This is a genomic window from Streptomyces sp. A0958 (assembly GCF_004795035.1).
GTDB lineage: Bacteria > Actinomycetota > Actinomycetes > Streptomycetales > Streptomycetaceae > Streptomyces.
Map to the genome: position 1 here is coordinate 57,292 of NZ_SSBK01000009.1, position 114,369 is coordinate 171,660.

Genomic DNA, 114,369 nt, shown 5'->3' on the forward strand with positions numbered 1-114,369 from the left:
CGATGCCGCCGCCCGGTGTTCCGGGCGGCGGCATCGCCGTGTCCGCCGGAAAACGCTTGGCACCGCCCGCCGCGCCCGTGACAGGCTCCGCGCCCATGTCATCCGATGAGATCCGCGCCTTGATGTCCGCCGCCCGCAACGACCGCCTGACCTGGAACACCCCGCTCTCCGAGGAGCACGCCGCCCGTCTCGTCGCGACCTGCGCCCCGGCGCCCGGGGCACGGATCGTGGACCTCGGCAGCGGCTGGGGCGAGCTGCTGATGCGCCTGGTGGAGTCGGCGCCCGGCAGCACCGGGGACGGCGTCGAGACCGACGCCGAGGCCGTCGCGCGCGGGCGGGCGCTCGCGGGGAGCGGGGGCTCGCGGAGCGCGTACGGTTCCACGAGGTGCCCGCCGCCGAGTGGCCGGACAAGGGCTACGACCTGGCCGTGTCCATCGGCGCCTCGCACACCTGGCCCGGGTCCACGCCCGAGGCGCTGGAGGCGCTGCGGGCGGCCGTGCGACCCGGGGGCCGGGTGCTGTTCGGGGAGGCGTTCTGGGAGCGGGAGCCCGACGAACGGGCACTGGCCGGGCTCGGCGCCGAGCCGGAGGACTTCGGCTCGCTGCTCGCCCTGATCCGGCGGGCCGAGGCCGCCGGGCTGCGGCCGCTCCAGGTGACCGTCGCCGACCAGCGGGAATGGGACCTCTTCGAGTCGGACGCCAACATCGGCCGGGACGAGCGCTGGGCGCCGGCCCACCCGGACCATCCGCTGCACGACGGGGTCGTCGCCGCGGTGGACGACCGGCGCACCGGCTACTACGGCGGCTACCGGGGCACGCTCGGCCTCGCCTACCTCGTCCTCAGCGCGTGAACCCGGCGCGTGAACCCGGCGACGTACACCGGCCGGAATCGGTACGTGATCGCTCTGGCCACCTGGGGTGACCGGCGGTAGCTTCCGACCGAATGCCCTGGGAGCCCCCGAGGAGTCGCCATGCCCGAGCCCACACCCCTGCCCGTCGAGCAACTGCACTTCGCGATGCCGCCCGTCCACCAGACGCCCGACGAGGAACGCGCACACCGCAAGGAGCGGCTGGCCGGAGCTCTGCGGCTGTTCGGTTCGTACGGTTACGAGGACGGCGTCTCCGGCCACATCACCGCACGCGACCCGGAGTACCCCTCCTGCTTCTGGGTCAATCCGTTCGGTCTCCCGTTCGACGAGTTGCGGCCCGAGGACCTGGTTCTGGTCAACGGCGAGGGCCAGGTCCTCCAGGGGCGCCACCACGTCAACCAGGCGGCGTTCACCGTCCACGCCCAGGTCCACCGGGCCCGCCCGGACGTCGTCGCGGTCGCGCACACCCACTCCGTGCACGGCAGGGCACTGGCCGCGCTGGGCGAGCTGATCGAGCCCATCACCCAGGAGTCCTGCGCCTTCTACGAGGACCACGCCCTGTACGACGCGTACACCGGGGTCGTGGTGGACGAGGACGAGGGGTGCCGGATCGCCGCCGCGCTCGGGGGCCGCAAGGCGGTCATCCTGCGCAACCACGGGCTGCTGACCGTGGGCGACTCGGTGGACGCGGCGGCCTGGTGGTTCCTCGCCCTCGAACGGTCCTGCCGGATTCAGCTGGCCGCGCGGGCGGCCGGAAAGCCCGTGCTGATCGAACACCGGGACGCGGTCGCCACCCGCGAACAGCTCGGCAGCGATCTCGTCGCCTGGATCAACTACCAGCCGCTCTGGCGCCGCATCTCTCGAACATTCTGACGAAGTCGCCCGCCCGGTGTGCCCCGATGAGGCAACCACCCGTCCCGTACGGCACAATTCGCAGCAATCACAACCGAGTTGATCGGTCAATTGGCAGGACCAGGGGCGGGAAGGGCGGCGTTCGCCGTGGCGTTGGACGAGGCACGACAGAGCGCGCACGGCGGAGGCTGCACCTGCGGCGACTGCCCGCACGGGGCGCGCCAGGGGCACCGGCGCGCGGTGGCCGCCTTCCTGGCCAAGCGGGACGAGTTCGCCGCCGGACAGGGGCTGCCCGCCGGGGTCGCCCAGTCCGCCTCCGCGACCCGGCAGTGGGTCTCCGACGAACTGACCGAGTCCGCGCGGGCCGTCGCCGACCGGGGCCGGGAGGCCGGGGACGCCTGGCTGTACCGGGTGTGGCAGCGCACCCTGGTCATCGTCTGGGGCGCCCTCGCCGTGCTGGCCCTCGCCGAGGCCGCCACCGCGATCGGCGCGGGCTGGAGCCACGCCCGTACCGCCGGACTGGTCGCGGGGCTCGTCACCGCCGGGCTGCTGACCGGCGCCGCCCACGTCCACCGGGCGCGCGGCGGCCTCCTCGCGCCGCTGATCGGCGAGGACAACCGGCTCTCCACCTCCCGCACGGTCGCCGCGTCCTGGGTGCTGCTCGCCGTCTTCTCCGTGCTCGTCCTCGCCCTCCAGCTGGCCGCCGCCTCCGACCACGCGCGGCGCGACGAGCTGATCGACGGCCTGGACCTGGCGCGCGGCGCCGGGGTGGTCTCCGTGCTGGCGCTGGTGTGCGCCGTCGCGGTGGCGGTCCGCCGGGTGGTGAGCGTACGGGTGCTGTCCGGGCGGCTGCAGAAGCTGCGGGCCGACCGGCCGCGCGCGGCGGACCTGCTCACCGACGACTCGGGGCGCGGCGGCTTCACCGATGTGCAGTACGTGCTGGTGTCCACCGTCGCCGTGGTGTTCGCCGCGGTCCGCCTGGCCCGCCGGCCCGAGCAGCTGCCCGACCTGCCGTGGGGGCTCGCCCTGCTGGTGGCCGTGTCGGCGGCCGTCTACTTCACCGGGAAGTACGGCGAGGGCGGCCGGCCCGTCGTGCTGTCGGTGGTCCGGTCCCGGGAGGCGGGCGACCTGGACGCGCCGATCCGGACCGGCGACGACGTCGAGATCCGCGGCGCGGGGTTCGTACCGCCCGGCGCCGGGTCCCCGGACCGGCTGGCCCGCGTCGTCGTGCGGATCGGCTCCGTCCACGTCCATGTCCCGCTCATCCCGGTCACCGGCGGCTTCGCGAACCCCTCCGACACCCTGCTGACCGTGCCGGTGCCGGTGGAGGTGGAGCCGGGCGTCGTCGAGGTGCAGGTCGTGACGGCCGCGGGGACGGAGTCCAACCGCGTCGCGATCGACGTGACCGACTGACCGCGCCCGCTGTGAACCCGGCCCGCACGGGGTCCTTCCGCCGGCTTCGTACGTAAGGTCGGGTGACGGGCCGTACGGTCCGGTGGCAGCGGCCGGGTGGTCGCACGGCACGGCACGGCCGCGGAAGGCGGAGAAGCATGCACGGGTACGGCGGTAACGGGCGGGGCCTCGGCGAGGCCAGGAGCCTGCGGGACCTGGCACGGGAGCACGCCCTGCTGCCCCTGCGGATCTTCCTCGGGGTCACCTTCGTCTACGCGGCGCTCGACAAGCTCACCGACAGCGCGTTCTTCCACGCCACCGGAGCCGGGTCGATCGGCGAGCAGATGCACGCCGTCCGCGACTCCGCCGCGATCCCCGGCCTGGTCGACCTGGCGCTGAAGGGCCCGTCCGGCTTCGGGTACGCCATCGCCTTCGGTGAACTCGCCGTCGGGATCGGCATCCTCCTCGGCCTGTGGACCCGGATCGCCGCGCTCGGCGGGGTCCTGATCTCGCTGAGCCTGTGGCTGACCGTCAGCTGGCAGGTCTCCCCGTACTACCTCGGCAACGACCTGGTCTACCTCATGGCCTGGCTGCCGCTGCTGCTCGGCGGGGCGGCGTCGTTCTCCCTGGACGCCGTTCTCGCGGCGCGGCGGCGGCGAATCCGGTAGCCGATCCAGGTGACCAGGACGGCCACCCACAGGCCGCCGGTGAACAGCCCGACGAAGAACTGCGGCGGGGCGTCCCAGAAGCCCGCCGCGTCCCACGCGTATCCGGCGGCCAGGGCCAGCATCACCAGGCCCGCCACGGCCCGCCCGGGCCGGATCTCATGACGCGGCACGGTTGACCTCCACCTGTCCGTAGCCGACTTCCAGATCGAGTTCGATGGTGCCGCCCGGCTTGCTGCCCTCGGCCGGGGGCAGCGTCCGGTGCTCGTCCTGCGAGGCGCGGATGTCCAGGTCGCCCCTGCTGTGCGAGTCCAGCACCACGATCGCGCCGATGCGGGTCTTCGCGTGCACCTCGACGGTGGCCTCCCGCGGCACGTGCACCAGGACCCGGCCCGCCCGGGCCTCCACCCGGGTCCTCACGGTCTCGCCCCTGGGCACCGCGATCCGGCTGAGGTCCAGCTCCGCCTGCCCGGAGCCGACCGCGTAACGCGGCTGCACCGCGGCGGCCGACACCGGGCGCCACTCCTCGCGCACCCAGTGCGTGGGGATGTCCTTGGGCAGCACGGCGGCCCCCGCCAGCAGCCCGGCCGTGATCATCGCCAGCAGCAGCGTGCCGAAACCGGTCCGTCCGACGAAGGCGCTGACCAGCATCGCGAGCCCGAACACCGCGAGCGCGGCGGCGAGCCCGATCTGCAGGCTCGTACCGAGCGGCTGGGCGTCCCAGCTCAGCCCCGTGCCCAGGCCGCCCGCGACCAGCGCGCCCAGGAACGCCGGGCCGCCGATGGAGCGCGGCCCCCGGACCTCCTGCGACCGGGGCGGCGGCGGGCGGAACGGCGCGTCGGCCGTCGCCCCGCGCGGCTCCCCGTCGACCACCGCGTCCGGCGGCCCCCACAGATAACCGATGCCCAAGGGGCCCGTCGTGCCGTCCTTGATGATCGGGTCCCGCCACCAGGACGGGCCCGACAGCGTCGGCGGCGCCTTCACCTCGGGCGGCGCGTCCGACACCGCCTGCGCGGCCGCCGCGTGCAGCGGGTCCTGCGGATCGGCCGTCTTGCGCGCCTGCGTCCACATGGAGAACCCGAGAACCGCGAGCGACAGCATCGCGGAGAAGGCGAGCGTGCCGCCGTTGCCCAGCATCGACAGGAACAGACCACAGCCGATCAGCGCGCACAGCACCGCGCTCAGCGACGCACCCTCGACGCGCCCCGACAGCAGCCGGCGCGCCCCGTTCTCGTCCTCGCCCTCCAGCGGGATCAGCAGCCAGGCGAAGCCGTAGAAGATCAGCCCGAAGCCACCGGTCACGGAGAGCACACCGAGCACGATCCGGAAGATCACCGGATCGACCTCGCAGTACCGGCCGACCCCGCCGCACACCCCGGCCACCACCTTGTGCCGCGGGCTGCGGTGCAGGCGCGGTGCGGGCGGGGGAGGCGGCGCGGCGCCGGGCGGCGCGTCCTGGGGAACGGTCATGGCTCCATGGTGACGGGCCCCGCGCCCCCGCGGCACCCGCCCCGACCCTGGCCGGTCCCTGATATTGATCCGCCCGGCCCTCAGGGGTGCCGAGGCGCCGCACCCCGGGTCTCAGGGTCGAAGTGGGGGCCGACCCTGATGCCGCCACCCGTACGGGCATGTGACGATCGGGGCATGCCAGCCGCCACCACCCGAGCCGCAAGCTCCCAGGCCCCCGACCCGGAGGAGCCGCCGCTGCGCAAGCTGTACCGCAGCGCCGACGGCCGGCTGCTGGGCGGGGTCGCACGCGGGCTCGCCGGGCACCTCGGACTGCCGGTCGCCTGGCTGCGGTTCGTCTTCCTCGGACTGTTCTTCGCGGACGGCCTCGGCGCGCTCCTGTACGCGGTGTTCTGGATCGTGGTCCCGCTCGGCGTCGGCGGCGTCGACACCCCCCGGTCCGTCTTCGAGACCGACGCCGACGGCAGGCGCCGGCTCCGCAAACCCGACCCGGGCCAGGTCTTCGCCCTCATCGCCCTGCTCGTCGGCGCCGTGATCTTCGTCGGCAACGTCGACATGGGCGGCAACGCCGACCGCTACATCTGGCCGACCCTGCTCATCGGCGCCGGTTCCGTCCTGGTGTGGCGCCAGGCCGACAACGCCCGCCGCGCCCGCTGGGTGGAGGTCGGCAGCCGCCGCCGCGTCCTGCACCTGGCCCGCGCCCTGGCCGGTGTCGTCCTCGTCGGCCTCGGTCTCGCCGTCTTCATCGTCGTACGCGGCTCCGCCGCCCAGCTCGGCAACGTCCTCACCGCGGCCATCGCCGTCCTCACCGGCATCGCCCTGCTCGCCGGTCCCTACCTCGTCCGCATGACCCAGGACCTCTCCGAGGAACGCCTCATGCGCATCAGGGCCCAGGAGCGCGCCGAGGTCGCCGCCCACGTCCACGACTCCGTGCTGCACACCCTCACCCTGATCCAGCGCAACGCCGACGAGGCGGGCGAGGTCCGCCGGCTGGCCCGCGCCCAGGAACGCGAGCTGCGCAACTGGCTGTACAACCCCGAGGGCACCGGCAAGGACGAGGACGACGAGCCCGAGACCATGGCCGAGGCGGTCAAACGGGCCGCGGCCGAGGTCGAGGACAAGCACGGCGTCCCGCTGGAGGTCGTCGTCGTCGGCGACTGCCCGCTCGACGAGAAGCTGGCCGCACAGATGCAGGCCGCGCGCGAGGCGATGGTCAACGCCGCCAAGTACGGTGGCGAGGGCGGCGCCGTCCAGGTCTACGCGGAGGTCGAGGGCCGTACGGTCTTCGTCTCCGTGCGCGACCGGGGCCCGGGATTCGACCTGGACTCCGTACCGGGGGACAGAATGGGCGTACGAGAATCGATCATCGGCCGGATGCAGCGCAACGGCGGTACCGCCCGGCTGCGTTCGGTGCCCGGCGGGGGCACGGAAGTCGAGCTGGAGATGGAGAGGGCGAGCGATGAACGGGACCACTGAGGCGACCGGGGGCCACGAGGGCCCGGAGCGCCGGGTACGAGTCGTGCTCGTCGACGACCACCGGATGTTCCGCACCGGAGTACAGGCCGAGATCGGCCGCACCGAGGAGACCGGCGTCGAGGTCGTCGGAGAGGCGGCCGACGTCGACCAGGCGGTCACCGTCATCACGGCGACCCGCCCCGAGGTCGTCCTCCTCGACGTCCACCTCCCCGGCGGCGGCGGCGTCGAGGTGCTGCGTCGCTGCGCACCCCTGATGGGCACCGCCGAGAACCCGGTGCGCTTCCTCGCGCTGTCCGTCTCGGACGCCGCCGAGGACGTCATCGGCGTCATCCGGGGCGGCGCCCGCGGCTACGTCACCAAGACGATCACCGGCACCGACCTGGTCGACTCGGTCTTCCGGGTCCAGGACGGCGACGCGGTGTTCTCGCCCCGCCTCGCCGGCTTCGTCCTCGACGCCTTCGCCTCCACGGACGCGGCCCCGGTCGACGAGGACCTCGACCGGCTGACCCAGCGCGAGCGCGAGGTGCTGCGGCTGATCGCCCGGGGCTACGCGTACAAGGAGATCGCCAAGCAGCTGTTCATCTCGGTGAAGACGGTCGAGTCCCACGTCTCGGCGGTGCTGCGCAAGCTCCAGCTCTCCAACCGCCACGAACTGACCCGCTGGGCGACGGCCCGCCGACTGGTCTGAGCCGCCGCCCGGGGTGCGTCAGGCCGGGTGCGTCAGGCCGGGTCGAGCGAGATGTTCAGCTTCTCGCCGACCCTGCGGTAGCCGATGGACGCGTAGATCCGCTCCACATCGGGGTCGCCCGGCTCCAGCCACACCACCCGGCAGCCCCGCTCGAACGCGGTGCGCGTCAGGTGTACGGAGAGCGCGGCCCCGATGCCCCGGCGGCGGAACTCCGCGCCCACCGCGAGGCCCGCGAGTTCGCTGAGCCCGTCCACCGGGACCGAGCAGCCGCCCGCGCCGGCCGGGGTGCCGTCGACGGTCGCGAGGGCGGCGACCCCGCCGCCGGCCACCGCGTCGCGCAGCCAGCCGGCCGTGCCGTCCTCGGGCTCGCCGGTGCCGCCGTACCCGAGGTGCTGGACGAGGGCGGCGGCGTCGAACTCCGCGTCGGTGGCGGGCTCCGCCATGACGAGGCCCGCCACCGGCTTCGGGGTGACCAGGTCACCGGGGGCGCAGGCCAGGATCGGGGCGCGGTTCTCGACGGTGAACCCGGCGGCGAGCAGCGCTGGTTCGAGCGCGGGCGCCCAGCCGGGCAGGTACTCCAGGCGCGGCATCCGGTCCAGGTCGCGGAAGGCCGCTATGAGGTCGTCGAGTTCGCCGGGCGTCGGGTCGGCGTCCTGGTCGGGGATGGCGTAGTTGGCGTACTTCAGGGACCAGTCCGGGTTGTAGCGGATCGCGAACCGGCCGACCCGGACGTGGTCCGGGGAGTTGAGCGTGAGCGTGCGGGCGTGGGTCTGGACGTCGACGTCCAACGACATGCGCGGGTGTCCTCAAGGCAGTTGGGCTCGGAAAGCGGGAGCCTATGCCACTCGGGTCGCTCCCGCGAAAGGCATTTCGTCGATCGGCGCGACGCGGACCGGGGCACCGGGACGCGGGGCGTGGATCATCTGGCCGTTGCCGATGTACAGGCCGACATGGCTGACGCCCGAGAAGAAGAACACCAGGTCCCCCGGGGCCAGTTCGGACCGCGAGACGCGCCTGCCCGCGTTGATCTGGGTGTACGTGGTCCGGGGCAGCGAGACCCCGGCCGAGCGCCAGGCGGCCTGGGTGAGGCCGGAACAGTCGAACGAGGAGGGTCCGGTGGCGCCCCAGACGTACGGCTTGCCCAGCGCGCTGTAGGCGAAGGCGACGGCCTGGGCGGCGCGCGCGTTGGGTGCGGCGACCGCGCCGCGCGGGGCGCTGCGGTCGGCGTGGCCGGTGCCCCGGCCGTACTCGGAGGCCTCGTAGGCGGCGCGCTCGGCGGGGGAGAGGCGGGCGAGCAGGCTCCGGGCCTCGGCGAGCTTGGTGCGGACGGTCGCCCGGTGCTCCTTCAGGGCGGCCTGGCGGGCGGCCAGCTCGGTCAGCTTGTCCGCCGCCTCGGCACGCACCTGGGCGATGTCGGCGACCTGGCGTTGCACCGAGCGGACCTCGGCCGCCCGGCGCTCGCCGGCCCGCTCCGCGTACGAGGCGCGCTCCAGGTACTGGTCGGGGTCGGAGGAGAGGGCCAGCTGCACGGAGGGGTCGAGCCCCGCGGAGCGGTACTGCGCGGCGGCGTACGCACCGAGGGCGTCGCGGGCGGTGTTGAGCCGCGCGGTCCTGCGGGCGGCCTCGTCGCGCAGGGCGTCGACCGACCTGGCGACGGCGGCCGCCTCGGTCTTCGCGCCGTTGTACTTCTCGGTGGCGGCCTCAGCCTCCCGGTACAGCCGGTCCGCCTGGGCCTTGACCTGGGCGGCGGTCGGCGCCGGGTCGGCGTGCGCGGCTCCCGGCAGCACGGCGGCGGTCGCGGCTCCGGCGAAGGCGAGGGTCGCCGCGGTGCGGGCTGCGGAGCCGGTGTACAGGCGCTGCCTGGGCTTGCGATGCGCTGCCACGAGGGCGGGCGTCCTTCCGTGCGACGGCCCGGCGGGGTCTACCGGCGGGCTTCTGCGGTGGTCCGGCGAGGACAGTGCCTGGGGCCGGCCACCCGGGAAGGGACGCTAATCCGGGGACACGGGCGGGAGTCGTTTTGGCGCTTATTGCCCGCTCTTGGCGTGGCGTTGTCGCTGGACGACGCCGTATGGCCATGAATGACCGGAAAAATTGCCGCAGATTCTAGCAATCAGTGCATTCGTCATTCAATCGGTCGGTACGCCACACCTGGTTGCGAGGTGCCGACGGGGTCGGGGCTAAGGTGCGGAACCATGCGCGTACTCATCGATTTCGTCGTCGCCCTGCACATCATCGGCATCGCCGCCCTGCTCGGAGGCTTCCTCGGCCAGATGAAGGCGATGAAGGCCGGAACTGCCCGGTTCGTCCCCGGCATGCTGCACGGCGCGCTGACCATGCTGGTCACCGGGGTCGCCCTCGTCGGGCTCGACCAGGCCGACGACCACCCCGTGAACAACGTCAAGATCGGCATCAAGCTGCTGATCCTGGTCGTCATCCTCGGGCTCGTCTACGTCAAGCGGGACGAGGAGAAGGTGGGCAAGGGCCTCTTCGCGACGGTGGGCGCCCTGACCGTCGCCAACATCTTCATCGCCACGCTCTGGACCTGAGGGCCCCGGCGGGCCGGCCCGCTCCCGGGCCGGCCCCCTTCCCGGGTCAGGCCGGGCGCACGCTTCCGTAGATCGGCATGTAGTAGATCGACTCCTCGCGCACGCTCGCCCCGGGCTTCGGTGCGTGGATCATCATGCCGTCGCCCTTGTAGATCCCGACGTGGCTGATGTCGTCGTAGAAGAAGACCAGGTCACCGGGGTGGAGATCCGCCGTGGCGATCCGGGTGCCGACGTTCACCTGGTCCCAGGTGGTCCGGGGTATGTCGACCCCGGCCGCCTTCCACGCCGCCTGGGTGAGCCCCGAGCAGTCGTACGAGGAGGGGCCGGCCGCCCCCCAGACGTAAGGCTTGCCGATCTGCGCCCGGGCGAACGCGAGGACCTTCTCCGCCTTCGTCGAGGCGCTGCTGCCGGAGCCCGAACCGGAACCCGGGGCCGTCTCCGTGCCGCTGCCGCCGCCCGGCTCCTTCGCCTTGCGCGCGGCCTCCTTCTCAGCGGCGGCCTGCTTCTTCGCCAGCTCCGCCGCCCTGAGCCTGGCCTCCGCCTCCTTCTTGCGCTCCAGCTCCGCCAGGCGCGCCTTCTCCTCGGCGGTCAGCTTCGACAGCAGCGTCCGGGCCTCGGTCAGCTTGTTCTGGACGTTCTGCTTGCTGGTGCGCAGCGCGGTCTGCGACTCGGTCAGCGTCTCCAGGCTCTCGACCGCCTGGGCGCGCTGCTCGGACGCCTTGGCCTGCTGGGTGCGGAACTCCGTGACCGCCTGCTGCTGGCGGTCGGCCATCCGGTTCATCAGATGGGTCTGGTCGAAGAACGACTGCGGGTCGTCGGCCAGGAAGAAGGTCGCGGTCGGCGCGAGGGCGCCGTCGCGGTACTGGGCGGCGGCGTAGTTGCCGAGCGTCCTGCGGGCGTCGTTGACCTTCGCGGTGCGCTTGGCCACATCGTCCAGCAGCGTGTCGACCCTGGTCCGCTGCTTGTCCGTGGCCTCTTTCGCCTGGTTGTACTTCTGGGTCGCGGTGCCCGCCTGCCGGTAGAGGTCGTCGACCTTCTTCTGCACTTCCTCGATGCCGGGCTTGGGCGCGGGGGCGGCCATCGCGCTCTGCGAGGACAACAGGGTCACCGATGCCAGCGCGGCCGAGGTGAGCCCGATGGCGGGGGCGGTGGAGCGCACCCGGGTGCGCGGTCTGCGATGCGATGCCAAGGCCGGCATCTCCTTCCGTGGACCGCCTACCGGGTTAGCTGTCGGGTTCGGGCGGAACGGAAGGCTGCCCTACGGTCCAGTGGGGACGCGGACCGATTCACCCCGGTGCTGCGTGTGGGTCCCCGGTTCCGGGCGCCCCTGGGGGGAAGCCCGGATTCGGCGTGGACGCCCGTTCGGCGTGGGTCGCCTCTGGGGGTACGGGTCGTCCGAACGAGCACGCTAGCCAACGCATGGCGCCGCTGTGAAGGTTGATGTTCGATATGCCCGATACATTTTCGTGACCTTCTCGGAGCGGGGCCCGGTGTCGGTCGGGAGCTTTAGACTCGGACAGCGATGAGCAGCCTCTTTGACGACAGTTTCCTGGCCGGCCTCCAGCACGAGGAGGAAGGGCCCCCGCCGCCCCCCGAGGGCTCCGCACCCGAAGCGGTGCCGGAGGACCTCTTCGCGGGCGTGTTCGACGGGCCCCCGCCGCCCCGCGACGCGTACTACCGCGACGGCGCCCACCGCCCGGTCATCGACCCCGCGGCGCTGCTCGACGGGCTGAACACCGAGCAGCGCGCCGCCGTCGTGCACGCCGGTTCCCCGCTGCTCATCGTCGCCGGCGCCGGCTCCGGCAAGACCCGGGTGCTGACCCATCGCATCGCCCACCTCCTGGCCGAGCGCGGCGTGCACCCCGGCCAGATCCTGGCGATCACCTTCACCAACAAGGCCGCCGGCGAGATGAAGGAGCGCGTCGAGCAGCTGGTCGGGCCCCGGGCCAACGCCATGTGGGTCATGACCTTCCACAGCGCGTGCGTACGCATCCTGCGCCGCGAGTCGAAGAAGCTCGGCTTCACCTCCTCGTTCTCGATCTACGACGCGGCCGACTCCAAGCGGCTGATGGCCCTGGTCTGCCGCGACCTGGAGCTGGACCCGAAGCGCTACCCGCCGAAGTCGTTCACCGCCAAGGTCTCCAACCTCAAGAACGAGCTCATCGACGAGGAGACCTTCGCGGGTCAGGCAACCGACGGCTTCGAGAAGACCCTCGCCCAGGCGTACGCGATGTACCAGGCCCGGCTGCGCGAGGCCAACGCGCTGGACTTCGACGACATCATCATGACCACGGTCCACCTGCTCCAGGCCTTCCCCGACGTCGCCGAGCACTACCGCCGCCGCTTCCGGCACGTCCTGGTCGACGAGTACCAGGACACCAACCACGCGCAGTACACGCTCGTACGGGAGCTGGTCGGCCCGGCCGGTCCCGAGGACGCCCCCGCCGAGCTGTGCGTCGTGGGTGACGCGGACCAGTCGATCTACGCCTTCCGGGGCGCGACCATCCGCAACATCCTCCAGTTCGAGGAGGACTACCCGGACGCGACGACGATCCTGCTGGAGCAGAACTACCGCTCCACCCAGACGATCCTGTCCGCCGCCAACGCGGTCATCGAGCGCAACGAGAGCCGCCGCCCCAAGAACCTGTGGACCAACGCCGGAACCGGCGCCCGCATCACCGGTTACGTCGCGGACACCGAGCACGACGAGGCGCAGTTCGTCGCCGAGGAGATCGACCGCCTCACCGACGCGGGCGACGCCAAGGCCGGCGACGTCGCCGTCTTCTACCGGACGAACGCGCAGTCCCGTGTCTTCGAGGAGATCTTCATCCGCGTCGGCCTGCCCTACAAGGTCGTCGGCGGCGTGCGCTTCTACGAGCGCAAGGAGGTCCGGGACGTCCTGGCCTACCTCCGGGTCCTCGCCAACCCCGAGGACACCGTCCCGCTCCGCCGCATCCTGAACGTCCCCAAGCGCGGCATCGGCGACCGGGCCGAGGCGATGATCGACGCCCTGTCCCTGCGCGAGAAGATCACCTTCCCGCAGGCGCTGCGCCGCGTGGACGAGGCGTACGGCATGGCCGCCCGCTCCGCCAACGCCGTGAAGCGGTTCAACACGCTGATGGAGGAGCTGCGCACGGTCGTGGAGTCCGGGGCCGGACCGGCCGTGGTGCTGGAAGCGGTCCTGGAGCGTACGGGGTACCTCGCCGAGCTCCAGGCGTCCACCGACCCGCAGGACGAGACCCGCATCGAGAACCTTCAGGAGCTGGCCGCCGTCGCGCTCGAATTCGAGCAGGAGCGCGGCGAGGAGGAGGGCGCGGGCACCCTCGCGGAGTTCCTGGAGAAGGTGGCGCTCGTCGCCGACTCCGACCAGATCCCCGACGAGGACGCCGACGGCTCCGGCGTCATCACGCTGATGACCCTTCACACGGCGAAGGGCCTCGAATTCCCGGTGGTCTTCCTGACCGGCATGGAGGACGGCGTCTTCCCGCACATGCGGGCGCTGGGCCAGGTCAAGGAGCTGGAGGAGGAGCGCCGGCTCGCGTACGTCGGCATCACCCGCGCCCGTGAGCGGCTGTATCTGACCCGGGCGGCCATGCGCAGCGCCTGGGGGCAGCCCTCGTACAATCCGCCGTCGCGGTTCCTGGAGGAGATCCCGGACCAGCACCTGGAGTGGAAGCGCAAGGGCCCGATGGCCGCCCCGGCGGGGCCCACGTCGGGCATCACCTCGTCGCTCTCCGCCTCCCGCGCCCGCTCCGGCCCGTCGGGCTTCGCGACCCGGCGGGCCTCGGACAAGCCGACGATCACCCTGGTGGCCGGCGACCGGGTCACCCACGACCAGTTCGGTCTGGGCACGGTGACGGCGGTCGAGGGCGTCGGCGACCAGGCGAAGGCCACGGTCGACTTCGGCGACGACCGGCCGAAGAAGCTGCTCCTGCGGTACGCGCCGGTGCAGAAGCTCTGAGGCGCGCGTGACGGCCGGGGCCCCTGGGGCTCCGGCCGCCGGGCGGTTAGCTGCTCAGGTGGGGTTGACGCCGTGGCTGCGGAGCCAGGGCAGCGGGTCGATGGCCGCGCCGCCGCCGGGCCGCACCTCGAAGTGCATGTGCGGGCCGGTCGAGTTCCCGGAGCTCCCGGAGTACGCGATGACGTCGCCCGCCTTGACCTGGCCCGAGCGGATACGGGTGCTGCTGAGGTGGCAGTACCAGGTCTCGGTGCCGTCGGCCATGGTCACGATGGCCATGTTCCCGTAGGCGCTGTTGTACTGCGTACGGACGGTGCCGTCGGTCGCGGCCATCACCGGGGTGCCGTACTGGACCGGGAAGTCGATGCCCGTGTGCACGGACATCCAGTTGACGCCCGCCTGGCCGAAGTACGCGCTCAGCCCGTGCTGCTTGACCGGCATCACGTACTTGGGGCGCAGTGCCTCCTTGCGGGCCGCCTCCGCCTCGCGCTTCTTCTTCTCGGCGGCCTGCCGCTCCTTGAGGTCGATGCGCTCCTGGGTGCGGCTGGCGCGGTCCGCGAAGTTCTCCGCGTCGGCGCTGAGGTTGGCGAGCCGGGTGTCCAGTTCGTTGTTGGCCGCGACCGGCTTGACCGTGCCGGGGTCGGCGGCGGCCATCGTCGTGGGCGCGTCCTTCTTCGTCTCGTCTCCGCCCATGCCGCTCACGGAGGCGGCGGCGATCCCGGCCACGCTCATCACGCAGGCGGAGGGAACGGCGACGGTGAGGAGTGCGGAACGCTTGGCGGGCGAACGCCTGCGGCTGCGGCCACCGCTGCGGGTGACGGGCCGGCCGGAGGGGTGGTGCGCGTCGACCGGGGCGAGGTCGGGATGCTCGGCGGGGTCGGTGCTGGGGCCGGGGCCGGGGTCTGTGTCGAGGTCTGTGTCGAGGTCCGGCTCGGGGTGGTCGGCCGCTTCGGCGGCCTCGGCGATCCGGTAGGGCTCGTACGGGTCGTAGGAGCCGTGCTCGTACGTCTCGTATGCCTCGTGTGTCTCGTGCGCCTGGTACGTGTCGTGTGCCTCGTACGTGTCTGCCCGGGGGGTCTGTTCGGCTTCGTTCGAGGCGGTCAGGTTTTGCACATTTTGCTGTTGCTGCTCGGGCGTGGCGCCGGTGTTCCAGGCGGTGGCGTCGTACGCGCCGCTGTCGTACGTGCCGGTGTCGTACGCCGCCGTGCCGTACGACCCGGTGTCGTCGGCCGACCACGGGGAAGCGGTGTTCCAGGCGGTGGTGTCCCATTGGCCGGAGGAGTCCGGGGCGCCGCCCTGGGTGGGGATGCCGGGGGCGTAGCCCTCCGTCGGCAGCCAGGTGGCGGTGGTGTCGTACGAGGGGGAGGCGTCGTACCGCGGGTGCTGCTGGGCCTGGTCGGCGTAGGCCGGGTAGCCGGTGAGGTGGCTGTACTCGGCGGCCTGGTGAGCGCCGGTGTCCGTGTCCCACTGGCTGGAGTCGTACGAGCCGCTGTATCCGGCCTGTCCGCCGGTGTACGGGATGCCGTAGCCCCCCGCGGTGTCGTACGAGCCGTCGTAGGTGCCGGGGAGGGAGCCGAAGAGCGGGTCACTGTCGAAGCTGCCCGTGGGGTGGCCGTCGTGTCCGGCATACCCGGCGTGGGGGTGCTGGTCGTTCACCAACTTCTCTCTCGCCTCGGCAGCAGGACCAGACCGGGGCGTGGGGACCCCGGGGCTAAGCAGTGGCCGCGACTGTACCCGGCGGTATCCGCCGCCGACAATCTTCGACGGCCCCACGGCGCTCGGGAAAACGGGCAATCGGCCGTCTTTCGACGGAGCCCGCACAGAGCCTTGGCTCTACGTTCGAAATCTGTTCGGTTTCAGGCCGCGGAGGCCGGGCCGGCGGCCCCGTGAGCGGGCTCCGGCGCGTCGAGCGCCTGCCGTACGGCGGCCGCCACGGCCGGGTGCACCGGCGGCGCGAGGTGCCCGATGCCGCTGACGCGTACGCTCACCGCGTCGTGGTCCGGATGGTCGACGCGGGCCGCCTCGGGCGGGACGATCACCCGGTCCAGCTAGCTCCAGGAGCTGACGAACCGGGCACGGCAGCCGCGGACGGTGCCCGTACCACCGTGCCGTGCGGCTGACGGCGCGGTGGTACGGCGACCTGATGCGGCTCCCCGGGCGCCCGGTCCCGGCGCCCGTGAACAATGTCCCACGTGTGATTTCCCCCTCCCGGTCCACCGCGAAACGGTGGCTTGCGGGATGCTGTGGATAACGTTCGTTCACATCCCCGGCCCTTCAGGCACGGGAGACGCATGTGGAGGCAGTGATGGGTGTGACCGGTCCGATCCGTGTGGTGGTGGCCAAGCCGGGCCTCGACGGCCATGACCGCGGGGCCAAGGTGATCGCGCGGGCGCTGCGGGACGCCGGTATGGAGGTCATCTACACGGGGCTCCACCAGACGCCCGAGCAGATCGTGGACACCGCCATCCAGGAGGACGCCGACGCGATCGGCCTCTCGATCCTCTCGGGCGCCCACAACACGCTGTTCGCGAAGGTGATCGAGCTGCTGAAGGAGCGCGAGGCGGAGGACATCAAGGTCTTCGGCGGCGGCATCATCCCGGAGGCGGACATCGCACCCCTGAAGGAGCAGGGCGTCGCGGAGATCTTCACCCCCGGAGCGACGACCACCGCGATCGTCGACTGGGTCAACGCGAACGTCCGCCACCCGGCCGAGGCCTGAGCGGAGCGGCGCCCGGTGCCCGGCGCCCGCGGTTTCCGGCGGGTCTCGTGGCGGGCCGGCGGGTCTCGTGGCGGGGGTGGGGGCCGTCCACCCCCCGGCCCCGCAACCTCACCCCGCAACCTCATCCCTCCGGGGCCGGGGCCAGCTCGTCGTCCATCGTGGCGCGCAGGCGCAGCGTGGAGACCAGGCGTTGGAACGCCTCCGACCAGTAGCCGTTCGCGCCGGGGGAGGCGTCCGCGGGCTCGGCGGGCGTGGTGGTCAGGACCTCCAGCCGGTGCGCTTCGGCCGGGGCGAGGCAGCGTTCGGCGAGGCCCATGACACCGCTGAAGCTCCACGGATAGCTGCCCGCGTCCCGGGCTATGTCGAGGGCGTCGACCACGGAACGTCCGAGCGGCTCCGCCCACGGCACCGGGCAGACCCCGAGCAGCTGGAACGCCTCCGACAATCCGTGCGCGGCGACGAAGCCGGCCACCCAGCTCGCGCGTTCCCCCGGGGGCAGCACGGCCAGGAGCTTCGCCCGCTCGGCGAGCGACGCCGTACCGGGGCCGTTCGACGGGGGCGTCGACGGCGGACCGAGCAGGGCCCGCGCCCACTCCGCGTCGTGCTGCCGCACCGCCGCCCGGCACCAGGCCGCGTGCAGTTCCTCGCCCCAGCCGTCCGCGACGGGCAGCGCCACGATCTCGTCCGCGCCGCGCCCGCCGAACCGCGCCGGCCAGACGGAGAGCGGGGACGCCTCCACCAACTGGCCCAGCCACCAGGACCGTTCGCCCCGGCCGGACGGGGGGAGCGCCACCACCCCGTCGCGCTGCATCTGCGCATCGCACTCGTGCGGCGCCTCCACCGCAACGAACGGCTCGTCGCCGGTCAGCCCAGGGCTCACGCAGGACAGCGCACGGTCCGCCATCCGGTGGGCGAGCGCCGAACCGGGCAGCGCGGACAGCAGCTCGGCGGCGGTCGCCCGTACATTGCGGCTGCGGTCCGCGAGCGCCTGCTCCAGGAACTCCTCGTCCGCGCCGGACAGCCCGGTGCGCAGTGAGTCGACGAACATCAGTCGGTCCTCGGCCCGTTCCGTCTTCCAGGTGGTGGCGAGCAGCGCGCGGGCGGCGTCCGCGTCCCGCGCCCGTACGGCTCCGAGCAGCGCGACCCGCTCCGCGAACAGGCCCTCCTCCCAGAGCCGTCGCACCGCTTCCGGGTCGGTGAGGGTCGGCAGCAGCGCACTTCCGGACGCGCCGCGCAGCGCGAACTTCCACTCCGGGTTCAGCCCGGCCAGCCACAGCCCGCGCGGCCCCGCGAACTCCAGGGCCTGGGGCCGCAGATCGGTCCGGGCCCTGGCCGCGTCCAGCAGGGCGGGCAGGGTGGAGTCGGGCGCCCGGTAGCCGTGCTGGTTGGCGGTGGCCAGCCACTGCGGGATGAGCTCCGTCAGGTCGGGGGCCGTACCGCGTCTGCCGCCGGAACCGCCTGCCGCGGCCCGGTCCGCGAGGAGCTGCGCCAGCCTGCCGCGGGCGGCCTCGGGCAGGGTCGGCCGGGGGTCGTCGGGTGCCGGTGCGGGCCGGGGGGACGCGGCGGCGGGCAGAAGTCCGGCCCGGCGCCGAACGGTGTGCAGGGCGGCGGCGTCCAGCAGGGCCGACGCCGCGCGGTCCGGGCCCGCGCCCGAAGCCGCCCCGGGCGGGCGGCGGTCCGTGCCGAGCAGCGCCGAGGTGACCAGGTCCTCCCACGGCGTGGCCGCGAGCCCATCGGCGAGTCCCCCGGACGTGGACGTGGACGTGGACGGGGTCGGGGTCGGGGACGGGGATGCGGACGGGGACGTTGCAGAGGAAGCGGACGTGGACGTGGACGCGGCGGGTGTGGTGGGTGCAGCGGTGCGGGGCATCGCGCCTCCTTGGGGAGTCAGATGAGCGGTACGGTCTCGACGCCGGCGGGCCCCGCGTGCGGGGACGCCGCGGTCCCGGACCCGACCGGGGCGGGCGCGGCGGGCCAGGCGGCGAGCGGGTCGAAGCCGCGGTGGCCGCACTCGCCGAAGACGGTGAGCGGCCCGCCGCCCGAGACCGCGACGAGCTTCCAGAGCGCCGGCCGGGACAGCGCGGCGGCGGCGACGGGCAGCGCCTCACGGCCCTGCGCGTCCACCAGCTGCCAGCCGTCCGCGGCCGGCACGGGTATGACGTCGCGCAAGGTCACCGGCCAGGACTCCAGCCACGGATCGTCGCCCAGGGCCCGCCCGTACGCGGTGATCGCCTCGGTGACCGGCACCCCTGGCGGGGGCGTACCGGCAGGCTCGGGCACACCGAACCGCTCGCCCAGCTCGGCCCGCAGCTGCCCGGACCCCGGATGGGGCGTCAGCTCGGCGTCGATGGTGACCCCCACGGGCAGGGCCTGCCCCGGGGAGCGCCCGGCCGCCCCGAAGGACAGCAGCAGCGCCGTACGGCCCGATTCCCTGCCGTACAGCCAGATACGGCGGGTGACGATCTTGCCCTCGGGGGTGTCGTACTGGGCGAGGACCAGCCAGCGGTCGCGGACCGGCGGTCCCTCCGCGGAGGCCGGCAGGCCCACGCGGGTGCGGACCGTGGCCGCCAGCGGCTGCGGCAGCCGGTCGAGGCCCAGCCAGGCCGTGTCCAGCAGATGGAGCAGCGCGCACTCCTCCAACAGCCGCACCGGCCAGCCGGGGCCGGACGACGCGACGGCCCCCAGCTCCCGCACCCGGCCCGCAAGACCCGGCGCCTGCGCGTCGACCATGCGGGCCGCCGTCTCCTCCCACAGCCCGTACCCCGCCTGCTCGGCCGCGGCGAGACCACCGCGCAGCAGGTCGGTCAGCCGCTGCTCCAGCTCCCGCGCACCGCCCCCGATCCGCTCCGCGCGCTTCTGCGCACGCTTGCGCGCGGCGGCCGGGTCGGCGGGCCCGCCCGCCCCGCCGCCACCCCCGGCGGGGCGCGCCTTCGCCTCCGCGCGGGCGCGGCGGCCGGCCAGCCACTCCTCGGCCCAGCCCGGCGCAGTCCCGGGGGGCACGGCCGTGTCGTCGTCCGCGGCGCGGAGCAGCAGCAGGCCCAGCGCGTGCTTGCACGGGAACTTCCGGCTGGGGCAACTGCACCGGTACGCGGGGCCGGTGGTGTCGATCACCGTCCGGTACGGCTTGCTGCCGCTCCCCCTGCACAGCCCCCACACCGCACCCGTGCCGTCCCACCCGGTGTCCGACCAGGAGCCGGGCGCACCGAGCTTGTTCCCCGCCTTGCGTGAGGCGTCGTCAGGAGCCAGGGCCAGTACCTGCTCCACCGTCCAGCGCGCCGTGGGAGCAGCGGCGCCCAAGGGTTCTCCCCCGTCAGTCAGCAGCATGCCAACGACGTTAGGCCGCCCCACTGACAATCGCCCTGACCTGCGCAAAGGTTGATTGTCAGTGCCATGGTGCACGGTGGGAACCACACCAGGCCGAACGATCTGGAGGGGGACCATGACCGTGTCCGAAACCACCGAAGCCACCGCCGGCGAGGCCCTGCGCCCGCATGCCGAGGACGCCTTCGCCGACGAGCTGAAGGCGCTCGCCGCCGCCGACGACCGGCCGCGCCCCGAGCGTTGGCGCCTGTCGCCCTGGGCCGTCGCCACGTACCTGCTCGGCGGCACCCTGCCCGACGGCACCGTCATCACACCCAAGTACGTGGGCCCGCGCCGCCTCGTCGAGGTCGCCGTCACCACGCTCGCCACCGACCGGGCGCTGCTGCTCCTCGGCGTCCCCGGCACCGCCAAGACCTGGGTCTCCGAACACCTGGCGGCCGCCGTCAGCGGCGACTCGACGCTGCTCGTCCAGGGCACGGCGGGCACACCCGAGGAAGCCGTCCGCTACGGGTGGAACTACGCGCAGTTGCTCGCGCACGGCCCCAGCCGCGACGCGCTGGTCCCCAGCCCGCTGATGCGCGCCATGTCCCAGGGCATGACCGCCCGCATCGAGGAACTGACCCGCATCCCCGCCGACGTGCAGGACTCGCTGATCACGATCCTCTCGGAGAAGACGCTGCCCCTGCCCGAGCTGGGCCAGGAGGTCCAGGCGGTGCGCGGGTTCAACGTCATCGCCACGGCCAACGACCGCGACCGCGGGGTCAACGAGCTGTCCAGCGCGCTGCGCCGCCGGTTCAACACGGTGGTGCTGCCGCTGCCGGCCACCCCGGACGCGGAGGTCGACATCGTCTCCCGGCGCGTCGACCAGGTCGGACGCTCGCTCGACCTGCCGCCCGCGCCCGACGGCCTCGCGGAGATCCGTCGCGTGGTCACGGTCTTCCGCGAACTGCGCGACGGCGTCACCGTCGACGGCCGCACCAAGCTCAAGTCCCCCTCGGGGACGCTGTCCACGGCCGAGGCGATCTCCGTCGTCACCAACGGCCTCGCCCTCGCCGCCCACTTCGGGGACGGCGTGCTGCGCCCGGGGGACGTCGCGGCCGGCATCCTCGGCGCGGTCGTCCGCGACCCGGCGGCCGACCGGGTTGTGTGGCAGGAGTACCTGGAGACCGTGGTGCGGGAGCGGGACGGCTGGAAGGACTTCTACCGCGCCTGCCGGGAGGCGTCCGTATGACCGGCGCCCGCGCTTCGGGGCCGCTGCTGCTGGGGGTGCGGCACCACGGCCCCGGCTCCGCCCGCGCCGTCCGCGCCGCCCTGGAAGCGGCCCGCCCGCAGGCGGTGCTCATCGAGGGCCCGCCCGAGGGCGACGCGCTCCTGACACTCGCGGCCGACGAGCGGATGCGGCCCCCCGTCGCCCTGCTCGCCCATGCGGTGGACGACCCGGGGCGGGCCGCGTTCTGGCCGTTCGCCGAGTTCTCCCCCGAGTGGGTCGCGATCCGCTGGGCGCTGGCGCGGGACGTCCCCGTCCGCTTCATCGACCTGCCCGCGGCGCACTCGCTGGCCATGGAGCAGGCGGAGGCGGACCGGGGCGAAGCCCCCGAGGAGGAGGACGGCCCGCCCGTCGCCGTGCCCGTCGACCCGATCCGGGTGCTGGCCGAGACCGCGGGGTACGACGACCCCGAGCGCTGGTGGGAGGACGTCGTCGAACACCGTGCGTCGGGCAGCGGGGAGACGGCCGACCCGTTGGCCGCGTTCGCCGCGCTCGGCGAGGCGATGACCGCCCTGCGCGAGGTGTACGGGGACGGCGGGCATCCCCGGGACGCGGTCCGCGAGGCGTACATGCGCATCCAGCTGCGCACTGCGGCTAAGGAGTTCGGCGGCGACTTCGCCGTCGTCTGCGGTGCCTGGCATGTGCCCGCCCTGCTTACGCGCACGACCCTCACCGCCGACCGGTCCCTGCTCAAGGGGCTCCCCAAGGCCAAGGCCGAACTGACCTGGGTGCCGTGGACCCACCAGCGGCTCGCCCGGCACAGCGGATACGGGGCCGGGATCGAGTCGCCCGGCTGGTACCAGCACCTCTTCGCCGCCCCGGACCGCCCGATCGAGCGCTGGATGACGAAGGTCGCCGGACTCCTGCGCGACGAGGACCGGTTCGTCTCCTCCGCCCATGTCATCGAGGCGGTCCGGCTCGCCGAGACGCTCGCCGCGATGCGCGGCCGGCCGCTCGCCGGGCTGAGCGAGACGACCGACGCGATCCGGGCCGTCATGTGCGAGGGCTCCGACGTGCCGCTCGCGCTCGTCCGGGACCGCCTCGTCGTCGGCGGAACGCTGGGCGAGGTCCCCGACACCGCCCCCGCAGTCCCTCTGCAACGCGACCTGACCCGGCAGCAGCGCACCCTCCGCCTCAGACCGGAGGCGGACGAGCGGGAGATGGAGCTCGACCTCCGCAAGGACACCGACGCCTCCCGCAGCCGGCTGCTGCACCGGCTGCGCCTCCTCGGCGTCGGCTGGGGCGAACCCGCCGCCGGCCGGGGGAGCACCGGCACCTTCCGGGAGAGCTGGCGGCTGCGCTGGGAGCCCGAGCTGTACGTGCGCGTCGCGGAGGCGGGCGTCTGGGGCACCACCGTGCTCTCCGCCGCCACCGCCCGCGCCGAGTCGGACGCCCTGGCCGCCACCGCGCTCGCCGAGGTGACCGCCCTGGCCGAGCGCTGCCTGCTGGCCGACCTGCCCGACGCGCTGCCCGTCGTGATGCGGGCCCTCGCCGACCGCGCCGCGCTCGACGCCGACGTCGGCCACCTCGCCGACGCCCTGCCCGCCCTGGCCCGGACCCTGCGCTACGGAGACGTCCGCTCCACGGACACCACCGCCCTCGGCGAGGTCGCGGCCGGCCTCGCGGAACGCATCTGCGTCGGCCTGCCCCCCGCCTGCACCGGGCTCGACACCGACGGGGCCGAGGCGCTGCGCCGCCAGGTGGACGGCGTCCACACGGCGATCGGGCTGCTCGCCGGCGCCGTCCCGGAGAACGCGGACGGGCTGCGCGAGCGCTGGCGGGCGGTGCTCCACAAGCTCGCCGTCCGGGACGCGGTCGCGGGCGTGATCCGCGGGCGGGCCGCCCGGCTGCTCCTGGACGACGGACACCTCGACCAGGACGCCGCCGCCCGGCTGATGGGCCTCGCCCTCTCACCGGGCACACTGCCGGCCGATGCCGCCGCCTGGATCGAGGGCTTCGTCGGCGGGGCGGCCGGCGGCGGCATGCTCCTCGTCCACGACGAACGGCTGCTCGCCCTTGTCGATTCCTGGCTCACCGGTGTCCCCGCCGACACCTTCACCGACGTACTGCCCCTGCTGCGCCGCACGTTCTCGGCGTACGAGTCGGGCGTCCGGCGCACGCTGGGCGAGCTCGTCCGGCGCGGCCCGGCCCCCGCCGGAGCCCCGGGGAGCGGCCGGGCGGCGGGCGGCGGGACGACGGCCCCGGGCTTCGGCCCGGCCCTGGACACGGCCCGTGCGGACGCGGTCGTCCCGGTCCTGCGTCTCCTGCTCGGCCTGGACGCGCGGGCGGAGAAGGAGGAGGCGGAGGGGCCGGCGGGCCGCCAGGCATCCGCCCATCACGACGACCGACACCTGGGGGAAACGGCATGACGACGACCACCGGCACGGCAGCCTCCGCGACCACCGCCTCCGGAACGCCGCCCGCCCCCGCCACCTCGGCCCCCGGCGCCTCGGCTACCGGCACCACCGCCACCCCGGCCGCCGCCCCCGCCACCACGGCTACCGCCACCACCGCCACCTCGGCCGCCGCCCCCGGCGCCTCGGCTACCGCCACCACCGCCACCTCGGCCGCCGCCCCCGGCGCCTCGGCTACCGGCACCACCGCCACCACCGCCGCCCCGGCCCCCGCCCCCGGCACCACAGCGCCCAAGACCACAGCCCCCCGCCCCACTACCGCCGCCCACGACGAGCGGTTGCGGCGCTGGCGTCTGGTGCTGGGGCCGGACAGCGCCGAGAGCACCGGCCGCACCCTCACCGGGCGCGACGCCGCGATGGACGGGGCGCTGACCGCGCTCTACGAGAACGGGAACGGGGGACGGCCCGGCGGCCGGGGCGGCGGCGGGCGGTCGGCCGGACTCGGCGCCTCCGCCCCGTCCGTGGCCCGCTGGCTCGGTGACATCCGCACGTACTTCCCCAGCTCCGTCGTGCAGGTCATGCAGCGCGACGCCATATACCGCCTCGGTCTCTCCGCACTCCTGCTCGAACCGGAGATGCTGGAGGCCGTCGAGGCGGACGTCCACCTCGTCGGCACGCTGCTCTCCCTCAACAAGGCGATGCCCGAGACGACGAAGGAGACGGCACGCGCCGTGGTCCGCAAGGTCGTGGAGCAACTGGAGAAGCGGCTCACCACCCGCACCCGGGCCACCCTCACGGGCGCGCTCGACCGCTCGGCGAAGGTCGCCCGCCCCCGCCACCACGACATCGACTGGGACCGCACCATCCGGGCCAACCTCAAGAACTACCTGGAGCTGCCCGGCCGGGACGGTGCCGGGACGGTCGTCCCCGAGCGGCTCATCGGCTACGGGCGGGCCGCGCAGTCCGTGAAGAAGGACGTCATCCTCTGCATCGACCAGTCGGGTTCGATGGCGGCCTCCGTGGTCTACGCGTCGGTGTTCGGAGCGGTGCTCGCCTCGATGCGCGCCCTGCGGACCCGGCTCGTCGTGTTCGACACGGCGGTGGTCGACCTCACCGACCAGCTGGACGACCCCGTGGACGTCCTGTTCGGCACCCAGCTCGGCGGCGGCACCGACATCAACCGGGCCCTGGCCTACTGCCAGTCCCGGATCACCCGGCCGGCCGACACCGTCGTCGTGCTCATCAGCGACCTCTACGAGGGCGGCATCCGCAACGAGATGCTGAAGCGGGTCGCCGCGATGAAGGCGTCCGGCGTGCAGTTCGTGACGCTGCTCGCCCTCTCCGACGAGGGCGCCCCGGCCTACGACCGCGACCACGCGGCGGCCCTCTCTGCGCTGGGCGCCCCCGCCTTCGCCTGCACGCCGGACCTCTTCCCGGACGTGATGGCGGCCGCGATCGAGAAGCGACCGCTGCCGATACCCGACAAGGACCCCGCCTGACGAGGCGCCCACCGCCCCACCAGCGTGATTCTGTGACCGCGATCCGCGATTCTGTGACCGTAATCACCGCCCAGGTGCTATCTGCGATTTAGGGTCACGCGGGGCGCGGGGATAACCTGCGAGATGGACATGCCGCGTATTCGGTCACCGTGTGCGCCTTCCTAGTGACAGAGCAGTCACGTTGCCCCTCGCGGCACGCCCACGCAGAAAACCAACCGCGAGACCATTGATAAGGGACGGACGCGCGTGGACCTGTTCGAGTACCAGGCGAGGGACCTCTTCGCCAAGCACGGTGTACCGGTGCTGGCCGGTGAAGTCATCGACACGCCTGAGGCAGCCCGCGAGGCGACCGAGCGGCTGGGCGGCAAGTCGGTCGTCAAGGCGCAGGTGAAGGTCGGCGGCCGCGGCAAGGCCGGTGGCGTGAAGCTGGCCGCCAACCCCGACGAGGCGGTCGCCCGGTCGACCGACATCCTCGGCATGGACATCAAGGGCCACACGGTCCACAAGGTGATGATCGCCGAGCTGTCCCCGGAGATCGAGGCGGAGTACTACGTCTCGTACCTCCTCGACCGCACCAACCGCACCTTCCTGGCCATGGCCTCGGTGCAGGGCGGCATGGACATCGAGGAGGTCGCGGAGAAGACCCCCGAGGCCCTTGCGAAGGTTCCGGTCAACGCCGTCGACGGCGTCGACATCGCCAAGGCCCGCGAGATCGTGGCCCAGGCGAAGTTCCCGGCCGACGTGGCCGAGGGTGTCGCCGAGGCCCTGGTGACCCTGTGGGACACCTTCGTCGCCGAGGACGCCCTCCTCGTCGAGGTCAACCCGCTGGTGAAGACCAAGGACGGCCGCATCCTGGCGCTGGACGGAAAGGTGTCTCTCGACGAGAACGCCGACTTCCGTCAGCCGGGCCACGAGGCCCTTGAGGACAAGGCCGCGGCCAACCCGCTCGAGGCCGCCGCCAAGGCCAAGAACCTCAACTACGTCAAGCTCGACGGCGAGGTCGGCATCATCGGTAACGGTGCCGGTCTGGTCATGTCGACCCTGGACGTCGTCGCGTACGCCGGTGAGAAGCACGGCAACGTGAAGCCCGCCAACTTCCTCGACATCGGTGGCGGCGCCTCCGCCGAGGTCATGGCGAACGGCCTGGAGATCATCCTCGGCGACTCGGACGTCAAGTCCGTCTTCGTCAACGTCTTCGGCGGCATCACCGCCTGCGACGAGGTCGCCAACGGCATCGTCCAGGCGCTCGAGCTGCTCAAGTCCAAGGGCGAGGACGTCACCAAGCCGCTCGTGGTGCGCCTCGACGGCAACAACGCGGAGCTGGGTCGCAAGATCCTCTCCGACGCCAACCACCCGCTGGTCCAGCGCGTGGACACCATGGACGGCGCGGCCGACAAGGCCGCCGAGCTCGCCGCGGCTGCGAAGTAAGGAAGAGGGACTCAGACCACCATGGCTATCTTCCTCACCAAGGACAGCAAGGTCATCGTCCAGGGGATGACCGGCGCCACCGGCATGAAGCACACCAAGCTCATGCTCGGCGACGGCACCAACATCGTCGGCGGCGTGAACCCCCGCAAGGCCGGCACGACCGTCGACTTCGACGGCACCGAGGTACCGGTCTTCGGCTCCGTCGCCGAGGCGATGGAGAAGACCGGCGCGAACGTGTCCGTCCTCTTCGTGCCGCCGGCCTTCGCGAAGTCCGCCGTCATCGAGGCGATCGACGCCGAGATCCCGCTCGCCGTCGTGATCACCGAGGGCATCGCCGTCCACGACTCGGCCGCCTTCTGGGCGTACGCCGGCTCGAAGGGCAACAAGACCCGGATCATCGGCCCGAACTGCCCCGGCCTGATCACCCCCGGCCAGTCCAACGCCGGCATCATCCCGGGCGACATCACCAAGCCCGGCCGCATCGGTCTCGTGTCCAAGTCCGGCACGCTGACCTACCAGATGATGTACGAGCTCCGCGACATCGGCTTCTCGTCGGCCGTCGGCATCGGTGGCGACCCGGTCATCGGTACGACGCACATCGACGCCCTGGAGGCGTTCGAGGCCGACCCCGAGACCGACCTGATCGTCATGATCGGCGAGATCGGCGGCGACGCCGAGGAGCGCGCGGCGGACTTCATCGCTTCGAGCGTCACCAAGCCGGTCGTCGGTTACGTCGCGGGCTTCACCGCCCCCGAGGGCAAGACCATGGGCCACGCCGGCGCCATCGTCTCCGGCTCCTCCGGCACCGCGCAGGCGAAGAAGGAGGCCCTTGAGGCCGCCGGCGTCAAGGTCGGCAAGACGCCGACCGAGACCGCCAAGCTGGCGCGCGAGATCCTCGGCGCCTGACGCACGCGGCTGCGCCTCCGCGCGGCAGTGCGCCACCGCAGCAACGCGACGCGGGCCCGTCCCCCCGACCGGGGGGACGGGCCCGCGTCGCGTTGCGCGAAGGCCGCCGTTCGGCGTAGCCGATCAGCCGGCCTCGGGGACCAGCCGGGCCGGGCCGTGGACCAGTTCGTCGCCGAGCTTCTTCCGCAGCTTCACGTCCTGCGGCGTCAGCTTCTGCGGGCCCCCGACCGGCGGCACCCCGCCCACCTGCTGGGCGGGCGACAGCGGCGTCTCGTACTTCCGGGGGGCCGTCGCCAGTGTGATCAGCGTGAGGCCGACGATCAGCACGGTGAACGCGATGGCCGCCCGGGCCCACAGCTGCGCCTTGCGCTCACTGCCCGTACGGATCAGCTCCGGCACCGGCAGCGAGGAGGCGGGCTGGGTGCGGGCGAGCGTGCCCAGGCGCTCGTGGAGGAGCGCGGACTGCTCGGCCGGCGATTCGGGCTCCGCGATCTCGGGCAGCCGCTCGGCGACGGCCGCCCGCGCGGTCACCAGCCGCCCGGCCGCGGCCCGCGTGCTCGCCTCGGTCTCCGCCGCGGTCTCCGGCAGCCCCAGCCCCACGCCGTCGTGCAGCACCAGCGTGCGCCGGTACGAGGGGGGCAGCGCCAGCAGCGCGTCGAGCAGCGCGCGCGGCCCCGGCGCCTCGGGCGGGGGATCGAGGCGCCGGTGCTCACCGCGCAGCCGGCGCCACGGTGACATCGCGTGCTCGTGGGCGGCGGCCCGTACCCAGCCCACCGGGTCCCGGTCCACCGCGACCTCCGGCCAGCGCTGCCAGGCCAGCTCGAACGCCTTGGTCACGGCCTCGCGGGACAGGGCGCGCCGCCCGGTCAGCAGATAGCTCTGGTGGAAGAGGGCCGCAGCGGCATGCCCGTACAACGCGTCGAACGCCTCCGCGGGCGACAGTCCGGCCTCAACCGTCTCGCTGCTCTCGCTGTTCTCACGGACCCTGCTGGTCTCATCGATCCTGCTGGTCTCATCGATCCCGCTGGTCTCACCGATCCCGCTGGTCTCGATGACCTTGTCAGCCCCAACAGACCCGGCCATGGCCACGGCTGCAGACTCAGCCGCAACCACAGGCCCAGCCGCAACCACCGGCCCAGCCACAGCCACAGCCGTAACCGCAGCAACGGCCTCAGCCGCAGCCACGGGTTCAGCCACATGCACGACTGCGGGCACAGCCGCGGGCTCGGGCGGAGCCGCCGAGGGTTCGGGTGTGGTGCTGCTGCCGGACTTGGCGTCGATGAGGACCGGCGGTGGTTTCGGCCGTTTGGCGGGGGGCTTCGGCGTGGCGTTCTGCGTCTTCCGTTTGGCGGGGGTGGGGGTGGGGGCGCCGCCCGCCCCGATCAGCCGGGCGTACGCCTCGCGCTTGCGCCCGCGTGGACTGGTGCGGCCCGTCTCCCATGCGCGCACGGTGGCCCGGGTGACGCCCATGGCCGCCGCGACCTGCTCCTCACTCAGCGACTTGGCCTCCCGCAGTCTGCGCCGCTCCTTCGGGGAGGGGAGCGGAGAGGCGGTGGCCGTGCCGGACGTGCTCTGCGTCATGAGGGCCGCCCGCGCGGCCTGCACCGGGTGAAAAAGTACATAAACGTATATTGGGCGACACAACGGCCGTTCGCCCGTTACACGGAATAAGCGCGTGTCGTTGGCAGCATGACCGCGTGACCCAAGTGACCGAACGCAGCCCGTCGTTGTCGGCCGAGCAGGCGGGGCCCGCCGTACTGGTCGCGGCCGCGCTGCGCGGGGCCGTCGCGGCGGGGCTCGGGCTGGGCTCCGTCGCCGTCCTCGTCGCCGCCGTGTGGATCAGCTCCCCGGCCCCCGACAGCGGGCCCGGCGAGGCGTTCCACGCGGCGGCCGGCCTGTGGCTGCTCGCGCACGGCGCCGAGCTGGTCAGGACGGAGACCCTGACCGGAGCCCCGGCGCCGGTGGGCGTCGTCCCGCTGCTGCTCGCCGCCCTGCCGGTGTGGCTGGTGCACCGGGCGGCCAGGGACGTGCTGGAGCCGGATGAGGGCCGCGCCGCCCCGTCGCCCGGAGGGGCGTTCGCCCTGGTGGCGGGCGGATACCTGCTGGTCGGGGCGGCGGTCGCCCTCTACGCGCGGGGCGCCTCACTGTCGGCCAGGCCGCTGTCCCTGCTGTTCCCCGCCGTGCTGGTGGTGGCGGGTGCGGCGGCCACCGGGGTGTGGTCGGCGTGCGGGCACCCGCTCGGCCCGCCGCCCTCCTGGGCGCCGGTGCGGCTGCACGAGGCGATGGCGCGTACCCGGTTCGTGCGGCGGGCCGAGGCGGTGGGCCGGTCGGCGGCGGCCGGCACGGCGGTGCTGCTGGGAGCGGGAGCGCTGGTCGTGGCATCGGCGCTGGTGTGGCACGGGGAACCGGTGCAGGAATCCTTCCTGCGGCTCTCCGGCGACTGGGGTGGCCGGGTCGCGGTGCTCCTGCTGGCGCTGGGCCTGGTGCCGAACGCGGCGGTGTGGGGTGCGGCGTACGGCCTCGGCCCGGGCTTCGCCCTCGGTACGGCGTCGACGGTCACCCCACTCGCCTTCACGGGACAGCCCGCCGTACCGGACTTCCCGCTGCTGGCCGCGATGCCGGCCCAGGGGCCGGGGACGCCCCTGAACTGGGCGGCCGGCGCTGTTCCGGTCGCCGCGGCGCTGACGGTCGCCTGGTTCACCGTACGGCGGGCTGCGCCGGTCCACGGCGTACGCGAGGAGGCGTGGGGCCCGGGGGAGACCGCGCTCACCACCGCGCTGGCGGCCGTCGGCTGCGGGGTCGGCGCGGCCCTGCTGGCAGCCGCGGCGGGCGGGCCGCTCGGCACCCATGCCCTCGCGGACTTCGGCCCGGTGTGGTGGCTCACGGGGGCGGCGGCGCTGGCGTGGACGATCGTGCTCGGCGTCCCGGCGGCCCTGCTGCTGCGGGCCTGGCGGCTGCGCGGGCGTACGGAGGATGAGGAGCCGGAGACCGTGCCGGACAGCGCCGAAGGAGTGAAGGCGCGACCGGAGGAGAAGGTGTCCGAGGAGGCGGAGAAGGCGCCCGAGGTTACGGAGAAGGGCGCCCGACGCAGGTGGTGGCCCCGGGGGAGCCGCCGCACCGAGGAGCAGGAGCCCCGGAACGACGAGGCACCCGCCCCTGCGCCCGCCCCGGCACCCGGCGGCGGGGACGCGGACATCGAGGCGTACGACTTCCTGCCGACCGACCCCTGGCAAGCCCGGAGGGCCGACGAGCGCCCGGCCGCCCCACCGGAGCCCGCACCCGCATCCGCACCCGCACCCGCCGCCGAGACCCTGGAGCCCAAGCCCCGGAAGGTCCCGGAGCCCAAGCCCCGGAAGGTCCCGGACACCGGGCCCCTGCCCGAGTCCGGGCCCCGACCCGAGCCGAAGCCCCAACCCGAGCCCCAACCCGAGCCCCAACCCGAGCCCCAACCCGAGCCCCGACCCGAGCCCCGGAAGTCCCCGGACACCGGGCCCCTGCCCGAGTCCGGGCCCCGACCCGAGCCGAAGCCCCAACCCGAGCCCCAACCCGAGCCCCGACCCGAGCCCCGGAAGTCCCCGGACACCGAGCCCCGTCCCGAGCCCGCGCCCGATCCGGAGCCCGGCCCTCCCGCCGCTACTCCTTGACGCCGAAGAGGGGTTCCAGCGGCTTCGGGAGGAGGTCGTTGCAGGCCAGCTGGCCCGACTTGGTGAGGGCGTCGTTCACGCAGGTGTAGTAGTCGCGGTAGACCATCTGCACGGTGAACGTCGTCGCCACGATCGCCAGCGCGACCAGCCCCGTCACCAGACCGCTGACCGCGGCCGTGGTCTGCTGCCGGCCCGTGCGCTGGGCGGCGAGGGTGTTCTGCGCACCCGCGGGGCGCTGCCCGGCGGGGGCGGCGGGGCCCCAGGCAGCACCGGCGGGCTGCCCCGGCCCGCCGGCGGTAGCCGCACCGCTCTCCCCGGCGGCACCCGCACCGCTCTCCCCGGCGGCACCCGCACCGCTCTCCCCGGCGGCACCCGCACCGCTCGTCCCGGGAGCAGGCGCGCCCGGTCCGGCCGCCGGGTCCTTCGGCCTCGCCCGCAGTGCGCTGATCGACCAGTAGGTGGCGAGCGCGCCGAGCAGCAGGGCGATCTCCGGGAAGTCGAAGATCGCGAAGAAGAAGGCCCACATGCCGGCGAGCAGCGAGTAGCGGGCGCGGCGCTGGATGGGGTCGGTCGGGTCCCAGCGCGGGCCGGCGGGGGAACCCTGGGGGCCGCCCTTCCCGTTCGGTCCGCCCGGTCCGGCGGGCCGGCCGCCGAAGTCGCCGTTCTGGCGGCCCGGCTGCTTGCTGCTCCACTGGCTGCCCCACACGGGCCGGTTGTCGGAGGGCTGGCCGTCGGGTGCGTCCCCGCCGTTTCCGGCGCCCCCGCCGTCGCCGTTGCCGTCCGTGCCGCCGCCGGCCGGGTGACGCGGCTGCCAGGGCTGGTCGGGCCGGCCCTCGGGCGGCGGCGCGAAGGGGTTGTCGTCGCCCTGCGGCTTCCCGGAGGAACCGGACGGCGAGGAGGAGGACGAGGAGGAGCGATCCCGCATCAGCAGGGTGGCCCGCCCGGTCAGCGGACGGTGGAAGGCGGTGCGGCGTCGGTCCGGCATGTGGTGAACGTCTTCCCCATCTCGTCATTTCCGCCCGGTGGACGGTTCGCTGTCCCTTGACGCTACCTTCCGGCGAGGAGGAGCCGGAAGCGGGGAGCGCGGGTGCGGCGCCCGGACCGGTGGACCGGCCGGCCGGGGCTCCCTCACCCCGTCAGGCAAGGGCCCGGCGAGGTGCCGGTATCGTTGCTGACGGCCGGCCCGTTCGTAGAGTTCCCCGTATCGGGGAGCGCGCTTCTTTCGTACGACCGTACAAACCGCATGGCCGCCGCCCCAGTGCCGTGGTGGCGGGCCGGCCGCTTCGAACCGCTCGCACGCGAGAAAGGGCCCAGCCGTGGCCTCCCCGCTCTCCTCCGCCACCCCGGCCCGTGTGGTCGTCCTGGTCTCCGGGTCCGGTACGAACCTTCAGGCGCTGCTCGACGCGATCGGCGACGACCCCGTCGGGTACGGCGCCCGGATCGTCGCGGTCGGCGCCGACCGCGACGGCATCGCCGGTCTGGAGCGGGCCGAGCGCGCCGGGCTCCCCACCTTCGTGTGCCGCGTCAAGGACCACGCCTCGCGCGAGGAGTGGGACGCCGCGCTCGCCGAGGCCACCGCCGAGCACCGGCCGGACCTCGTCGTCTCCGCCGGGTTCATGAAGATCGTGGGCAAGGAGTTCCTGGCCCGCTTCGGCGGCCGGTTCGTCAACACCCACCCCGCCCTGCTCCCCAGCTTTCCCGGTGCCCACGGCGTGCGTGACGCGCTCGCGCACGGCGTGAAGGTCACCGGGTGCACCGTCCACTTCGTCGACGACGGTGTCGACACCGGTCCGATCATCGCGCAGGGCGTGGTCGAGGTGACCGAAGAGGACACCCCGGAGGGCGAAGCGGCCCTTCACGAACGCATCAAGGAAGTCGAGCGCAAGCTGCTCGTCGAGGCCGTGGGGCGGCTCGCCCGTGACGGCTATCGCATTGAGGGACGAAAGGTTCATCTCGGTCATGACGGTGAATAAGCCCATCCGCCGCGCCCTGGTCAGCGTCTACGACAAGACGGGGCTCGAAGACCTCGCCCGCGGTCTGCACGAGGCGGGTGTCGAGCTGGTCTCCACCGGCTCCACCGCCGGAAAGATCGCCGCCGCCGGCGTCCCGGTCACCAAGGTCGAGGAGCTGACCGGCTTCCCCGAGTGCCTTGACGGCCGCGTCAAGACGCTGCACCCCCGCGTCCATGCCGGCATCCTCGCCGACCTGCGCCTGGACGCGCACCGCGAGCAGCTGGCCGAGCTCGGTGTCGAGCCGTTCGACCTGGTGGTCGTCAACCTCTACCCGTTCAAGGAGACCGTCGCCTCCGGCGCCTCCGCCGACGAGTGCGTCGAGCAGATCGACATCGGCGGCCCCTCGATGGTCCGCGCCGCCGCCAAGAATCACCCGTCCGTGGCCGTCGTCACCAGCCCGGAGCGGTACGCCGACGTGCTGGCCGCGGTCAAGGGCGGCGGCTTCGACCTGACCGCCCGCAAGCGGCTCGCCGCCGAGGCCTTCCAGCACACCGCCGCCTACGACGTGGCCGTCGCCTCCTGGTTCGCCGCCGACTACGCCGCCGCCGACGACTCGGGCTTCCCGGACTTCTTCGGTACGACGTACGCCCGCGAGAACGTCCTGCGCTACGGCGAGAACCCGCACCAGCCCGCCGCGCTCTACACCTCCGGCGCCGGCGGCCTGGCCGAGGCCGAGCAACTGCACGGCAAGGAGATGTCCTACAACAACTACACGGACACCGACGCCGCCCGCCGCGCCGCGTACGACCACGCCGAGCCGTGCGTCGCGATCATCAAGCACGCCAACCCGTGCGGCATCGCCATCGCCGACGACGTGGCCGAGGCCCACCGCAACGCCCACGCCTGCGACCCGGTGTCGGCGTACGGCGGTGTCATCGCCGTCAACCGTCCGGTGACCGTCGCCATGGCCGAGCAGGTCGCGGAGATCTTCACCGAGGTCATCGTCGCCCCGGCGTACGAGGACGGCGCGGTCGAGGTCCTGGCCCGCAAGAAGAACATCCGGGTGCTGCGCTGCCCCGACGCCCCGTCCGCCGAGGTCGAGGCGAAGGCGATCGACGGCGGCACACTGCTCCAGGTCACCGACCGGCTCCAGGCCGAGGGCGACGACCCGGCCAACTGGACGCTCGCCACGGGTGAGGCGCTGTCCGCCGACGAGCTGAAGGAGCTGGCCTTCGCCTGGAAGGCGTGCCGCGCGGTCAAGTCCAACGCGATCCTGCTCGCCAAGGGCGGCGCCTCGGTCGGCGTCGGCATGGGCCAGGTCAACCGCGTCGACTCCGCGAAGCTCGCCGTCGAGCGCGCGGGCGAGGAGCGGGCGGCCGGTTCGTACGCCGCGTCCGACGCGTTCTTCCCGTTCCCGGACGGGCTGGAGATCCTGACCGCGGCCGGCGTCAAGGCCGTGGCCCAGCCGGGCGGTTCGGTCCGCGACGAGCTGGTGGTCGAGGCCGCGAAGAAGGCGGGCGTGACGATGTACTTCACCGGCACCCGGCACTTCTTCCACTGAGCCGGCCGGTCCCGCACGGTACGACCGAGGGCCGTAACCCCACGCGATCAGCGTGCGGTTACGGCCCTCGGGTCCGTCTGAGGGGCGGTCAGCCGACCTTGACGACCACGGTGGAGCAGACCTTGTCCGCGAACGTCTGGTTCTTGCTGTCCCACAGCGGCCACAGCCAGCCGATGTAGCAGGCGAGGCTGTCCAGGAAGTGGGCGATGTTGCGGACGAACGCCATGCCGAAGCCGAGTGTCCGGCCGTCCTGCTCGCGCAGGAGGCTGATGCCGAGGGCCTTCTTGCCGATCCACTGGCCGGTCGTGCCCTCCTTGTACAGCTTGAAGAGACCGAGGCCGATGCCGACGAGGACGCCCAGGAGGGCGATCAGGCCGCCCGTGCCGCCACCCACGCCGCTGCCGATGCCGACGAGGAGTCCGTAGGGGATGCCGATGACGATGCCGTCGAGCAGGACCGCGGCGAAGCGGCTCCCCCAGCCGGCGAGCGGCGGACGGGCCCCCTGGCCGGGCCGGCCGTAGTCGGCGCCGGAGACCGGCGGGGCCTGCGGGTAGCCGTAGCCCTGCTGCGGCACGCCCTGGGGAGCCTGCTGGGGGTAGCCGTAGCCGGGCTGGTCCTGCGGCGGCTGGCCGGGCTGCTGCCCGTAGGGGTTGTTCGGGTTCGGGTCGCCGAAGCTCATAGGGGGCGTTCCTCCAACAGACGTACGGGGACGAGTGCGGCCGCGCGGAGGAAAGAAAACGTCAGCGGTCCAGCCCCCCGGTTACTGCTGCGGCACAGCGCCCCTCATCGTGATAAGCGGTAAGTAAGTTTGTCCACCCGCTGCGGAAGAAGTTGTCCAAGTGCAACCTTGTGTCCACCGCCCGTACCTGATTGGTCCGAGGGCGGGGTCATCCGCGAGTATGGGGACATGACTGCCCAGATTCTCGATGGCAAGGCCACCGCAGCCGCGATCAAGTCCGATCTCACCGTCCGCGTGGCGGCCCTCAAGGCCCGGGGTATCACCCCCGGCCTGGGAACCCTGCTGGTCGGGGACGACCCGGGCAGCAGGTGGTACGTGAACGGCAAGCACCGCGACTGCGCCCAGGTCGGCATCGGCTCCATCCAGCGCGAACTGCCCGACACCGCCACGCAGGAGGAGATCGAGGACGTCGTCCGCGAACTCAACGCCGACCCCGAGTGCACCGGTTACATCGTGCAGCTCCCCCTGCCCAAGGGAATCGACACCAACCGGGTCCTGGAGCTGATGAATCCGGCCAAGGACGCCGACGGCCTCCACCCGATGAGCCTGGGCCGGCTCGTGCTCAACGAGACGGGCCCGCTGCCCTGCACCCCGCAGGGCGTCGTCCAGCTGCTCCGCCACCACGGCGTGGAGATCAACGGGGCGCACGTCGTGGTCGTCGGACGCGGCGTCACCATCGGGCGGTCCATCCCGCTGCTGCTGACCCGCAAGTCGGAGAACGCCACGGTGACCCAGTGCCACACCGGTACGCGTGACCTGGCCGCCCACCTCCGGCAGGCCGACATCATCGTCGCCGCCGCGGGCGTGCCCCACATCATCAAGCCCGAGGACGTGAAGCCGGGCGCCGCCGTCCTCGACGTCGGCGTCAGCCGCGACGAGAACGGCAAGATCGTCGGCGACGTCCACCCGGGCGTGGCCGAGGTCGCCGCCTGGATCTCGCCGAACCCGGGCGGTGTCGGACCGATGACCCGCGCCCAGCTGCTCGTCAACGTGGTCGAGGCCGCCGAGCGCGACGCCGACGCCGTCTCCGCCGGCTGATCCGACCCGGAAGGAACCCCATGGGTGCTGGTACGAGTCCGGCCGACCGGGCCGCGTCGGAGTCCGGGCCGGCCACCGAAGGGGCCGCGCCCGAGCCGGAGACGGCCGACGCCGCGACCGGCGCGGGCGGGACCGGAACGGACGCGTCCGACGCGTCCGCCGCGGGCGAGGCCACCGGGGCGCGCCGCGCGCGGCGGTTCTCGCTGACCCGGGACACCGCACGGCCCGAGGGCGGTGGCCGGGCGGCCGCCGGGGACGCTCCCGCACCGGCCCGTCAGTGGCCGCTGCTCGCCGTGCTCTGCATGGCCGGGGCCGGACTGCTGATCGTGGCGGCCGACCCCTTCGACGAGGCCTTCCGCATCGGGACGATACTGATCGGCGTGGCGCTCGTCGTGGGCGCGATCCTGCGGCTCGTGGTCCGCTCGGTCGGCATGCTCGCGGTGCGGTCCCGCTTCACCGACCTGGTGACGTACGGGCTGCTGGGCGTCCTCATCGTGATGCTCTCGCTGATGGCGCAGCCGAAGCCGTGGCTGGACATCCCGTTCCTGGAGGACGCGGTCCACTTCACCGTGCGCTGACCCGCCCGTTCCATGGACCGGTGCCCGTCCCCTCCCCCGAGAAGGGACGGACACCGGGACGGGGCAACCCGGAGCGAAACGCTCCGAACGCGGCGACCTGAGCGACCTTGCCCCGTCCTGGTTCAAGCCTTGTCGACCCGGCACACGCGTTCAAGGGATGGCTGTGGCCTGTGGCACGGAAGTGACCATTCCGCCATCGTGTGATCGTCCGGCAACATCGTCCGGCAACGGTGGCAGACTGACCGGCGCGGTCCGGCGACGGCACGACCACCGGGTCCGGACAGCGGCGGAAGCAGGAGCGGACAGAGGGGGAAGTCATGCCTCGTTGGAAGGCGCTGCCGCCGGATCTCGACCCGCAGATCCGGGAGTTCACCGGTCAGCTGCGCCGGCTCGTGGACCGGAGCGGGCTCAGCCTCGCCGCGGTGGCCGACCGCACGGGCTACAGCAGGACGTCCTGGGAGCGGTATCTGAACGGCCGGCTGCTCGCGCCCAGGGGGGCGATCTACGCGCTCGCCGAGGTGACGGGCACCAACCGCGTCCACCTGAACACCATGTGGGAGCTGTCGGAGCGGGCCTGGAGCCGCGCCGAGATGCGCCAGGACATGACGATGGAGTCCATCCGGATCACCCAGGCGCGGGCCGCGCTCGGTGAGTCGGGCCGCAACCCGCCCGGCCACGGCAGGAGCCGCCCCTCCGGCGGCGTCGGCACCGCCCAGGGGCCCGGCGCCCCCGGCCACGGCCGCCGCGCCTCCGCCGTACCCCCGCAACGCGGCAGGGCCTCGCACCCCCGGCAGCCGCAGTCCGGGCCGCACGTGCCCCGGGGCCAGGGCCTGCCGCCCGACGTGGCCTTCGCCGCGGGCCTCGGGGGGCCGCCGCCCGCGCCCCGGACCCGCCGGCGCCTCGGGCCGGTCCCGATGGCCGCCGTGGCGGGTCTCGTGGTGCTGGTCGTCGCCGTGCTGCTGCTGACCGGCTGAGCTGCCCCACGCGCGGCCGGTACGAGCGGGCGCGCGGCCGTGGCGTCCCCGTGAGCGGGGAGTGACCGGTTGTGCGCGGTGCCACGGGGGGCCGGGCGGCCGGGGGGTTCCGGGTCGGATAGCCTGGCCGACGGATATCTCTTCACATCAAGATTCAGGGATGTCCCGCACCAGGGGCCAGGAGCCCCCACCGCCAGCTGTCTAACGGAGATCGCCATGACCCGCACTCCCGTGAATGTCACCGTGACCGGCGCAGCCGGCCAGATCGGCTACGCGCTGCTCTTCCGCATCGCCTCCGGCCACCTGCTCGGCCCGGACGTGCCGGTCAACCTGCGTCTCCTGGAGATCCCCCAGGGGCTGAAGGCCGCCGAGGGCACCGCGATGGAGCTCGACGACTGCGCCTTCCCGCTGCTGCGCAACATCGAGATCACCGACGACGCCAACGTCGGCTTCGACGGTGCGAACGTCGCCCTGCTCGTCGGCGCCCGCCCCCGCACCAAGGGCATGGAGCGCGGCGACCTGCTCTCCGCCAACGGCGGCATCTTCAAGCCGCAGGGCAAGGCGATCAACGACAACGCCGCGGACGACATCAAGGTCCTCGTCGTCGGCAACCCGGCCAACACCAACGCGCTCATCGCGCAGGCCGCCGCCCCGGACGTCCCGGCCGAGCGCTTCACCGCGATGACCCGCCTGGACCACAACCGCGCGATCTCGCAGCTGGCCGCCAAGACCGGTGCCGCCGTCTCCGACATCAAGAAGCTGACGATCTGGGGCAACCACTCGGCCACCCAGTACCCCGACATCTTCCACGCCGAGGTCGCCGGCAAGAACGCCGCCGAGCTCGTCAACGACGAGGCCTGGCTCGCCGACACCTTCATCCCGACCGTCGCCAAGCGCGGCGCCGCGATCATCGAGGCCCGTGGCGCGTCCTCGGCCGCCTCCGCCGCCAACGCCGCCATCGACCACGTGCACACCTGGGTCAACGGCACCGCCGAGGGCGACTGGACCTCCATGGGCATCCCGTCGGACGGCTCCTACGGCGTCCCCGAGGGCATCATCTCGTCCTTCCCGGTCACCACCGAGAACGGCACCTACAAGATCGTCCAGGGCCTGGACATCAACGAGTTCTCCCGCGCGCGCATCGACGCGTCGGTGAAGGAGCTCACCGAGGAGCGCGACGCGGTCCGCGAGCTCGGCCTGATCTGATCCACCGCCCGCCTCCGCGGGTACGCACACGCCCCCGGCAGCCGTCTCGCTGCCGGGGGCGTGGTGCTTGCCGCCTTCAGACGTTCCGCAGCTCGTCCGCGATCCCGCGTACGGCCGCCATGGCCCGACGCTGGTGGCCGGGGCCGAACGTGATCCGGGTGGCGCCCAGTTCACCGAGGCGGCGCGGTCCGGGCCCGTCCGGGCGGGCCAGGGCGTTCAGCGGCCGCCCCGGCAGGGCCTCCGCCAGCCGGCCCAGCGACTCGGGCGGGGCGGCGATCGGGTAGACGCAGTCCGCGCCCGCCGCCGTGTACAGCCGGGCCCGGCGCACGGTCTGGGCCTCCGGGTCCGTACCGTCCGGGACGCCGGTGACGTAGCAGTCGACCCGGGCGTTCACGAACAGCGCGTCCCCGGCCACCGCACGCACCTCGGCCAGTCGGTCCGCCTGCCGAACGGCGTCCACCAGCACACCGTCCACCGTGTCCTCCAGATTGCAGCCGACGGCCCCCGTGGCGAGCAGCCGCTCCACCAGCTCCCCGGCCGCCAGCCCGTACCCGCCCTCGATGTCGGCGGTCACGGGTACGGACACGGCCCGGGCGATCCGCGCCACCGCCGCGAACATCTCGTCGGCGGGCGTCCGCCCGTCCTCGTACCCGAGCGAGGCCGCGACCCCCGCGCTCGGCGTGGCGAGCGCGGGGAACCCCGCGTCGGCGAAGACCCGGGCGCTCGCGGCGTCCCACGGGCCGGGGAGGACCAGCGGGTCGCCGGGGGCGCGGCCGTGGTGCAGGGCCCGCAGGCCGGACGCCGTCATCGCGCCGGTCAGCGGTGGTCGCCGGGGGTGTAGTGGCCCGGGACCATGCGGGTGGCCACGGCGAACCGGTTCCAGGCGTTGATCGTGATGATCGAGGCGATGAGGTGGGCCAGCTCCTCCTCGCCGAAGTGCTTCGCGGCCCTCGCGTACACCTCGTCCGGCACGAAACCGTCGGTCAGGACGGTCACCGCCTCGGTCAGCTCGATCGCGGCGATCTCCTTCGGCGTGTAGAAGTGCCGCGCCTCCTCCCAGGCGCTGAGCTGGACGATCCGCTGCACCGACTCACCGGCCGCGAGCGCGTCCTTGGTGTGCATGTCCAGGCAGAACGCGCAGTGGTTGAGCTGCGAGGAGCGGATCTTCACCAGCTCGGCGATCACCGGGTCGGTGCCCTTGCGGGACGCGGCCTCCAGCCGGGCCATCGCCTTGTAGACGTCGGGGGCGTGCGTGGACCAGGTCATGCGCGGGGTGTGCTCGGGGCAGTACTCGGAGGTCGTGTGGCTGTGCTCGTTCGTCGTCATGGATATGACGCTACGCGCTGAGTGGCGCAAGGGTATGGTCCATTTCCATGACGGACCAATGGGCCACTTTCGGAGCCGACCTGCACATCGACCCGACCGGCGCGACCGGTCTGCGGGCCGGTCTGATGGACGCCCTGCGCGAAGCGGTCCGGACCGGCCGGCTGGCCTCCGGCACCCGGCTGCCGTCCTCCCGCACGCTCGCCGCCGACCTCGGCATCGCGCGCAACACCGTCGCCGACGCCTACGCCGAACTGGTCGCCGAGGGCTGGCTCACCGCCCGGCAGGGCTCCGGCACCCGGGTGGCGCGGCGGGCCGAGTCACGCCCGGCGACGGCGAAGGCACCCCGCCCCCGGCCGCCCCGCACCGCCCCGGTCCACAACCTGAAGCCGGGCTCGCCCGACCTGGCGACGTTCCCGCGCGCCGAGTGGCTGAAGGCGGCCCGCCGCGCCCTGGCCGCCGCCCCCAACGACGCCTTCGGCTACGGCGACCCGCGCGGCCGCATCGAGCTGCGCACGGTCCTCGCCGAATACCTGGCCCGGGCGCGCGGGGTGTACGCGGACCCCGAACGCATCGTGGTCTGCGCCGGCTTCGTGCACGGCCTGATGCTGCTGGGGAAGGTGCTGCGGGGACGCCGGGTACGGGAGGTGGCCGTCGAGTCGTACGGTCTCGACGTGCACACCCGCCTGCTCACCGAGGCCGGGCTGCGCATCCCCTGCCTGCCGCTCGACCACCTCGGCTCCCGCACCGGCGAACTGCACGCGTTGCGGGGCGCGGGCGCGGTGCTCCTGACGCCCGCGCACCAGTTCCCGACCGGGGTCCCGCTCCACCCCGACCGGCGGGCGGCGGCGGTCGACTGGGCGCGGAGCACCGGCGGACTGATCCTGGAGGACGACTACGACGGGGAGTTCCGCTACGACCGCCAGCCGGTCGGCGCGCTCCAGGGCCTGGACCCCGAACACGTCGTGTACCTGGGCACGGCCAGCAAGTCCCTGGCGCCGGGGGTGCGGCTGGGCTGGATGGTGGTGCCGCGGAACCTGGTGGGCGAGGTCACCGCCGCGAAGGGCGTGAGCGACTGGGCGTCGAGCGCGCTGGACCAGCTGACGCTCGCGGAGTTCATGGCCTCGGGCGCGTACGACCGGCATGTGCGCTCCATGCGGCTGCGCTACCGCAACCGCCGCGACCAGCTCGTCGCGGCCCTGGCGGAACGGGCCCCCGCCATCCGGGTCAGCGGGATCGCCGCCGGGATGCACGCCGTGCTGGAACTCCCGGAGGGCACCGAGGCGGAGGTGATACGGGCGGCGGCCTGGCAGGGCCTCGCGGTCGAGGGTCTGGCCTACTTCCGCCACCCGGACGCCGACCTGCCGCGCGAGGCGCTGGTCATCGGCTACGGCACCCCGACCGACAGCGCCTGGGCGGGCACGCTGGACGCGCTCCTGCGCGTGCTGCCGTAGGGGCGGGCGGCCGGGCCCGCCCGCCCCCTGCACGGCCCGTCCGTCCGTCAGCCGCGCAGGACCTCGCGCAGCTGCTCCAGACCCCAGTCCAGGTCCTCCTTGGTGATCACCAGGGGCGGGGCGATCCGGATCGTGGAGCCGTGCGTGTCCTTCACCAGGACCCGGCGCTCCATCAGCTTCTCGGAGATCTCCCGGCCCGTGCCCCGGCCCGGGTCGATGTCGACGCCCGCCCACAGCCCGCGTCCCCGTACGGCCCGCACCGCCCCGCCGCCCACCAGCAGGCCCAGCTCGCGGTGGAGGTGGTCGCCCAGCTCGGCGGCCCGCTGCTGGTACTCGCCGGTGCGCAGCATGTCGACGACCTCCAGGGCGACCGCGCAGGCGAGGGGGTTGCCGCCGAACGTCGAGCCGTGCTCCCCGGGCCGGTACACGCCGAGCACCGCCTCCGACGACACCACGGCCGACACCGGCACCACCCCGCCGCCGAGCGCCTTGCCGAGGAGGTACATGTCCGGCACGACGCCCTCGTGCTCGCAGGCGAAGGTCTTTCCGGTCCGGCCCAGGCCCGACTGGATCTCGTCGGCGACGAACAGCACGTTCCGCTCGCGGGTCAGCTCCCGGATTCCGGGGAGGTAGCCGGGCGGCGGCACGAGGACCCCTGCCTCGCCCTGGATCGGCTCGATCAGCACCGCCACGGTGTTCTCGGTCATGGCCTCCCGCATCGCGGTCAGATCCCCGTACGGCACGATCTCGAAGCCCGGCGTGTACGGGCCGAAGTCGGCCCGGGCCTCCGGGTCCGTGGAGAAGCTGACGATCGTCGTCGTCCGGCCGTGGAAGTTGTCGGCCGCGACGATGATCTTCGCCATGCCGTCCGGTACGCCCTTGACCCGGTAGCCCCACTTGCGGGCGGTCTTCACGGCCGTCTCCACGGCCTCCGCCCCGGTGTTCATCGGCAGCACCATCTCCATGCCGCACAGCTCGGCCAGGCCCGTACAGAAATCCGCGAACCGGTCGTGGTGGAAGGCCCGCGAGGTGAGCGTCACCCGCTCCAGCTGTGCCCTCGCCGCGTCGATCAGCCGACGGTTGCCGTGGCCGAAATTGAGCGCCGAGTACCCCGCGAGCATGTCGAGGTAGCGCCGGCCCTCCACATCGGTCATCCAGGCCCCGTCCGCCGTGGCGACGACGACGGGCAGCGGGTGGTAGTTGTGCGCGCTGTGCGCCTCGGCGGAGGCGATGGCGTTTTCCGTGGTCGACACGGGATCTCCGATCGTCGTGCGGCGTGGGCTGAGGTTGGGCCCACTTTGTATCGTCGGTCGGATCTCCCACGAGGAAACCTTCACTTCGCGGCGCGCCCGCGTTTTCCGCTGCCGGCCGCCCCCCGCGAGGCCGTCGGGCGATTCCTCCACCGGCTGCCCGAGATGGCCCGCGCACCTGAGACAATGACTTCCATGGCCTCTGAACGTCCCCGTGTGCTCTCCGGAATCCAGCCCACCGCAGGCTCGTTCCACCTCGGCAACTACCTCGGCGCGGTCCGCCAGTGGGTGGCCCTGCAGGAGTCCCACGACGCCTTCTACATGGTGGTCGACCTGCATGCGATCACCGTTGCCCAGGACCCCGCCGAGCTGCGTGCCAACACCAGGCTCGCCGTCGCCCAGCTGCTCGCCGCCGGGCTCGACCCCGAGCGCTGCACGCTCTTCGTCCAGAGCCATGTTCCGGAGCACGCCCAGCTGGGATGGGTCATGAACTGCCTGGCCGGGTTCGGCGAGGCGTCCCGGATGACGCAGTTCAAGGACAAGTCCGCCCGGCACGGCGCCGACCGCACCACGGTCGGCCTCTTCACCTACCCGATGCTGATGGTCGCCGACATCCTGCTCTACCAGGCCGACCAGGTCCCGGTGGGCGAGGACCAGCGCCAGCACCTGGAGCTGACCCGCAACCTCGCCGAGCGGTTCAACGGCACCTACGGCGACACCTTCACCATCCCGGACCCGTACATCCTCAAGGAGACGGCGAAGATCTACGACCTCCAGGACCCGTCGTCCAAGATGAGCAAGTCGACGGCGAACCCGAAGGGTCTGATCAACCTCCTGGACGAGCCGAAGGCCACCGCCAAGAAGGTGAAGAGCGCCGTCACCGACACCGACACGGTGATCCGCTTCGACCGGGCCGAGAAGCCGGGCGTCAGCAACCTGCTGACCATCTACTCGACGCTCACCGGTGCGTCCGTGCCGGAGCTGGAGCAGAAGTACGAGGGCAAGGGTTACGGCGCGCTGAAGACGGACCTCGCCGAGGTCATGGTCGACTTCGTCACACCCTTCCGCACCCGCACCCAGGAATATCTGGACGACACCGAGACGCTGGACTCCATCCTGGCCAAGGGCGCGGAGAAGGCCCGGGCCGTCGCCGCCGAGACCCTGGCGCAGACCTATGACCGGATGGGCCTCCTGCCGGCGAAGCACTGAGTCCAAGGACCCTGGCGGCGAGGCACTGACAGGCGGCACACTGGCGGCGTGAAGCCTGCGGCCGCCCGTGGCTGAAAACAGACCACCGAGGATTGAGGAGAACGATGTGGGGACCGTAACGCTCGGCGTTTCGATCGCGGTCCCGGAGCCCTACGGCAGCCTGCTCCAGGAGCGGCGCGCGAGCTTCGGGGACCCTGCCGCACACGGCATTCCCACCCACGTCACCCTCCTGCCGCCGACCGAGGCGGAAGCGGCCTGCCTGCCCGCGGTCGAGGCGCACCTCGCCTCGATCGCGACCGGCAGCCGCCCCTTCCCGATGCGGCTGTCCGGCACGGGCACCTTCCGCCCGCTCTCGCCGGTGGTCTTCGTCCAGGTGGTGGAGGGCGCCTCGGCGTGCTCCTGGCTCCAGAAGCGGGTCCGGGACGCCTCCGGCCCGCTGGTGCGCGAGCTCCAGTTCCCGTACCACCCGCACGTCACCGTGGCCCACGGCATCCCCGAGGCGGCGATGGACCGGGCGTACGCGGAGCTCGCCGACTACGAGGCATCCTGGACCTGCGGCTCCTTCGCCCTGTACGAACAGGGCCCGGACCTCGTCTGGCGCAAGATCAACGAGTTCCCGTTCGGGGCGGGGGGCATCAGCCCCGCCGTCCCCGCGCAGAGCGGCAGCTCCCTCGACGCGCCCTCGCTCCACCCGTAGCGGACCTCTGCGGCTCAGACCGGCAGGCGGCGGAACAGCGGCCTCGGCACGTGCCGCAGCGCCGACATCACCGCCCGCAGCGCCCCCGGCACCCACACCGTCTCCGAACGCCGCCGCAGCCCCGTCACGATGGCGTCGGCGACCGCGCCCGGCGTCGTCACCAGGGGCGTCCGCGTGAACGGGATCGTCGCGAGCGGGCCCCCCGCCCCCCGGAGCCCCACCCCCCGGGCCACCGCCGCGTCCGGCACCACGAGCCCCGGGCGCACCACCATCACGTGCACCCCCGTGCCGTGCAGCGCGTCTCCGAGGCCCTGGGTGAACACGTCCAGGCCCGCCTTGCTCGACCCGTAGATGAAGTCCGCCCGCCGGGCGCGCTCACCGGCCACCGAGGACAGCACCACCAGCGAGCCGTGCCCCTGCGCCTGGAGCGCGCCGGCGCACACCAGCCCGGCGGAGACCGCCCCGGTGTAGTTCGTCTGGGCGACCCGGACCGCCGCGAGCGGTTCCTCCTCGTCGCGCTCCTGGTCGCCCGGGATACCGAAGGCGAGGAGCACCATGTCGATGTCGCCCTCGGTGAAGATCTTGCCCAGGACCGTTTCGTGGGACTCGGTGTCCAGGGCGTCGAACGCGACGGTCTGCACGTACGCCCCGCGCCCGCGCAGGTCGTCGGCTGCGGCGTCCAGCGCGGGGGAGGGGCGGCCGGCCAGCCAGACCGTGCGGGTGCGGTGGGCGATCAGGCGGCGTGCCGTGGCGAGCCCGATCTCCGACGTGCCGCCGAGGACGAGCAGGGACTGCGGGGCACCGAAGGCATCCTTCACGGGAACGCTCCTTACAGGGGAAGAGGGAGTGGGGCGGGGGCGCCGTTCACAGGGACAGCCGGCGGGACAGGTCGGAGCGGAACGCCCCGTTCGGGTCCAGCTCGGCCCGCAGCGCCCGGAAGTCGGGCAGTCGCGGGTACATCGCGGCGAGCGCGCCGGGGCGCAGCCGGGAGTCGTCCGTCAGGCAGATCCGGCCGCCCGCCGCCGCCACCTCCTCGTCCAGGGAGTCGAGGAAGCGGGCGAGGTGCGGCAGGCCGGCCGGCAGATCGAGGGCGAGGTTCCAGCCGGGTGCCGGGAAGGACAGCCAGCCGGGGCCGCCCGCGCCGAACCGCCTGAGCACGGCCCGGAACGACGGGCAGCGGCTGCGGGCGATCCGTCCGACGATCCGGCGCAGGGTCTCCTCCTGCCCGTGCCCGACCAGGAACTCGTAGTGCACGAGGCCGCCCGTGGCCGAGACCCGGTTGGTGTGGGGCGTCGTGTCCAGGGCGCGGAAGAAGGCGGAGAGCGGCTGGAGTTCACCGGTGCGGGACCGGGGCGCGGAGCGGAACCCGGCCTCGTTGAGCGCGGTGGCGGACAGCCGCCCGAGCAGCCCGGGCAGGAGCGGGAGCGCGGCGGGGTTTCGCGCCGCGCGGACGGCGAGCGGTGCGCGCCGGGCGTGCGCCGGGAGCGCGTGTACGGGGGCGTGGTCCGCGCGGACCAGGACCGCGCGCCCGGTCGCCCGGCCCCGGGCGGTGAGGTCGACGCGGGCGTACTCGTAGGGGTGGTGGCCGCCCCGTGCCATCCGGGCCAGCAGGTCGTCGAGGCCGGCGGCCCGTTCGGTGTCGACCGACATGAGGGACGTGGCGACGGGGCGGAACCGGAGCGTGGCCGAGAGGATCACCCCGGTCAGGCCCATGCCGCCGGTGGTCGCGTCGAAGAGCGGGGTGCCGGGGCGGACGTCGCGCACCTGGCCGTCGGCGGTGAGCAGCGCGAACTCCACGACGTGGCGGGAGAAGGAACCGGCGGCGCGGTGGTTGTCGCCGTGGGCGTCGGAGCCGATCGCACCGCCCACCGTCACGTACCGGCCGCCGGGTGTCACCGGCAGGAACCAGCCGAGCGGCAGCATCACCTCGCGCAGCCGGTGGAGGGTCACACCCGCGTCGCACACCACGAGCCCGGACGCCGCGTCGATCGTCCGGACGCGGTCCAGGGCCGTCATGTCGAGGACGGAGCCCCCGGCGTTCTGCGCGGCGTCGCCGTGCGCCCGGCCCAGGCCGCGGGCGATCGAGCCGCGCGGCCCGCAGCCGAGCACCGTCGCCGCGGCCTCCTCGTAACTACGGGGACGGAAGCGCAGCGCGGTCGTCGGGGCGGTGCGGCCCCAGCCGGTCAGGGACACGGTGTCGACAGACATGAGGGTGACCGTATCGCCCGGGAAAACACCTTTGCCGGATTTGTTACAACACTCACCGAAATGGGTGATTGAAGGTGCGTCATCTCCTCCACCGCCCACCGGGCTTCGGTTTTCGCGGGCGGGGAGGGTAGTCGTACGACATGGACTGGCTGAAAAAACTCCCCGTCATCGGGCCACTCGTCTCCCGGCTGATGGAGACGCACGCCTGGCGCAGTTACGAGACGCTGGTGCGGGTCCACTGGGCCAGGCTCGCCGCCGCGATCACGTTCATCAGCTTCCTCGCCCTGTTCCCGCTGATCGCGGTCGGCGCGGCGATCGGTGCCGCGCTGCTGACCGACAAGCAGCTGAACAAGATCGAGGGCAAGATCGCCGAGCAGGTGCCCGGCATCTCCGACCAGCTCGGCATCGACAACCTGGTGGCCCATGCCGGGACGGTCGGTCTGGTGGCCGGTGCGCTGCTGCTCTTCACAGGTATCGGCTGGATCGGCTCGATGCGGGACTGCCTGCGCGCGGTCTGGGAGACGGACGACCTGGACGAGGGCAATCCGGTCATCCGCAAACTCAAGGACGCCGGGGTGCTGTTCGGCCTGGGCGGCGCGGCCCTGGTGACCCTCGCCATCTCCTCGGTCGGCTCGGTGGCCGTCGGCTGGGTCGCCGATCTGCTCGACATCCCCGAGAACGGCGCGGGCGGGGTGCTGCTGCGGATCGCCGCCCTGCTGGTGGGCGTGGCCGCCGACTTCCTGCTGCTGCTCTACCTGCTGACCCTGCTGCCCGGCGTCGAACCGCCGCGGCGCCGGCTCATGGTGGCCGCGCTGCTCGGCGCGGTCGGGTTCGAACTGCTCAAGCTGCTGCTCGGCAGCTATATGAAGGGCGTCGCTTCCAAGAGCATGTACGGCGCCTTCGGGGTGCCGATCGCCCTGCTGCTGTGGATCAACTTCACGGCGAAGCTGCTGCTGTTCTGCGCCGCCTGGACGGCGACGCCGTCCAAGGAGGACGACCCGGCGGTGGACGCGGAGAAGGACCCCGCGCCCGCCGCCCGGGAGGTCACGGGCGAGGGCGGCGACGCATCAGGTCCGGCAGCGGCCAGCGCCGGTTGACCAGGAACACCCCGCCGGCCAGCAGCACCAGCACGCCGCCGACGATCCCCAGTGCGATCCCGATCCCGCTGGAGCCGTCGGTGGTGGCCGCGGCCTGCGCCGCCCGGTCCGGTCCGTTCCCGCCCTTGTTGCCGGCCGCCGATTCGGCCTCGGCGCCCTTGCCCGCACCGGCGGTGTCCGTACCGGTGCCGGTCGTCGCGGACCTCGGCGGGACGAGCTCACCCACCGGGGTGACCTTGCCGCTCGCGGCGAACCCCCAGTCCAGCAGCCTGGCCGCCTCCTTGTAGACGGCGTGCGTCTCGTCGGACGACGGGTTCATGACGGTGACGAGCAGCACCTTGCCGTTGCGCTCGGCGACGCCCGTGAAGGTGTTGCCCGCGTGCGTCGTGTAGCCGTTCTTGACGCCCGCGATGCCCTTGTACGCGCCGACGCCGTCGGCCCCGGTGAGCAGCCGGTTGGTGTTCTGGATGCCGAAGCTTTCGCGCTTCTGGCCCTTCTTCTTCGCGCCGGGGAACTGCGCGGTCGCCGTCGAGCAGTACTCACGGAAGTCCGCGTTCTGCAGGCCGTCACGGGCGAAGAGCGAGAGGTCGTACGCGCTGGAGACCTGCTTGGGCGCGTCGTACCCGTCGGGCGACACCACGTACGTGTCCAGCGCCTGGAGCTCCTTTGCGCGCGCCTGCATGGCGTCGACCGTCTTCGGGACGCCGCCGTACATCGCGGCCAGCACGTGTACCGCGTCGTTCCCCGAACGCAGGAAGACCCCGAGCCACAGGTCGTGCACCGTGTAGCTCAGGTCCTCCTTGATGCCCACCAGGCTGCTGCCCTCCCCGAGATCGGCGAGGTCCTCGTCCTTCACCGTGTACTCCCGCGTCTTCGGCAGGAGCGCCGGGTCCTCCAGCAGGGTGTCAGCGAAGAGCATCTTCAGCGTGGAGGCCGGGGGCAGCCGCCAGTGCGGGTTGTGCGAGGCCAGCACCTCGCCCGTCTCCGCGTCCGAGACCATCCACGACCGGCCCGTCAGCTTCTTCGGCAGGACCGGGGCGCCCGCGCCGAGGTTGACCTGGGTGCCTGCCCGCCCGAGCTGCTCGCCCCCGACCTGGGACATGCCCGACGGAGGTTTGGGCGCGTCGTCCTTATCGGCCGCCGAAGCGGGCGTGACGACGAAAGCGGACAGCAAGGCGGCAGAGGTGACCGCGAGCGCGGCCTTCTTGAGAGCTGGCACGGTCGAAAACGTACAGGCAGTTGATGTGAAAATAGGCACTGACGTTATGACCCGCCGGGCGTAGCGCCGGGACGGACCACCCCGTGCGAGCCGGCCGGAGCGCAGCGGCGATACTGAGTCCATGAAGCTCAGCCGCCCCGTCTCCTGGTTCCTGCTCGCCTTCGGGGTGTGGAGCTGGTTCATCTGGGTCACTTTCGTCAAGAACTTGTGGAAGGACGGCAGCGGCCTCGCCTTCGACGACGCGGGTGACCCGACCGCCTACTTCTGGGTGCATCTGCTGCTCGCCATCACGTCCTTTCTCCTGGGGACGGCCGTGGGCTGGATCGGGTTCCGCGGCGTCAGGGCCCTGCGTGCCGAGAAGGCTTGAAAGGGCCGGTCCCGGACAGAGGCTGAATCGGTCGATACAAGGACGAACGGGGCAGGGAAGCAGGCGTGCGGGTCGTGGGGTTCGCTCTGGTGGCGGTCGTGGTGCTCGCGCTGCTCGTGGCCGTGCACCGCTATGTCTGGCGCCGCCTCGTCGGTGACACGACGACGCCCGGCAGCCCGTGGCGCAGAGCCGGCACGATCGCCGCGTACGCGCTGCCGCTGCTGAGCATCGGCGCCCTGGTCTCCAGCCGCACGGGCACGCCCTTCCGGCTCCAGCAGGTGCTGGCCTGGCCGGGCTTCCTGTGGCTGGCAGCCCTGCTGTACCTGACGCTCGCGCTGCTGGTGGGCGAGGCCGTACGCCCGCTGCTGCGCCGGTGGCTCGCCCGCCGGGCGACCGCCGGACCCGCCCCCGAGCCGGAACCCGAGCGGGAAAGCGGGCCGGAACCCGGGCCGGAATCCGAGCCGGAAACCGAGCGGGAAACCGGGTCGGAAACCGAGCCGGAAACCGAGCCGGAACCCGGGCCGGAAACCGAGCCGGAACCCGGGCCGGAATCAGCGCCGGAGTCCGACGCCGCCTCCGAGCCCGCCTCCGAGCCGCAACCTGCCGCCCCCGCGTCCTACGTCCCGTCGCGCCGGCTGTTCGTGGCGCGGGCCGTCGGGGGTGCCGCCGCGGTCGCCGGGCTCGGGACGGTCGGCTACGGGACGTACGGGGTGCTGCGCGGCCCGCGGGTGAAACGGGTCACCGTACCGCTCGCCCGGCTGCCCCGGTCCGCTCACGGCTTCCGGATCGCCGTCGTCAGCGATATCCATCTCGGCCCGATCCTCGGCCGTTCCCATACGCAGCGGATCGTGGACGCGGTCAACCGGACGCAGCCCGATCTCATCGCGGTCGTCGGCGATCTGGTCGACGGCTCGGTCGCCGATCTCGGCCCGGCCGCCGAACCGCTCGCCCATCTCCGCTCCCGGCACGGCGCCTTCTTTGTCACCGGCAATCACGAGTACTACTCGGGCGCGGCCCAATGGGTTGATCACGTACGGGAATTGGGGCTGCGGCCGCTGGAGAACGCCCGCGTGGAGTCGGCCGGTTTCGATCTGGCCGGGGTCAATGACATCGCCGGCGAGAGCGAAGGGCAGGGCCCCGATTTCGCCCGCGCCCTCGGTGACCGGGACCGGTCGCGCGCGGTCGTGCTCATGGCCCACCAGCCCGTCGTCATCGACCAGGCCGTCGAACACGGCGTGGACCTGCAACTCTCCGGCCACACCCACGGCGGCCAGCTCTGGCCGGGCAACTACATCGCGGAGCTCTCCAACCCCACGGTCGCCGGTCTCGACCGCTACGGCGACACCCAGCTCTACGTCACGCGGGGCGCCGGTGCGTGGGGACCGCCGGTACGGGTCGGCGCACCCTCCGACATCACCGTGGTCGAGCTCGCCTCCCGGCAGGCGTAATCAACCGCGTATGCCCCCGAAATAGCGGATCGGGTGACCGGTGGTGAACCCTGTGTATTCGGAGTAACGGCCGAAGGTTTCGACTGGCGAACAAAAGGCTGTGAGCCTCCGATTTCCTCTTCCTGATGTGAAAATCGTGTGATTGGCTGAGCGCGAACGTGCGGTGATCTGCGTATCTGTGCGCGACGCCGAGGTGGGGCTGTTAAGGGAGAGCACGGCAATGCGGTCGATCCGGCTACGGATTCTCGCGATTCTCGCGGTTTTGGTCATCGCAGGCGTGGTCGCCTGGCAACTTCTCCCCTCGGACGAGGCGAACTCCGATCCGGTCGCCGTCGGTACGACCGACGCGGTGACCTCGCTCGACCCGGCGGGCGCCTACGACGCCGGTTCCTGGGCGATGTACAGCAACGTCTACCAGTCGCTCATGACGTTCAAGTCCGGGGCGATCGTCCCCGAGCCGGACGCGGCCGAGAACTGCGGGTTCATCGGCGGGAAGCTCCAGACGTACCAGTGCAAGCTCCGTGACGACGTGACGTTCTCCGACGGCAAGAAGATGACCGCCGAGGACGTCAAGTACTCGTTCGACCGGATGCTGGAGATCAAGACGGACGTCGGTCCCTCGGTCCTCTTCCCCAGCCTGAAGAACGTGGTCGCCGAGGGCCGGATGATCACCTTCAACCTCTCCGCGCGTGACGCGACCTTCCCGCAGAAGCTCGCCACCGGCGCCGGCTCGATCATCGAGAAGGACGCCTACTCGGAGCACAAGCTGCGCTCCGACAACAAGGTCAACGGCTCGGGGCCGTACGTCCTGAAGTCGTACGAGCCCGGCGTCAAGGCCGAACTGGTGCCGAACTCGCGGTACAAGGGCGCGCTCAAGGAGACCGGCGGCCCGGTCACCGTGCGCTACTACAAGCAGTCGGAAGACCTGCTCGCGGCCTGGAAGTCCGGCCAGATCGACGTCACGCACCGTCAGCTCCCGCCGTCCACGCTCGCCGACCTGAACCCGGGCGACTCCGACAAGCGCGTCACCGAGGCGGACAGCGCCGAGATCCGCAACCTCGTCTTCAACGTCCGCAAGGACTCCCCGCTCGCCGACCGCAGGGTCCGGCAGGCCATCGCGGCGGTCATCGACCGCGGCCCGCTGGTGGGCGACGTCTACAAGGGCACCGTCGACCCGCTCTACTCGCTGATCCCGCAGGGCTACATCGGGCACAGCACCCCGTTCTTCGACGCGTACCCGGCGCCGGACCCCAAGCGCGCGAAGACGCTCATGGATGAGGCCGGCGTCCAGACGCCGCTGCCCATCAACTTCGCCTACCGCGAGGGCGACGAGTACACCAAGGAGACCGCCGAGATCCGCCGGCAACTGGAGGCGACCGGGCTGTTCAAGGTCACGGTGAAGGCCGTGGAGTGGACGAGGTTCCAGAAGGGCTACGCGGCCGGTGAGTACGACATGTACACCGTCGGCTGGCTCCCGGACTACCCGGACCCCGACACCTTCAGCCAGCCGCTCGTCGGCCGCGACAGCAGCCTCCACAACGGCTACACCAGCAAGAAGATGGACCAGCTGATCAGCTCCACGCTCCAGTACAGCGACCGCAGCCGGGCCGCGGCCGACTTCAAGTCGCTCCAGCGGCTGGTCGGCGAGGACGTGCCGCTGGTGCCGCTGTGGCAGAAGAAGGACTACGTCGTCGCCAAGGCGGACGTCGCCGGTTCGCAGTACCTCTCCGACGGCACCGGCATCTGGCGGCTGTGGGAGCTGGGCCGGATCTGATCCGCCGCCCCGCACCGCCGAACCCACCGAGCGGCCGTCCCGGACTTCCGGGGCGGCCGCTCGGCCGTGTACGCGCAGCCGCCCGCGCCCGCTACCCGGTCCGCCGCGCCGACGTGCCCGGCAGGAACTCCTCCAGTACCTCGTGGACCTGGCGCACCAGCGGCCGCAGCACCCGGAACCGGGACAGGGCGATGGCCCGGGCGGCGATCGGGGCGGTACGGGCGACGAGGCGGCGGCTGCGTTCGGCGCCGGCCGTCCGGTCGTACACCCAGAACAGCACCAGCCCCATGTGCATCAGCCACATCAACTGGGGGAGCAGGGGCGCCAGTCCGGGGTCCGTCTTCGTCGTGGAGCCGTGCAGGCAGCGCTCGTGGATGGCGATGACCGCCTCGCGGGCCGTGACCGACTCCGGTGAGAACGGGCTGAGCGGGCTGTCCGGGTCGGCGGCGTTCTTGAAGAACTGGGTGGCGAAGGGGTGGTACTGCTGGGCCACGTCGAGCCAGGCCAGCAGCACCCCCCGCATGCGCGCCGCGAGGTCCTTCTCGCCGTCCAGGACCGGCTGCACCGCCACCTCGTGCTCGGCGGCGAGCCGGTCGTAGAAGCCCTGGACCAGGTGTTCCTTGGACGAGAAGTAGTAGTAGGCGTTCCCCACGGAGACGCCGGCCTCCTGGGCGATGGCCCGCATCGTCGTCCGGTGGTAGCCGCGTTCCCGGAAGAGCCGGAGCGCGGTTTCGAGGATCAGGGCGCGGGTCTGCTCGCTCTTGGGGGCCTTGACCGCCTTCGGGTCCTTCTCTTCCGTCACCACGGCCCCGAGCGTATCGGGGTTGGCGCCCCTACCCGGGCGCGGGAGTTCCGGCCGGCGGCCAATCCGTTTCGGTGTCGAAGTATTCACTATCAAGAATTTAGGTTCCGAAGGACCAAGGCGCTCGGCGTAGGCTGGGCGCATGCAGCGACGCGACTGGACCGACGGGCACGTGGAGCGGTGGCGGCCCGTGCTTCCCGACCTCGATCCGGATGTCGAGGGCGCGGTGACGCGGATGAAGAAGCTCTCCGTCCATCTGCGCCGGGTACGCGAACAGTCCCTGGTCGACTTCGACCTGGACCGCCAGGAGTTCGACACCCTGCACAAGCTCGCCGGACGCGGCGGCAAGGCGGCCCCCTCCGAACTGGCCGCCGACCTCGACCTCGCACCCGCCTCCGTCACCGGCCGGCTGGACGCGCTGGAACGCCGCGGCTTCGTCCGCCGCACGCCGTCCACCACGGACCGGCGGCGCGTCGACGTGGAGCTGACCGACGAGGGCCGCTCGACGTGGACCGGCGCGATGGATTTCCTCGGGCACGAGGAGTACCGGCTGCTCGGCGTCCTCGACAAGGACGAGCGGGCCCTGCTCAACGACATGCTCCGGCGCATCATGGTGGTCGCCGAGGACCGGGGCGGCGCGGACTGGGACTGACGGGCCGCCCGGGGGCTCCCCCTCAACTCTCCTGCGGGCGCCCCTCGGCGGCCTGCCGCGTCAGTTCCTCCCTGATCCCGTCCGGGCCCAGCGCCAGCAGCTCGCCCACCGCCTCGTCCCACCCCTCGGCCGCCCGCTCCACCCCGTCCCGGAAGCCCCGCCGCAACGGGCCCCCGGCCAGCAGCAGGGCGACCGCGGCGACCGGGCGCAGCAGCCACCGGCCGCGCAGCGAGACCGCGGCCTCCACCAGCCACCGGCCGTCCTCCGCCCGCCGGGGCCGCAGATACAGCCGCGCCTCGCCCAGCAGATGCCTCACCCGCGCCGTCGCCGGGGCACGCGCCGCGGGCGGCGCCCCGGGCGGGAGCAGCGCCGCCGCCCACCACGCGGTCAGATCGACCCGCGCCTTCCCCGCCCCCCGGTGCAGCGCCCCCGAGCCGTCAGGACCCCACATCCGGCCCCGCGCCTCGAACAGCCGGGGCCGGTCGGGGGCGGCCAGCCGCAGCGACAGCCGGCCGTTCAGATCCGGCGCGCCCAGCAGCAGCTCCACCTCGCAGGCGCCGGTGCGCCGCCACTCGCGTACGCGCACCGCCATCCGCTCGGAGTCCTCCGACCCCTCGATCTCGTACCGCGCACCGGCCCCGAGGTGACGCCCCCTCACCAGCCGCAGCCCCTCCACCGGTTGCCCGTCCGGCATGAGGACCCTCTCGCCGCGGGCCCGTGTCGACTCGGCGAGACCGCAGAGCAGCGAGGCCAGTTCGGCGACCAGCTCGGGTTCCAGGGCCAGGACGCTGACGGAGTGGCGCAGGACGGTCATCGGGGCGTCGGCCCTCAGATGCTCATCGAGCGCGCGGTGTTGACCTGGGCCATCACCATCGGGAAGGTCTCCGCCTGCATGGCCGGGATCATCGTCGAGTGGTGGCGGCCGGCACTGGTCACCGTGACCTGGACGAAGCCGGTCGTCCGCTTCTCCTTCATCAGCAGGAAGAGCAGACCGATCAGGCACAGCAGCGCGAAGACGATCGCCAGCACGATCGCGACCGGCGGGATCTTCTCCTCGGTGCGCGACATGTCCGTCGCCGTCCACACCGCGCCCTTGAGAGGCATCGTCCCGGACGGCGTCACGATGGAATCGCCCATCACCGTGATGTCACCTATGGACAGCATCGGCGCCCCGCCGCCCGCCGGGGCCATGCCCGGCTGCCCCGGATACCCGTATCCCGCGGTCGGCGGCGCCGCCGGGTACCCGTAGCCGGGGGGCTGGGCCGGCGGGCCGGAGAGCGGCTGCGGGTAACCGTAGACCGGGTTCCCGGCCCCCGGGTAGCCGTAGCCCTGGCCGCCCGGGGCGGGGGGAGGGGTTCCCGGCTTCTGGGGAGGACCCCACTTGTATGAGTCGTCCGTGTACGGACTCGGATCGCTCAACGTTCCCCGCTCTCGTTCTCCCCGCGCACCCCCGTGCGGCGGTTGGCGAACCGGCCACCGGTTCCGTACGACCGTACCGCCCGGGCCGCCGGTATGCAGCAAGAGGCCCCGCCTCCCGAGGAGTTCGCACTCCTCGGGGGACGGGGCCCCGGATGCCGTCGTGTGCGGCGGGCGGATCAGAAGCGACGCGTGATCAGCGCGCGCTTGACCTCCTGGATCGCCTTGGTGACCTCGATGCCACGCGGGCAGGCGTCCGTGCAGTTGAAGGTGGTGCGGCAACGCCACACCCCGTCACGGTCGTTGAGGATCTCCAGGCGCTGCTCTCCGCCCTCGTCGCGCGAGTCGAAGATGAAGCGGTGCGCGTTGACGATCGCCGCCGGGCCGAAGTACTGGCCGTCGTTCCAGAACACCGGGCACGAGGACGTGCACGCGGCGCACAGGATGCACTTGGTGGTGTCGTCGAAGCGCTCGCGGTCCTCGGCGGACTGCAGGCGCTCGCGGGTCGGCTCGTTCCCCTTGGTGATGAGGAAGGGCATGACGTCGCGGTAGGCCTGGAAGAACGGGTCCATGTCGACCACGAGGTCCTTGAGGACCGTGAGGCCCTTTATGGCCTCGACCGTGATCGGCTTCTCCGGGCTCAGGTCCTTGATCAGCGTCTTGCAGGCGAGCCTGTTCTTGCCGTTGATCCGCATGGCGTCCGAACCGCAGATGCCGTGCGCGCAGGAGCGGCGGAACGTCAGCGTGCCGTCCTGGTCCCACTTGATCTTGTGAAGGGCGTCGAGCACACGCTCCTTCGGGTCGATCTCGATCCGGAAGTCCTGCCACTGGGCCTCGTCGGAGACCTCGGGGTTGAAGCGCCGGATGCGGAACGTGGCCGTGATGTACGGCGAGTCGGCGAAGCCGGGCTCGGACTCGGGAGCCTTGTCGGCCTTGTCCAGGGTGGGTGTAGCCATCAGTACTTACGCTCCATCGGCTGGTAGCGGGTCTGGACGACCGGCTTGTAGTCCAGCCGGATCGACTCGGTGCCGTCCTCGGCGACCTCGCGGTACGCCATGGTGTGGCGCATGAAGTTGACGTCGTCGCGGTTCGGGAAGTCCTCGCGGTAGTGACCGCCGCGGGACTCCTTGCGGGCCAGCGCCGACGTCGCCATGACCTCGGCGAGGTCGAGCAGGTTGCCCAGCTCGATGGCCTCCAGCAGGTCCGTGTTGAACCGCTTGCCCTTGTCCTGGATGGACACGTCGAGGTAGCGCTTGCGCAGCTCCGCGATCTTGTCCACCGCGGTCTTGATCGTCTGCTCGGTGCGGAACACCATCACGTTGGCGTCCATGCACTCCTGCAGCTCCAGGCGGATCGCCGCGACGCGTTCGGTGCCCGTGGAGTTGCGCAGCCGCTCGACCTGGTCGATGACCAGCTGCGCCGGGTCCTCGGGAAGCTCGACGAAGTCGTTCTTCGCGGAGAACTCGGCGGCGGCGATGCCCGCCCGGCGTCCGAAGACGTTGATGTCGAGCAGCGAGTTGGTGCCCAGGCGGTTGGCGCCGTGCACCGAGACGCAGGCGACCTCGCCGGCGGCGTACAGGCCCGGGACGACGGTGGTGTTGTCGGCCAGCACCTCGCCCTCGACGTTGGTCGGGATGCCGCCCATGGCGTAGTGCGCGGTCGGCTGGATCGGGATCGGGTCCGTGTAGGGCTCGATGCCGAGGTACGTACGCGCGAACTCGGTGATGTCCGGGAGCTTGGCGTCCAGCTGCTCCGGCGGCAGGTGCGTCAGGTCCAGGTACACGTGGTCGCCCTCGGGGCCGCAGCCGCGGCCCTCGCGGATCTCCGTGTAGATGGAGCGCGAGACGACGTCACGCGAGGCCAGGTCCTTCATGACGGGCGCGTACTTCTCCATGAAGCGCTCGCCGTCCTTGTTGCGGAGGATGCCGCCCTCACCGCGGGCGCCCTCCGTCAGCAGGATGCCCATGCGCCAGATGCCCGTCGGGTGGAACTGGAAGAACTCCATGTCCTCCAGCGGCAGACCGCGGCGGTACGCGGCGGCCTGGCCGTCACCGGTCAGGGTGTGCGCGTTCGACGTCACCTTGAAGAACTTGCCGGTGCCGCCGGAGGCGAAGATGATCGCCTTCGCCTGGAAGACGTGGATCTCGCCGGTCGCCAGCTCGTACGCGACGACGCCGGCCGACTTCTTCAGCCCGGTCTCGGGGTCTTCCTGGAGCAGCAGGTCCAGGACGTAGAACTCGTTGAAGAACTCCACACCCTCCTTGACGCAGTTCTGGTACAGCGTCTGGAGGATCATGTGGCCGGTGCGGTCCGAGGCGTAGCAGGACCGGCGGACCGGGGCCTCGCCGTGGTTGCGGCTGTGACCGCCGAAGCGCCGCTGGTCGATCTTGCCCTCGGGCGTGCGGTTGAACGGCAGGCCCATCTTTTCCAGGTCGAGAACGGAGTCGATGGCCTCCTTCGCCAGGATCTCGGCGGCGTCCTGGTCGACCAGGTAGTCACCGCCCTTGATCGTGTCGAAGGTGTGCCACTCCCAGTTGTCCTCCTCCACGTTGGCGAGCGCGGCGGCCATGCCGCCCTGCGCGGCGCCCGTGTGGGAGCGGGTGGGGTAGAGCTTGGTCAGCACGGCGGTACGGCTGCGCTTGGTCGACTCGATGGCCGCGCGCATGCCGGCGCCGCCGGCGCCGACGATGACGGTGTCGTACTTGTGGATCTGCATGGTTTACCTCTGGTCCTTCGGGCCCGGCGCCTAGCGGATGTTCGGGTCGAAGGTGAAGATCACCAGCGTGCCCAGCAGGACGGTGAACACCGTGGCGGTGTACAGCAGCATCTTCAGCCAGAAGCGGGTGTTGTCCCGTTCGGCGTAGTCGTTGATGACCGTACGCAGACCGTTGGCGCCGTGCAGCATGGCGAGCCACAGCATCGCCAGGTCCCAGACCTGCCAGAACGGCGAGGCCCAGCGGCCCGCCACGAAGGCGAAGCCGATCTTGGAGACGCCGCCGTCCAGCACCAGCTGGATCAGCAGGTGGCCGATGACCAGGACGACCAGCACGATGCCCGACAGGCGCATGAAGAGCCAGGCGTACATCTCGAAGTTGGTGCGCGAGCCCTTGGGGGTCTTGCCGGTCCGCTTGCGCGGCGGCTCGATGACGGGGGCCGGGTTGTCGACGTCGTACAGGCTCACGCCCTCGACGGCGCCGATCGCGGAAGACGTTTCGGTGGACATCTGCCTCAGCTCCCGAAGACTACGCGGACGGCGTGGCCGAGGACGGGGTACAGGGCCCCGACCATCAGCACGATCCAGATGCCCAGCACGGTCCAGAGCATCTGCTTCTGCACGCGCGGGCCCTTGGCCCAGAAGTCCACGGCGACGATGCGCAGACCGTTCAGCGCGTGGAAGAGAATCGCGGCCACCAGGCCGTATTCCAGGAGCGCGACGATCGGCGTCTTGTACGTGGACACGACGTCGTCGTACGCCTCGGGGGAGACGCGGACGAGGGCGGTGTCCAGGACATGTACGAACAGGAAGAAGAAAATGAGGACACCGGTGACTCGATGAGCCACCCAGGACCACATGCCTTCCCGGCCGCGGTACAGCGTTCCAGCCGGCACGGAAGAACCCTCCGGGAGCGGGGATTGGGGTCGGCCGGCTTGACTGTCGGTCTGACCCGGCCGGGTACGGTCCACCGGCCCCGGCCATCGTAGCGACGGATTGTCGGTTCGATCGCGCGGGGGCCTCTGGTGTGATCAAAGTGGCAACGAAACAGGCACGGACGGGCTATGGACAGACCCCCCGCACCCTGCTCACCGGCCTGGGAGCTGGGAAACCGGCCCGTACGGACCGCCGCCAACCCGTTACTGACTCGATACCAGCGCCATGATGCGACCCCGGGCGAGTCGCCGCATCTCGTCCGCCGTCACCGCCCGCTCCCGCTCCTCCTCGTGCCCCAGCCGCGCCCGGATGGCGGCCAGCATCTGGTCGGGGTGCTCGCTGGGGCCATAGCCGTCCAGGCAGATCACGAAGACGTGGCCGAAGGCGCGCTCGTACTCCGCGTGCGCGGCGGCCAGCGCGAGACGGGCGGCGTGCGGCGCGTCCGGACCCAGCCCCGGGGAGACCTCGGCGGCCAGCGCCTGCGCGTGGTCGGTGGGGGAGAGGTCGTACCCCGCCTCCTCGGCCGCGGCGAGCAGCGCCTCCACGTCCGGGTAGGGGCGGTGGGCGGCCAGCTGCTGCGCCCAGCGGTGGCTGCCGAAGCACTCCAGCAGGGCGGCCTCGGCCTCCGGGGCGGGCGCGGTATTGAAACGGTGCAGGTCCCAGGCGTGCGCGGCGGGTGCCCCGGAGAGGGGGCCGCGGTTCTGCACGGGCACGGCGGTGCGCCGGGCGGGCCGGTGCGGTTGCTCGGGAAGGCCGGCGTGGGACTCGCTGGACCTGGACAGCGTGGGCTCCTGGAATCAACGGCATCTGTGAACCTGGAGGGGGGAGGGACCGACGGGGCCAGGCGGATGCGGGGCGAAAGGAGAGACGGATGTGCCTCAAAGCTAGCGAGGCGGGGCAACGGCTGTGCGAAGGATGCGCGAATTTCACCCGGACGGGAGAGTTTCACGTTGCCTGATGGGCGAATTTCCGAGGAAAATGCCCACTTATCTCCCCTCTTTCGCCCTGTTTCCCTTGACTTCTGTCCTAGTTTCCGCATGAAACCGGAGGTTTCTGACCGATGTCCCCCTCACGCGGCGCCCTCGCGGCCGGTGCGGCCCTCACGGCGGCGGCCGCGGCGACCGTCGCCGTCGTCGTCTGGCCCGAGGGCTCCGGCTCCGGCGACCGGGGCGCGGCCGACACCTCGCGCACGCCCTCCGCGTCCTCGCGCACGGCCTCCCCCACCCCCTCCCCGACCCGGAGCTACCCGCTCTCGAAGACGCCCCGCACCATCCCCGCCGTACGTGAGCACACCCCCGCCCACGGGCCCGGCTGGCGGCCCGGCAAGGGCAGCGCGGTGGTCATCGCGGACGGCAGCGGCAAGCTCGCCGACGAGGGGCGGCTGCTGGCCGGCGAGCTGAAGATCAGCTACCGGGGCGATGTGCCTGCCCGCGCCGGGGACGTCGAGCTGGCCCTCACCCCGAAGGCCTCCGGCGGGCCGGAGTCGTACACCCTGCGCACCCACGACGGGCGCGTCACGATCAGCGGGCCCGGCGAGGCGGGCGTCTTCTACGGGACGCGCACCCTCAAACAGTCCGTGCGCGCCGACGGCTCCATGCCCGAGGGAGAGGTACGCGACCGGCCGGACAAGCCGCAGCGCGGGCTCAACCTCGACATCGCGCGCAAGCCCTACAGCGCCTCCTGGATCGAGGGCCGGCTGCGCGAGATGGCCGACCTCAAGCTCAACCAGCTCGGCCTGCACTTCTCCGACGACCAGGCCTTCCGCATCGAGTCCGACACGCACCCCGAAGTGGTCTCGCCCGACCACCTGACCAAGGCCCAGGTGCGGCACATCGTCGCGCTGGCCGGCCGGCTGCACATCGAGATCGTCCCGGAGATCGACTCCCCGGGCCACCTCGGCGCGGTCCTGCGCGCCCACCCCGACCTCCAGCTGCGCAACGTCTCCGGGGTGGCCCCGACCGGATCGCTGGACATCTCCAAGCCGGGCGCGGCCAAGCTGGTCGACGAACTCCTCGGCGAGTACACCGAGCTGTTCGGCGGCGCCTACTGGCATCTGGGCGCCGACGAGTACCGCGCGCTGATGGCGAGCGACCCGGCCGCCTCGTACCCGCAGCTCCAGCGCGCGGCCGTCGCGAAGTACGGCTCCGGGGCCGGCATCGCCGACCTCGCCACCGGCTGGCTCAACGACCGGGCCGCGGTGGTCCGCAAGCACGACATGCAGCCGAAGGCCTGGAACGACGGACTCTTCCGGGACAGCACGGTCCAGGCCGACAAGAACATCGAGGTCGAGTACTGGACGGGCAAGGAGTACGGGGCCCGGTCGCCGGAGCAGTATCTGCGCGAGGGCCGCAAGGTCCTGAACCTCAACGACGAGTTCATGTACTACGTGCTCGGCCAGCCCAACGCCTTCGTCTACCCCACCGGCAAGCGCATCTACGAGCAGTGGACCCCGCTCGTCCTGCGCGGCACCACCCCGGTCCCGGCCCGCTACTCGGACCAGATCCTGGGCGGCCGGTTCGCCGTCTGGGGCGACCTGCCGAACGCCCAGACCGCCGCGCAGGTGGCCGAGGGCATCCGGATGCCGCTGCGGGCGACGGCCCAGAAGCTGTGGGACCCGGGCGAGCCGAAGCTGACGTGGGAGAAGTTCCGGTCGCTGGCGAAGGAGATCGACGCGGGCTGAAATCCCCTGGCGGTGGACAGCGCGGCAACCGGACACTACGTTCCGCTTGCCGCGCCGTCCGGGGAGGGACGCGCGCTCCACGCGTCGACGTCCGAATCCTGGGGGGTTCCTTTTCCATGCCCTGTTCACTCTGCGGTACGAGACCGGCCGGCACCGCCGACGGGCGGTGCACGGTGTGCGCCGGTTTCCGCCGCGCGGCGCCCGGCGGGCTGATGCCGACGCCGGCCGGCCTGAACCACCTGCGCTCACCGGTGGGCCTGGGCCGGGCGGCAGCCGTGCTGCTCGGCTCGGTGGCCGTGGCGGACGCCCTCTCGATCGCCGCCGGTGTCCACTCCCGGCTGCTGATCCGGGACGGGATGGCCGATGGCTTCCGGAGCGTCAGCGACGCGGAGCTGGACCGCGCCGACACGCTGTACGGGGCGGCCGGCACGCTCCAGCTCCTCACCCTCCTGGCCACCGCCGTCGTCTTCCTCGTGTGGCTGCGCCGGATCAGGCTCAACGCGGAGGTGTTCGACCCCCGCGCCCACACGTTGCGGCCGGGCTGGGCGATCGGCGCCTGGTTCGTCCCCATCGGCAACCTCTGGCTGCCGCACCGGGTCGTGCGCGGACCGCGAGCGAGCTGCCCGGCACCCCCGGCGGCCGGTCCGCGTCCCCGCGCGTACTGCTGCACGCCTGGTGGGTGACGCTGATCGCGGCGGAGCTCTTCTCCCGGTACGCCTCCCGGTTCTACGAGGGGGCCGAGACCGCGGACGAGATCGTCGACGCGATCGACCTGGTCGCCTTCTCCGACGCGCTGGACATCGTGGCCGCCGTCCTCGCCGTCCTGCTCGTCCGCAAGCTGACGGTGATGCAGGGCGAGCGGGCGGCGCTCGGCGCGCTTCCGGTGGAGCGGCCGACGGTATCCAGTCAGGGGCAGTGACGCTTTTCGGCCATGCGGCGCTGAATGCGATAACAGGAAGCGCTGCGCCCTCCTGTGTCCCGGCACGGGAGAGGGCCGACAGGAGACGCCGATGAGCCTGCTCGAACTGATCGCCGCCGCCGACGAGCGCGGGCTCGCCGCCAGTGCGGCCGCCTGCCTCGAACGCTGTCTGCCCCAGCCCGCGGCGGGCGCCGAACCCGATCCGCTGCGCCCGCTCTGGGCCGGCTGCGCCGACCCACGCCTCTGGCCCGCCCGGCTGGCCGAGGCCCGCACGGCCCTGGACACCCTCCCGGACCCGGGCGAGCCGGTCCCGCGCATCCGGGAACTCCTCGCCGGGGCACCCGGCGACCGAACGGGCGAGGAACTGCGCACCTGGGCGGACGCCTGCTCACTGCTGGCCCTCGACGTCCACCTCGGCCACGACGCCGCCCGGCCCGGCGCGCCGGAGCTGGTGGCCCGCTGCCGCACGGGCGAACCGGCCGGGGCGGGCCCGCTGCTGGCGGGCGAGGCCGCGCGCCAGACCCTGATCCTGGAGATGCTCGCCGACATCGACGGGTCCGCGCCCGCCGGGGCCGGGCTGCGCCAGGTGCTGGATGTCTCGACGGAGGGCCAGCGGGTACTGCGCGCGGCGGTGTCCCGCAGGGCGCGCGTACGGGGGTGAGGGGGCGGCCCGGGCCGCCCCGCCCCCGTCGTTACCATGCTCCGTGACCGATTCCCTGACCGATTCCACCGACGCGGCCGGTGAGCCCGCGCCGCGGAGGCGGATATTCGCCGACCTGACCCCGCTGCGCACCTCGCCCGACTACCGGCGGCTCTGGTTCGGGAACACCGTGTCCTGGGTGGGGCAGGGGATGACGTCCCTGGCCGTTTCCCTCCAGGTGTACGACCTCACCGGCTCGGCGTTCTCCGTGGGGCTCATCGGCGCCTGTTCGCTGGTGCCGCTGGTGGTGTTCGGTCTGTACGGCGGCGCCGTCGCGGACACCGTGGACCGGCGGAAGCTGGGGCTGGCCAGCGCGTTCGGCTCGTTCCTGCTGTCGGTGGCACTCGTCGGGACCAGCGTGGCGGGTGTGCGGCAGGTGGGGGTGCTGTACGGCGTCGTCGCGCTCCAGGCCGTCTGCTTCGCGCTCAACTCGCCGGCCCGCAGCTCGATGATCGCCCGGTTGCTGCCGGCCGAGCAGCTGCCCGCCGCCAACGCGCTGAACTCGATGACCAGCACCACCGGCACGCTCGTCGGGCCGATGCTCGGCGGGCTCATCGTCGGCTGGTGGGGCTATCGCGCCGCGTACGGGGTCGACGCCGTCACCTTCACCGCCGCCCTGTACGCGATGTGGCGGCTCCCCTCGATGCTGCCGGAGCGCGGGGAGGACACGGCAGGCGCGAAACGGGCCTCCGTCCTGGACGGTCTGCGGTTCCTCGGAACCCGGCCCAACCTGCGGATGACCTTCCTCAGCGATCTGTGCGCCATGGTGCTGGCCCAGCCCCGCGCGCTCTTCCCCGTCGTCGCCGTCCTCTGGTACGGAGGGGACGCCAGGACCACCGGGCTCCTCGTCGCCGCCCCCGCGCTCGGGGCGCTGCTCGGTGGCGTGTTCTCAGGATGGCTCGGGACGATCCGGCGGCACGGGCTCGCGGTGATGGTCGCAGTCGGATGCTGGGGCGCGGCCGTCGCCGTCTTCGGCCTGACGCGGCAGCTCTGGCTCGGACTCCTGTTCCTGGCCCTCGCCGGGGCCGCCGACACCATCTCCATGGTCTTCCGCAACACCATGCTCCAGGCCGCGGTCCCGGACGAGCTGCGCGGGCGGCTCCAGGGGGTCTTCATCGTGGTGGTGGCCGGCGGGCCCCGGCTCGGTGACTTCCTGGCAGGCTCCGCCGCCGATCTGACGTCCCCCGGGCTCGCCGTGACCGGAGGAGGCGTCGCCTGCCTCGGTGCCGTGACGCTGCTCGCCCTGCGGTGGCCCGGCTTCGCACGCTACGACGCCCACGACCCCGAGGCATGACCCAGCCCCTGCGCGAACCGGCCCTCCGGTCGGCCGACGAGGACGACCGGGGCCGCTGCCCCTGGCTGGGCTCAGCCGAAACAGTCATCTGACAGCCCTTAGGCGCGGGTTCATCACTTCGACTGCCTCGGCCTGTTTCCAGGTGTTTCTGTCTGTTCCCGGGCGCTGTTGGCCATGCGTTGGCTATGTGATCCGCCGAGCTTGTTCGTTGTCCGGGCAGGTTGTTGCCGCACGCACGTACGGACGTCAGCCGCTGGTGTGCGTACGAGCGCAGGTCGCGAACGGCGGATTCGCCCCTGTGGGATTCGAGTGTCTCCCGCAGGGTGCTGCGCATCAGGTCGAGGCACCGTGAAGCGCCTGTCCCGAAAGTGGTGTCCAGCGCTGTTCGGGTATTCGCCACAGCAGCGTGGACGACTTGATCGGCGAGCGCAGCGTGAGCATGGTGGCGCGAGTCCTCTTCCGTTCGGGGGCCAGCAACCTCAGGCCCTCCTCCAACGCGGCGGCGGCTCGCCGCGGATCTTCCAGGAACAGCCAGCAGCGCCCTGCATCAACGATTGGGTCGGCGGCTGACATCCAGGACACCCCCGTGGGCACAGATAGTGCTCTGCCACGCTCCAGTTGGTGTTCGGCGTCGTTGAGAGGGCGGGCGGTGCCGACATCGTCCTGGAGGACTGCGAGGGCGAGCCCCGCGTGCATCCAGCAGGGAGCGGGCTGCCGTGTGGCGGATTCGGGCAAGGGAGAGGATCTCGACCGCCGCACTGGGATGGCCGAGCCAGGTGGCGGAGTAGGCGACACCATGTCGGCGCGCTCCAGCAGCCATGGGATAGCGGAGCGTGCTCGTCTGGTTCACTTGTTGAGAACCTTGAATGCGGCGTCAAGGTCCTCAACGAAGTTACGCCACGATGGAAGGCAGGTGACCGGTCCCTCGGGGTCCAGGAGTTCCAGCATGCGCAGCCGGTGCTGCGAGAAGCGCTTCTGGAACTGGGCGAGGCGGCGTCCCTTATACTCGCTCGCCCGCGCGAGCGAGTCCTTGAGGAGTTGTTTCGGGTCGGCGATATTCTCCGCCGCAGCGCCTTTCGGGAGTTCCAGGCCGATGCGGCCACGGGGGTTTTCGGCGACTTGACGTAGACATACTTCGTCGAGGAGGAGCCAGGCTTCCAACATGCGAACGGGCACAACGGCGACGTGCCGAAGGCCGGGCCGCTCTGTGTTCACCGCTTTCTCGATCTCATCCCTGCGGTCCTGGGCAGGGCCTCGGTCAGCATCTCGTTGCACCACTGCCAAGTCGTAGCTCCCTCCGAGTGCGCGGGCGGCCCGGAGTTTGTCTGGTACGGAGTGTCCGGTCGGCAGCCGGAGCAGACCGAAGTCGGGGACTGTGACCGAGACGTCGAGTCCCTTACGAACGGCAATCGATTCGATGTGCGGGACAAGGCCGTTGTCGCTGCTGCCTTCGCCGTGAACAGGACACGAGCGGTCACGCGGCGTCCCCGCTCAGTGTGAGCTGCGCCCCGACGGGCGTAGTGAGATAGGGGAGGGTGTCGGCTTTCGTCACGAAGGCGCCGCTCGTTGCTTTACTGGCCCGCCAGGTACCGGCGAGCGGACGCAACCGCAGTGCGCGGTTCAGGGTGCCGTTCTCGCCTCTGTGCATGGCGGTGTCGGCGAACAGGAGGTCCTCGTTGCCGACGAGTTGGACGACCCCGGGTGAGTGCGTATTGATCAGCACCTGCCGGAACGGGTTGTCCGTGCCAGCTTCTTCCGATGGATCCACGGCAAGGTCCTGCACCAAATCGACCATAGCGTTGAGGTTTGCCGGGTGGATGCCGTTCTCGGGCTCTTCCATGCAGATCAGTCCACGCACGGACGAGTCTTCCAACAGTACACAAAGTGCCAGGAAGCGCAGGGTGCCTTCCGAGAGGCTGCGCGCAGGCAGCGTCATGCCAGCCACCTCGTGCACGTTCACCGTGAGGAGTTGTCGAACCTCGTCCTGATCGACATCCAGATCGCGGACATGGATACCGGTCAGGTCCGAGAGGCGTCCCGCAACCCTGGCGTATACCTGGCTCGGATCCGCGCCGGGGGTGTCGTGGGCCACACGGAAGAGGGTCGCCGGTAGATGGGAGCCGTCGGCACCCATCGCGTGCGGATCCACGTATCGGTCGGACCGGCGTAGAGCGGATGGTTCCAGGGCAAGCCGCCGCCAGGACTGCATCTCGCGGCGAGCCGAGAGAATGGTCGGGTCGTCGCTGCTGGTGATGGTGGAGACGACTGTCGCCGGCGCCCGGGATGCCGCAGCCGGCTTGGGCTGGCCTCGACTGCCACCGTCCTGGTGGATTCTGACGATCGACTCGTCGCCTTCGGTGGTCGTCGAGATGAACGGCGCGCCGCTTCGGTGGCCCTGGATGACGGTGTCACGGAACTGCTTCGCACTGTGACGAAAGCGAAGATGCTGCGGAGCCTTGCCCTTGGTGATGTGGGCCAGTGTCTCGTGGAGCAGCGTCAGGCGCCCGAAGCGGTCGAGCCCGGACGGCTCCTGGTAGCCGACTTCCAGTTCGTACCGCAAGAAGGTGCTGCTGGCCTTCGCCGCCCGGCCGAAGTCGTCCTGCACGTGCAGCGGAACGATCATCTCGGCAGCGAACCGCATCCGGTGATTGCCAGGCTCGAAGCCCTTCCAGAAAAGGTCGCGCGGGTCACCGTGACGCTCGCCATGCACGCCCCGAACCTCTTGGGCCGCCTCCATCATCGACTGGTCGGCGAGGAGGGAGAGGAACTGGATGGCGTCGAAAACGTTCGACTTTCCGGAGCCGTTCTCCCCCGCGACGCAGGTGAAGGGTCCGAAGTCGATGGACAAGTCCAGGAGATTCTTGAACCCGTGGACTTCGATGCGCGTCAGCATGCGGTCTCCGGAAGTTCGTCGAGCAGGTCCAACAAGCCTACTTGCGAGGAGGGCTGGCATCCCGCCAATCTGTCGGCAGCTTCTTCCTGCGCTTGGCTGCTGTCTGGCCACCTCGGGTTCCGGCATACCTGGTTCCACAGCTTGGGGCGGCTCCGTAGGGAACGCGTCGAAAGATGAGAGCTGGTAGCGCGCACCTGGGACGGTTTCGGTGCGTTGGCCTGAGACCGATCAGGTGAACGCACGGATGCGTTGGCCACGCGTTGGTCACGGAGAGAGCCAAGGCCCCGCATATTGCCAGGTCAGGCCGAGGGAATGGAACGACGACCGGGGCCGCCACCCCCCACAGGAGAGGCCCCGGTCGTCTTCCGCGGGGCCGCAGGACGACCCCGTACTCATCTCAGCGCCGTGGGTGCGTTTTCTGTCACACCGGGGGCGGACGGGGGAATGTTGCGGGTTGTACAAGTCATGGACGCGGTACCCGCGAAGGACGTAGCGTGCTGAGTCGCGCAGGGTGGCGCGGCAGTGGTGACCAGCTGCGATTCAGACGGCAGGGCAGGTTGAGGTAGTGCTGGGGGACGACGCGGGGCTTACCGCCGCGGTGCTCGCGGCGCAGCACGGGGACGAGGACGCCTTCCGTACTGTGTACCGCGCTGTGCAGCCGCGGCTGCTGGGCTACATAAGGACACTGGTGGGGGAGCCGGACGCCGAGGACGTGGCGTCCGAGTCGTGGCTGCAGATAGCCCGGGACCTCGACCGTTTCAGTGGGGACGCCGACCGCTTCCGGGGCTGGGCGGCGCGGATAGCCCGCAACCGTGCCCTGGACCATCTCCGGATGCGCGGCAGGCGTCCCGCCATCGGCGGCGACGAGACGGAGCTGTCCGAGAAGCCGGCCGTCTCCGACACCGCCGACGAGGCGATCGAGTCCCTGGCGACCGGCCGCACCATGTCGCTCATCGCCCAGCTGCCGCAGGACCAGGCCGAGGCCGTGGTGCTGCGCGTGGTCGTCGGGCTCGACGCGAAGAGCGCGGCGCAGACGCTCGGCAAGCGGCCGGGCGCGGTCCGCACCGCCGCCCACCGCGGGCTGAAGCGGCTCGCCGAACTGCTGCGGGCGGACAGCGGGGAGGGCCAGGAGAGCACCGGCCGCCCGGACGGCGGAGGCGGACTGCCCGCCCTGGGCCCGGCGGACCGGGGCGCACCGGAAGGCAGCCTTCCGCACGGCGGAGCACCCGCGGGTCCGGGCGGCCCGCCCCGGCGCCAGGCCGGCCCCGAGGCCCCGCAGGCGTCCTTCAGGAACAACGCGGCGGACCCGGCGGCCCGCACGGCGGAACTCGGAGCCGTACCCGCACAACGCCCCTCACGCACCGGCCTGGTGGCTCCCGCCGGTGTGACGCATTCGCGTCTGTGGACGCAGAAGGACATGTGATGGCCGACGAGCAGTACGCATGGCTTGACAAGGAAGCGGCGGAGAAATTGCTCCGCGGCGAACCGGTCGACCCTGCCGAAGGCCGCCCCTGTCAGGATGCCGAACGTCTCGCCGCCGCCCTCGCCGCCGCAGCCCGCACCGCCCTGCCCGCCACCGGCGAACTGCCCGGCGAGGCCGCCGCGCTGGCCGCCTTCCGCGCCGCCCCCCGCCCGCCCCGGACCGCACCCGGCACCGGCCCGGACCGGGCGGAGGCCGCGCACGGTGACGGGGCGGACGACTCCGGGCCTGCGATGCTCCCTGCTGTCCACATAGGCAGGGCCGCCTCCGGCGCGGGTGCGGGGGCCGCGGGGCCGCGCGGCGAGCGCCCGTTCCGCTGGAGCCGGCCCCTGCGCTTCGGCCTGGTCGCCTCCCTGGCCTGCTGCGCGATCGGCGGGGTGGCCGTGGCCGCCGGGACCGGGGTGCTGCCCGGGCCCTTCGGCCGGCACGACCCCTCCCCGGCGACCTCGGTCTCGGCCGCCGCCTCCCCCGAGGAGCTGGGCTCCGGCCCCGTCCCCGACGACGAGGCCCCCGTACCGCCGCAGCCCGGCTCACCGGACCTGGGCGCCCCGTCCCCGGACGCCCCCGCCCCCGGCACGGACCGGGACGGCGAGGACACCGCACACCCCGACGGCACCGCCCCCGAGGGCGGCCGGAGCGGCACGGACGGGGACGGCACGGACCGGTCGGGCGGCAGCCGGTCCGGCGGCGGGACGGGCACCGCCGACGACACCTCCGGCGGCGGCTCGACGGACACCGAGAAGGGGAACGGCCGGTCCGACGACGATGACGACACGTCCGCCGCCTGGTACGCCAAGACCCTGAAGGCCTGCCGCGCCTACCGCGACGGCACGCTCGACCAGGACCGCAGGGCCCACCTCGAAGCCCTGGCCAAGGGCGCGCACAACCTGGACCGCTTCTGCGACCGGCTGCTCGACAAGGCGGGCGACGGCAGCGACGGCCGGGTCGGCGACGAGGGAAACGCCGAACACGGCGGCGAACCCTCGGGCGCGCTCCCGTCGATCCGGTTCACCGAGTCGCCCGGCCCCACGGCGGCGGCCATCGTCCCGGACCCGGCGACGACGGACTCCGGCACCTTCTACGCCCCGGAACCGACCGCCTCCGCGGCGGCCCGCTGACCGTCCCCGCCACCGGGTGTGACGTTTTCCGACCCGCGGACGCTGTACAGAATGAGCCGACTGGTCATCGGCAGCGCCCGGAGCCGGGGTTCCCCCCGTACCTGCGGCTCGGCGCACATGGCGCGGGCGGGACACGTTCCCCCGGTCCCGCCCGCGCCCCTCACTTGTAGACGACGACCTTGTCGCCGGTGCGGACCTGGTCGAACAGGGACGCGATCTTCCCCTCGTCCCGGACGTTGACACAGCCGTGCGAGGCGCCGTTGTAGCCGCGGGCCGCGAAGTCCGAGGAGTAGTGCACCGCCTGGCCGCCGCTGAAGAACATCGCGTAGGGCATGGCCGTGTGGTAGATCGTCGACACGTGGTGCCGCGACTTCCAGTACACGGAGAAGGTGCCCTCGCGGGTCGGGGTGTACTGCGAGCCGAACCGTACGTCCATGGACGAGACGACCTTGCCGTCGATCATCCAGGACAGCGTCCGGCTGTTCTTGCTGATGCAGATCACCCGGCCCGTCAGGCACCGCTTGTCCGGCTCGGCGACCGGGCGGGTGGTCGGCGGGTTCAGCTCGGCGGCCGTCGGCGTGCGCGTCATGCCGAGCAGCTTCTGCCAGGTGACGGTGTCCGTCTTCCCGGTCCGCGCCAGGCCGCGCTTGCCCTGGAACGACTGCACGGCGGCGGCCGTGACGGACCCGTAGTAGCCCGTGGGGCTGCGGTCGAAGTGGCCGATCTGACGCAGTCGGGCCTGCAGTTCGCGCACCTGCTTGCCCTGCGCCCCGCTCGCCATCAGGACCGTGCCCTGCGGATCGGCCGACGGCGGCGTGGTGCTGGGCTTCGGTGCCGCCTTCGCCGGCTCCTTCGTCCTCGCGCTCGCGGACGGGCTCGCCGCCTTCGTCCCGCCCCCGCCCGGCTTCGCGTCCTCGGTGGGCGCGGCGGAGCTGCTGCTCGCCGGTGCCGGCGGGGCGACCTGACCGCTGTCGGCGGCCTGCGCCTTGCAGCCGGCCGTCACGGCGGCCAGGGCCAGGACGGCCACGGCGGCGGTCGCGGCACCGGCTGTTCGGCCGCCCCTGCGCGCGTATCCGTGCCCCGTCCTGTTGGTGCGTACCATCTCGACCCCCTGAATCCGTGTATCCCATGGGACGGGATTCCCGCTGCGTCCGGTTGCCGAATCCTTGCGCGTGGTGGAAAAGCGGTAACGATGCGGGACGCGGCCGGCGCACCGCCGCCCCTCCGGCCGAGGAGGGGGTGGTGCGCCTGGGGGTGGTTACTCGCCGAACAGCACGAGGAGCAGGCGCACGTGCGGGAACAGCCGGAGCCGACGCTCGGCGCCGAGTGTCGTACCCGCGTGCGACACTCCGTTTCATGCTGGGTGTCACCGACCTTCCGACCTATCTCGCCGGCCTGGTGCTGATCGTTCTGCTGCCGGGGCCGAATTCGCTGTACGTGCTGTCCGTCGCCGCGCGGCGCGGGGTGCGGACCGGGTATGTGGCCGCGGCCGGGGTGTGGACCGGGGACACCGTGCTGATGACGCTGTCCGCGCTGGGCGCCTCGTCGTTGCTGCGGACGACGCCCGTGCTGTTCGCCGTCGTCAAGTACGCCGGTGCCGGATACCTGACCTGGATGGCCATCGGGATGCTGCGGACCGCCGTGTCCATGTGGCGCGAGCGGCACCGGCGGGTCGCCGAGATAACGGGGGAGGCGGCGGGCGGGGCGCAGGTGCCCGGGGGCGTGGAGCGGCCCTACCGGCGGGCGTTGGTGGTCAGCCTGTTCAACCCGAAGGCGATCCTGTTCCTGATCTCGTTCTTCGTGCAGTTCGTTCCAGAATCCAACCCCCTGCCAGGCTTCATATTGCTTGGCGTCCTCGCCCAGGCCGCGAGCGTGTTGTACCTATCGTTCCTGATCTCCGCGGGTGCCCGGCTGGCAGCGGCGTTCCGCAGGCGCAAGGCGCTCAGCGCGGGAGCTACCTCCGTGGCCGGGATGCTGTTCCTGGGGTTCGCGGTCAAGCTGTCGCTGGCCAGCGCGTAGGGGGCCGCAGTGTCTGACCTCCGCCAGGCAGCAGCCCTGTTCGCTGGCATGAGCCCCCAGGGGCAGCGGGAGGCACTAGAAGCCCTGGGCGTGCCCGAGAGGGCCCAGAAGGAGCCCCAGGAGCCTGCCAAGGTGACTCCGTTCTCTGCCCTGGTCAGCGCACCCAGCAGGCGGAAGCGTCGGCCCATCACCGTGAAGGTGGGTGCCGCCGACAGCGCGGGTTGATCCCGTAAGTTCAGTTCTCTCACGCGGGCTTGGCGTCGCTGGTAGCTGACCTGATGCGCTCTCAAGTCGCCAAGCTCCGTGCTCCCGGCCCGTGTTTATGCAAAGACGCGCATAGTCGCGTTCCTGCATAGACGGCTCACCCGCCCCGCTCGTACTGTCGTGACGACCGGCCCGCAAGGGGCCCGTAGCAGGGGGTTCACAGCTATGGCTCGTGAGGAACTGACCCGACTGACCGGCAACGGGAACGGGAACTGCAACAACGACGACTGCCCGAACGTCTACCGCACCGCGTCCGGCTCGTTCGTGGTCCAGGGGGACGTTTCCAAGGCGTTCACCGCACCGGACGGCGAAAAGCTCGTTGAGATCCCCGAGGAGACCTTGAGGGAGGCTTTCCGTGCTCTTGGATGGTGAAGCCTGGACGGCCAAGGTTCAGGGCTTCAAACAGGAAGCGTGGCGACTCGAAACCCTTCCCGTCTACAGGGTGCCGAGTGAGGACGGAGATATCCGGGATTTCCTGGCCGGGCAACGACTTGACCCCGAGAACTACTCCTCCGGTTACATAGAGGGCCTGAAAAAGATCAGGGCAGAGGGGAAGTCCAAAGGGCGGGTCCACATCATCAGGCAACCGCTCACGGACTATCTCCGCTTTGAGTTCATGTACTACGACGTTCACTCGCGGGCCGGGGATGACATCCGCATCCTGGATGTAACAGAAAGGCCCAACCCCCTTGAAGGGGTTCAGGACTTCTGGCTTTTCGACCGTTCGGAAGTCGTCCTCATGAACTATGCGGAGGACGGCACCCAGGCCGGCCGGGAAATCTACGACGGCGACCCAGCACCGTACATCGAATACCAGCGGATTGCCCTCGCGGAATCCGTGCCGTTCAGGGAGTACATCAACGGTGGCCATCGAGCCTGACGAGCTAGACCAGTCGGGGCGTGAACTCGCGGCCATGCTTAAGCACCTTCGCAAGCAAGCCGGGCTCTCAGGGGTCCGGCTTGCTGCACGTTGCAACATGTCCCAATCCAAGATCAGCCGAATTGAGGGCAACAAATCCCGCCCGTCACTCCTGGACGTTGAACAGATTCTTCGGGGCCTTGAAGCTTCCCCCGCCATAGCAGCTGAGGTCATGGCCCTGGCCAGGATTGCGCAGACTGAGTGGCAGGACGGCAGGACCCTTCGCAGGAAAGGGCTCGACAAGAAACAGTTGCAGCTTGCTGGACTTGAAGCATCCTCCACAACATTCCGATACTTCCTTCTCTCCATGATTACCGGGCTCCTGGCCACCCCTGAATACGTCCGTGCCAGCTTGGCCCAGGCACCCCCGGAGCAGCAGGCCAAGGCCGTGGCTATGAAACTCGACCGGCAAAGGGTCCTGTTTGATCGCTCCAAACTGTTCACGTTCATTCTGACTGAGCAGGCCGTCAGGTATCCGCTCGTGCCGCCTCACGAGCTGGCCATGCAGATTGACCGACTTGTATCCTTCACTCGCCAGCCGAACATCAGGCTTGGGATTATCCCCATGGGGGTCAACTTCTCTTCTGGGGCTCTGAACACATTTACGGTCTACTTGGTAGTCCCCTGTTGTTCAGGGTCGGTGCGTACGGGGTCCTTAGGGTCGGCTCTGCCTGATGTTCAGGGCTGGCTACTCGACCCTGGACTTTAGGGCTCCCCAGGTTGCCTCGCTTGCTCCTGGGTTGCGCCTTGCACCTATCGCCGGGCAGCCTCCGATGACGGCAGCAGCCCGGGATGACGATTCGGAATCGCCAAGGCTTGCCCATGTGTCGTTCTTCCACGATCAGCCATTCAGCGGCGACGGCCTTTTCTATCCAAGGGTCGATATCGCTACTGCGGGTCTCACCCATCCAGTGAGCAATGTTGGTCTTGCTTACGCGAATGCCAGCAAGACCACCGTTCCTGCGATATTCCCCATCCTCCCAATCTGTATACTCTGCCATGACTGCCAGCATTGCGGAGGGCCGTAGATCCAGCCCCTTGCAGCTATGGACGATCTTCCGGACTATGCTCACTACCTTGTAGGTGTCATTCATTCTGTTCTCCTGAATTCGTGGCGTTACGCAGCTTCTCCATGATTTGCTTGCAATCCTCGGGCAGGTCTTCAAATCGGTGTGCCTGTACGTCTTGCCAGTGCTCTGGTAGATCCACCTGTCCTTTGTGGACTCCGGATCAATCTTGGCCAGGTCAGTCATAAGGGAGTCTGGAGTGCTCTCCGCCTTCTCTCGGATAAAGCCCGCCTTGTCGAACCTCCCTCCGGGCTCCAGGCCCGTCATGTAGTAAGCAATAGACTCTTCCAGTCGCTTACGCTCTCGTCTGTTCTCTTCGCCACGGGCGTACTCTCGGCGGATCACCTCGTAGTCTCCGAGTTCATCGAAGACGGCCTGCGCCAAGGAGCGGTGAGTATCCTCGGGGTCTGGAATCACAAAACCAGGCTTACGGCACCTGGGGCATCGTAGGTAGCGATATTCCCTCTCCTTGCCCGTGGAGAGCGTCTTGTAACTGTTGGTCTCGTTGATGTTATTGGCGCACGTCTCGTGCTTGATGACACCCAGGAAGCGAGTAGGGCGACGGTTCTTCTCGTGGTGGCGCTTGTTCTTCGCACGGCAAGCCAAGGCTTGCTGAACCCTCTCGAATTCATCAGCGGTCAGGATCGGATCATCCGTCACCCTGATTTCCTGCCCGTTCTTATCCAGCACAGGTTTCGAGCTATAGGCCGTGGACTTTGTACCTCCGTCGGTCCGAATGCCCTTCACGGCGGGATTCCTTAGAGTCCTGAGCACCTACTGATTGTTCCACTTGCCATTGCTGTAGGTCGGGACCTTAGCCCTGTCCAACACCTTGGCAATCCGGTTTGCCGGTACACCCCGCATCGCAGCGGCGTACATGTAGCGCACCACTCGTGCTCGCTTCGGGTCCTGAACAAGGCGCAGCTTTCCACTCACCCTGGCCGTCTTGTAACCGAATGACGGCTTACCGATGCGCCACTGGTCCTGCTGCTTCGTGTACTCCCAGTGCGAGGAAACGCGAGTCTTGGTGTTCGCTGCTTCAATCTCTGCCACAGCAGCAATGAACGTCACCATTGCCTGAGCCGTCGGAGAGGGCAGGTCCAGGGTGTCATTGAGGGAAGCCGGGTTCTTTCCGAACTTCTCACACCACTTGATGACCTCGTGGAGGTCAGAGATTCGCCTGATGAACCTGTCCAGTTTCCAGAACAGAATCAGGTCGAACTCAGGTATCCGATTGTTGAGCCAGTCGCCCAGCTCTTTCCGCTCCCGTGGTGCTTTCTTGGTTGCCGAGACTCCAAGGTCCCTCGCCACACCGACAATCCGGATGCCTTCCCGGACGGCGTGGCGGCGTAGGTCAAGTTCCTGCCGTGCCGGACTGGTGGTGTCCTCCGTGAGGCTCGAGAGCCGGACCGACAGGAGCCCACGGGGCGCGCCCTCGGGTAGTACCTCGTCCTTGGCCTTGAGTTCGGCCAGCTCTGCCAGCTCGTCTGCGGTCCACTCCGGGGCGGTCTGCGTAGGTGCCGTGGGGCCAGAGCGTACATGCAGTTGGACTCTAGAACGTTCTTCGTGCAGTTCGTCGACCCGGGGTACGCCTACCCGGCGCTCTCCTTCCTGGTGCTGGGCACCCTGCTCCAGATCGCCAGCTTCCTGTACCTGTCGATGCTGATATTCGGCGGCACCCGGCTGTCCGCCGCGTTCCGCCGCCGCGGGCGCCTGTCGGCGGGGGCCACGTCGGCGGCCGGGGTGCTGTTCCTGGGGTTCGCCGCGAAGCTGTCGCTCAGCAGCGTCTGACCCGGCAGCAGGCGTCTGATCCGGCAGCAGCGTCTGATCCGGTGGGCTCGGGCCCGGTGGGCTCGGGCCCGGTGGGCTCAGCCGCTCGTGAGGCCGAGGCCCAGCGGGGCGAGGTATTCCGCGAGCCCGGTCGTGTCCCGGCCCGCCCAGCCGATGTAGCCGTCCGGGCGGACCAGGAACAGCCCCGTGCCGTACGGCTCGTAGGCGTCGGCCAGCCGGTGCGTGCGCAGCGCCGGGGTGCCGGGCTCCGGCAGCTCCGCGTCGGTGCCGACCGCCAGCAGCGTGAAGTGGGGGCCCCGGAAGACGTCGAACAGCCGCCGCTCGCCGGCGGGTCCGTCCGGTGCGCGGTCGCCGGCCTCCAGCGCGCCCGCCCGGCCCACCGACAGCGGGCCGTCGCGGTAGCCGAGGCCCAGCTGCTGGGTGGCCGTGCCGCGTTCCTGCTCCCCCCGGTGGATACGGGTCGACAGGCCGAGCATCTCGGCGGCGACCGGGCGGCGCTCCTGCTCGTAGGTGTCGAGCAGGGCGGCGGGCGCCCCGTGGCGCAGCACCTGGCCGAGCTTCCAGCCGAGGTTGTACGCGTCCTGCACGCTGGTGTTGAGCCCCTGGCCGCCGGCGGGGGAGTGGACGTGGGCGGCGTCCCCCGCCAGGAAGACCCGGCCGTCGCGGAAGCGGTCGGCCAGGGCGGCGCGCGGGCGGAAGTCGGAGGACCAGCGCACCTCGGTGACGTCCGCCGCGTCCAGGTGCGTGCGTGCGGCGACCACCGCGCGCACCCCGTCCGCCGAGGTGTCGGGCTCGCCCTCCTTGTACCGGGCGACCAGTTGGAAGTCCTCGGTGCCGGGCAGCGGGCAGATCGCGATGTACCCCGCGTCGGTGTTCATCATGTGCCAGTTGAGCCGGTCGAGGGCCTTCACCCTGATCCGTACGTCGGCCACCAGCATGGGAGCCGGGTCCACCGTCTCGCCGGCCATCGCGATGCCCAGCTCCCGCCGCACGGTGGAGCGCCCGCCGTCGGCCGCGACCAGGTAGGCGGCGCGGACCGGGCCGGTGCTCAGCCGTGCGGTGACCCCGTCGGCGTCCTGGTCCAGGCCGGTCAGCGCGGTCGAGAAGGCGACGTCGCCGCCCAGTTCGCGCAGCCGGGCCAGCAGGATCTCCTGGGTGCGCCACTGCGGCATCATCCACGGTTCCCCGTACGGCTCGGCGTCCGTCGGCGGCGCGACCCGGAACATGCGGTGCTCGCCCATCCGCTCACCGTTCTGCCAGGCCATCCCGACCGGCGCCGGCCCCCCGTGCTCGCGGACCGCGTCACCGACCCCGAGGTCGTCCAGGACTTCGCGGGTGCGGGGCTGGATGCCCTTGCCGCGCGAGCCGGGGAAGAGTCCCGGCGCCTGCTCCACGACGAGGGTGCGCACGCCCCGGCGGGCCAGGTCGCAGGCCAGGGCGAGACCGCACGGACCGGCGCCGACGACAAGGACCTCGGTCCCGGCCCCATCCATTTCCTTAACGCTGTTAAGTTCCATGGGTCCGAGTGTGAACTTAACGCTGTTAAATTGTCAAGGGTGGACTGTTAACTTGGCACCCGTGGGTACGACGAAGATCGACCGGTCCCGGGTGGCCGACACGGCGCTGCGGCTGCTGAACGAGGTGGGCCTCGACGGCCTCAGCCTGCGCGCCATCGCCAAGGAGCTGGACGTCAAGGCGCCCGCGCTCTACTGGCACTTCAAGGACAAGCAGGCGCTGCTCGACGAGATGGCCACGGTGATGTACCGGCGGATGCTCGCCGACGACCTGCCCGGCCCCGCCCCGGACAGCTGGCAGGACCAGCTCGTCGCGTACAACAGCGCGCTGCGCCGGACGCTGCTGCGCTACCGCGACGGGGCCAAGGTCTACGGCGGCGCGCAGTTCACCGGCACCGACCACGCCGACGGCCTCGAAACCCACCTGCGGACCATGCTCGACGCGGGCTTCGAGCTGAGGCAGGCCGTGCGGGCGTGCACCACCGCGTACGCGTACACGATGGGCTTCGTCAGCGAGGAACAGGGCGTCCGCCCGATGCCCGACGAGGGGCGGCGTGAGGGCTTCGACGTCGGCGAACGCGCCGAGCGGCTGGCGCGCTACCCGCTGGCGGCGGCGGCCGGCCCCGAGATCTTCGGCCGATTCGACGAACGCTTCGAGGAAGGCCTGCGGCTGATCGTCGCGGGCATCGAGACCAGGTACGGCGCGCGCTGAGGACCGCCGTACCTCGCCCGCCGTCAGGTACGCGCCCGCCGCCGGCGGACCCCTCCCAGGACCCTCGGCGCGAAGGCCACCGCGAGCAGGCCCGCCAGCGCCGCCGCCCCGGTCGCCGTACCGGCCCGCAGGCCCGGCGGGCGGAACGTGCAGTCCACCGCCGTCCGCCCCGCCTCCACGGGTGCCGCGACCAGCCCCAGGTACGAGCCGGCCGGGCGCCCGTCGCAGCTCCAGCCCGCGATCCGGGGCGCGGCCAGCACGGCCACTCCCCGGGTGTGCGGCGGGAGTTGCGCGTGCACACCGCTGCCGGAGACCGTCACCCGCGTCGCCCCCGTGCGCTTCAGCCCCGCCACCGCCGAGGCCAGCCGGCCCGGGTCCAGGCAGCCGACGGAATCGTGCGGCACGGTCCCGGACCGCTCCGCCCGCAGGGCCACCGCGATCCGGCCCGACCCCGGGCCGAGCGGCAGCACCCCGGCGCGCCGGGCCGGCAGACCGCCCCGTACGTCCTGCGGATCGCCGGCCGTGCCCAGCAGCGCCGTACCGAACAGGTCGGGCGCCCACAGGAACACCCGGCTGCCCGCCGGACAGCTGGCGCTCAGCGTGTACGCGCCGGGCTCCACCTCGTACGCGTGGGCGTCGCGGTCGGTGGCGGGCGCGCCATCGGCGGAGCGCAGCGAGGTCGCCGGCAGCGTGTACACCCGGGCGCCGAGCAGCTTCTCCTGGTTGCGGAACGGTGAGCGCCCCCAGCCGGAGGGGGCGGAGCCCGGCGGGCGCACGGTCACCAGCGGCGGCACGTCCTGCCGGGTCACGGTCACCGGCCGGGCGTCCGGGCGGTTCCAGACCTGGTGCGGGTCGCGCGGCATGTGGACCCGGGCGCCGACCGAGAACACCGCGTCGGTCACCGGGTTGTCCAGGCTCTGCACGGCGCGCCCGCGCGAGGTCCAGCCGGCGCCGAGCGCGAGGAAGGTGCGGGTCGTCACGTCGGGCGTATGGCTGCTGTAGTACGCCCCGCCCTGGCCGCCGACCGTCAACGGGTCGTTGGCGGTGCTCTGTTCGAGCCCCGGGTCGGTGCGGTAGCGCGGCCAGCCGTCGGCGCGGGCGACCGCGTCGGCCTGGAGGCTCTGGCGTTCGCCCCAGGGCGCGTAGTCGTCGAGCTGCTTCAGCCGCTGCCGGTCGGCGTACGCGGTGGTCGCGGCGGCCTGCCCGGCCTGCGCCCCGACCAGCAACACCACCGCGAGGACGGCGAACCGGCCGCCGCGTACCAGCGCGAGCGCGCAGAGAGCCGCCACCAGGCCCATGGTGAACAGTGGATACGTCCAGCGGCTGACCAGGTCGCTGGGCGCGGCGCCCACCGCGATCAGCACCAGCACCCCGGCCCCGCCCAGCAGCGCCCGCCGGTCCGGCCAGCCGCGCGCCACAGCGGTCCAGGCGGCGATCACCACCAGGCCCGAGAGCACGAACGTCTGGCGGAACGGGCTGCCGTTCGGCGTCGCGAAGGCGTGCCAGAGCAGATGCGTGGGCCCCCACTGCAACGACAGTGCGACCACGGCCACCAGCCCCGGCCACACCCACCGCTCGGCGCGCGGCACCCCTCGGTGGAAGGCCAGCGCGCAGGCCAGCAGCAGGGAGCCGGTACCGAGGAAGAGCGCGGGGCTGAAGAAGCCGTACGTGGCCGGCAGCAGCCGGGCGGCGGCGTCCGGCCAGGCGGCCGGGGCGAACTCCTGGGCCCGGCCCGGGTAGGCGTGCCGCGTCCCGAGGTAGACCGGCAGCAGGACCGGCGCGGCGAGTCCGATGCCGAGCAGGACCGTGCGCACCGCCCGCCCCAGCCCCCGCACCCGCTCACGCGCGGTCCCGTCCTCCAGCACCAGCCGGACCGCCAGCACCAGCGCCGCGCCGAGCGTGGCCATGTACGCGGTGTAGAAGTTCGACACCCAGGCGAGCGCCACCAGGAGCGTGCCGAGCACCGGCCGCCGCCCGGTCCGCGCCCACTCGCCGGCCAGGCACAGCAGCGGGAAGGCGATCAGTCCGTCCAGCCACATCGGGTTGTACACGGCCTCGGTCACCGACCAGCCGCACAGTGCGTACGAGGCGCCCAGCACGACCGCCGCCCACTCCCGGCCGCGCCCCCGGCGCAACGCGGTGAGCAGCCACGTCATGGCGGCGGCTGCCGCGCCCGTCTTCACCAACGTGACCACGTAGAGGGCGAGGTCGATCCGGTTCCTCGGGAACACCCCGACGAGCAGCGCGAACGGGCTGGTCAGATACGTTCCGAGATCCGGCAGGAAGCTGCTTCCGTAGCCGGACCGCCAGTTCAGCAGCAGCCCGCCGTCCGCCCGGCCGTGCAACAGGTCCCAGAGGTGGGTGTGGAACGGGACGAACTGATTGCCCAGGTCGTTCACGCTGCGGGTGCGCGGGCCGAACGGGAAGGTGCGGGCCACCGCGTCCCCGGCGCAGACGGATACGACGGCGAGCAGGGCGGCCGGAGCGGCACTCCGGCCGCGCGGCGATCGGAGAAGCGACGGATTCCTCATGATGGGTCGAATATGTCATCGAACATCGTGAAATCCCGTTGACGGAAAGGGGGTTCACCTGATGGTCCGCAGCCGTTCATCCGGCCGCCCCGGGCACGGCCACAGCCCGTGGCCGGCGGGACGGAACGCAGTTTTCCGCGCCGACAGGGCGAGTTCATCCCAGCCCGATCGCGATACCGGCCGCATCGTGACGGGACATCGCATCTGCGTCCACGACCGCCACCCCGGGGCGCGGCTGGTGGAACCCCCGCCCCTGCCTACCGCAGCGCCATCCGCCGCAGCGCCCTCGCCCCCCTCACCGTCCCTGCCTACCGCAGCGCCATCCGCCGCAGCGCCCTCGCCCCCCTCACCGTCCCTGCCTACCGCAGCGCCATCCGCCGCAGCGCCCTCGCCCCCCTCACCGTCCCTGCCTACCGCAGCGCCCCGCCCCCTCACCGCCCCTGCCTACCGCAGCGCCATCCGCCGCAGCGCCCTCGCCCGCCTGGCCACCCGCCGCACCGCCGCGTTGCGCGGCAGGAACGCGAACTGCTCGGGCACCCCGCCCGGCAGCCCCAGCGACGTCAGCCGCCTGCGCTTGAAGTAGCGCCGGGTCGCGTCCGTGAGCCGGGCGGCGAGATACCGCTCCGCGACCGGCCGCAGCTGCGGGTAGATCTTCGGCTGCATCGCGAACCCGACCGCCGTCACCAGCTCGTTCAGCCCCTCCGGCGCCACCGCCGGGGCGACGGCCGGTGCGCCCCGGTCCTCCAGGTCCGGCACCAGCGCGTCCACCAGCGTCACCGGCACCCGGTTGCTGTTCTCGAACGGCGTCAGCCGCTCCAGCAGCGTCCGCGTGCCGACCCGCGCCACCGGCAGCCCGTAGAACGCAGACGCCGTCAGCAGCGCGGTCGAGAAGCAGCCGACGACCAGCGCGGGCCGCATCCGCCGGTACAGCACCTCGGCGAGGACCGGCGCGGTCAGCACCCCCGCGTCCAGCACGGTCAGCTCCGCACCGAGCCGGGCCGCCTCCTCCTCCATCGCCCGCGACCACTGGGCCGGGGCCGTCGGATGCGGCTTGAACACCAGCCGGCGGTGGCCGCGCCCGACCGCGCCCCGCATCATCCGCAGATGCAGCTCCTCCTCCTCGGCCGCGCCGATCAGCCCCAGCGCGGAGAGGTACTGGCCCAGCAGCAGCGCCGGGCCCTCCACGGACGGCAGCCCCGCCGCCCCGGCCGCGTCGTCCAGCTCCCCGAGCACCTTCAGGAAGGCGTCCGTCGGCACGGTGTGCGCCCGCACCCCGAACTCCGTGAGCAGCAACGGCCGCAGCCCCGGCACCAGATCGAGGTGGAGGAGGCGCCCCACCCGGGTGCCGACCAGCGGATCGATCCGGTTCCTCGTCGGGCCGTAGCTCATCAGCCCGTCCGCGTACACATCGACCGGTACGCCGGTGAAGATCCGGCAGAGGGCCATGGCCGGGTCCACCTGGATCGACTCCACGGCCAGCTCGACGTCGTCGTCACCGAGCCCCCAGGCCAGCCGCAGATGCCGTTCCCACAGCGGTACGTCGTCCGGGCGCGGGGACCAGGCGCTCGGGTGGTGCGGGGCGATCGTCGCGTTCCACGACACGACGTCGTCGAAACGGGTGCGCAGCGCGTCGAACCCGGGCATCGCGTCGACCGAAGGGGTCGTCTCCGGGACGGACGCGTTGTTGGCGACGAGCAGGATGCGCCGCCCCGCGTCGGGGAAGAGGCCCGCGTCCAGGGCGGCGGCGAGCGTCGCCGTGCCGTAGAGGGTGGAGGCGAGGAAGATCTGCGTCGTACGGCTCCGGCTGCTGCTCACGCGGCCGCCACCTCCGTCGCGGCGGACCGCCGCCGCAGCCGGCGCAGCAGAGTCGCGCGCTCGACGTCCATCGAGTCCAGCGCCTCGTCCAGCACGTCCTGCGGCATCCGCCGCAGCGCACCGGCACTCATCGATTTCAGCGCACGGGCCACGGAGGGTTCGAACCTTTCCAGCGCGCTCATGTGGTGGGAAATGATCGCGCAATAGTTGCGCACCGCTTTCGGCAGCAGTGCGTGCGCGTCGCGGTCCGCCGCTGTTTCCCGTACGACCTGGTCGAACGAGCGAATGAAATCGAGCTGGCGCATGTCACCGATCTGCGTCAGGGACGAGGCGACGCCGCGCCGGTAGAAGATGCCGAGAAGGCCCAGAACCGCGAAGGAATCCGCCTCGCGGTGCAGCCGCCAGATCCACGGCCGGTCCTCCGCCGTGCGCAGCCCGTCCGTGAAGTGCAGCAGACCTCGGTCCAGGAGCCGGCGGTGGTAGAGCCCCGCCCAGGCGTACGCGTAGTCGACGGACGTGGTGCGCGCGGCGGGCAGGATCGCGTCGCGCGGGGCCATGACCTCGCCCCGGCGGCCGTGCGGGACGCGGTGGACCGTACGGTTGCGGCCGTCGACCTGCACATGGTCGGTGCGCACGAAGTCGCAGCCCAGCGCCTCGGCCCCGGCCAGCAGCTCGGCGTAGAAGCCGGGGGCCAGCCAGTCGTCGCCGTCCAGGAAGGCGACATAGGTGCCGCGGGCCGCGTCCAGACCGGTGTTCCGGGCGGTGGCCAGGCCGCCGTTCTTCTCGTGTCCGCGGACGACCACCCCCGGGATCTCGTCCTGAGCGCGGCGCAGCAGCTCCGCGGTCCCGTCGGTCGAACAGTCGTCGACGAGGATGAATTCGAAGTCCTCGCGGGCATTGGCCCGCAGACTTCTGAGGGTGTCTGGTGCGTATGTGCGCACGTTGTAGAACGGCACGATGACGGAGAGCTTGACCACCCGCGTCACGCTAGCTCCGGGCCGGGCATTCCCCCTGTCGGCCGTGCGGACGGCAGGTGAACGGAAACTGACGGAACAGTGAACCGGCAGGCCCTCAAGGGAATCGTCCGCCCCTTTTCCAACGCGCCGGGCGGCCGGTTCGACAAGCGTCGGCGGGCTGTTAACCCTTTGTTGCTCTCACGTTGGGCCGCCCAACCCCGGGCCTTCCTAACGTCTTGGACGTGCCCCTCAGCAACAGCAATTCGGCCCCACCAGCGGCAGCGGCAGCGCCGGCGTCCACGGACACCCCGGCCCCGGCGCTCCGGGTGGCCGTGCTCGCCGACTCCGACACCCGATGGAAGTGGGGCGCGCTCACCGCACGCCGGCTGACCTCGGGCGACGACCGCGCGGCCACGCCCCGCGCCCGGATCAGCGGACTGCTGCTGCGCGGCCGGGCCACCCCGACCGCCCGCCAGCTCGCCGAGGTCGGCGACGTCGGCGTCACCGGCCGGGTGCGCGAGGTCACCGCCGTCGAATTCCTGCACGCCGTGCGCGACGAGGGCTACGACCTGGTGGTCCTCGCCCTCGTCGGCGGCGGCGTCCAGGCGATGCTGCACGGCCTCGCCGCGCTCCGGCTGCCCGCCAGGCCCGTCGTCGTCACCGGCTACGTCGGCGTCGTCTACGAGAAGCTGACCGACGGGCTGCTGCTGCGGCACGGCGCCGACATCGTCCTCGCCAACTCCCGCCACGACGCGGACCGCTTCCGCGCGGTGTACGAGGGCGTGGGCGCCGACGCCTCGGCCGTCACGGAGGCCGCCCTGCCGTTCCTCGGCGGCGACCCCTACCGGCCCGAACCCGGCCGCGACACCCTCGTGTTCGCCGCCCAGCCCTCCGTACCGGAATCCCGCGCCGACCGGACGTACCTGCTGCGCAGGCTCGCCGAGCACGCCCGGTTGCACCCGGGACGCGAGGTCCTGCTGAAGCTGCGGTCCAAGCCCGGCGAGCACACCACACACATCGAGGAACACCCCTACCAGCGGCTCGCGGAGCGGCTGGTAGGCGGCCTCCCGCCCAACCTCCGCCTCGCCTACGGCCACATGGGCGAGGTCCTGGACCGCACCGACCTGCTGGTCACCGTCTCCTCGACGGCCGCACTGGAGGCCCTGCACCGGCGCATCCCCACCGCCGTCCTCACCGACCTCGGCGTCCGCGAACCCCTCGGCAACCACCACTTCACCGGCTCCGGCCTGCTCACCTCCTTCGACCGCCTCGACAGCGGCGACCGCCCGCGGCCCGACCCCGAGTGGCTGGCCGGCCAGGGCGTCTGCGCCGACGGCGGCTACGCCACGGCCTACGACACCGCCCGCGCCCGGGTCACCGCCCTGCTCGCCCGGGACCGGCTGCCCGACCCCGCCCCCTACTACACGCCCGCCACCGCCCCCGGCTACCTCCCCGGCATCCTCGCCCGCCACCGGCTGGCCCCCGACGGCCACCCGCTGCCCCGCGCCACCGCGCCCAGGGGGACCGGGCGGGTCGGGGGAGCGGTGCGCGAGGCGGTCCGCGGCGCGGCCCGGGGCGCGTACCGGCACGGCGTCCAGCGGGTCGCCCCGGTCATCCGTCGGATGGGCGAGCTGTGAACACGACCACGAGAACCCACCGAGCCACGACACTTCCTGGAGGACCGATGACGCCGCCCACCGTGCTCGCCGTGATCCCCGCGCGCGGCGGATCGAAGGGCGTACCGGCCAAGAACCTCGCCCGGGTCGGCGGCGTACCGCTCGTCGCCCGCGCGGTCCGCGCCTGCCTGGCGTCGGGCGAGGTGACGGACGTCGTCGTGACGACCGACGCCCCGGCCGTCGCGGACGCGGCCCGCGCCGCCGCCGAAGCGCTCGGCGAGAGCGGCCGGCTGCACTGCGTACAGCGCCCCGAGGCCATCGCCGGCGACACTGCGACCAGCGAGGCCGCCGTCCTCCACGCCCTCGACGCCTACGAGGCCATGCGGGGCAGCACGGTGGACGTCGTCCTGCTCGTCCAGTGCACCAGCCCCTTCGTCGCCCGCGAGGACATCGACGGGGTCGCCGCCGCCGTCGCCCGAAAGGGCGCCGACACGGCCGTCACCGTCGCCCCCTTCCACGGCTTCCTGTGGCGCGACGGCAGCGCGGCCGAGGACCACAACCACGGCGTCAACCACGACAAGTCCGTCCGCCCCCGCCGCCAGGACCGCCCCGAGGACCTACTCGAAACGGGCGCCGCCTACGCCATGGACGCGGCCGGATTCCGCACCCACCGCCACCGCTTCTTCGGCGACACCGCGCTGGTACGCACCGACCCGGCCCGGGTCCTGGAGATCGACGACCCCCACGACCTGACCCGCGCCCGCGCCCTGGCCCCCCTCCTGGACCCCGCCCCGCTGCCCACCCGCGATGACATCGACGCCGTCGTCCTCGACTTCGACGGCACCCAGACCGACGACCGGGTCCTCATCGACGCCGACGGCCGCGAGACCGTCGCCGTGCACCGGGGCGACGGACTCGGCATCGCCGCGCTGCGCAGGGCGGGCGTCCCGCTCCTGATCCTCTCCACCGAACGGAACCCGGTCGTCGCCGCCCGCGCCCACAAGCTGCGCGTCCCCGTCCTGCACGGCGTCGACCGCAAGGACCTCGCGCTCAAGCAGTGGTGCGACGAGCAGTCCCTCGCCCCCGAACGCGTCATGTACGTCGGCAACGACGTCAACGACCTCCCCTGCTTCGCGCTCGCCGGCTGGCCCGTCGCCGTCGCGAGCGCCCACGACTCGGTACGCGCGGCGGCGCGCGCCGTGACGACCGCCCCCGGCGGCTTCGGCGCCGTCCGCGAGATCGCGGCCTGGCTCCTGGGCCCCGCCCTCACCACCCACGCCCCAGCCCCCACCAAGTAAGGGACACCCCATGAACACCTCCCGTCTGCGCACCCTCGGCACCCGCACCGCGGGCCCCGGGCACCCCGTGTACATCACCGGCGAGATCGGCATCAACCACAACGGCGACCTCGACAACGCCCTCGCACTCATCGACGCGGCGGCCGAAGCCGGCTGCGACGCCGTCAAGTTCCAGAAGCGCACCCCGGAGATCTGCACCCCGCGCGACCAGTGGGACATCGAGCGCGACACCCCCTGGGGCCGGATGACGTACATCGACTACCGCCACCGCGTGGAGTTCGGCGAGAGCGAGTACCGGGCCATCTCCGAGCACTGCGCCGAGCGCGGCATCGACTGGTTCGCCTCCCCGTGGGACCCCGAGGCCGTCACCTTCCTGGAGAAGTTCGACGTGCCCGCCCACAAGGTGGCCTCCGCCTCGCTCACCGACGACGAACTGCTGCGCACCCTGCGCGCCACCGGCCGCACGGTGATCCTCTCCACCGGCATGTCGACCCCGCGCCAGATCCGCCACGCCGTCGAGGTGCTCGGCTCCGACAACATCCTGCTCTGCCACGCCACTTCGACGTACCCCGCGAAGGCCGAGGAGCTGAACCTGCGGGTCATCAACACCCTCCAGCAGGAGTACCCCAACGTCCCGATCGGCTACAGCGGCCACGAGACCGGCCTGCAGACCACCCTCGCCGCGGTCGCCCTCGGCGCCGCGTTCGTCGAGCGCCACATCACCCTGGACCGCGCCATGTGGGGCTCCGACCAGGCCGCGTCCGTCGAACCCCAGGGCCTCACCCGCCTCGTCCGCGACATCCGCACCATCGAGGCGTCCCTCGGCGACGGCGTCAAGAAGGTGTACGAGTCCGAGCTCGCCCCGATGAAGAAGCTCCGCCGGGTTCCGGGCGTCGTCGCGGAGAGCGGCGGAACGGCCCCGGCCGCCGAGCCGGGCGCGGTCCGACGGGCCGGCCGGTGAACCTCGCCTTCGTCGAGAGCCCGGTCCAGCTCCTGAACGTCCTGGAGTGGGCCGTCACCGAGGGAGGCGGCGGGCGCGTCCTCACGGACGTCACCGTCGTCGTCCTCCCCCCGGTCGACCCGATGTCGCGCGGCCAGCTGCGCCGGATGGCGGAGCTGGCCCGCGACGAGGGCATGACCGTGCGCTGGCAGGAGGCGCGCGGCGACTCCGGCACCCCGCTGAAGTCGCTGCGCGCCCTCACCAGGCTCGTACGGAACGCCGACCACATCGTCATCGGCGACCCGTTCTCCCGTTACGTACAGCTCCTGCTCTCACTGGTACGCCCCCGCCGCCTCACCGTGGTGGACGACGGCACCGCCACCATGGAGTTCGTCGCCCAGCTCACCCGGGGCGAGCGCCTGGTGCGCTGGCACCGCCGGGGCGGCTCGGGCCCCCGTGAGCTGGCCCTCGCCCCGGTGACGGCCACCGCCCGCCGCCGCTTCACCCCGTCGGCGGCGCGCGAGGTCGAGCTGTTCACCGCCATGCCGGTGATCCCGCCGCCGGGCGTCACCCTCATCCCCAACACCTTCTCCTGGACCCGCTCCCGCTTCGGCCCGCCGCTGCTCACCAAGGGCGCGGACCTGGTCGGCACCTCCCTGGTCGAGACGGGCGTGGTCGACCGGGCCCGCTACCTGGAGGCGGTCGCCGCCCTGGCCCGTACGCACGGCGCCACCCGCTACTTCGCCCACCGCCGCGAGTCCACCGAGAAGCTGCACGCCCTGGAAGCGGCCACCGGCCTGGAGATCGTCCGCCCCGACCTCCCCCTGGAACTCGTCGCCCGCCGCGGGCCCATCGGCCGCACGGTCGTGAGCTTCCCCTCCACGGTGGTCCACACCCTGCCCCTCGCCCTCACCGGCACCGAGGTCAAGGTCGCGGTCTGCGACATCGCCCCGGAATGGCTCCACGCGACGGCGTCCCCGCGCGCGCAGGGCTTCCTGAGCGGCGTCACGGAAACGGCCCGCGACGTCCACCGCCTGGCGCCGTGGCGGGTGACGGCGGTGACGGGGGAGGCCTAGGAGCGGCGGCCGGGCCCGCCGGGAACCGCCGCGCGGCGAGCGCGGAAGTGTACCCGTCCCGCGCGCGTCCCACACGCCGAGACGCGGCCAAACATTCGCCTGTGTGGCTGAAGTTTTCTTGTTTCATGGTCAGTTGAGGAGGGAAGAGGCTTACCCTTCAACAGGTGAGCCAGTTGATCTGCCCCGAGACCGATGCCGACCTGCCCCAGGGCGAGCCCCTGCCCGGCGCCCTCCCCGATTCCCTGCGCGCCGAGCTGATCGCCTTCCGCAGAGATCTGCACATGCACCCCGAGCTGGGCAATCAGGAGTTCCGCACCACCGCGGCGATCAAGGCCCGGCTGGAGCAGGCGGGGCTCGTGCCGCGGGTGCTCGCCTCCGGGACCGGGCTCATGTGTGACGTGGGGACGCGCGGGGAAGGCACGCGGCCCATGCTCGCGCTGCGGGCCGACATCGACGCGCTGCCGATCCCGGACAGCAAGACCGGCGTCCCGTACCGCTCCACCGTGCCCGACCGGGCGCACGCCTGCGGGCACGACATCCACACCACCACCGTCCTCGGCGCCGGCCTCGTGCTCGCCGAGCTGGACCGCCAGGGGCTGCTGCCCAACCCGGTGCGGCTGATCTTCCAGCCGGCCGAGGAGGTGCTGCCCGGCGGGGCGCCCGACGCGATCGACTCCGGGGTGCTGGAAGGCGTCGGGCGGATCATCGGCGTGCACTGCGACCCCAAGGTCGACGTCGGCCGGATCGGGCTGCGGGTCGGCGCGATCACCTCCGCCTGCGACCGTCTCGAACTGTCCCTGGACGGGCCCGGCGGCCACACCGCACGCCCGCACCTGACCACGGACCTGGTCACCGCCGCCGCCAAGGTCGTCACCGAGGTGCCCGCCCTGCTGGCCCGGCGGGTCGACGCCCGGTCGGGGCTCGCGCTGACCTGGGGACGGCTGGAGACCGGCCACGCCTGCAACGTCATCCCGCAGCACGCCGAGCTGTCGGGCACCGTCCGCTGCCTGGACCTCAGGGCCTGGCACGAGGCCCCGGACCTGGTGCACGCCGCGATCGACGAGGTCGCCGGGATGCACCGCGCCAAGACGGTGATCAACTACGTCCGCGGTGTCCCGCCCGTCGTCAACGACGCCGCCGCGATCGATCTCCTCGCCGACGCCATGTCCGCCCGCCGCGGCCCGTACGCCGTCGAGGACACCGAGCAGAGCCTGGGCGGGGAGGACTTCTCCTGGTACCTGGAGCACGTCCCGGGGGCCATGGCACGCCTCGGAGTGCGTACCCCGGGCGACACGCGAGGTCTGGACCTGCACCGGGGCAACTTCGACGCGGACGAGGAAGCGATCACCGTCGGCGTGGAACTCTTCACCGCCTCCGCGTTGCTCCACGGCAATCATCTGTAACCGGACAGGTCGCCCCGGGTACACGACGATCCGATAACGGCTTCCGTACGGGGCTTTATCTGACATCTACGCGCGTTACGATCGCCGCGAAACCAGCGCCGGAAGAGGCGCTTCGGTCAGGTTTGAAGGAGCCTTCCCTTGCGCCGGGTATCCAAGATCACCGCCGCGTGTGCCGTTACCGCGGCCCTCGCGCTCACCGCCACCGCGTGTGGCGAGTCGTCCGACGAGAGTTCCGGCTCGGACAACGGCAAGATGAAGATCGGCATGGCCTACGACGTCGGCGGCCGTGGCGACAACTCGTTCAACGACTCCGCCGCCCGCGGCCTGGACAAGGCCAAGGCCGAGTTCGGTGCCGAGACGAAGGAGCTCACCGCCAAGACCGGTGAGAGCTCGGCCGACCGCGACCAGCGCCTGCAGTCCCTCGCCGAGGGCGGCTACAACCCGGTCATCGCGATCGGCTTCGCCTACCAGGAGGCGGTCGAGAAGATCGCCCCCAAGTACCCGAAGGTCAGCTTCGGCCTGGTCGACTCGGTCTCCGAGCAGAAGAACGTCGCCTCGATCGGCTTCACCGAGGAGCAGGGCTCCTACCTCGCCGGTGTCGCGGCCGCGCTGAAGTCCAAGGACGGCAAGGTCGGCTTCATCGGCGGTGTGGACCTTCCGCTGATCAAGAAGTTCGCCGCCGGCTTCCGCCAGGGCGTCACGGACACGAAGCCCAAGGCCACGGTGCAGATCCAGTACCTGTCCACCGGCTCGGACCTGTCCGGCTTCGGCAGCCCCGACAAGGGCAAGGCCGCCGCCAAGGGCATGCTCGACAAGGGCATCGACGTCATCTTCGCCGCCGCGGGCGGCTCGGGTGCCGGTTCGATCGAGGCCGTCGCCGGCCAGAAGGGTGCCTGGTCCATCGGTGTCGACTCCGACCAGGCCCTGGACCCGGCCCTGGCGAAGTACAAGGACACGGTCCTGACCTCGGTCGTCAAGAACGTCGACTCCAGCGTCTTCGACCTGGTGAAGTCGGTCAAGGACGGCAAGCCGCTGACCGGCAACCAGACGTACTCGCTGGCCAAGGGCGGCGTCAGCCTGACCCCCACGGGTGACCACCTCAAGGACATCCAGACCCAGCTCGACGAGGCGAAGAAGAAGATCGTCGACGGCACCATCAAGGTCAAGACCACGACCTGATCCGGCCCGTCGATCATCTTGATCGACCCGTCGATCGGGGCCCGGCGCGCGGCCTTCGGCCGCCTGCCCGGGCCCCGATTCACGTACCCCCGCCACGGGGCACCGGCCACCTGTGACCAGGTGGCCGACGATTCGGTGGCGCTACGCGCGTAGCACCGGGACCGGGAAGCGCCCGGCGCGGTACCTTTTTGCGCTCCACCCCCACGCCGCCCACCGTCCCCACGCCGTCATACCGTTCTTCCCGTCCTCACCGTCCCCGCCCTCCGCTCCTGCCAAGGAGAGTGCGCCATCAACGCGTCCAGCAGTCCCCATGCCGTGGAGCTCCGCGGCATCACCAAGCGGTTCCCCGGGGTCGTGGCCAACCACGACATCGACATCACCGTGCGCCGCGGCACCGTCCACGCCCTCGTCGGTGAGAACGGCGCAGGCAAGTCCACTCTGATGAAGATCCTGTACGGCATGCAGAAGCCGGACGAGGGCACCATCGCGGTGGACGGCGAACAGGCCACGTTCTCCAACCCGGGCGACGCCATCGAGCGCGGCATCGGCATGGTGCACCAGCACTTCATGCTCGCCGACTACCTCACCGTCCTGGAGAACGTCGTCCTCGGCTCCGAGAAGCTGTACGGCATCGGCGACCGGGCCCGCGCGAAGATCAAGGAGATCTCCGAGGCGTACGGCCTCGGCGTCCGCCCGGACGCCATGGTCGAGGACCTCGGCGTCGCCGACCGCCAGCGCGTGGAGATCCTCAAGGTCCTCTACCGCGGCGCCCGCACCCTGATCCTCGACGAGCCCACCGCCGTCCTCGTACCGCAGGAGGTCGAAGCGCTCTTCGACAACCTGCGCGAGCTCAAGGCCGAGGGCCTGACCGTCATCTTCATCTCGCACAAGCTGGGCGAGGTGCTGTCGGTCGCCGACGAGATCACCGTCATCCGGCGCGGCACCACCGTCGGCACCGCCGACCCGAAGCACACCACGACCAAGCAGCTCGCCGAGCTGATGGTCGGCAGCGAGCTGCCGTCCCCGGAGACCCGCGAGTCGACGGTCACCGACACCCCCATGCTGACCGCCGACGGCCTGCGGCTCACCGCGACCGACCCGGACGGCGCGGTGCGCGCCGTGCTCGACGGCATCACCTTCACCATCCACAAGGGCGAGGTCCTCGGCATCGCCGGCGTCGAGGGCAACGGCCAGTCCGAACTGGTCGACGCGATCATGGGCATGCGCACCCTCGACGCGGGCACCCTCACCCTGGACGCCACCGACATCACCCGCACCCCGACGCGCAGGCGCCGCGAGGACGGCATGGCGGTCATCCCCGAGGACCGCCACCGGCACGGACTCCTCCTGGAGGCCCCGCTCTGGGAGAACCGCATCCTCGGCCACGTCACCGAACGCCCCAACAGCAGGGGCGTCTTCCTCGACACCGGGGCCGCCCGCGCCGACACCGAGCGGATCGTGCGCGAGTACGACGTACGCACCCCCGGCATCGACGTCACCGCGGCCTCCCTCTCCGGCGGCAACCAGCAGAAGCTGATCGTCGGCCGCGAGATGAGCCACTCGCCCAAGCTCCTGATCGCCGCGCACCCCACCCGGGGCGTCGACGTCGGCGCCCAGGCGCAGATCTGGGACCAGATCCGCGAGGCGCGCCGCGAGGGACTGGCGGTGCTGCTGATCTCCGCCGACCTGGACGAGCTGATCGGGCTCTCCGACACCCTGCGCGTCATGTTCCGCGGCCGCCTGGTCGCGGACGCCGACCCGGCGGCGATCACCCCCGAGGAGCTCGGCTCCGCGATGACGGGCGCCGCCACCGGCCGCCTGGAGGCACCGGAGGAGGGCGGAGCGACCGCCGCCCCCGCCGCGGACGCCACGGACGACGACACCGACCCCCGCGAAGGGGGAGAGGACCGATGAAGAAGATCGACAAGGAGCGGCTGCTCCTGGGGATCGCGGCCCCCGTACTCGCGATCGTGGTCGCCTTCCTGGTGACGGCACTCGTGCTCGCCGCCACCGGCAAGGAACCGTTCAACGCCTTCGGCATCATGTTCGACTACGGCCTGAAGTCGGACAGCCAGGTCTACATCCTGAACAAGGCGACGACGTACTACCTCGCGGGTCTCGCGGTGGCCGTCGGCTTCCGGATGAACCTCTTCAACATCGGCGTCGACGGGCAGTACCGCCTCGCCGCCTTCTTCGCCGCCGCGCTCGGCGGCGCGCTGACCCTGCCCGGCGCCCTGCAGATCCCGCTGATCATCCTCACCGCGATGATCGTCGGCGCGATGTGGGCCGGGATCGCCGGTCTCCTCAAGGTCACCCGGGGCGTCAGCGAGGTCGTCTCGACGATCATGCTGAACTCCATCGCGACCGCGATCATCGGCTACCTGCTCCAGCAGAACCGCCTCGGCCACCTCGACAAGGCCGGCACCAAGATCTCCACCAAGCCGCTCCCGGAGTCCTCGCACTTCTTCGAGTTCCCGACGACCCCGACGCCCATCTGGGGCTTCATCGTCGTCGCCGTCGTCGCGGGCGTCGCGTACTGGTTCACCCTCTCGCGCACCCGCTTCGGCTTCGACCTGCGCACCGTAGGCCAGTCCGGCTCCGCCGCCGAGGCCAGCGGCGTCAACGTCCGCCGGATGGTCATCACCTCGATGCTCATCTCGGGCGCCGTCGCCGGCCTCATCGGCATGCCGACGCTGCTCAACGACAGCCACGAGTTCAGCGGCGACTTCCCCGTGGGCATCGGCTTCACCGGCATCGCCATCGCACTCCTCGGCCGCAACCACCCCATCGGCATCGCGCTCGGCGCACTGCTCTGGGGCTTCCTGGAGCGCGGCACCGGAAAGCTGGAGTTCGAGGGGTACGACAAGGAGATCGTCGGCGTGATCCAGGGCGTCATCGTCCTGTGCGTCGTCATCGCCTACGAAGTCGTCCGCCGCTACGGACTCAAACGCCAGCAGAGCAAGGTCGGCGCGGAACTCGCCGCACAGGCCGCCCGTAACTCCGACCAGCAGGAGGTGTCGGCGTGACCGTCACGGCGACTTCCACCCCGCCCCCCGCGGCCCCCAAGGTCTCCGGCGGCAAGAGCGGCCGCACCCGCCTCTCGTTCCCCGTCGTCCTGCTGATCATCGCGGGCGCCCTGCTCGCGCTGTCCGCCGTACGCGCCATCACCGGCGCCCAGGACGTCACCTCGGCCGGCCAGATCAGCGCCGCCCTCGCCATGGCCGTACCGATCGGCCTCGCCGGTCTCGGCGGCCTCTGGGCCGAACGCGCCGGCGTGGTCAACATCGGCCTCGAAGGCATGATGATCCTCGGCACCTTCTTCGGTGCCTGGGCCGGCTGGCAGACCAGCCCCTGGCTCGGCGTCCTCGCCGGCGTCGTCGGCGGCATGCTCGGCGGACTGCTCCACGCGATCGCGACCGTCACCTTCGGCGTCGACCACATCATCTCCGGCATCGCGATCAACATCCTGGCGCTCGGCTTCACCACCTACTTCGCCAAGCTCTGGTTCAACACCGGCGAAGCGGCGGCCAAGGGCGGCTCCCCGAAGCAGTCACCACCGGCCGACGACATCACCTCGGTGACGATCCCGGGCCTCTCCGACTGGCTCCACTCCGTCGAGAAGCACCACTGGTTCTTCGTCTCCGACCTCGCCGGCATCATCGGCGGCCTCGTCACCAACGTGTCGCTGCTGACGATCCTGGCCGTGGTCCTCTTCGTGGCCACCTTCTTCATCCTGTGGAAGACCGCCTTCGGCCTGCGGCTGCGCTCCTGCGGCGAGAACCCGGTCGCCGCCGAATCGCTCGGCGTCAACGTCTACACGTACAAGTACATCGCGGTGATCGTCTCCGGCGGCCTCGCCGGACTCGGCGGCGCCTTCCTCTCCCTGGTCACCTCGCACATCTACAACGAGGGACAGACCGGCGGACGCGGATACATCGGTCTCGCCGCGATGATCTTCGGCAACTGGCGCCCCGGCGGACTCGCCATGGGCGCGGGCCTGTTCGGCTTCGCCGACGCGCTCCAGCTGCGCAACGGCGGCGAGTCCGTCCACGCGCTGCTCCTGCTGCTCTTCGTCGTGCTCGTGGGCATCGCCGGCTGGAAGCTCTACCGCAAGAGCTTCGTGCAGGGCGTCGTCAGCGCGGTCATCGCGGCCGCCGTCCTGGTCTGGTACCTCGCCACGGACTCCGTGCCCACCGAGTTCGTGAGCGCCACGCCGTACATCGTCACGCTGCTCGTCCTCTCGCTCTCCGCGCAGCGGCTGCGGATGCCGAAGGCGGACGGCATGCGCTACCGCAAGGGCCAGGGCAAATGACGCCCCCCGCCCTGACCGGGGCCGACTGGGACACCCTGCGGGCCGCGGCCCGGGACGCCATGTCCCGGGCGTACGCCCCCTACTCCGGCTACCCGGTCGGCGTCGCCGCCCGCGTGGACGACGGCCGCACGATCACCGGGTGCAACGTCGAGAACGCCTCGTACGGCATCGGCCTGTGCGCCGAGTGCGGCCTGGTCTCCCAGCTGCACGCCACCGGCGGCGGCCGGCTGACCCACTTCACCTGCGTGGACGGGGCGGGCGAGATCCTGGTCCCGTGCGGCAGGTGCAGGCAGCTGCTGTACGAGTTCGGCGGACCGGAACTCGTCCTGGAGACCCCGGACGGCTTCCGCACCCTGGACGAGATGCTGCCCCAGGCCTTCGGCCCGTCGCACCTCGCCTAGCACCCGCCGGGTGGGCCCCATACAGGGGCCCACCCGGCATCTTTTCCCCTCTCTATGCGCGTAGAGTCAACGAGACCGACTCACGTGTACGTACCGGCCGGAAGGACTCCAGACCATGGACGCCATCTCCGTCATCCGCACCAAGCGGGACCGAGGCGAGCTGACCCCCGAGCAGATCGACTGGGTCATCGACGCGTACACCCGCGGCGAGGTCGCCGACGAGCAGATGTCCGCACTGGCCATGGCGATCCTGCTGAACGGCATGAACCGTACGGAGATCGCCCGCTGGACCGCCGCCATGATCGCCTCCGGCGAGCGGATGAACTTCGACGCGCTCTCCCGCCCCACCACCGACAAGCACTCCACCGGCGGCGTCGGCGACAAGATCACCCTCCCGCTCGCCCCGCTGGTCGCCGCCTGCGGCGCCGCCGTACCCCAGCTCAGCGGCCGGGGCCTCGGCCACACCGGCGGCACGCTCGACAAGCTGGAGTCCATCCCCGGCTGGCGCGCCCACCTGTCCAACGCCGAGATGCTGGACGTCCTCGACACCACCGGCGCGGTCATCTGCGCGGCGGGCGACGGCCTCGCCCCCGCCGACAAGAAGCTGTACGCGCTCCGCGACGTCACCGGCACCGTCGAGGCGATCCCGCTCATCGCCAGCTCGATCATGTCCAAGAAGATCGCCGAGGGCACCGGCGCCCTCGTCCTGGACGTCAAGGTCGGCTCCGGCGCCTTCATGAAGACCCTGGACGACGCCCGCGAACTGGCCTCCACCATGGTCGCGCTCGGCACCGACAGCGGCGTCCGCACGGTCGCCCTGCTCACCGACATGTCCACCCCCCTCGGCCTGACCGCGGGCAACGCCCTGGAGGTCCGCGAGTCCGTCGAGGTCCTGGCCGGCGGCGGCCCGAAGGACGTCATCGACCTCACCGTCGCCCTCGCCCGCGAGATGCTGGACGCGGCCGGCCTCAAGGACGCCGACCCGGAGAAGGCCCTCGCCGACGGCTCCGCCATGGACGTCTGGCGCCGCATGATCTCCGCCCAGGGCGGCGACCCCGACGCCGAACTCCCGGTCGCCCGCGAACAGCACGTCATCAAGGCATCCTCCTCGGGCGTCCTGACCCGCCTGGACGCCTACGACATCGGCGTCGCCGCCTGGCGCCTGGGCGCGGGCCGCGCCCGCAAGGAGGACCCGGTCCAGGCCGGCGCGGGCGTCGAACTCCACGCCAAGCCGGGCGACGAGATCACCGCCGGCCAGCCGCTGCTGACGCTGCACACGGACACCCCGGAGAAGTTCGACTACGCCCTGAAGGCACTGCCCGACGCCTACGACATCGCCCCCTCGGGCACCCCGTTCACGGCCACCCCGGTGGTGCGGGAACGCATCGCCTGACCTGCGGTTTCCCCGTACGGGTAAACGGGACCGGCGGACTGCCGCCGGTCCCGTTCGGCGTGCTGGACGTCGGTGACGCACCGAAGGCAGGAGACCGCCATGAGCGCACTCACCGTCGATCCCGCGCCGGGCGCCGAGCTGTTCCCGCTCCTCGACCCCCGGCACTCCGGCCGCCCCACGGCCACGCTGTACGGGGAGCCCGAGAGCGGCACCTACCGCGTGCTGGACACGGTCGAGTACGGCGGGGGGCTGACGCTGCCGGAACCGTTCGGTGTGGACCTGGACACCGGAGTCTTCCCCGTCAGCTGATAAGGGCCGGGCGGCGCGATGAGTTTCCGGCGCGGCTCCGGTCTGTCTGGGCATGGAAGCCCCCCCGCCGGCCGCGCTCATCGTCTCCGGGCACGTCACGCGTGACGCCGTACCGCGCCTGTGTGCGGACCTGGAGGCACTGCTGGCCGCGTCGCCGGGTGCCGCTGCGGTGGACTGCGACCTGAGCGGTGTCGTCCGGCCGGACCTGACGACGGTGGAGGCGATCGCCCGTCTGTCCCTGACCGCCCGCAGGGCGGGCGGCAGACGGCTCCGGCTGCGCGGAACACCACCGGAGCTGCGAGCGCTGCTGGATCTGGTGGGTCTGGGCGAGGCTTGATCGGATGCCGCCCCGGGAAAGCGAGCCCCAACGTTCCCGGACGGCACGCCGTCCCGGCGGCCTGCGCGTACTCGGGCCGGGCCGGCCGGGAACCCCGCCACCAACCCCGCTCTCACGCCCCCTCGTCGTCCAGATGATCCGGCAACCCGAACAGCGGGAACCAGCGCGGGGTGTCCAGGAAGCAGTGCATGCCCGTGATCGCGCCGTCCGAGATGTCGATGACCTGGACCGCCCACGGCACGAAGCCGGGGCCCTCCGGGTTCGGCTTGTAGTGGGCGAAGGCCGGGGCGCCGTTGGCGGAGGTGGCGATCAGGCGGGAGCCGGCGCAGGCCGCGCCGATGGATGTCATGAAGCCGGTGATGTCGTCGTGGCCCCGGAGCCAGAGGTCGAACGGCGGCATCGTCATCACCGCGTCCTCGTGGAGCAGCGCGGTCAGGGCCTTCATGTCGTAGCCCTCGAACGCCGCGACATACCGCTCCAGCAGCTTGGCCTGCTCCTCGTCGAGAGGGTTGGCGGCGTCGGCGGCCACGGTCTCGTGGTCGGTGAGCGTGGCGCGGGCGCGCTGGAGGGCGCTGTTGACCGAGGCGACGGACGTGTCGAGCAACTCCGCGACCTCGCTCGCCTTCCACGCCAGCACCTCGCGCAGGATCAGCACCGCGCGCTGCTTCGGCGGCAGGTGCTGGAGCGCGGCGACGAAGGCCAGCCGTACCGATTCGCGCGCCACCGCCGCCTCGGCCGGGTCCTCGATCGACGGGATGATCCGGCCGTCCGGCATCGGCTCCAGCCAGGTGTTCTCCGGCAGCGGGTTGAGCGCGGCCTGCGCGAGCGGCGTCGGGCCCGACAGGTCGACGGGTCTGGCCCGCTTCTTGCCCGCGTTCAGCATGTCCAGGCAGACGTTCGTCGCGATGCGGTACAGCCAGGACCGCAGCGAGGACCGGCCCTCGAACTTGTCGAAATTGCGCCAGGCCCGCAACAGCGTGTCCTGGACCGCGTCCTCCGCCTCGAAGGCCGAGCCGAGCATCCGGTAGCAGTAACCGGTCAGCTCGACCCGGTGCCCCTCCAGACTGCTGTCGATGTCGCCCGCCGCACCGGCCCCTGTCCCCGTCCCGGACCCCGCTGCCGCCGCCGCTGTCAGATCACTCATCGCCCGTTCACCCCTGTTGCTCTGTGACACCGCTCACTTCCACCAGCACTTCGGAAGCTACAGCAGGGGACTGACAACGGGGGTGGGAAGAGCGGGAGGCGGTCAGGTCCCCGGCTTGCGCCCGTACACGTAGACGTCGTCGCCGTTCTTCAACAGGCTCCAGTACGACTTCGCGTCCGCGGTACGCATGTTGACGCAGCCGTGCGACCCCGGCGGGTTCCACATCTTCACGCCGACCGCGTGGAACGCCTGGCCGCCGTCGAAGAACTGGGAGTACGGCATGGACACGTGGTAGATCGACGACACGTGGTTCTTGTGGCGCCAGTAGATCTTCTTGGCGCCGGTCCGGGTCTCGTACTTGTCGCGCCCGGTCCGCACCGGCACGGGCCCGAACTTCAGCTTCCTTCCGTCCTGAATCCAGCTGATCTGCCGGGTCAGGTCCACGCACGCGATGCGCCCCTTGCCGGTGGGGCACTTCCCGGCCTTGTTCGGGTTCTTGCCGGCCGCCCTCTGCGCGGTGAGCGTCTGCATGGTGCGCCAGGTGACGGTCCCCGCGTAACCGATGGCCGGGGTGACCCCGTACGTGCTCTGGAACGACCGGATCGCCTTGCAGTCGGCCGCGGACTGCTTGCCGTCCGCCTTCCGGTGCAGGTACTTCTCGACCTGCTTCTGGTACGGCCCCGTGGACGTCGTGCAGGACGCCGCCTGGGCGGTGCCGCCCGTACCGAGGACGAAGGCCGGTATCGCGGTCAGACCCGCGACGGACAGGACGAGCCCGCGCCGGACCCGTATGCCCCCCATGTCTCGTATGTTGCGCATGTTCTTCCTGACTCCCATGTACGCCAACTCCCCTTCGTGCGCACTGCGGTGATTCCGCCTGCTAGATGCGCGAAGGGGAGCGGTTGGTTGTGCGCCGAATGTCTCAGTTGTGTACGGGGGCGGCCGACACGGGCCGCAGGCGTTCGGCGCGGGCGGCCCGCGTCCCGGACAACGTGATGGTCACGACACCGAGGACCGCGAGCAGCCCCAGCGTGACCGTGCCCGCCCAGCCGCCCGCGTGGAAGGCGACCGCACCGAGCGTGCCTCCCGCGCTGGAGCCCAGGTAGTACGCCGACTGGTACAGCGCGGAGGCCTGGGCGCGGCCCGTGGTCGCCGTACGGCTCACCGAGGACGAGGCGACCGCGTGCCCGGCGAAGAAGCCGGCCGTGATCAGGACGAGGCCGAGGAGCACGGCGGCCAGCTGGTCGGCCAGCGAGAGCAGCAGACCGGCGGCCGTGGTCGAGACGGCGAGGTACAGCGCACCCCGGCGCCCGAGCCGGGCGACGAGCCGCCCGGCCGCGGCGGAGGAGACCGTACCGACCAGATAGACCAGGAAGATCGAGCCGACGATGCCCTGCGGAAGGTTGAACGGCGCCTCCACGAGCCGGTAGCCGATCACCGTGTAAACGGCACCGAACACCGTCATGAACAGCGCGCCGATCGCGTACAGCCGCCGCAGCAGCGGATTGGCGAGGTGCGCGCCCACGGTCTTCGCCAGGGCCTTCGGGTTCAGCGACCCGGGGGCGAAGTGCCGGGCGCGCGGCATCATGAAGTGGAAGACGACCGCGCAGACCACGGCCAGCAGCCCGACCGCGCCGAGCGCCGCGCGCCAGCCCCACAGCTGGGCGATCCAGCCGGTGAGGATGCGGCCGCTCATCCCGCCGATACTGTTGCCGGCCACGAACAACCCGATCGCGGCGACGAGAGCCTTCGGCCGCACCTCTTCCGCCAGGTACGCCATCGCGGAGGCGGGCAGTCCGGCGAGCGCGGCGCCCTGGACGGCGCGCAGCGCGATCAGCCAGCCCAGGGACGGGGCGAACGGTACGAACAGCCCGACCGCCACCGCGACCACCAGCGAGGCGGTCATCATCTGCCGCCGCCCGAACCGCTCGGACAGCGCGCTCATCGGCAGTACGCACAGCGCCAGCGCGCCCGTCGCGGCGGAGACCGTCCAGCTCGCCTGCCCGGCCGTGGCGCCGAAGGAGGCGGAGACTGCGGGCAGCAGCGCCTGCGTGGAGTAGAGGAGTGCGAACGTCGCGACACCGGCGGCGAAGAGGGCGAAGCTCATCCGGCGGTAGCCGGGGCGCCCGGGTTCGAGCCGGTCCGCGGTGGCGGTCTCGGCTGCGACGGTGGCGATGACGGGGGACGACTGGGTCGAGGCGGCCACGGCGAGCGTGGACGCCCCGGTACTGGCAGGAGGCATGCGACGAACGTAGGCCGGAGGTCATTCATGCGTCCAATGCACAAACAACGAATAATCAATCCCATGGCGCATCAACGCAGCTCACAGCCACGGCTGTCACAGAGCAGTTACGAAGAAGACATCCGCGCGGTCCTCGCGCCCCGCCTCGCCTACTTCGAGGCGGTCGCCCGCCACGAGCACGTCACGCGCGCCGCACACGAGCTGGGCGTCCCGCAGTCCACACTTTCACGGGCCATGGTGAGGCTGGAGGACGACCTGGGCGTCGCCCTGTTCGCCCGCAAGGGCCGCACGGTCTCCCTCACCCCGGCCGGCCGCACCTTCCTCGGCTCGGCCGAGCGCGCTCTCGCCGAGGTGGAGAAGGCCGCCGACTCGGTACGCGCCGACGCCGACCCCACCGCGGGCAAGGTCGCCTTCGGCTTCCTCCACACGATGGGCTCCGAAACCGTCCCCGCCCTCATCCGCGCCTTCCGCGCCGACCACCCCCGGGTCCGCTTCCAGCTCGTCCAGAACTACGGCGAAGCCATGATCGAACGCCTCCGCGCCGGCGGCCTCGACCTCTGCCTCACCTCCCCGGTCCCGGACGCCCCCGACCTCGTCGCCCGCCGCCTGGACGAACAACGCCTGCGCCTGGTCGTCCCCGACGACCACCGCCTGGCCGCCCGCCGCCGCATCCGCCTCGCCGAAGCCGCCGACGAGACCTTCGTCACCCTCGAACCCGGCTACGGCCTCCGCCGCATCACGGACGACCTCTGCACGGAGGCCGGCTTCGTCCCCCGCGTCGCCTTCGAGGGCGAGGAGGCGGAGACCCTGCGCGGCCTGGTCGCGGCGGGCCTCGGCGTGGCCCTGCTCCCGCCCCCGGCGGTGGCCCGGCCGGGAGTGGTCGAGCTGACGGTGACGGCGCCCCGGGCGGTGCGGGAGATCGGGGTGGCTTGGCTGGACGGGCACCCGGATACGGCTCCGGTGGCGGCGTTCAAGCGGTTCTTGTTGTCGCGGCGGGGGAGTTTGCTGGGGTAGTGAGGGGTGCGCTGGACGTGGTCGGGGTCGACGGCTCCCGCCTCGCGGTTGGTGCGGTGGCGCCGGAGAGCACTGCCGAAGCGTCCCGAGGTACCCGGCACGGTGTGCGAATACTTCGCGGCCCGCCCCGGCCGAAGGTGTGGTCAGGGAAATTCTGATGCGTGTGGGGGCCTTGGAGTTTGTCCCAGCCCACGTCTCCACATGTCTCGGAGCGGGTCACCAGCCCCCCTGCGGCCCCGACGGATACCATCCCCGCGAGAGTGCGGGGAGCAGTTGTACGCGGCAGACTCGTCGGGGCCATCCCCGCTGTTGCGAGGAGCGGAGGGGCTTACTTGCCTGCTCCGAGTATGCCTTGGATGACGGTCCGGACGAATCGTGCCCCGTAGCCGCCACTTACCGATGCAAGGGTGCCGAGAAGAACGCATGCGCCGAGTAACCGGGCCACTTCATTGACGGAGGCTCCCGCCAGACTGAGAACCGTCCCGAGCGTGGCGATTACGCTCACCGTCACCGCTCGCGCCAGGGAGGCGCAGGGGTGCACCAAGTGGTCGGCATGTTGCGGTCTTTCTGCGGTGGTTCGCTGAGTGACGTCCATCCGATCCTGCCTGTCTGAGGGTGCACGGTGTGCGCCGATGTGAGGCGAGGCTAGGGCAGGGTGAACAGACTCGTCGTTCAATCAAGGGCTTTGACGGGTTTTCGGCCAGCACATTGGCGTGATCGCTCGTTACGGACCAGCTGGAACTTGAGCAATCGCGACATTTGCCCGTCTGGTCACTGCCGGCATGGTGGGGAAACCTCGTGGAGTGGCATGTCAGTGCGGCAATGGGCAGGGGTGCGGTTGCCGACCAACCCGGTCCACGTCGCTGTCGCCGGAGACAAGACAGCCCCTGTGGCCGGTCAGAGGTGCTGCAAGCTGTTGAGCAGCCGAAGTAGTAACCGGGGATCGGACTGCGGCAGCAGAATGTTCGTAACTGCCCCGTTGACACGAGTCGGGAGCGGTGGAGCTGGGCCGTCCAAGGCCAGCTCGGCCCACACGACCTTGCCTCCTGTCTTCGGAAAGAAGTGGCCGGCGTGCATCGCGAGCGTTTCGACGATGATCAGCCCTCTCCCATCCTCCGCCCACTCCTCAGCGCCTCTTTGTGCTCGAACGGGCGGTTCCGGCGAGTTGTCCCACACTTGGGTGGTCACGGAGCGGCCGTGACCATAGATGCCGAGGTGAACGAGAGGAGGTCGGGTCGGCTGTGATGAAGGCGCAGCTTGAATCGCTGGTCGAAGACAGCCGACGAGCCAACGTGCAACTCCAGGTCCTGCCGAGGGAAGACCCCATGAACGCCTGCCTTTTCGGCCCGTTCGTGATCATGGGTTTCCCGGCTTCCGCGGAGACTGAGATCGTTTATACGGAGTCACCTACCAGCACGCTGTATTACGAGGAGGTGCCCGACGTGGAGACATACACGAAGTTGTTCCGGCGGCTCAACATGGCGGCTGCAAACGTCAGCAAGTCTCGGGCGCTCATCACGGACGCCATAAGGGAAATGGGAAGATCATGAAGCCGTGCGATGGGTTCTCTTCGGCTGCCGGAGTGGAGTGGGTGAAGTCCTCCTACTCGGGAAACAACGGAAATTGCGTAGAAGTGGCCGTGCTGCCTGACGGCGGTCGTGCACTGCGTGACAGTAAGAATGTCTATGGACCCATGCTGGTGATCACGGCTGATGAGTTCAGTGCCTTCTTGCGTGGTGTTGCGGCGTGGTGCTCAGCTGACAGTCAACCCGCGCACTGACACTGTCTTGTACGGGTTCTCAGTGGGTCTCCGGGGCCATCCCCGCGCGTGCGGGGAGCAGACCGGCGTCGGCGGCGGTGCCGGACCGGGACCATCCCCGCGCGTGCGGGGAGCAGTTGGCGCTGGCGGATGGCGACGAGGTCGTCATGGGACCATCCCCGCGCGTGCGGGGAGCAGGGAACGTCCGCGCTCGGCGCCGCCGGGGTGCCGGGACCATCCCCGCGCGTGCGGGGAGCAGAAGTCGGCTGTGGGTCGGTCGCCTCGCGGCGTGGGACCATCCCCGCGCGTGCGGGGAGGCAGGTCGCGGAGTACGCGGAGCAGATGACCCCGTTGGGACCATCCCCGCGCGTGCGGGGAGCAGGCCGTGCAGCGGCGCAGGACCGACTTGGGGTTGGGACCATCCCCGCGCGTGCGGGGAGCAGCAGGTGAGGTTCACTGCCTCTTCCGCGTCGTTGGGACCATCCCCGCGCGTGCGGGGAGCAGAACCCGCAAGGAGAACTGACTGTGGCCAACACGGGACCATCCCCGCGCGTGCGGGGAGCAGTTGTGGAAGACGTCGGCAGCCGCCTTCGCGACGGGACCATCCCCGCGCGTGCGGGGAGCAGTCGACCGCGTTCTTCCGGGCGCGGATCTTCTTGGGACCATCCCCGCGCGTGCGGGGAGCAGAACCCGGAGGCGCCGCCGCCCCAACCGGTGTCGGGACCATCCCCGCGCGTGCGGGGAGCAGATGCCGAGGCAGTACAGGACTCGGGCCTGTCGGGGACCATCCCCGCGCGTGCGGGGAGCAGTGAGCCTTGCCATTGATCACGCCTCCAGGACGGGGACCATCCCCGCGCGTGCGGGGAGCAGCCACCGCGGCCACCGCCAGGGCGGCGAACACGGGGACCATCCCCGCGCGTGCGGGGAGCAGCTCAGCACGGGCGGGCTGACGTTCCCGCTCATGGGACCATCCCCGCGCGTGCGGGGAGCAGGACGGTTTTGCCGAGGTCGGTGGCGGCCTGGCTGGGACCATCCCCGCGCGTGCGGGGAGCAGAAGCCCGGCCCGGTGACGTACGGCCGATTCAAGGGACCATCCCCGCGCGTGCGGGGAGCAGAATTTCCGAATTCTGCTCCGGGTGCCCGTCGAAGGACCATCCCCGCGCGTGCGGGGAGCAGACCAGCTGCTTATCCAGCTCGGTCACGGCGGGGGGACCATCCCCGCGCGTGCGGGGAGCAGTTGTCCAGCTCGGTCACGGCGTCGTTCCGGCGGGGACCATCCCCGCGCGTGCGGGGAGCAGATTCCAGGCGATGCCCGTTGCCCTCATGGACAGGGACCATCCCCGCGCGTGCGGGGAGCAGTGCACTGGCATAAGGGTCTTTGTCCGGGGCATGGGACCATCCCCGCGCGTGCGGGGAGCAGGAGGGGAAGTCCTCCAGGTACCGAGAGGAGTAGGGACCATCCCCGCGCGTGCGGGGAGCAGGCCTACAACGGCACTGGCAGGCCCGAACCGGTGGGACCATCCCCGCGCGTGCGGGGAGCAGATCAACAGTGATCGGCGTCACTGCCCTCGACCGGGACCATCCCCGCGCGTGCGGGGAGCAGGAACCGTCCGCCGCGGCCTGGGCGAGCCGGGCGGGACCATCCCCGCGCGTGCGGGGAGCAGGTCACCGGCCGGATCGGGCACACGCTCTCGGAGGGACCATCCCCGCGCGTGCGGGGAGCAGGGCCGGGATGCTGACCGGATCGATGGCCGGCAGGGACCATCCCCGCGCGTGCGGGGAGCAGCTGGACGTACGGTGTCGCGGCGAGCGGCGGCAGGGACCATCCCCGCGCGTGCGGGGAGCAGGAGCGGGGGCTTGGGCATGGTCTGCTCCGTTCGGGACCATCCCCGCGCGTGCGGGGAGCAGTGTGACGAAGCAGCAACAGTCACACACGTACCGGGACCATCCCCGCGCGTGCGGGGAGCAGAAGGGTAAGGGCCTCGCCGGCGCCATGCTCCAGGGACCATCCCCGCGCGTGCGGGGAGCAGGTCGTGGAACCGTCGACGCCGATCGCGCCGCTGGGACCATCCCCGCGCGTGCGGGGAGCAGGTGGAGCGGGCCACGAACCGGACGTAGATGTCGGGACCATCCCCGCGCGTGCGGGGAGCAGACCAGCGAGTTGCCGGCGACGTAGTGCTGCGAGGGACCATCCCCGCGCGTGCGGGGAGCAGTGTGTCTCCTTCGAATGTGGATGTGGTTACCGGGGACCATCCCCGCGCGTGCGGGGAGCAGATGCGGCCGGCGGTCTCGGCCTTGATGCTCCCGGGACCATCCCCGCGCGTGCGGGGAGCAGCAACGGGAATGTTTGGAAAGGCGGCGGATTGGGGGACCATCCCCGCGCGTGCGGGGAGCAGGAGAGGCTGCCGAAGAACAGTGAGCTGCGGCCGGGACCATCCCCGCGCGTGCGGGGAGCAGAACCCCTCCCGTGACCACCTCTGAGGCTTACCGGGACCATCCCCGCGCGTGCGGGGAGCAGCCCCATTAACGTCGCAGACTACAGTCATGACAGGGACCATCCCCGCGCGTGCGGGGAGCAGTTCGCACCGCCGAACGTCAGTGATCCCATGGTGGGACCATCCCCGCGCGTGCGGGGAGCAGACTGCGTGACCTGCGACTTTAGTCGGCGGGGCCGGGGTTTCTGACCACTTTCATGCAATCCGACATAACGACCTCAAGGTGCTCATTGATGGGCTAAGTAGCGCAAGTCGAAGGGGCATTGTATAGGCGACCTGCCATCCTCGCGGCCATCCTCCCCAACTCACCCGGTATTCGCACGAGTTTCATCGTATGACCATCCTGCCCCGCCCGCCCCCTGTATCCGTCTCCCATGACCACCGCAAGGCAAGGCGCCGCCCGCTCCGGGCTCCGCGCCAGACTCACCGGCCCCGCCCGTACGGTGTGGGCCAAGCATGACCGGGACTCCGACGGCTGGCTGCCGTTGTGGCGGCACATGGAGGACGGCGCCGCGATCGCCGGGCTGCTGTGGGACACGTGGTTGCCCGCCAACGTCCGGGCGCTCATCGGTTCGGCGTTCCCCGACGGACAACGCGATGCGCGACGGCTCGCCGTCTGGCTGGCCGGGGTGCACGACATCGGGAAGGCGACGCCCGCCTTCGCCTGCCAGGTCGATCAGCTCGCCGATCGCATGCGTGACGCCGGGCTGGAGATGCGCTCCGCCAAAGCCCTCGGCCCGGACCGCAGAATCGCCCCGCACGGGCTCGCCGGCCAGGCGCTGTTGGGGGAATGGCTGCGTGAGCGGCACGGCTGGGCGGTGAAGCAGGCCGGGCAGTTCACCGTTGTCGTCGGCGGGCATCACGGCGTGCCGCCGGAGCCGGGGCAGATCGCTGCCCTGCACAAGCACGGGCACCTGCTGCGCAGCCCCGGGCCGAGCCGAGACGTCTGGCGGCGGGTGCAGGGCGAACTGCTCGACGCGTGTGCGGAGGAGTACGGCGTACAGGACCGGCTGGACGCCTGGCGGGACGTACGGTTGCCGCAGACCGCGCAGGTGCTGCTCACCTCGCTCGTGATCGTCGCCGACTGGATCGCCAGCAACGCCGACCTCTTCCCGTACTTTCCGCAGGACGCCGCCCGCAGCGGTGAGGAGCGCGTGGCCGCCGCCTGGCGCGGGCTCGACCTCCCCGCCCCCTGGTCCCCGGACGAGCCCGTTGAGGACGCCCAGCAGCTCATCGCATCCCGCTTCGGTCTTCCGGAGGGTGCTACGGCCCGGCCGGTGCAGGAGGCCGCCGTCGAGCTGGCCCGTTCCATGGGTGAACCGGGGCTGATGGTGATCGAGGCGCCCATGGGCGAGGGCAAGACCGAGGCCGCTCTCGCCGTCGCCGAGATCTTCGCCGCGCGCTCCGGGGCCGGCGGCGTCTTCTTCGCTCTTCCCACCATGGCCACGGGCAACGCCATGTTTCCCCGTCTTCTGGACTGGATCGCACGGCTCCCGTCCGCCCGGGGCGCCCAGCACTCCGTACTCCTCGCCCACTCCAAGGCCGCCCTGAACGAGGACTTCGCCGAGCTGATGCGCGACAGTACCCAACGGATTGTCGCCGTTGACCTCGATGCCCCGGGTGCGCCGCACTGGCGTCCCCGTGACACGAAACACGCGGCCCTCGCCGAACTCGTCGCGCACTCCTGGCTGCGAGGGCGCAAGAAGGCCATGTTGTCGTCCTTCGTCGCCGGGACCATCGACCAGCTCCTCTTCGCCGGCCTCAAGAGCCGTCACCTTGCGATGCGTCATCTGGCGGTGGTGGGAAAGGTCGTCGTCATCGACGAGGCGCATGCCTACGACACGTACATGAGCGTCTACCTCGATCGCGTGCTGGCCTGGCTCGGCGCGTACCGGGTGCCTGTCGTGATCCTGTCCGCGACCCTTCCCGCCCGCAGACGGCGCGAACTCGTCGAGGCGTACTCCGGTGCGGAGACCCAAGGGATCGACGTCCACCTGGCGTTCGAGGAGGTCGCCGAGGCCACGGCCTATCCGTTGCTGACTGCTGTGAGTCACGGCCGTCCGCCGGTCATGCGGGGCCCCGACGCCTCCGGTCGCGGCACGAACGTCGTACTCGAACGGGTCGAGGACGACGTCGACGTCCTCGTCGGACGGCTCGCCCACGAGCTGGAGGGCGGTGGCTGCGCGCTCGTCGTACGCAACACGGTCAAGCGGGTTCTGGAGACCGCGAAGGCGCTCAGGAGCAGGTTCGGCGACGAGCACGTGACGGTCGCGCACTCGTGCTTCATCGACGTCGACCGGGCCGCCAAGGATGCGGACCTCCTCAAACGCTTCGGTCCTCCCGGCACGGCAGAGGGCCGTCCGTCGGGCCCGCACATCGTCGTGGCCAGTCAGGTGGCGGAGCAGTCCCTGGACGTCGACTTCGACCTGCTCGTCACCGACCTCTGCCCGGTCGACCTCATGCTTCAGCGCATGGGTCGCCTGCACAGGCACCAGCGTGGCGAGGGCCAGCAGGACCGCCCCGAGCGCCTGCGCCGCGCGCGCTGCCTGGTCACCGGCGCCGACTGGGACGCCGACGTGCCCACACCCGTACGGGGCTCGGTTGCCGTGTACGGGGCGTACGCGCTCCTGCGGTCGGCCGCCGCCCTCGTGCCGCACTTCGAGCAGGGGGAGGAACGTCCCGTACGGCTGCCCGATGACATCAGCCCTCTCGTTCAGGCCGCGTACGCGGACGACGCCGACTGCCCCGCCGAATGGGCGGACGCGATGGTCGATGCGCGCGACCGCCACGAGCAGCACCGCGCCGACCAGGCCGAGCGCGCGGCCGTGTTCCGGCTCGGGAAGGTGGGCGCGGCGGGCAGGCCACTGTTCGGTTGGGTCGCGGCGGGGGTGGGCGACGCTGACGACACCCGCGCCGGGCGCGCCCAGGTCCGCGACAGCAGGGAGAGTCTGGAGGTCGTCGTGGTCCAGCGGCGGGATGACGGGACGCTGGCGACGGTTCCATGGCTCGCTCCCGACCGGGACGGCAACCCGCTCGGAGGGTTGGACCTGCCCCTGGACCAAGTGCCGACCCGGCAGGCGGCGCGGGCGGCGGCGAGTTGCGGGCTGAGGCTGCCGATCCAGTTCTCGTACGCCGAAGTCATGGACCGCGCCATCGCCGAGCTGGAAGAACTGTACGTTCCCGCCTGGCAGGTGAAGGAGAGTCACTGGCTCTCCGACCAGCTGATTCTCGCGCTCGACGAGGATTGTCAGACCCGGCTGGCAGGCTTTTCCCTGAGCTACAGCGAGAGCGACGGTCTTGAGGTGACCCGTGTCTGAAACAGATGAGAACGCGGCAGGCGGGCTGTCGTTCGACCTCACCGCGGAGCCCTGGATTCCGGTTCTGCGCCCGGACGGCGAACACGTCGAACTCGCGCTGCGCCAGGTCTTCGATCAGGCAAGCAAACTGCGGCGGATCGTCGGGGACTTGCCCACCCAGGAGTTCGCCCTGTTGCGACTTCTGCTCGCCGTCGCGCACGACGCACTCGACGGACCACGGACCGTCGAGCACTGGGCGGAACTGTGGGCCGACGACGACTGCTTCGCGCCGGTCGGGGCCTATCTCGATGAGCATCGTGACCGCTTCGACCTCTTCCACGACCGTACGCCGTTCTTCCAGGTCGCCGGAGTGCACACGGCGAAGGGCGAGGTCTCGTCCCTGAACCGCATCGTGGCCGACGTGCCCAACGGGGCACCCTTCTTCAGCTCGCGTATGCCGGCGGTCGACCGGCTGACCTATGCGGAAGCCGCCCGCTGGGTCGTGCACGCGCACGCGTACGACACGTCGGGCATCAAGACCGGTGTCGTGGGCGACGACCGGGTCAAGGGGGGCCGGGTCTACCCGCTCGGGGTCGGCTGGGCGGGCAATCTGGGAGGCGTCTTCGCGGAGGGACGTACGCTGCGGGAAACCCTCCTGCTCAACATGGTGGCGCCCGCGGACACCGCCGGCCTCAGCGACTGGGAGGGCGGCGACGACCGCCCCGCCTGGCGACGCGATGCATGCGGACCGGGCGCGGAGCCCGTACGCCGTCCCACCGGCGTCCGCGACCTCTACACCTGGCAGGCCCGGCGCCTCCTCCTGCACGCCGACGGCGACGGTGTACACGGCGTGGTGCTCGGCTACGGTGACCCGCTCACCGCCCGCAACAAGCACGGCTGCGAGCCGATGACCGCGTGGCGACGCAGCGAGACGCAGGAGAAGAAACACGGCGAGCCGATCGCCTACATGCCCCGCGAGCACGACCCGGCCCGCTCGGCATGGCGAGGGCTCGCTGCCCTGATCGCGAACAGGGGCGCACCCGCACAGGGGGCGGAGGCCGCGGACTACCTGCCGCCCAGGCTCTTCGAGTGGATCTCCCAGCTGGTGACGAGCGGCGAGCTGGACGAGGGCTTCCTGGTCAGGGCGCGGATCGTCGGCGCCCGATACGGGACGCAGCAGTCGGTGATCGACGAGGTCGTCGACGATCACGTGTCCATGGCGGTGGTCCTGCTCCATGAGCGCAGGAGCGAGTATGCGGAGCAGGCGATCAGCGCCGTCACCGATGCCGAGCAGGCCGTCACCGCGCTCGGTGACCTCGCGACGAACCTCGCCCGTGCCGCCGGCACCGACAGCCAGGGGCCCAGGGCCACGGCGCGCGACTCGGGGTTCCACGTGCTGGGCACCCATTACCGGACCTGGCTCGCCGCCCTGGACGGCAGCGCGGACCCGTACGCATCACGGGCCGAGTGGCAGCGGCAGGTGCACCGGATCGTGGGCCGACTCGGGGACGGCCTCATCGACCGGGCCGGTGATGCCGCTTGGCAGGGCCGGGTCATCACGGTCAAGTCGCGCACGGAGTGGCTGAACGCCGGCCTCGCCGGCAACTGGTTCCGCTACCGCCTCGACACCTGCCTGGGCCATCCCCGGGACTCCGACCAACTGACGGACACAGGCGGTGAATCAGAAGCCACGGCTGGCGAACCAGAAGCCACGGCTGGCGAACCAGAAGCCACGGCCGGCGAACCAGAAGCCACCGTCGGCGAATCAGAAGCCCCCGCGCCTGCTGCTGCCATGTCTGTCCCCGCCGCTGCCGCACCCGTCACTGAGGGGCACGTATGACGACGACGACCATCATTCCGCTTTCGCCTCGCAAGCGAGTCGAAGAGCTCGCCGGTGAACGCATCGCCGCGTACCAACGCGGATACCTGGCCGACGAGTCGAGCGCCGTCGCGGCTCTTGCCAGGCTGCGCAGAGGCGCCGGGCAGAAGCCGGAGCGGTTGCCCGACCTGTGGAACCTTGTGGACACCTCGCCCCTGCACGTTCCGCGCGAGGATGCTCGTGAGCTGAGCGAGCCCGAGCTCGAACGCGCGGAGAACGCCCTCCACACGGCTCTCACCCTGTGGGCGCTGCATCAGCAGTCCCGCCGCGACGCGGGCATGCATCAAAGGGACGGTCGCGGGAAGCCACGCGGGGTGGGTGCCGCCGTGCGCCGCATGATGAAGCGGGACGAGATCGACGAGCCGCTGCGCAAGCGGCTGGTCCGGGCCGGTACCGCGCCGGACCTGCCCGCCCTCGCGCAGCGCTTGAGGGACATCGTTCTGCTGCTGCGCCGCGAGCAGTTCCCCCTCGACTACGCGCTGCTCGCCGGGCAGCTCTACGCGTGGCAGTGGCCGGACGGCCCCGACCATGTGCGCAGGGAATGGGGACGGTCGTTCCACGCCTGGCAGGGGGAGGAGCCGAGTGACGGCCAAGAGCCGGGTGGCGACGAGCCGACAGGCGACGAACAAGCCGCCCCCGGGCCGTAGGCCCCCGGTAGACGCCCGCCGCTGCTCTTCCGAGCCATCCACGGAACGGCACCGGCACCGGCACCCGCCCTTCGAACGACCGATGCCCCGCCGGCCCCGGCAGCATCCACACACCAGCCAGTACGACAAGGACGCCTCGTGAACCGTTTCTACCTCGATGTGCACGCCCTGCAGACCGTCCCACCGAGCAATCTGAACCGCGACGACACCGGTTCCCCCAAGTCGTCGGTGTACGGGGGAGTGCCCCGCGCCCGGGTCTCCAGCCAGGCGTGGAAGAAGGCCACCCGCGACTACTTCGCGGCCGAGAACCTCCTCGACCCGAGCGAACTGGGCGTGCGGACCAAGAAGGTCGTCGAGGTTCTGGCCGACCGCATCCGCGAGCACGACGCCTCTGTGACGGAGGCCGACGCCTTGGAGCTGGCGGCCGAAGTCATCGCCGCCACGGGGCTCAAGATCGAGGTACCCAAGCGCAAGAGCTCGAAGAAGACGGAAGCCGATGGCGTTGGAACCGAGGAGGAGACGCAGGAGCGGCCGGCCCAGGCCAAGTACTTGGTCTTCCTCAGCGCACGGCAACTCGACGGGCTGGCCCGGTTCGCCGTGGAGGGCGCGGCCGACATCGCGAAGTTCCTGAAGGACAAGGACAACAAGTCCCGGGTGAAGCAGATCGCGGACACCCGTCACTCGGTCGACATCGCCCTGTTCGGACGCATGGTCGCGGACTCGACCGACTTCAACGTGGACGCGGCGGTGCAGGTCGCCCATGCCATCAGCGTCCACCGAGTGGACAACGAGTCCGACTACTACACGGCGGTCGATGACCACAACAAGGACTCGGAGCCGGGAGCCGGAATGATCGGCACCGTCGACTTCAACTCGGCGACGCTCTACCGTTACGCAGCCCTCGGCATCCACCAGCTGGCGGCGAACCTGGGGGAGGGGCTGCGCGAGGACGAGTCGAAGGTCACCCCGGTGCGCCGAGCCGCCGAAGCGTTCATCCAGGGCTTCGTCGAGTCCCTGCCCACCGGGAAGATCAACACGTTCGGTCACCACACGCTGCCCGACGCCGTCGTCGTCAAGCTCCGGACCACCCGCCCCATCAGCTTCGTTGCGGCGTTCGAGGAGCCGGTACGCGGAGACCTCGGCGGCCACATGTCCGAGGCATGCGCGCGCCTCGCGGAGTACGTCCCGGACGTCGAGCGGGCGTACGGCGACGAGGGCTCCACCCTCACGTGGGTGCTCCGCGTCGGCCCGAACACCAGGAAGCTCGCGGACATCGGTACGGAGTCCGCGAGCA

94 protein-coding genes, 6 pseudogenes, 1 CRISPR repeat array and 1 riboswitch (1 of these 102 only partly in view) are annotated in these 114,369 nt (G+C 71.6%); of the genes and pseudogenes, 61 read left to right on the top strand and 39 right to left on the bottom strand.

Features of this window, described 5'->3' with window-relative positions:
* The first annotated feature begins 95 nt into the window (after nucleotides 1-95).
* The 4 genes and pseudogenes from E6P78_RS12315 to E6P78_RS12330 all read left to right on the top strand — a co-directional run bounded on the left by E6P78_RS12315 (nucleotide 96) and on the right by E6P78_RS12330 (nucleotide 3,780).
* A pseudogene (locus E6P78_RS12315) lies at nucleotides 96-850 on the top strand (class I SAM-dependent methyltransferase).
* 120 nt (nucleotides 851-970) lie between these two features.
* Nucleotides 971-1,741: a class II aldolase/adducin family protein gene (locus E6P78_RS12320; protein ID WP_136203600.1), complete on the top strand. Its 771-nt coding sequence runs from the start codon at nucleotides 971-973 to the stop codon at nucleotides 1,739-1,741.
* Between the two features lie 126 nt (nucleotides 1,742-1,867).
* Complete coding sequence (locus tag E6P78_RS12325; protein WP_168712610.1) at nucleotides 1,868-3,133, top strand: hypothetical protein; 1,266 nt, start codon at nucleotides 1,868-1,870, stop codon at nucleotides 3,131-3,133.
* Between the two features lie 137 nt (nucleotides 3,134-3,270).
* On the top strand, nucleotides 3,271-3,780 hold the full coding sequence (locus E6P78_RS12330; RefSeq protein ID WP_136203601.1) for a DoxX family protein: 510 nt from the start codon (nucleotides 3,271-3,273) through the stop codon (nucleotides 3,778-3,780).
* On the opposite strand, the gene E6P78_RS12335 is transcribed toward E6P78_RS12330, so the two are convergent.
* Entirely contained in the window at nucleotides 3,687-3,950 is a 264-nt protein-coding gene (locus E6P78_RS12335) for a hypothetical protein (protein ID WP_136203602.1), read from the bottom strand. The two genes, E6P78_RS12330 and E6P78_RS12335, sit on opposite strands and share 94 nt — an antisense overlap.
* Nucleotides 3,937-5,247, bottom strand: a complete 1,311-nt coding sequence (locus E6P78_RS12340) for a PspC domain-containing protein (RefSeq protein WP_136203603.1) — start codon at nucleotides 5,245-5,247, stop codon at nucleotides 3,937-3,939. The genes E6P78_RS12335 and E6P78_RS12340 overlap by 14 nt, the downstream gene beginning before the upstream one ends.
* A 174-nt stretch (nucleotides 5,248-5,421) precedes the next feature.
* Between E6P78_RS12340 and E6P78_RS12345 the strand changes: the two genes are divergently transcribed.
* Together E6P78_RS12345 and E6P78_RS12350 are read left to right on the top strand one after the other, a co-directional pair.
* Nucleotides 5,422-6,720, top strand: coding sequence for an ATP-binding protein (locus E6P78_RS12345; protein ID WP_136203604.1), 1,299 nt, complete (start codon nucleotides 5,422-5,424; stop codon nucleotides 6,718-6,720).
* Nucleotides 6,704-7,408, top strand: coding sequence for a response regulator transcription factor (locus tag E6P78_RS12350; RefSeq protein WP_136203605.1), 705 nt, complete (start codon nucleotides 6,704-6,706; stop codon nucleotides 7,406-7,408). The genes E6P78_RS12345 and E6P78_RS12350 overlap by 17 nt, the downstream gene beginning before the upstream one ends.
* Nucleotides 7,409-7,440: 32 nt before the next feature.
* On the opposite strand, the gene E6P78_RS12355 is transcribed toward E6P78_RS12350, so the two are convergent.
* Together E6P78_RS12355 and E6P78_RS12360 are read right to left on the bottom strand one after the other, a co-directional pair.
* Complete coding sequence (locus tag E6P78_RS12355; protein ID WP_136203606.1) at nucleotides 7,441-8,202, bottom strand: GNAT family N-acetyltransferase; 762 nt, start codon at nucleotides 8,200-8,202, stop codon at nucleotides 7,441-7,443.
* Nucleotides 8,203-8,244: 42 nt separating this feature from the next.
* Nucleotides 8,245-9,291: a C40 family peptidase gene (locus tag E6P78_RS12360; protein ID WP_136203607.1), complete on the bottom strand. Its 1,047-nt coding sequence runs from the start codon at nucleotides 9,289-9,291 to the stop codon at nucleotides 8,245-8,247.
* Nucleotides 9,292-9,600: 309 nt separating this feature from the next.
* On the opposite strand from E6P78_RS12360, the gene E6P78_RS12365 reads away from it, so the two are divergent.
* Nucleotides 9,601-9,954 (top strand): hypothetical protein, encoded by a 354-nt coding sequence (locus E6P78_RS12365; protein WP_136203608.1) that lies wholly within the window; start codon nucleotides 9,601-9,603, stop codon nucleotides 9,952-9,954.
* Between the two features lie 46 nt (nucleotides 9,955-10,000).
* On the opposite strand, the gene E6P78_RS12370 is transcribed toward E6P78_RS12365, so the two are convergent.
* Nucleotides 10,001-11,152 (bottom strand): C40 family peptidase, encoded by a 1,152-nt coding sequence (locus E6P78_RS12370; RefSeq protein ID WP_168712611.1) that lies wholly within the window; start codon nucleotides 11,150-11,152, stop codon nucleotides 10,001-10,003.
* Nucleotides 11,151-11,315: riboswitch (cyclic di-AMP (ydaO/yuaA leader) on the bottom strand. Its footprint overlaps the gene before it by 2 nt.
* A 161-nt stretch (nucleotides 11,316-11,476) precedes the next feature.
* Here E6P78_RS12370 and pcrA point away from each other — a divergent pair.
* The gene (pcrA, locus tag E6P78_RS12375) at nucleotides 11,477-13,915 is read left to right on the top strand and encodes a DNA helicase PcrA (RefSeq protein ID WP_136203610.1); all 2,439 of its coding nucleotides are present in this window, start codon (nucleotides 11,477-11,479) and stop codon (nucleotides 13,913-13,915) included.
* Between the two features lie 54 nt (nucleotides 13,916-13,969).
* On the opposite strand, the gene E6P78_RS12380 is transcribed toward pcrA, so the two are convergent.
* Nucleotides 13,970-15,568 (bottom strand): M23 family metallopeptidase, encoded by a 1,599-nt coding sequence (locus E6P78_RS12380; protein ID WP_136203611.1) that lies wholly within the window; start codon nucleotides 15,566-15,568, stop codon nucleotides 13,970-13,972.
* Between the two features lie 200 nt (nucleotides 15,569-15,768).
* Nucleotides 15,769-15,996 (bottom strand): annotated as a pseudogene (locus E6P78_RS12385) (lipase); the annotation flags it as partial.
* A 221-nt stretch (nucleotides 15,997-16,217) separates the two neighbouring features.
* Here E6P78_RS12385 and E6P78_RS12390 point away from each other — a divergent pair.
* Complete coding sequence (locus E6P78_RS12390) at nucleotides 16,218-16,631, top strand: cobalamin B12-binding domain-containing protein (protein ID WP_136203612.1); 414 nt, start codon at nucleotides 16,218-16,220, stop codon at nucleotides 16,629-16,631.
* A 121-nt stretch (nucleotides 16,632-16,752) separates the two neighbouring features.
* Here the strand turns inward: E6P78_RS12390 and E6P78_RS12395 are convergent, their stop codons facing one another.
* On the bottom strand, nucleotides 16,753-18,501 hold the full coding sequence (locus E6P78_RS12395; RefSeq protein WP_136203613.1) for a DUF5691 domain-containing protein: 1,749 nt from the start codon (nucleotides 18,499-18,501) through the stop codon (nucleotides 16,753-16,755).
* A 17-nt stretch (nucleotides 18,502-18,518) separates the two neighbouring features.
* Nucleotides 18,519-19,955 carry an SWIM zinc finger family protein gene (locus E6P78_RS12400; protein ID WP_240799169.1) on the bottom strand — a complete coding sequence of 479 codons (1,437 nt, stop codon included), beginning with the start codon at nucleotides 19,953-19,955 and terminating at the stop codon, nucleotides 18,519-18,521.
* A 115-nt stretch (nucleotides 19,956-20,070) separates the two neighbouring features.
* Here E6P78_RS12400 and E6P78_RS12405 point away from each other — a divergent pair, with 115 nt between their 5' ends.
* The 5 genes from E6P78_RS12405 (at nucleotide 20,071) to sucD (ending at nucleotide 27,406) form a co-directional block, all read left to right on the top strand.
* Nucleotides 20,071-21,183: an AAA family ATPase gene (locus E6P78_RS12405; protein WP_136203614.1), complete on the top strand. Its 1,113-nt coding sequence runs from the start codon at nucleotides 20,071-20,073 to the stop codon at nucleotides 21,181-21,183.
* On the top strand, nucleotides 21,180-23,588 hold the full coding sequence (locus E6P78_RS12410) for a DUF5682 family protein (RefSeq protein WP_136203615.1): 2,409 nt from the start codon (nucleotides 21,180-21,182) through the stop codon (nucleotides 23,586-23,588). The genes E6P78_RS12405 and E6P78_RS12410 overlap by 4 nt, the downstream gene beginning before the upstream one ends.
* A complete protein-coding gene (locus E6P78_RS12420; RefSeq protein ID WP_240799170.1) occupies nucleotides 23,585-25,072 on the top strand; it encodes a VWA domain-containing protein in 1,488 nt (495 codons plus the stop codon). The genes E6P78_RS12410 and E6P78_RS12420 overlap by 4 nt, the downstream gene beginning before the upstream one ends.
* Nucleotides 25,073-25,318: 246 nt before the next feature.
* Nucleotides 25,319-26,500, top strand: a complete 1,182-nt coding sequence (gene sucC, locus E6P78_RS12425; RefSeq protein WP_136203616.1) for an ADP-forming succinate--CoA ligase subunit beta — start codon at nucleotides 25,319-25,321, stop codon at nucleotides 26,498-26,500.
* Nucleotides 26,501-26,521: 21 nt separating this feature from the next.
* Nucleotides 26,522-27,406 carry a succinate--CoA ligase subunit alpha gene (sucD, locus tag E6P78_RS12430; RefSeq protein WP_136203617.1) on the top strand — a complete coding sequence of 295 codons (885 nt, stop codon included), beginning with the start codon at nucleotides 26,522-26,524 and terminating at the stop codon, nucleotides 27,404-27,406.
* Between the two features lie 123 nt (nucleotides 27,407-27,529).
* On the opposite strand, the gene E6P78_RS12435 is transcribed toward sucD, so the two are convergent.
* On the bottom strand, nucleotides 27,530-28,987 hold the full coding sequence (locus E6P78_RS12435) for a helix-turn-helix domain-containing protein (RefSeq protein ID WP_136203618.1): 1,458 nt from the start codon (nucleotides 28,985-28,987) through the stop codon (nucleotides 27,530-27,532).
* A gap of 125 nt (nucleotides 28,988-29,112) precedes the next feature.
* On the opposite strand from E6P78_RS12435, the gene E6P78_RS12440 reads away from it, so the two are divergent.
* Nucleotides 29,113-31,050, top strand: a complete 1,938-nt coding sequence (locus tag E6P78_RS12440; RefSeq protein WP_240799176.1) for a DUF6350 family protein — start codon at nucleotides 29,113-29,115, stop codon at nucleotides 31,048-31,050.
* On the opposite strand, the gene E6P78_RS12450 is transcribed toward E6P78_RS12440, so the two are convergent.
* Nucleotides 31,040-32,035, bottom strand: a complete 996-nt coding sequence (locus tag E6P78_RS12450; RefSeq protein ID WP_136203619.1) for a hypothetical protein — start codon at nucleotides 32,033-32,035, stop codon at nucleotides 31,040-31,042. The two genes, E6P78_RS12440 and E6P78_RS12450, sit on opposite strands and share 11 nt — an antisense overlap.
* A 331-nt stretch (nucleotides 32,036-32,366) precedes the next feature.
* On the opposite strand from E6P78_RS12450, the gene purN reads away from it, so the two are divergent.
* On the top strand, nucleotides 32,367-33,023 hold the full coding sequence (purN, locus tag E6P78_RS12455) for a phosphoribosylglycinamide formyltransferase (RefSeq protein WP_136203620.1): 657 nt from the start codon (nucleotides 32,367-32,369) through the stop codon (nucleotides 33,021-33,023).
* Nucleotides 33,010-34,563: a bifunctional phosphoribosylaminoimidazolecarboxamide formyltransferase/IMP cyclohydrolase gene (gene purH, locus E6P78_RS12460; RefSeq protein WP_136203621.1), complete on the top strand. Its 1,554-nt coding sequence runs from the start codon at nucleotides 33,010-33,012 to the stop codon at nucleotides 34,561-34,563. The genes purN and purH overlap by 14 nt, the downstream gene beginning before the upstream one ends.
* A gap of 88 nt (nucleotides 34,564-34,651) precedes the next feature.
* On the opposite strand, the gene E6P78_RS12465 is transcribed toward purH, so the two are convergent.
* Complete coding sequence (locus tag E6P78_RS12465; protein WP_136203622.1) at nucleotides 34,652-35,242, bottom strand: RDD family protein; 591 nt, start codon at nucleotides 35,240-35,242, stop codon at nucleotides 34,652-34,654.
* Between the two features lie 228 nt (nucleotides 35,243-35,470).
* On the opposite strand from E6P78_RS12465, the gene E6P78_RS12470 reads away from it, so the two are divergent.
* The 4 genes and pseudogenes from E6P78_RS12470 (at nucleotide 35,471) to E6P78_RS12485 (ending at nucleotide 39,098) form a co-directional block, all read left to right on the top strand.
* Nucleotides 35,471-36,340 (top strand): bifunctional methylenetetrahydrofolate dehydrogenase/methenyltetrahydrofolate cyclohydrolase, encoded by an 870-nt coding sequence (locus E6P78_RS12470; RefSeq protein WP_136203623.1) that lies wholly within the window; start codon nucleotides 35,471-35,473, stop codon nucleotides 36,338-36,340.
* A 20-nt stretch (nucleotides 36,341-36,360) separates the two neighbouring features.
* Nucleotides 36,361-36,918 carry a DUF3017 domain-containing protein gene (locus E6P78_RS12475; RefSeq protein ID WP_136203624.1) on the top strand — a complete coding sequence of 186 codons (558 nt, stop codon included), beginning with the start codon at nucleotides 36,361-36,363 and terminating at the stop codon, nucleotides 36,916-36,918.
* Nucleotides 36,919-37,235: 317 nt separating this feature from the next.
* Nucleotides 37,236-37,571 (top strand): annotated as a pseudogene (locus E6P78_RS33995) (helix-turn-helix transcriptional regulator); the annotation flags it as partial.
* Between the two features lie 537 nt (nucleotides 37,572-38,108).
* Entirely contained in the window at nucleotides 38,109-39,098 is a 990-nt protein-coding gene (locus tag E6P78_RS12485) for a malate dehydrogenase (RefSeq protein WP_136203625.1), read from the top strand.
* A gap of 76 nt (nucleotides 39,099-39,174) precedes the next feature.
* Here the strand turns inward: E6P78_RS12485 and E6P78_RS12490 are convergent, their stop codons facing one another.
* A complete protein-coding gene (locus tag E6P78_RS12490; RefSeq protein WP_136203626.1) occupies nucleotides 39,175-39,906 on the bottom strand; it encodes an isocitrate lyase/phosphoenolpyruvate mutase family protein in 732 nt (243 codons plus the stop codon).
* A gap of 8 nt (nucleotides 39,907-39,914) precedes the next feature.
* Nucleotides 39,915-40,424 (bottom strand): carboxymuconolactone decarboxylase family protein, encoded by a 510-nt coding sequence (locus E6P78_RS12495; RefSeq protein WP_136203627.1) that lies wholly within the window; start codon nucleotides 40,422-40,424, stop codon nucleotides 39,915-39,917.
* Between the two features lie 47 nt (nucleotides 40,425-40,471).
* Here E6P78_RS12495 and E6P78_RS12500 point away from each other — a divergent pair, with 47 nt between their 5' ends.
* Nucleotides 40,472-41,875: a PLP-dependent aminotransferase family protein gene (locus E6P78_RS12500; protein WP_136203628.1), complete on the top strand. Its 1,404-nt coding sequence runs from the start codon at nucleotides 40,472-40,474 to the stop codon at nucleotides 41,873-41,875.
* Between the two features lie 47 nt (nucleotides 41,876-41,922).
* On the opposite strand, the gene rocD is transcribed toward E6P78_RS12500, so the two are convergent.
* Entirely contained in the window at nucleotides 41,923-43,128 is a 1,206-nt protein-coding gene (gene rocD / locus E6P78_RS12505) for an ornithine--oxo-acid transaminase (protein WP_136203629.1), read from the bottom strand.
* Nucleotides 43,129-43,320: 192 nt separating this feature from the next.
* Here rocD and trpS point away from each other — a divergent pair, with 192 nt between their 5' ends.
* Both trpS and E6P78_RS12515 read left to right on the top strand, forming a co-directional pair.
* Nucleotides 43,321-44,334, top strand: coding sequence for a tryptophan--tRNA ligase (gene trpS, locus E6P78_RS12510; RefSeq protein WP_206307796.1), 1,014 nt, complete (start codon nucleotides 43,321-43,323; stop codon nucleotides 44,332-44,334).
* 106 nt (nucleotides 44,335-44,440) lie between these two features.
* Nucleotides 44,441-45,031 carry a 2'-5' RNA ligase family protein gene (locus E6P78_RS12515; protein WP_136203630.1) on the top strand — a complete coding sequence of 197 codons (591 nt, stop codon included), beginning with the start codon at nucleotides 44,441-44,443 and terminating at the stop codon, nucleotides 45,029-45,031.
* Between the two features lie 14 nt (nucleotides 45,032-45,045).
* Here the strand turns inward: E6P78_RS12515 and E6P78_RS12520 are convergent, their stop codons facing one another.
* Nucleotides 45,046-45,849, bottom strand: coding sequence for a decaprenylphospho-beta-D-erythro-pentofuranosid-2-ulose 2-reductase (locus E6P78_RS12520; protein ID WP_136203631.1), 804 nt, complete (start codon nucleotides 45,847-45,849; stop codon nucleotides 45,046-45,048).
* Between the two features lie 46 nt (nucleotides 45,850-45,895).
* The gene (locus E6P78_RS12525) at nucleotides 45,896-47,239 is read right to left on the bottom strand and encodes an FAD-binding oxidoreductase (RefSeq protein ID WP_136203632.1); all 1,344 of its coding nucleotides are present in this window, start codon (nucleotides 47,237-47,239) and stop codon (nucleotides 45,896-45,898) included.
* A 140-nt stretch (nucleotides 47,240-47,379) separates the two neighbouring features.
* On the opposite strand from E6P78_RS12525, the gene E6P78_RS12530 reads away from it, so the two are divergent.
* Nucleotides 47,380-48,336, top strand: coding sequence for a YihY/virulence factor BrkB family protein (locus tag E6P78_RS12530; RefSeq protein WP_136203633.1), 957 nt, complete (start codon nucleotides 47,380-47,382; stop codon nucleotides 48,334-48,336).
* Here the strand turns inward: E6P78_RS12530 and E6P78_RS12535 are convergent.
* On the bottom strand, nucleotides 48,284-49,555 hold the full coding sequence (locus E6P78_RS12535) for a D-alanyl-D-alanine carboxypeptidase (protein ID WP_346765567.1): 1,272 nt from the start codon (nucleotides 49,553-49,555) through the stop codon (nucleotides 48,284-48,286). The genes E6P78_RS12530 and E6P78_RS12535 overlap by 53 nt on opposite strands.
* Before the next feature lie 121 nt (nucleotides 49,556-49,676).
* Between E6P78_RS12535 and E6P78_RS12540 the strand changes: the two genes are divergently transcribed.
* The 3 genes from E6P78_RS12540 to E6P78_RS12550 all read left to right on the top strand — a co-directional run bounded on the left by E6P78_RS12540 (nucleotide 49,677) and on the right by E6P78_RS12550 (nucleotide 53,144).
* A complete protein-coding gene (locus tag E6P78_RS12540; protein ID WP_018550495.1) occupies nucleotides 49,677-49,922 on the top strand; it encodes a hypothetical protein in 246 nt (81 codons plus the stop codon).
* A gap of 65 nt (nucleotides 49,923-49,987) precedes the next feature.
* Nucleotides 49,988-51,370, top strand: coding sequence for a metallophosphoesterase (locus E6P78_RS12545; RefSeq protein ID WP_136203635.1), 1,383 nt, complete (start codon nucleotides 49,988-49,990; stop codon nucleotides 51,368-51,370).
* A gap of 220 nt (nucleotides 51,371-51,590) precedes the next feature.
* Entirely contained in the window at nucleotides 51,591-53,144 is a 1,554-nt protein-coding gene (locus E6P78_RS12550; RefSeq protein WP_136203723.1) for an ABC transporter substrate-binding protein, read from the top strand.
* A 91-nt stretch (nucleotides 53,145-53,235) separates the two neighbouring features.
* On the opposite strand, the gene E6P78_RS12555 is transcribed toward E6P78_RS12550, so the two are convergent.
* Nucleotides 53,236-53,949, bottom strand: coding sequence for a TetR family transcriptional regulator (locus E6P78_RS12555; protein ID WP_136203636.1), 714 nt, complete (start codon nucleotides 53,947-53,949; stop codon nucleotides 53,236-53,238).
* A gap of 139 nt (nucleotides 53,950-54,088) precedes the next feature.
* On the opposite strand from E6P78_RS12555, the gene E6P78_RS12560 reads away from it, so the two are divergent.
* Nucleotides 54,089-54,598, top strand: a complete 510-nt coding sequence (locus E6P78_RS12560; protein ID WP_136203637.1) for a MarR family transcriptional regulator — start codon at nucleotides 54,089-54,091, stop codon at nucleotides 54,596-54,598.
* Between the two features lie 22 nt (nucleotides 54,599-54,620).
* Here E6P78_RS12560 and E6P78_RS12565 read toward each other — a convergent pair whose 3' ends face one another.
* From E6P78_RS12565 to E6P78_RS12595, 7 genes are all read right to left on the bottom strand, one after another.
* The gene (locus E6P78_RS12565) at nucleotides 54,621-55,412 is read right to left on the bottom strand and encodes a hypothetical protein (RefSeq protein ID WP_136203638.1); all 792 of its coding nucleotides are present in this window, start codon (nucleotides 55,410-55,412) and stop codon (nucleotides 54,621-54,623) included.
* Nucleotides 55,413-55,426: 14 nt separating this feature from the next.
* A complete protein-coding gene (locus E6P78_RS12570; protein ID WP_136203639.1) occupies nucleotides 55,427-56,017 on the bottom strand; it encodes a hypothetical protein in 591 nt (196 codons plus the stop codon).
* A 176-nt stretch (nucleotides 56,018-56,193) separates the two neighbouring features.
* Entirely contained in the window at nucleotides 56,194-56,970 is a 777-nt protein-coding gene (locus tag E6P78_RS12575; protein ID WP_136203640.1) for a succinate dehydrogenase iron-sulfur subunit, read from the bottom strand.
* Complete coding sequence (sdhA, locus tag E6P78_RS12580) at nucleotides 56,970-58,730, bottom strand: succinate dehydrogenase flavoprotein subunit (RefSeq protein WP_136203641.1); 1,761 nt, start codon at nucleotides 58,728-58,730, stop codon at nucleotides 56,970-56,972. Before sdhA ends, E6P78_RS12575 begins: the two co-directional genes overlap by 1 nt.
* Nucleotides 58,731-58,760: 30 nt before the next feature.
* A complete protein-coding gene (locus E6P78_RS12585) occupies nucleotides 58,761-59,237 on the bottom strand; it encodes a succinate dehydrogenase hydrophobic membrane anchor subunit (protein WP_136203642.1) in 477 nt (158 codons plus the stop codon).
* Between the two features lie 5 nt (nucleotides 59,238-59,242).
* A complete protein-coding gene (gene sdhC / locus E6P78_RS12590; protein ID WP_136203643.1) occupies nucleotides 59,243-59,623 on the bottom strand; it encodes a succinate dehydrogenase, cytochrome b556 subunit in 381 nt (126 codons plus the stop codon).
* Nucleotides 59,624-59,866: 243 nt separating this feature from the next.
* A complete protein-coding gene (locus E6P78_RS12595) occupies nucleotides 59,867-60,376 on the bottom strand; it encodes a 2-oxo-4-hydroxy-4-carboxy-5-ureidoimidazoline decarboxylase (protein ID WP_136203644.1) in 510 nt (169 codons plus the stop codon).
* 347 nt (nucleotides 60,377-60,723) lie between these two features.
* Here E6P78_RS12595 and E6P78_RS12600 point away from each other — a divergent pair, with 347 nt between their 5' ends.
* From E6P78_RS12600 to E6P78_RS12615, 4 genes and pseudogenes are all read left to right on the top strand, one after another.
* Complete coding sequence (locus E6P78_RS12600; RefSeq protein ID WP_136203645.1) at nucleotides 60,724-62,343, top strand: glycoside hydrolase family 20 protein; 1,620 nt, start codon at nucleotides 60,724-60,726, stop codon at nucleotides 62,341-62,343.
* Nucleotides 62,344-62,699: 356 nt separating this feature from the next.
* A pseudogene (locus tag E6P78_RS34000) lies at nucleotides 62,700-63,262 on the top strand (DUF4328 domain-containing protein).
* 91 nt (nucleotides 63,263-63,353) lie between these two features.
* Nucleotides 63,354-63,923, top strand: a complete 570-nt coding sequence (locus E6P78_RS12610) for a hypothetical protein (RefSeq protein WP_136203646.1) — start codon at nucleotides 63,354-63,356, stop codon at nucleotides 63,921-63,923.
* A gap of 55 nt (nucleotides 63,924-63,978) precedes the next feature.
* Nucleotides 63,979-65,256, top strand: coding sequence for an MFS transporter (locus tag E6P78_RS12615; protein WP_240799179.1), 1,278 nt, complete (start codon nucleotides 63,979-63,981; stop codon nucleotides 65,254-65,256).
* 333 nt (nucleotides 65,257-65,589) lie between these two features.
* On the opposite strand, the gene E6P78_RS12620 is transcribed toward E6P78_RS12615, so the two are convergent.
* From E6P78_RS12620 to E6P78_RS12630, 3 genes are all read right to left on the bottom strand, one after another.
* Nucleotides 65,590-65,829 (bottom strand): hypothetical protein, encoded by a 240-nt coding sequence (locus tag E6P78_RS12620; protein ID WP_136203647.1) that lies wholly within the window; start codon nucleotides 65,827-65,829, stop codon nucleotides 65,590-65,592.
* 273 nt (nucleotides 65,830-66,102) lie between these two features.
* Nucleotides 66,103-66,534: a hypothetical protein gene (locus E6P78_RS12625; protein ID WP_240799180.1), complete on the bottom strand. Its 432-nt coding sequence runs from the start codon at nucleotides 66,532-66,534 to the stop codon at nucleotides 66,103-66,105.
* Nucleotides 66,535-66,730: 196 nt separating this feature from the next.
* Entirely contained in the window at nucleotides 66,731-68,149 is a 1,419-nt protein-coding gene (locus E6P78_RS12630; RefSeq protein WP_136203648.1) for an AAA family ATPase, read from the bottom strand.
* A gap of 565 nt (nucleotides 68,150-68,714) precedes the next feature.
* On the opposite strand from E6P78_RS12630, the gene E6P78_RS12635 reads away from it, so the two are divergent.
* Nucleotides 68,715-69,572 (top strand): RNA polymerase sigma factor, encoded by an 858-nt coding sequence (locus E6P78_RS12635; RefSeq protein WP_136203649.1) that lies wholly within the window; start codon nucleotides 68,715-68,717, stop codon nucleotides 69,570-69,572.
* A complete protein-coding gene (locus E6P78_RS12640; RefSeq protein ID WP_136203650.1) occupies nucleotides 69,572-70,747 on the top strand; it encodes a hypothetical protein in 1,176 nt (391 codons plus the stop codon). Before E6P78_RS12635 ends, E6P78_RS12640 begins: the two co-directional genes overlap by 1 nt.
* 160 nt (nucleotides 70,748-70,907) lie before the next feature.
* Here the strand turns inward: E6P78_RS12640 and E6P78_RS12645 are convergent, their stop codons facing one another.
* On the bottom strand, nucleotides 70,908-71,849 hold the full coding sequence (locus tag E6P78_RS12645; RefSeq protein ID WP_136203651.1) for a L,D-transpeptidase family protein: 942 nt from the start codon (nucleotides 71,847-71,849) through the stop codon (nucleotides 70,908-70,910).
* Between the two features lie 254 nt (nucleotides 71,850-72,103).
* On the opposite strand from E6P78_RS12645, the gene leuE reads away from it, so the two are divergent.
* From leuE to E6P78_RS12670, 4 genes are all read left to right on the top strand, one after another.
* Nucleotides 72,104-72,766, top strand: coding sequence for a leucine efflux protein LeuE (gene leuE, locus E6P78_RS12650; RefSeq protein WP_136203652.1), 663 nt, complete (start codon nucleotides 72,104-72,106; stop codon nucleotides 72,764-72,766).
* Between the two features lie 429 nt (nucleotides 72,767-73,195).
* Nucleotides 73,196-73,402: a hypothetical protein gene (locus E6P78_RS12660; protein ID WP_136203653.1), complete on the top strand. Its 207-nt coding sequence runs from the start codon at nucleotides 73,196-73,198 to the stop codon at nucleotides 73,400-73,402.
* Nucleotides 73,386-73,910, top strand: a complete 525-nt coding sequence (locus E6P78_RS12665; RefSeq protein WP_136203654.1) for a DUF6879 family protein — start codon at nucleotides 73,386-73,388, stop codon at nucleotides 73,908-73,910. The genes E6P78_RS12660 and E6P78_RS12665 overlap by 17 nt, the downstream gene beginning before the upstream one ends.
* A 34-nt stretch (nucleotides 73,911-73,944) precedes the next feature.
* Complete coding sequence (locus E6P78_RS12670) at nucleotides 73,945-74,658, top strand: Scr1 family TA system antitoxin-like transcriptional regulator (RefSeq protein ID WP_240799181.1); 714 nt, start codon at nucleotides 73,945-73,947, stop codon at nucleotides 74,656-74,658.
* Here the strand turns inward: E6P78_RS12670 and E6P78_RS33395 are convergent.
* The gene (locus tag E6P78_RS33395; protein ID WP_240799173.1) at nucleotides 74,552-75,790 is read right to left on the bottom strand and encodes a recombinase family protein; all 1,239 of its coding nucleotides are present in this window, start codon (nucleotides 75,788-75,790) and stop codon (nucleotides 74,552-74,554) included. The two genes, E6P78_RS12670 and E6P78_RS33395, sit on opposite strands and share 107 nt — an antisense overlap.
* Nucleotides 75,791-76,651, bottom strand: coding sequence for a recombinase family protein (locus E6P78_RS12680; RefSeq protein ID WP_240799182.1), 861 nt, complete (start codon nucleotides 76,649-76,651; stop codon nucleotides 75,791-75,793).
* Here E6P78_RS12680 and E6P78_RS12685 point away from each other — a divergent pair.
* Nucleotides 76,577-76,807 (top strand): annotated as a pseudogene (locus E6P78_RS12685) (LysE family transporter); the annotation flags it as partial. The gene E6P78_RS12680 and the pseudogene E6P78_RS12685 overlap by 75 nt on opposite strands.
* 77 nt (nucleotides 76,808-76,884) lie before the next feature.
* On the opposite strand, the gene E6P78_RS12690 reads toward E6P78_RS12685, so the two are convergent.
* Nucleotides 76,885-78,324, bottom strand: coding sequence for an FAD-dependent monooxygenase (locus tag E6P78_RS12690; RefSeq protein ID WP_136203656.1), 1,440 nt, complete (start codon nucleotides 78,322-78,324; stop codon nucleotides 76,885-76,887).
* Between the two features lie 61 nt (nucleotides 78,325-78,385).
* Between E6P78_RS12690 and E6P78_RS12695 the strand changes: the two genes are divergently transcribed.
* A complete protein-coding gene (locus E6P78_RS12695) occupies nucleotides 78,386-79,033 on the top strand; it encodes a TetR/AcrR family transcriptional regulator C-terminal domain-containing protein (RefSeq protein WP_136203657.1) in 648 nt (215 codons plus the stop codon).
* Nucleotides 79,034-79,056: 23 nt separating this feature from the next.
* On the opposite strand, the gene E6P78_RS12700 is transcribed toward E6P78_RS12695, so the two are convergent.
* The 3 genes from E6P78_RS12700 to E6P78_RS12710 form a co-directional block, all read right to left on the bottom strand.
* Nucleotides 79,057-81,564 (bottom strand): YfhO family protein, encoded by a 2,508-nt coding sequence (locus E6P78_RS12700; RefSeq protein ID WP_136203658.1) that lies wholly within the window; start codon nucleotides 81,562-81,564, stop codon nucleotides 79,057-79,059.
* A gap of 444 nt (nucleotides 81,565-82,008) precedes the next feature.
* Nucleotides 82,009-83,379: a polysialyltransferase family glycosyltransferase gene (locus E6P78_RS12705; protein ID WP_136203659.1), complete on the bottom strand. Its 1,371-nt coding sequence runs from the start codon at nucleotides 83,377-83,379 to the stop codon at nucleotides 82,009-82,011.
* Entirely contained in the window at nucleotides 83,376-84,356 is a 981-nt protein-coding gene (locus E6P78_RS12710) for a glycosyltransferase family 2 protein (protein ID WP_136203728.1), read from the bottom strand. The genes E6P78_RS12705 and E6P78_RS12710 overlap by 4 nt, the downstream gene beginning before the upstream one ends.
* A 305-nt stretch (nucleotides 84,357-84,661) precedes the next feature.
* On the opposite strand from E6P78_RS12710, the gene E6P78_RS12715 reads away from it, so the two are divergent.
* The 13 genes and pseudogenes from E6P78_RS12715 to E6P78_RS12775 all read left to right on the top strand — a co-directional run bounded on the left by E6P78_RS12715 (nucleotide 84,662) and on the right by E6P78_RS12775 (nucleotide 98,599).
* The gene (locus E6P78_RS12715) at nucleotides 84,662-85,972 is read left to right on the top strand and encodes a DUF6716 putative glycosyltransferase (RefSeq protein ID WP_136203729.1); all 1,311 of its coding nucleotides are present in this window, start codon (nucleotides 84,662-84,664) and stop codon (nucleotides 85,970-85,972) included.
* Nucleotides 85,973-86,019: 47 nt separating this feature from the next.
* The gene (locus E6P78_RS12720) at nucleotides 86,020-87,249 is read left to right on the top strand and encodes an acylneuraminate cytidylyltransferase (protein WP_136203660.1); all 1,230 of its coding nucleotides are present in this window, start codon (nucleotides 86,020-86,022) and stop codon (nucleotides 87,247-87,249) included.
* A 10-nt stretch (nucleotides 87,250-87,259) separates the two neighbouring features.
* Nucleotides 87,260-88,210 carry an N-acetylneuraminate synthase family protein gene (locus E6P78_RS12725; protein ID WP_136203661.1) on the top strand — a complete coding sequence of 317 codons (951 nt, stop codon included), beginning with the start codon at nucleotides 87,260-87,262 and terminating at the stop codon, nucleotides 88,208-88,210.
* Nucleotides 88,207-89,265: a hypothetical protein gene (locus E6P78_RS12730; protein ID WP_136203662.1), complete on the top strand. Its 1,059-nt coding sequence runs from the start codon at nucleotides 88,207-88,209 to the stop codon at nucleotides 89,263-89,265. The genes E6P78_RS12725 and E6P78_RS12730 overlap by 4 nt, the downstream gene beginning before the upstream one ends.
* 173 nt (nucleotides 89,266-89,438) lie before the next feature.
* Nucleotides 89,439-90,668: an amidohydrolase gene (locus tag E6P78_RS12735; RefSeq protein ID WP_136203730.1), complete on the top strand. Its 1,230-nt coding sequence runs from the start codon at nucleotides 89,439-89,441 to the stop codon at nucleotides 90,666-90,668.
* Between the two features lie 138 nt (nucleotides 90,669-90,806).
* Complete coding sequence (locus E6P78_RS12740) at nucleotides 90,807-91,847, top strand: BMP family ABC transporter substrate-binding protein (RefSeq protein ID WP_136203663.1); 1,041 nt, start codon at nucleotides 90,807-90,809, stop codon at nucleotides 91,845-91,847.
* Between the two features lie 315 nt (nucleotides 91,848-92,162).
* On the top strand, nucleotides 92,163-93,761 hold the full coding sequence (locus tag E6P78_RS12745; protein WP_136203664.1) for an ABC transporter ATP-binding protein: 1,599 nt from the start codon (nucleotides 92,163-92,165) through the stop codon (nucleotides 93,759-93,761).
* Complete coding sequence (locus E6P78_RS12750; RefSeq protein ID WP_136203665.1) at nucleotides 93,758-94,873, top strand: ABC transporter permease; 1,116 nt, start codon at nucleotides 93,758-93,760, stop codon at nucleotides 94,871-94,873. Before E6P78_RS12745 ends, E6P78_RS12750 begins: the two co-directional genes overlap by 4 nt.
* Nucleotides 94,870-96,159, top strand: a complete 1,290-nt coding sequence (locus tag E6P78_RS12755) for an ABC transporter permease (RefSeq protein ID WP_136203666.1) — start codon at nucleotides 94,870-94,872, stop codon at nucleotides 96,157-96,159. Before E6P78_RS12750 ends, E6P78_RS12755 begins: the two co-directional genes overlap by 4 nt.
* Nucleotides 96,156-96,560, top strand: coding sequence for a cytidine deaminase (locus tag E6P78_RS12760; RefSeq protein WP_136203667.1), 405 nt, complete (start codon nucleotides 96,156-96,158; stop codon nucleotides 96,558-96,560). The genes E6P78_RS12755 and E6P78_RS12760 overlap by 4 nt, the downstream gene beginning before the upstream one ends.
* Before the next feature lie 115 nt (nucleotides 96,561-96,675).
* Entirely contained in the window at nucleotides 96,676-97,953 is a 1,278-nt protein-coding gene (locus E6P78_RS12765; RefSeq protein WP_136203668.1) for a thymidine phosphorylase, read from the top strand.
* Between the two features lie 129 nt (nucleotides 97,954-98,082).
* Nucleotides 98,083-98,262, top strand: a pseudogene (locus E6P78_RS12770) (Uma2 family endonuclease); the annotation flags it as partial.
* 52 nt (nucleotides 98,263-98,314) lie between these two features.
* Nucleotides 98,315-98,599, top strand: a complete 285-nt coding sequence (locus E6P78_RS12775; RefSeq protein ID WP_136203669.1) for an STAS domain-containing protein — start codon at nucleotides 98,315-98,317, stop codon at nucleotides 98,597-98,599.
* A gap of 112 nt (nucleotides 98,600-98,711) precedes the next feature.
* Here the strand turns inward: E6P78_RS12775 and E6P78_RS12780 are convergent, their stop codons facing one another.
* The 3 genes from E6P78_RS12780 to E6P78_RS12790 form a co-directional block, all read right to left on the bottom strand.
* Nucleotides 98,712-99,743, bottom strand: coding sequence for a sigma-70 family RNA polymerase sigma factor (locus tag E6P78_RS12780; protein ID WP_136203670.1), 1,032 nt, complete (start codon nucleotides 99,741-99,743; stop codon nucleotides 98,712-98,714).
* A 102-nt stretch (nucleotides 99,744-99,845) separates the two neighbouring features.
* Nucleotides 99,846-100,562, bottom strand: a complete 717-nt coding sequence (locus E6P78_RS12785) for a L,D-transpeptidase family protein (RefSeq protein ID WP_136203671.1) — start codon at nucleotides 100,560-100,562, stop codon at nucleotides 99,846-99,848.
* A gap of 103 nt (nucleotides 100,563-100,665) precedes the next feature.
* The gene (locus E6P78_RS12790) at nucleotides 100,666-101,985 is read right to left on the bottom strand and encodes an MFS transporter (RefSeq protein ID WP_136203672.1); all 1,320 of its coding nucleotides are present in this window, start codon (nucleotides 101,983-101,985) and stop codon (nucleotides 100,666-100,668) included.
* A gap of 63 nt (nucleotides 101,986-102,048) precedes the next feature.
* Between E6P78_RS12790 and E6P78_RS12795 the strand changes: the two genes are divergently transcribed.
* From E6P78_RS12795 to cas7e, 7 genes are all read left to right on the top strand, one after another.
* Nucleotides 102,049-102,999: a LysR family transcriptional regulator gene (locus E6P78_RS12795; RefSeq protein WP_136203673.1), complete on the top strand. Its 951-nt coding sequence runs from the start codon at nucleotides 102,049-102,051 to the stop codon at nucleotides 102,997-102,999.
* 1,244 nt (nucleotides 103,000-104,243) lie between these two features.
* Entirely contained in the window at nucleotides 104,244-104,549 is a 306-nt protein-coding gene (locus E6P78_RS12800) for a Scr1 family TA system antitoxin-like transcriptional regulator (protein ID WP_240799183.1), read from the top strand.
* Nucleotides 104,546-104,779: a DUF397 domain-containing protein gene (locus tag E6P78_RS12805; RefSeq protein WP_136203674.1), complete on the top strand. Its 234-nt coding sequence runs from the start codon at nucleotides 104,546-104,548 to the stop codon at nucleotides 104,777-104,779. The genes E6P78_RS12800 and E6P78_RS12805 overlap by 4 nt, the downstream gene beginning before the upstream one ends.
* A 32-nt stretch (nucleotides 104,780-104,811) precedes the next feature.
* A CRISPR array of direct repeats spans nucleotides 104,812-107,398; the repeat unit is 29 nt; unit sequence GGGACCATCCCCGCGCGTGCGGGGAGCAG.
* Between the two features lie 229 nt (nucleotides 107,399-107,627).
* Nucleotides 107,628-110,570 (top strand): CRISPR-associated helicase Cas3', encoded by a 2,943-nt coding sequence (gene cas3, locus E6P78_RS12810; protein WP_136203675.1) that lies wholly within the window; start codon nucleotides 107,628-107,630, stop codon nucleotides 110,568-110,570.
* Nucleotides 110,563-112,389 carry a type I-E CRISPR-associated protein Cse1/CasA gene (casA, locus tag E6P78_RS12815; protein WP_136203676.1) on the top strand — a complete coding sequence of 609 codons (1,827 nt, stop codon included), beginning with the start codon at nucleotides 110,563-110,565 and terminating at the stop codon, nucleotides 112,387-112,389. The genes cas3 and casA overlap by 8 nt, the downstream gene beginning before the upstream one ends.
* Nucleotides 112,386-113,075: a type I-E CRISPR-associated protein Cse2/CasB gene (casB, locus tag E6P78_RS12820; protein WP_136203677.1), complete on the top strand. Its 690-nt coding sequence runs from the start codon at nucleotides 112,386-112,388 to the stop codon at nucleotides 113,073-113,075. Before casA ends, casB begins: the two co-directional genes overlap by 4 nt.
* Nucleotides 113,076-113,213: 138 nt before the next feature.
* Nucleotides 113,214-114,369 carry the 5' portion of a type I-E CRISPR-associated protein Cas7/Cse4/CasC gene (gene cas7e / locus E6P78_RS12825; RefSeq protein ID WP_136203678.1) on the top strand. The gene runs 62 nt beyond the window's last position, so 1,156 of the gene's 1,218 nt are visible here — the first part of the coding sequence; the start codon lies at nucleotides 113,214-113,216; its stop codon lies beyond the right edge, outside the window.

What these genes read in the sequence shown, in the direction of transcription:
- E6P78_RS12645 (WP_136203651.1), bottom strand. Translation starts at nt 71,849, where the DNA reads ATGGTACGCACCAACAGGACGGGGCACGGATACGCGCGCAGGGGCGGC.
- E6P78_RS12670 (WP_240799181.1), top strand. Translation starts at nt 73,945, where the DNA reads ATGCTTAAGCACCTTCGCAAGCAAGCCGGGCTCTCAGGGGTCCGGCTT.
- trpS (WP_206307796.1), top strand. Translation starts at nt 43,321, where the DNA reads ATGGCCTCTGAACGTCCCCGTGTGCTCTCCGGAATCCAGCCCACCGCA.
- sdhA (WP_136203641.1), bottom strand. Translation starts at nt 58,730, where the DNA reads ATGCAGATCCACAAGTACGACACCGTCATCGTCGGCGCCGGCGGCGCC.
- E6P78_RS12790 (WP_136203672.1), bottom strand. Translation starts at nt 101,985, where the DNA reads ATGCCTCCTGCCAGTACCGGGGCGTCCACGCTCGCCGTGGCCGCCTCG.
- E6P78_RS12540 (WP_018550495.1), top strand. Translation starts at nt 49,677, where the DNA reads ATGAAGCTCAGCCGCCCCGTCTCCTGGTTCCTGCTCGCCTTCGGGGTG.
- leuE (WP_136203652.1), top strand. Translation starts at nt 72,104, where the DNA reads ATGCTGGGTGTCACCGACCTTCCGACCTATCTCGCCGGCCTGGTGCTG.
- E6P78_RS12435 (WP_136203618.1), bottom strand. Translation starts at nt 28,987, where the DNA reads ATGACGCAGAGCACGTCCGGCACGGCCACCGCCTCTCCGCTCCCCTCC.
- E6P78_RS12525 (WP_136203632.1), bottom strand. Translation starts at nt 47,239, where the DNA reads ATGTCTGTCGACACCGTGTCCCTGACCGGCTGGGGCCGCACCGCCCCG.
- E6P78_RS12450 (WP_136203619.1), bottom strand. Translation starts at nt 32,035, where the DNA reads ATGCCGGACCGACGCCGCACCGCCTTCCACCGTCCGCTGACCGGGCGG.
- E6P78_RS12560 (WP_136203637.1), top strand. Translation starts at nt 54,089, where the DNA reads ATGCAGCGACGCGACTGGACCGACGGGCACGTGGAGCGGTGGCGGCCC.
- E6P78_RS12390 (WP_136203612.1), top strand. Translation starts at nt 16,218, where the DNA reads ATGGGTGTGACCGGTCCGATCCGTGTGGTGGTGGCCAAGCCGGGCCTC.
- E6P78_RS12610 (WP_136203646.1), top strand. Translation starts at nt 63,354, where the DNA reads ATGAGCCTGCTCGAACTGATCGCCGCCGCCGACGAGCGCGGGCTCGCC.
- E6P78_RS12690 (WP_136203656.1), bottom strand. Translation starts at nt 78,324, where the DNA reads ATGGAACTTAACAGCGTTAAGGAAATGGATGGGGCCGGGACCGAGGTC.
- E6P78_RS12550 (WP_136203723.1), top strand. Translation starts at nt 51,591, where the DNA reads ATGCGGTCGATCCGGCTACGGATTCTCGCGATTCTCGCGGTTTTGGTC.
- E6P78_RS12420 (WP_240799170.1), top strand. Translation starts at nt 23,585, where the DNA reads ATGACGACGACCACCGGCACGGCAGCCTCCGCGACCACCGCCTCCGGA.
- E6P78_RS12775 (WP_136203669.1), top strand. Translation starts at nt 98,315, where the DNA reads ATGGAAGCCCCCCCGCCGGCCGCGCTCATCGTCTCCGGGCACGTCACG.
- E6P78_RS12760 (WP_136203667.1), top strand. Translation starts at nt 96,156, where the DNA reads ATGACGCCCCCCGCCCTGACCGGGGCCGACTGGGACACCCTGCGGGCC.
- sucD (WP_136203617.1), top strand. Translation starts at nt 26,522, where the DNA reads ATGGCTATCTTCCTCACCAAGGACAGCAAGGTCATCGTCCAGGGGATG.
- E6P78_RS12355 (WP_136203606.1), bottom strand. Translation starts at nt 8,202, where the DNA reads ATGTCGTTGGACGTCGACGTCCAGACCCACGCCCGCACGCTCACGCTC.
- E6P78_RS12405 (WP_136203614.1), top strand. Translation starts at nt 20,071, where the DNA reads ATGACCGTGTCCGAAACCACCGAAGCCACCGCCGGCGAGGCCCTGCGC.
- pcrA (WP_136203610.1), top strand. Translation starts at nt 11,477, where the DNA reads ATGAGCAGCCTCTTTGACGACAGTTTCCTGGCCGGCCTCCAGCACGAG.
- purH (WP_136203621.1), top strand. Translation starts at nt 33,010, where the DNA reads ATGACGGTGAATAAGCCCATCCGCCGCGCCCTGGTCAGCGTCTACGAC.
- E6P78_RS12805 (WP_136203674.1), top strand. Translation starts at nt 104,546, where the DNA reads ATGAAGCCGTGCGATGGGTTCTCTTCGGCTGCCGGAGTGGAGTGGGTG.
- E6P78_RS12410 (WP_136203615.1), top strand. Translation starts at nt 21,180, where the DNA reads ATGACCGGCGCCCGCGCTTCGGGGCCGCTGCTGCTGGGGGTGCGGCAC.
- E6P78_RS12495 (WP_136203627.1), bottom strand. Translation starts at nt 40,424, where the DNA reads ATGACGACGAACGAGCACAGCCACACGACCTCCGAGTACTGCCCCGAG.
- E6P78_RS12395 (WP_136203613.1), bottom strand. Translation starts at nt 18,501, where the DNA reads ATGCCCCGCACCGCTGCACCCACCACACCCGCCGCGTCCACGTCCACG.
- E6P78_RS12490 (WP_136203626.1), bottom strand. Translation starts at nt 39,906, where the DNA reads ATGACGGCGTCCGGCCTGCGGGCCCTGCACCACGGCCGCGCCCCCGGC.
- E6P78_RS12485 (WP_136203625.1), top strand. Translation starts at nt 38,109, where the DNA reads ATGACCCGCACTCCCGTGAATGTCACCGTGACCGGCGCAGCCGGCCAG.
- E6P78_RS12565 (WP_136203638.1), bottom strand. Translation starts at nt 55,412, where the DNA reads ATGACCGTCCTGCGCCACTCCGTCAGCGTCCTGGCCCTGGAACCCGAG.
- E6P78_RS12475 (WP_136203624.1), top strand. Translation starts at nt 36,361, where the DNA reads ATGGGTGCTGGTACGAGTCCGGCCGACCGGGCCGCGTCGGAGTCCGGG.
- E6P78_RS12585 (WP_136203642.1), bottom strand. Translation starts at nt 59,237, where the DNA reads ATGTCCACCGAAACGTCTTCCGCGATCGGCGCCGTCGAGGGCGTGAGC.
- E6P78_RS12370 (WP_168712611.1), bottom strand. Translation starts at nt 11,152, where the DNA reads ATGCCGGCCTTGGCATCGCATCGCAGACCGCGCACCCGGGTGCGCTCC.
- E6P78_RS12500 (WP_136203628.1), top strand. Translation starts at nt 40,472, where the DNA reads ATGACGGACCAATGGGCCACTTTCGGAGCCGACCTGCACATCGACCCG.
- E6P78_RS12340 (WP_136203603.1), bottom strand. Translation starts at nt 5,247, where the DNA reads ATGACCGTTCCCCAGGACGCGCCGCCCGGCGCCGCGCCGCCTCCCCCG.
- E6P78_RS12720 (WP_136203660.1), top strand. Translation starts at nt 86,020, where the DNA reads ATGACGCCGCCCACCGTGCTCGCCGTGATCCCCGCGCGCGGCGGATCG.
- E6P78_RS12630 (WP_136203648.1), bottom strand. Translation starts at nt 68,149, where the DNA reads ATGCTGACGCGCATCGAAGTCCACGGGTTCAAGAATCTCCTGGACTTG.
- E6P78_RS12785 (WP_136203671.1), bottom strand. Translation starts at nt 100,562, where the DNA reads ATGCGCAACATACGAGACATGGGGGGCATACGGGTCCGGCGCGGGCTC.
- cas3 (WP_136203675.1), top strand. Translation starts at nt 107,628, where the DNA reads ATGACCACCGCAAGGCAAGGCGCCGCCCGCTCCGGGCTCCGCGCCAGA.
- E6P78_RS12350 (WP_136203605.1), top strand. Translation starts at nt 6,704, where the DNA reads ATGAACGGGACCACTGAGGCGACCGGGGGCCACGAGGGCCCGGAGCGC.
- E6P78_RS12530 (WP_136203633.1), top strand. Translation starts at nt 47,380, where the DNA reads ATGGACTGGCTGAAAAAACTCCCCGTCATCGGGCCACTCGTCTCCCGG.
- E6P78_RS12800 (WP_240799183.1), top strand. Translation starts at nt 104,244, where the DNA reads ATGAAGGCGCAGCTTGAATCGCTGGTCGAAGACAGCCGACGAGCCAAC.
- casB (WP_136203677.1), top strand. Translation starts at nt 112,386, where the DNA reads ATGACGACGACGACCATCATTCCGCTTTCGCCTCGCAAGCGAGTCGAA.
- E6P78_RS12780 (WP_136203670.1), bottom strand. Translation starts at nt 99,743, where the DNA reads ATGAGTGATCTGACAGCGGCGGCGGCAGCGGGGTCCGGGACGGGGACA.
- E6P78_RS12345 (WP_136203604.1), top strand. Translation starts at nt 5,422, where the DNA reads ATGCCAGCCGCCACCACCCGAGCCGCAAGCTCCCAGGCCCCCGACCCG.
- E6P78_RS12765 (WP_136203668.1), top strand. Translation starts at nt 96,676, where the DNA reads ATGGACGCCATCTCCGTCATCCGCACCAAGCGGGACCGAGGCGAGCTG.
- E6P78_RS12640 (WP_136203650.1), top strand. Translation starts at nt 69,572, where the DNA reads ATGGCCGACGAGCAGTACGCATGGCTTGACAAGGAAGCGGCGGAGAAA.
- E6P78_RS12365 (WP_136203608.1), top strand. Translation starts at nt 9,601, where the DNA reads ATGCGCGTACTCATCGATTTCGTCGTCGCCCTGCACATCATCGGCATC.
- E6P78_RS12620 (WP_136203647.1), bottom strand. Translation starts at nt 65,829, where the DNA reads ATGTCAGCCGCCGACCCAATCGTTGATGCAGGGCGCTGCTGGCTGTTC.
- E6P78_RS12660 (WP_136203653.1), top strand. Translation starts at nt 73,196, where the DNA reads ATGGCTCGTGAGGAACTGACCCGACTGACCGGCAACGGGAACGGGAAC.
- E6P78_RS12400 (WP_240799169.1), bottom strand. Translation starts at nt 19,955, where the DNA reads ATGCTGCTGACTGACGGGGGAGAACCCTTGGGCGCCGCTGCTCCCACG.
- E6P78_RS12600 (WP_136203645.1), top strand. Translation starts at nt 60,724, where the DNA reads ATGTCCCCCTCACGCGGCGCCCTCGCGGCCGGTGCGGCCCTCACGGCG.
- E6P78_RS12320 (WP_136203600.1), top strand. Translation starts at nt 971, where the DNA reads ATGCCCGAGCCCACACCCCTGCCCGTCGAGCAACTGCACTTCGCGATG.
- E6P78_RS12470 (WP_136203623.1), top strand. Translation starts at nt 35,471, where the DNA reads ATGACTGCCCAGATTCTCGATGGCAAGGCCACCGCAGCCGCGATCAAG.
- E6P78_RS12330 (WP_136203601.1), top strand. Translation starts at nt 3,271, where the DNA reads ATGCACGGGTACGGCGGTAACGGGCGGGGCCTCGGCGAGGCCAGGAGC.
- E6P78_RS12700 (WP_136203658.1), bottom strand. Translation starts at nt 81,564, where the DNA reads ATGAGGAATCCGTCGCTTCTCCGATCGCCGCGCGGCCGGAGTGCCGCT.
- E6P78_RS12750 (WP_136203665.1), top strand. Translation starts at nt 93,758, where the DNA reads ATGAAGAAGATCGACAAGGAGCGGCTGCTCCTGGGGATCGCGGCCCCC.
- E6P78_RS12465 (WP_136203622.1), bottom strand. Translation starts at nt 35,242, where the DNA reads ATGAGCTTCGGCGACCCGAACCCGAACAACCCCTACGGGCAGCAGCCC.
- E6P78_RS12575 (WP_136203640.1), bottom strand. Translation starts at nt 56,970, where the DNA reads ATGGCTACACCCACCCTGGACAAGGCCGACAAGGCTCCCGAGTCCGAG.
- E6P78_RS12795 (WP_136203673.1), top strand. Translation starts at nt 102,049, where the DNA reads ATGGCGCATCAACGCAGCTCACAGCCACGGCTGTCACAGAGCAGTTAC.
- E6P78_RS12725 (WP_136203661.1), top strand. Translation starts at nt 87,260, where the DNA reads ATGAACACCTCCCGTCTGCGCACCCTCGGCACCCGCACCGCGGGCCCC.